General features: G+C 68.9%; 111 protein-coding genes, 2 tRNA genes and 1 pseudogene (2 of these 114 running past the window's edge). 72 read left to right on the forward strand and 42 right to left on the reverse strand.

Features of this window, described 5'->3' with window-relative positions; translation table 11 throughout:
* The 3 genes from ACO0LU_RS12200 to ACO0LU_RS12210 all read left to right on the forward strand — a co-directional run.
* Positions 1–330, forward strand: the 3' portion of a protein-coding gene (locus ACO0LU_RS12200; RefSeq protein WP_424791631.1) for an amidase. It extends 1,092 nt beyond the left edge of the window; 330 of the gene's 1,422 nt are visible here — the last part of the coding sequence; its start codon lies beyond the left edge, outside the window; it ends in the stop codon at positions 328–330.
* Positions 327–830: a DUF3830 family protein gene (locus ACO0LU_RS12205; protein ID WP_424791632.1), complete on the forward strand. Its 504-nt coding sequence runs from the start codon at positions 327–329 to the stop codon at positions 828–830. The genes ACO0LU_RS12200 and ACO0LU_RS12205 overlap by 4 nt, the downstream gene beginning before the upstream one ends.
* Positions 831–926: 96 nt before the next feature.
* Positions 927–2,828 carry a BCCT family transporter gene (locus ACO0LU_RS12210; protein WP_424791633.1) on the forward strand — a complete coding sequence of 634 codons (1,902 nt, stop codon included), beginning with the start codon at positions 927–929 and terminating at the stop codon, positions 2,826–2,828.
* Positions 2,829–3,014: 186 nt separating this feature from the next.
* On the opposite strand, the gene gdhA is transcribed toward ACO0LU_RS12210, so the two are convergent.
* From gdhA to ACO0LU_RS12225, 3 genes are all read right to left on the reverse strand, one after another.
* Entirely contained in the window at positions 3,015–4,370 is a 1,356-nt protein-coding gene (gdhA, locus tag ACO0LU_RS12215) for an NADP-specific glutamate dehydrogenase (protein ID WP_424788274.1), read from the reverse strand.
* A 94-nt stretch (positions 4,371–4,464) separates the two neighbouring features.
* On the reverse strand, positions 4,465–5,352 hold the full coding sequence (locus ACO0LU_RS12220; RefSeq protein ID WP_424791634.1) for a M48 family metalloprotease: 888 nt from the start codon (positions 5,350–5,352) through the stop codon (positions 4,465–4,467).
* Positions 5,353–5,386: 34 nt separating this feature from the next.
* Positions 5,387–5,746, reverse strand: a complete 360-nt coding sequence (locus ACO0LU_RS12225; RefSeq protein WP_424791635.1) for a BlaI/MecI/CopY family transcriptional regulator — start codon at positions 5,744–5,746, stop codon at positions 5,387–5,389.
* Positions 5,747–5,938: 192 nt separating this feature from the next.
* On the opposite strand from ACO0LU_RS12225, the gene ACO0LU_RS12230 reads away from it, so the two are divergent.
* Complete coding sequence (locus tag ACO0LU_RS12230) at positions 5,939–7,468, forward strand: hypothetical protein (protein ID WP_424791636.1); 1,530 nt, start codon at positions 5,939–5,941, stop codon at positions 7,466–7,468.
* Positions 7,383–8,429: a metal ABC transporter substrate-binding protein gene (locus ACO0LU_RS12235; protein ID WP_424791637.1), complete on the forward strand. Its 1,047-nt coding sequence runs from the start codon at positions 7,383–7,385 to the stop codon at positions 8,427–8,429. Before ACO0LU_RS12230 ends, ACO0LU_RS12235 begins: the two co-directional genes overlap by 86 nt.
* Positions 8,430–8,441: 12 nt before the next feature.
* Here the strand turns inward: ACO0LU_RS12235 and ACO0LU_RS12240 are convergent, their stop codons facing one another.
* Positions 8,442–9,074, reverse strand: a complete 633-nt coding sequence (locus tag ACO0LU_RS12240; RefSeq protein ID WP_424791638.1) for a DUF4203 domain-containing protein — start codon at positions 9,072–9,074, stop codon at positions 8,442–8,444.
* A gap of 131 nt (positions 9,075–9,205) precedes the next feature.
* On the opposite strand from ACO0LU_RS12240, the gene ACO0LU_RS12245 reads away from it, so the two are divergent.
* Positions 9,206–9,814 carry a TetR/AcrR family transcriptional regulator gene (locus ACO0LU_RS12245; protein WP_424791639.1) on the forward strand — a complete coding sequence of 203 codons (609 nt, stop codon included), beginning with the start codon at positions 9,206–9,208 and terminating at the stop codon, positions 9,812–9,814.
* A gap of 42 nt (positions 9,815–9,856) precedes the next feature.
* Here ACO0LU_RS12245 and ACO0LU_RS12250 read toward each other — a convergent pair whose 3' ends face one another.
* The 6 genes from ACO0LU_RS12250 to ACO0LU_RS12275 all read right to left on the reverse strand — a co-directional run bounded on the left by ACO0LU_RS12250 (position 9,857) and on the right by ACO0LU_RS12275 (position 17,891).
* Positions 9,857–11,029: an acyl-CoA dehydrogenase family protein gene (locus ACO0LU_RS12250; protein WP_424791640.1), complete on the reverse strand. Its 1,173-nt coding sequence runs from the start codon at positions 11,027–11,029 to the stop codon at positions 9,857–9,859.
* A 158-nt stretch (positions 11,030–11,187) separates the two neighbouring features.
* The gene (locus tag ACO0LU_RS12255) at positions 11,188–12,807 is read right to left on the reverse strand and encodes an ATP-binding cassette domain-containing protein (protein ID WP_424791641.1); all 1,620 of its coding nucleotides are present in this window, start codon (positions 12,805–12,807) and stop codon (positions 11,188–11,190) included.
* Positions 12,804–13,661 carry an ABC transporter permease gene (locus ACO0LU_RS12260; RefSeq protein WP_424791642.1) on the reverse strand — a complete coding sequence of 286 codons (858 nt, stop codon included), beginning with the start codon at positions 13,659–13,661 and terminating at the stop codon, positions 12,804–12,806. Before ACO0LU_RS12260 ends, ACO0LU_RS12255 begins: the two co-directional genes overlap by 4 nt.
* A complete protein-coding gene (locus tag ACO0LU_RS12265; protein ID WP_424791643.1) occupies positions 13,658–14,656 on the reverse strand; it encodes an ABC transporter permease in 999 nt (332 codons plus the stop codon). The genes ACO0LU_RS12260 and ACO0LU_RS12265 overlap by 4 nt, the downstream gene beginning before the upstream one ends.
* 4 nt (positions 14,657–14,660) lie before the next feature.
* Positions 14,661–16,322 carry an ABC transporter substrate-binding protein gene (locus ACO0LU_RS12270; protein ID WP_424791644.1) on the reverse strand — a complete coding sequence of 554 codons (1,662 nt, stop codon included), beginning with the start codon at positions 16,320–16,322 and terminating at the stop codon, positions 14,661–14,663.
* A 147-nt stretch (positions 16,323–16,469) separates the two neighbouring features.
* A complete protein-coding gene (locus tag ACO0LU_RS12275) occupies positions 16,470–17,891 on the reverse strand; it encodes a serine hydrolase domain-containing protein (protein ID WP_424791645.1) in 1,422 nt (473 codons plus the stop codon).
* 201 nt (positions 17,892–18,092) lie between these two features.
* Here ACO0LU_RS12275 and ACO0LU_RS12280 point away from each other — a divergent pair, with 201 nt between their 5' ends.
* Complete coding sequence (locus ACO0LU_RS12280; protein WP_424791646.1) at positions 18,093–18,680, forward strand: TetR/AcrR family transcriptional regulator; 588 nt, start codon at positions 18,093–18,095, stop codon at positions 18,678–18,680.
* 2 nt (positions 18,681–18,682) lie between these two features.
* Here the strand turns inward: ACO0LU_RS12280 and ACO0LU_RS12285 are convergent, their stop codons facing one another.
* Entirely contained in the window at positions 18,683–19,453 is a 771-nt protein-coding gene (locus ACO0LU_RS12285; protein ID WP_424791647.1) for an ABC transporter ATP-binding protein, read from the reverse strand.
* A 77-nt stretch (positions 19,454–19,530) separates the two neighbouring features.
* The gene (locus ACO0LU_RS12290; RefSeq protein WP_424791648.1) at positions 19,531–20,673 is read right to left on the reverse strand and encodes an acyl-CoA dehydrogenase family protein; all 1,143 of its coding nucleotides are present in this window, start codon (positions 20,671–20,673) and stop codon (positions 19,531–19,533) included.
* A gap of 390 nt (positions 20,674–21,063) precedes the next feature.
* Between ACO0LU_RS12290 and ACO0LU_RS12295 the strand changes: the two genes are divergently transcribed.
* The 15 genes from ACO0LU_RS12295 to ACO0LU_RS12365 all read left to right on the forward strand — a co-directional run bounded on the left by ACO0LU_RS12295 (position 21,064) and on the right by ACO0LU_RS12365 (position 35,922).
* On the forward strand, positions 21,064–23,094 hold the full coding sequence (locus tag ACO0LU_RS12295; RefSeq protein WP_424791649.1) for a cytochrome c oxidase assembly protein: 2,031 nt from the start codon (positions 21,064–21,066) through the stop codon (positions 23,092–23,094).
* Positions 23,095–23,260: 166 nt separating this feature from the next.
* On the forward strand, positions 23,261–23,542 hold the full coding sequence (locus tag ACO0LU_RS12300; RefSeq protein ID WP_424788257.1) for an HU family DNA-binding protein: 282 nt from the start codon (positions 23,261–23,263) through the stop codon (positions 23,540–23,542).
* 258 nt (positions 23,543–23,800) lie between these two features.
* Positions 23,801–25,300, forward strand: coding sequence for an arsenic transporter (locus ACO0LU_RS12305; RefSeq protein WP_424791650.1), 1,500 nt, complete (start codon positions 23,801–23,803; stop codon positions 25,298–25,300).
* Positions 25,301–25,389: 89 nt separating this feature from the next.
* On the forward strand, positions 25,390–26,064 hold the full coding sequence (locus ACO0LU_RS12310) for a helix-turn-helix domain-containing protein (RefSeq protein WP_424791651.1): 675 nt from the start codon (positions 25,390–25,392) through the stop codon (positions 26,062–26,064).
* 14 nt (positions 26,065–26,078) lie between these two features.
* Complete coding sequence (locus ACO0LU_RS12315) at positions 26,079–26,495, forward strand: arsenate reductase ArsC (protein ID WP_424791652.1); 417 nt, start codon at positions 26,079–26,081, stop codon at positions 26,493–26,495.
* The gene (locus tag ACO0LU_RS12320; protein WP_424791653.1) at positions 26,492–27,214 is read left to right on the forward strand and encodes an arsenate reductase ArsC; all 723 of its coding nucleotides are present in this window, start codon (positions 26,492–26,494) and stop codon (positions 27,212–27,214) included. Before ACO0LU_RS12315 ends, ACO0LU_RS12320 begins: the two co-directional genes overlap by 4 nt.
* Positions 27,215–27,280: 66 nt before the next feature.
* Positions 27,281–27,622, forward strand: a complete 342-nt coding sequence (locus ACO0LU_RS12325; RefSeq protein ID WP_424791654.1) for an ArsR/SmtB family transcription factor — start codon at positions 27,281–27,283, stop codon at positions 27,620–27,622.
* A gap of 22 nt (positions 27,623–27,644) precedes the next feature.
* Entirely contained in the window at positions 27,645–28,565 is a 921-nt protein-coding gene (locus ACO0LU_RS12330) for a low molecular weight phosphatase family protein (RefSeq protein ID WP_424791655.1), read from the forward strand.
* A gap of 124 nt (positions 28,566–28,689) precedes the next feature.
* A complete protein-coding gene (gene pstB / locus ACO0LU_RS12335) occupies positions 28,690–29,598 on the forward strand; it encodes a phosphate ABC transporter ATP-binding protein PstB (protein ID WP_424791656.1) in 909 nt (302 codons plus the stop codon).
* Between the two features lie 56 nt (positions 29,599–29,654).
* Positions 29,655–30,815 (forward strand): phosphate ABC transporter substrate-binding protein PstS, encoded by a 1,161-nt coding sequence (gene pstS, locus ACO0LU_RS12340; RefSeq protein WP_424791657.1) that lies wholly within the window; start codon positions 29,655–29,657, stop codon positions 30,813–30,815.
* Between the two features lie 90 nt (positions 30,816–30,905).
* Positions 30,906–31,898, forward strand: a complete 993-nt coding sequence (pstC, locus tag ACO0LU_RS12345; RefSeq protein ID WP_424791658.1) for a phosphate ABC transporter permease subunit PstC — start codon at positions 30,906–30,908, stop codon at positions 31,896–31,898.
* Positions 31,895–32,824: a phosphate ABC transporter permease PstA gene (gene pstA, locus ACO0LU_RS12350; RefSeq protein ID WP_424791659.1), complete on the forward strand. Its 930-nt coding sequence runs from the start codon at positions 31,895–31,897 to the stop codon at positions 32,822–32,824. The genes pstC and pstA overlap by 4 nt, the downstream gene beginning before the upstream one ends.
* The gene (locus ACO0LU_RS12355; protein ID WP_424791660.1) at positions 32,824–33,597 is read left to right on the forward strand and encodes a winged helix-turn-helix domain-containing protein; all 774 of its coding nucleotides are present in this window, start codon (positions 32,824–32,826) and stop codon (positions 33,595–33,597) included. Before pstA ends, ACO0LU_RS12355 begins: the two co-directional genes overlap by 1 nt.
* Before the next feature lie 133 nt (positions 33,598–33,730).
* The gene (locus ACO0LU_RS12360; protein WP_424791661.1) at positions 33,731–34,081 is read left to right on the forward strand and encodes a DUF3039 domain-containing protein; all 351 of its coding nucleotides are present in this window, start codon (positions 33,731–33,733) and stop codon (positions 34,079–34,081) included.
* A gap of 77 nt (positions 34,082–34,158) precedes the next feature.
* Positions 34,159–35,922 carry a DEAD/DEAH box helicase gene (locus tag ACO0LU_RS12365; RefSeq protein ID WP_424791662.1) on the forward strand — a complete coding sequence of 588 codons (1,764 nt, stop codon included), beginning with the start codon at positions 34,159–34,161 and terminating at the stop codon, positions 35,920–35,922.
* Positions 35,923–35,964: 42 nt separating this feature from the next.
* On the opposite strand, the gene ACO0LU_RS12370 is transcribed toward ACO0LU_RS12365, so the two are convergent.
* Together ACO0LU_RS12370 and ACO0LU_RS12375 are read right to left on the reverse strand one after the other, a co-directional pair.
* Entirely contained in the window at positions 35,965–37,098 is a 1,134-nt protein-coding gene (locus tag ACO0LU_RS12370; RefSeq protein ID WP_424791663.1) for an FUSC family protein, read from the reverse strand.
* Positions 37,099–37,227: 129 nt separating this feature from the next.
* On the reverse strand, positions 37,228–38,556 hold the full coding sequence (locus ACO0LU_RS12375) for a nicotinate phosphoribosyltransferase (protein ID WP_424791664.1): 1,329 nt from the start codon (positions 38,554–38,556) through the stop codon (positions 37,228–37,230).
* Positions 38,557–38,670: 114 nt separating this feature from the next.
* Between ACO0LU_RS12375 and clpS the strand changes: the two genes are divergently transcribed.
* The 5 genes from clpS to ACO0LU_RS12400 all read left to right on the forward strand — a co-directional run bounded on the left by clpS (position 38,671) and on the right by ACO0LU_RS12400 (position 44,357).
* Positions 38,671–38,970, forward strand: coding sequence for an ATP-dependent Clp protease adapter ClpS (clpS, locus tag ACO0LU_RS12380; RefSeq protein WP_424791665.1), 300 nt, complete (start codon positions 38,671–38,673; stop codon positions 38,968–38,970).
* On the forward strand, positions 38,970–39,743 hold the full coding sequence (locus ACO0LU_RS12385; RefSeq protein WP_424791666.1) for a DUF2017 domain-containing protein: 774 nt from the start codon (positions 38,970–38,972) through the stop codon (positions 39,741–39,743). The genes clpS and ACO0LU_RS12385 overlap by 1 nt, the downstream gene beginning before the upstream one ends.
* A 39-nt stretch (positions 39,744–39,782) precedes the next feature.
* A complete protein-coding gene (gene murI, locus ACO0LU_RS12390) occupies positions 39,783–40,682 on the forward strand; it encodes a glutamate racemase (RefSeq protein WP_424791667.1) in 900 nt (299 codons plus the stop codon).
* Entirely contained in the window at positions 40,679–41,452 is a 774-nt protein-coding gene (locus ACO0LU_RS12395) for an MBL fold metallo-hydrolase (RefSeq protein ID WP_424791668.1), read from the forward strand. The genes murI and ACO0LU_RS12395 overlap by 4 nt, the downstream gene beginning before the upstream one ends.
* Before the next feature lie 163 nt (positions 41,453–41,615).
* Positions 41,616–44,357, forward strand: a complete 2,742-nt coding sequence (locus ACO0LU_RS12400; RefSeq protein ID WP_424791669.1) for a phosphoenolpyruvate carboxylase — start codon at positions 41,616–41,618, stop codon at positions 44,355–44,357.
* Between the two features lie 95 nt (positions 44,358–44,452).
* Here the strand turns inward: ACO0LU_RS12400 and ACO0LU_RS12405 are convergent, their stop codons facing one another.
* Positions 44,453–45,517 carry an alcohol dehydrogenase catalytic domain-containing protein gene (locus tag ACO0LU_RS12405; RefSeq protein WP_424791670.1) on the reverse strand — a complete coding sequence of 355 codons (1,065 nt, stop codon included), beginning with the start codon at positions 45,515–45,517 and terminating at the stop codon, positions 44,453–44,455.
* Between the two features lie 72 nt (positions 45,518–45,589).
* On the opposite strand from ACO0LU_RS12405, the gene rph reads away from it, so the two are divergent.
* Both rph and rdgB read left to right on the forward strand, forming a co-directional pair.
* The gene (gene rph / locus ACO0LU_RS12410) at positions 45,590–46,360 is read left to right on the forward strand and encodes a ribonuclease PH (RefSeq protein ID WP_424791671.1); all 771 of its coding nucleotides are present in this window, start codon (positions 45,590–45,592) and stop codon (positions 46,358–46,360) included.
* A gap of 17 nt (positions 46,361–46,377) precedes the next feature.
* On the forward strand, positions 46,378–46,962 hold the full coding sequence (gene rdgB / locus ACO0LU_RS12415; protein ID WP_424791848.1) for an RdgB/HAM1 family non-canonical purine NTP pyrophosphatase: 585 nt from the start codon (positions 46,378–46,380) through the stop codon (positions 46,960–46,962).
* 63 nt (positions 46,963–47,025) lie between these two features.
* Here rdgB and ACO0LU_RS12420 read toward each other — a convergent pair whose 3' ends face one another.
* Positions 47,026–47,565, reverse strand: coding sequence for an NUDIX hydrolase family protein (locus ACO0LU_RS12420; protein ID WP_424791672.1), 540 nt, complete (start codon positions 47,563–47,565; stop codon positions 47,026–47,028).
* Between the two features lie 117 nt (positions 47,566–47,682).
* Here ACO0LU_RS12420 and ACO0LU_RS12425 point away from each other — a divergent pair, with 117 nt between their 5' ends.
* The 4 genes from ACO0LU_RS12425 (at position 47,683) to ACO0LU_RS12440 (ending at position 51,594) form a co-directional block, all read left to right on the forward strand.
* Positions 47,683–48,498 (forward strand): AzlC family ABC transporter permease, encoded by an 816-nt coding sequence (locus tag ACO0LU_RS12425; RefSeq protein ID WP_424791673.1) that lies wholly within the window; start codon positions 47,683–47,685, stop codon positions 48,496–48,498.
* Positions 48,495–48,806 (forward strand): AzlD domain-containing protein, encoded by a 312-nt coding sequence (locus ACO0LU_RS12430; RefSeq protein ID WP_424788233.1) that lies wholly within the window; start codon positions 48,495–48,497, stop codon positions 48,804–48,806. Before ACO0LU_RS12425 ends, ACO0LU_RS12430 begins: the two co-directional genes overlap by 4 nt.
* A 43-nt stretch (positions 48,807–48,849) precedes the next feature.
* On the forward strand, positions 48,850–50,463 hold the full coding sequence (locus ACO0LU_RS12435; protein WP_424791674.1) for an NAD-dependent epimerase/dehydratase family protein: 1,614 nt from the start codon (positions 48,850–48,852) through the stop codon (positions 50,461–50,463).
* 87 nt (positions 50,464–50,550) lie between these two features.
* Positions 50,551–51,594 (forward strand): zinc-dependent alcohol dehydrogenase, encoded by a 1,044-nt coding sequence (locus ACO0LU_RS12440; RefSeq protein ID WP_424791675.1) that lies wholly within the window; start codon positions 50,551–50,553, stop codon positions 51,592–51,594.
* 99 nt (positions 51,595–51,693) lie between these two features.
* Here ACO0LU_RS12440 and ACO0LU_RS12445 read toward each other — a convergent pair whose 3' ends face one another.
* Positions 51,694–51,927, reverse strand: a complete 234-nt coding sequence (locus ACO0LU_RS12445) for a hypothetical protein (RefSeq protein ID WP_424791676.1) — start codon at positions 51,925–51,927, stop codon at positions 51,694–51,696.
* Positions 51,928–52,116: 189 nt separating this feature from the next.
* Here ACO0LU_RS12445 and ACO0LU_RS12450 point away from each other — a divergent pair, with 189 nt between their 5' ends.
* Together ACO0LU_RS12450 and ACO0LU_RS12455 are read left to right on the forward strand one after the other, a co-directional pair.
* Positions 52,117–53,310 (forward strand): zinc-dependent alcohol dehydrogenase, encoded by a 1,194-nt coding sequence (locus tag ACO0LU_RS12450; protein ID WP_424791677.1) that lies wholly within the window; start codon positions 52,117–52,119, stop codon positions 53,308–53,310.
* 66 nt (positions 53,311–53,376) lie between these two features.
* Positions 53,377–54,273 (forward strand): SDR family oxidoreductase, encoded by an 897-nt coding sequence (locus ACO0LU_RS12455; RefSeq protein ID WP_424791678.1) that lies wholly within the window; start codon positions 53,377–53,379, stop codon positions 54,271–54,273.
* A 39-nt stretch (positions 54,274–54,312) separates the two neighbouring features.
* Here the strand turns inward: ACO0LU_RS12455 and ACO0LU_RS12460 are convergent, their stop codons facing one another.
* Both ACO0LU_RS12460 and ACO0LU_RS12465 read right to left on the reverse strand, forming a co-directional pair.
* Positions 54,313–55,833, reverse strand: coding sequence for an FAD-dependent oxidoreductase (locus ACO0LU_RS12460; protein WP_424791679.1), 1,521 nt, complete (start codon positions 55,831–55,833; stop codon positions 54,313–54,315).
* A 230-nt stretch (positions 55,834–56,063) separates the two neighbouring features.
* Entirely contained in the window at positions 56,064–57,485 is a 1,422-nt protein-coding gene (locus ACO0LU_RS12465) for a DEAD/DEAH box helicase (protein ID WP_424791680.1), read from the reverse strand.
* A gap of 342 nt (positions 57,486–57,827) precedes the next feature.
* Between ACO0LU_RS12465 and ACO0LU_RS12470 the strand changes: the two genes are divergently transcribed.
* A complete protein-coding gene (locus ACO0LU_RS12470) occupies positions 57,828–58,973 on the forward strand; it encodes a cytochrome P450 (RefSeq protein WP_424791681.1) in 1,146 nt (381 codons plus the stop codon).
* 119 nt (positions 58,974–59,092) lie between these two features.
* On the opposite strand, the gene ACO0LU_RS12475 is transcribed toward ACO0LU_RS12470, so the two are convergent.
* Both ACO0LU_RS12475 and ACO0LU_RS12480 read right to left on the reverse strand, forming a co-directional pair.
* A complete protein-coding gene (locus ACO0LU_RS12475) occupies positions 59,093–59,458 on the reverse strand; it encodes a fluoride efflux transporter FluC (protein ID WP_424791682.1) in 366 nt (121 codons plus the stop codon).
* Entirely contained in the window at positions 59,455–59,892 is a 438-nt protein-coding gene (locus tag ACO0LU_RS12480) for a fluoride efflux transporter FluC (protein ID WP_424791683.1), read from the reverse strand. The genes ACO0LU_RS12475 and ACO0LU_RS12480 overlap by 4 nt, the downstream gene beginning before the upstream one ends.
* 185 nt (positions 59,893–60,077) lie before the next feature.
* Here ACO0LU_RS12480 and ACO0LU_RS12485 point away from each other — a divergent pair, with 185 nt between their 5' ends.
* Positions 60,078–61,295, forward strand: coding sequence for a hypothetical protein (locus ACO0LU_RS12485; RefSeq protein WP_424791684.1), 1,218 nt, complete (start codon positions 60,078–60,080; stop codon positions 61,293–61,295).
* A 44-nt stretch (positions 61,296–61,339) separates the two neighbouring features.
* Here ACO0LU_RS12485 and ACO0LU_RS12490 read toward each other — a convergent pair whose 3' ends face one another.
* Positions 61,340–61,714 (reverse strand): MerR family transcriptional regulator, encoded by a 375-nt coding sequence (locus ACO0LU_RS12490; protein WP_424791685.1) that lies wholly within the window; start codon positions 61,712–61,714, stop codon positions 61,340–61,342.
* Between the two features lie 242 nt (positions 61,715–61,956).
* On the opposite strand from ACO0LU_RS12490, the gene ACO0LU_RS12495 reads away from it, so the two are divergent.
* On the forward strand, positions 61,957–63,081 hold the full coding sequence (locus ACO0LU_RS12495; RefSeq protein WP_424791849.1) for an MFS transporter: 1,125 nt from the start codon (positions 61,957–61,959) through the stop codon (positions 63,079–63,081).
* On the opposite strand, the gene ACO0LU_RS12500 is transcribed toward ACO0LU_RS12495, so the two are convergent.
* Positions 63,033–63,114 (reverse strand) — tRNA-Leu (locus tag ACO0LU_RS12500). The two genes, ACO0LU_RS12495 and ACO0LU_RS12500, sit on opposite strands and share 49 nt — an antisense overlap.
* A 29-nt stretch (positions 63,115–63,143) precedes the next feature.
* Positions 63,144–63,620, reverse strand: a complete 477-nt coding sequence (gene bcp / locus ACO0LU_RS12505) for a thioredoxin-dependent thiol peroxidase (RefSeq protein ID WP_424791686.1) — start codon at positions 63,618–63,620, stop codon at positions 63,144–63,146.
* Positions 63,621–63,767: 147 nt separating this feature from the next.
* Here bcp and ACO0LU_RS12510 point away from each other — a divergent pair.
* From ACO0LU_RS12510 to ACO0LU_RS12560, 11 genes are all read left to right on the forward strand, one after another.
* Positions 63,768–63,840 (forward strand) — tRNA-Lys (locus tag ACO0LU_RS12510).
* 222 nt (positions 63,841–64,062) lie between these two features.
* Positions 64,063–64,953, forward strand: a complete 891-nt coding sequence (locus ACO0LU_RS12515; protein WP_424791687.1) for a hypothetical protein — start codon at positions 64,063–64,065, stop codon at positions 64,951–64,953.
* Positions 64,954–64,982: 29 nt separating this feature from the next.
* Positions 64,983–66,092: an SRPBCC family protein gene (locus ACO0LU_RS12520; RefSeq protein WP_424791688.1), complete on the forward strand. Its 1,110-nt coding sequence runs from the start codon at positions 64,983–64,985 to the stop codon at positions 66,090–66,092.
* Complete coding sequence (gene gvpJ, locus ACO0LU_RS12525; protein WP_424789199.1) at positions 66,089–66,475, forward strand: gas vesicle protein GvpJ; 387 nt, start codon at positions 66,089–66,091, stop codon at positions 66,473–66,475. The genes ACO0LU_RS12520 and gvpJ overlap by 4 nt, the downstream gene beginning before the upstream one ends.
* The gene (locus ACO0LU_RS12530; RefSeq protein WP_424791689.1) at positions 66,472–67,227 is read left to right on the forward strand and encodes a GvpL/GvpF family gas vesicle protein; all 756 of its coding nucleotides are present in this window, start codon (positions 66,472–66,474) and stop codon (positions 67,225–67,227) included. Before gvpJ ends, ACO0LU_RS12530 begins: the two co-directional genes overlap by 4 nt.
* Positions 67,224–67,472: a gas vesicle protein GvpG gene (locus ACO0LU_RS12535; protein WP_424791690.1), complete on the forward strand. Its 249-nt coding sequence runs from the start codon at positions 67,224–67,226 to the stop codon at positions 67,470–67,472. The genes ACO0LU_RS12530 and ACO0LU_RS12535 overlap by 4 nt, the downstream gene beginning before the upstream one ends.
* Before the next feature lies 1 nt (position 67,473).
* Positions 67,474–68,337, forward strand: a complete 864-nt coding sequence (gvpO, locus tag ACO0LU_RS12540) for a gas vesicle protein GvpO (RefSeq protein WP_424791691.1) — start codon at positions 67,474–67,476, stop codon at positions 68,335–68,337.
* Between the two features lie 27 nt (positions 68,338–68,364).
* Positions 68,365–68,760 (forward strand): gas vesicle protein, encoded by a 396-nt coding sequence (locus ACO0LU_RS12545; RefSeq protein ID WP_424791692.1) that lies wholly within the window; start codon positions 68,365–68,367, stop codon positions 68,758–68,760.
* The gene (locus ACO0LU_RS12550) at positions 68,753–69,733 is read left to right on the forward strand and encodes a gas vesicle protein (RefSeq protein WP_424791693.1); all 981 of its coding nucleotides are present in this window, start codon (positions 68,753–68,755) and stop codon (positions 69,731–69,733) included. The genes ACO0LU_RS12545 and ACO0LU_RS12550 overlap by 8 nt, the downstream gene beginning before the upstream one ends.
* Entirely contained in the window at positions 69,730–70,053 is a 324-nt protein-coding gene (locus ACO0LU_RS12555; RefSeq protein WP_424789205.1) for a gas vesicle protein K, read from the forward strand. Before ACO0LU_RS12550 ends, ACO0LU_RS12555 begins: the two co-directional genes overlap by 4 nt.
* Positions 70,050–70,826, forward strand: a complete 777-nt coding sequence (locus ACO0LU_RS12560; RefSeq protein ID WP_424791694.1) for a GvpL/GvpF family gas vesicle protein — start codon at positions 70,050–70,052, stop codon at positions 70,824–70,826. Before ACO0LU_RS12555 ends, ACO0LU_RS12560 begins: the two co-directional genes overlap by 4 nt.
* On the opposite strand, the gene ACO0LU_RS12565 is transcribed toward ACO0LU_RS12560, so the two are convergent.
* On the reverse strand, positions 70,773–71,165 hold the full coding sequence (locus ACO0LU_RS12565; RefSeq protein ID WP_424791695.1) for an STAS domain-containing protein: 393 nt from the start codon (positions 71,163–71,165) through the stop codon (positions 70,773–70,775). The genes ACO0LU_RS12560 and ACO0LU_RS12565 overlap by 54 nt on opposite strands.
* A gap of 156 nt (positions 71,166–71,321) precedes the next feature.
* Between ACO0LU_RS12565 and ACO0LU_RS12570 the strand changes: the two genes are divergently transcribed.
* Positions 71,322–71,486, forward strand: a complete 165-nt coding sequence (locus ACO0LU_RS12570; protein ID WP_424791696.1) for a hypothetical protein — start codon at positions 71,322–71,324, stop codon at positions 71,484–71,486.
* 36 nt (positions 71,487–71,522) lie between these two features.
* Here ACO0LU_RS12570 and ACO0LU_RS12575 read toward each other — a convergent pair whose 3' ends face one another.
* Positions 71,523–71,792, reverse strand: a complete 270-nt coding sequence (locus ACO0LU_RS12575) for a GlsB/YeaQ/YmgE family stress response membrane protein (RefSeq protein ID WP_424789208.1) — start codon at positions 71,790–71,792, stop codon at positions 71,523–71,525.
* Positions 71,793–71,934: 142 nt separating this feature from the next.
* Here ACO0LU_RS12575 and ACO0LU_RS12580 point away from each other — a divergent pair, with 142 nt between their 5' ends.
* The 4 genes from ACO0LU_RS12580 (at position 71,935) to ACO0LU_RS12595 (ending at position 77,845) form a co-directional block, all read left to right on the forward strand.
* On the forward strand, positions 71,935–72,879 hold the full coding sequence (locus ACO0LU_RS12580; RefSeq protein ID WP_424791697.1) for an ATP-grasp domain-containing protein: 945 nt from the start codon (positions 71,935–71,937) through the stop codon (positions 72,877–72,879).
* Positions 72,880–72,883: 4 nt separating this feature from the next.
* Positions 72,884–75,391 carry a glycoside hydrolase family 95 protein gene (locus tag ACO0LU_RS12585; protein ID WP_424791698.1) on the forward strand — a complete coding sequence of 836 codons (2,508 nt, stop codon included), beginning with the start codon at positions 72,884–72,886 and terminating at the stop codon, positions 75,389–75,391.
* 52 nt (positions 75,392–75,443) lie between these two features.
* On the forward strand, positions 75,444–77,453 hold the full coding sequence (locus ACO0LU_RS12590; protein WP_424791699.1) for a beta-galactosidase: 2,010 nt from the start codon (positions 75,444–75,446) through the stop codon (positions 77,451–77,453).
* Between the two features lie 206 nt (positions 77,454–77,659).
* Positions 77,660–77,845, forward strand: coding sequence for a hypothetical protein (locus ACO0LU_RS12595; protein WP_424791700.1), 186 nt, complete (start codon positions 77,660–77,662; stop codon positions 77,843–77,845).
* Between the two features lie 177 nt (positions 77,846–78,022).
* Here the strand turns inward: ACO0LU_RS12595 and ACO0LU_RS12600 are convergent, their stop codons facing one another.
* The 9 genes from ACO0LU_RS12600 to ACO0LU_RS12640 all read right to left on the reverse strand — a co-directional run bounded on the left by ACO0LU_RS12600 (position 78,023) and on the right by ACO0LU_RS12640 (position 86,093).
* Entirely contained in the window at positions 78,023–78,976 is a 954-nt protein-coding gene (locus ACO0LU_RS12600) for an ABC transporter substrate-binding protein (RefSeq protein WP_424791701.1), read from the reverse strand.
* 40 nt (positions 78,977–79,016) lie between these two features.
* Complete coding sequence (locus ACO0LU_RS12605; RefSeq protein ID WP_424791702.1) at positions 79,017–79,739, reverse strand: ABC transporter permease; 723 nt, start codon at positions 79,737–79,739, stop codon at positions 79,017–79,019.
* On the reverse strand, positions 79,736–80,392 hold the full coding sequence (locus tag ACO0LU_RS12610) for an ABC transporter permease (protein WP_424791703.1): 657 nt from the start codon (positions 80,390–80,392) through the stop codon (positions 79,736–79,738). Before ACO0LU_RS12610 ends, ACO0LU_RS12605 begins: the two co-directional genes overlap by 4 nt.
* Complete coding sequence (locus ACO0LU_RS12615; RefSeq protein WP_424791704.1) at positions 80,389–81,210, reverse strand: ABC transporter ATP-binding protein; 822 nt, start codon at positions 81,208–81,210, stop codon at positions 80,389–80,391. The genes ACO0LU_RS12610 and ACO0LU_RS12615 overlap by 4 nt, the downstream gene beginning before the upstream one ends.
* Positions 81,211–81,534: 324 nt before the next feature.
* Positions 81,535–82,416, reverse strand: coding sequence for a sulfite exporter TauE/SafE family protein (locus tag ACO0LU_RS12620; protein ID WP_424791705.1), 882 nt, complete (start codon positions 82,414–82,416; stop codon positions 81,535–81,537).
* Between the two features lie 15 nt (positions 82,417–82,431).
* Positions 82,432–83,853 (reverse strand): MBL fold metallo-hydrolase, encoded by a 1,422-nt coding sequence (locus ACO0LU_RS12625; protein WP_424791706.1) that lies wholly within the window; start codon positions 83,851–83,853, stop codon positions 82,432–82,434.
* Positions 83,854–84,145: 292 nt separating this feature from the next.
* Positions 84,146–85,123 (reverse strand): M56 family metallopeptidase, encoded by a 978-nt coding sequence (locus tag ACO0LU_RS12630; protein WP_424791707.1) that lies wholly within the window; start codon positions 85,121–85,123, stop codon positions 84,146–84,148.
* Entirely contained in the window at positions 85,120–85,512 is a 393-nt protein-coding gene (locus ACO0LU_RS12635; RefSeq protein ID WP_424791708.1) for a BlaI/MecI/CopY family transcriptional regulator, read from the reverse strand. Before ACO0LU_RS12635 ends, ACO0LU_RS12630 begins: the two co-directional genes overlap by 4 nt.
* The gene (locus tag ACO0LU_RS12640; protein ID WP_424791709.1) at positions 85,509–86,093 is read right to left on the reverse strand and encodes a hypothetical protein; all 585 of its coding nucleotides are present in this window, start codon (positions 86,091–86,093) and stop codon (positions 85,509–85,511) included. Before ACO0LU_RS12640 ends, ACO0LU_RS12635 begins: the two co-directional genes overlap by 4 nt.
* Before the next feature lie 80 nt (positions 86,094–86,173).
* Between ACO0LU_RS12640 and ACO0LU_RS12645 the strand changes: the two genes are divergently transcribed.
* The 8 genes from ACO0LU_RS12645 (at position 86,174) to ACO0LU_RS12680 (ending at position 93,668) form a co-directional block, all read left to right on the forward strand.
* On the forward strand, positions 86,174–87,010 hold the full coding sequence (locus ACO0LU_RS12645; protein ID WP_424791850.1) for a DsbA family protein: 837 nt from the start codon (positions 86,174–86,176) through the stop codon (positions 87,008–87,010).
* 4 nt (positions 87,011–87,014) lie between these two features.
* Entirely contained in the window at positions 87,015–87,890 is an 876-nt protein-coding gene (locus ACO0LU_RS12650; protein WP_424791710.1) for a cytochrome c biogenesis CcdA family protein, read from the forward strand.
* The gene (locus ACO0LU_RS12655; protein ID WP_424791711.1) at positions 87,887–89,221 is read left to right on the forward strand and encodes a hypothetical protein; all 1,335 of its coding nucleotides are present in this window, start codon (positions 87,887–87,889) and stop codon (positions 89,219–89,221) included. The genes ACO0LU_RS12650 and ACO0LU_RS12655 overlap by 4 nt, the downstream gene beginning before the upstream one ends.
* A gap of 93 nt (positions 89,222–89,314) precedes the next feature.
* Positions 89,315–90,538, forward strand: coding sequence for an MFS transporter (locus ACO0LU_RS12660; protein WP_424791712.1), 1,224 nt, complete (start codon positions 89,315–89,317; stop codon positions 90,536–90,538).
* Positions 90,539–90,637: 99 nt separating this feature from the next.
* A complete protein-coding gene (locus ACO0LU_RS12665; RefSeq protein WP_424791713.1) occupies positions 90,638–91,036 on the forward strand; it encodes a GntR family transcriptional regulator in 399 nt (132 codons plus the stop codon).
* 153 nt (positions 91,037–91,189) lie between these two features.
* Positions 91,190–91,747, forward strand: coding sequence for an ATP-binding cassette domain-containing protein (locus ACO0LU_RS12670; RefSeq protein ID WP_424791851.1), 558 nt, complete (start codon positions 91,190–91,192; stop codon positions 91,745–91,747).
* Entirely contained in the window at positions 91,744–92,562 is an 819-nt protein-coding gene (locus ACO0LU_RS12675) for a hypothetical protein (RefSeq protein WP_424791714.1), read from the forward strand. The genes ACO0LU_RS12670 and ACO0LU_RS12675 overlap by 4 nt, the downstream gene beginning before the upstream one ends.
* A 176-nt stretch (positions 92,563–92,738) precedes the next feature.
* Positions 92,739–93,668 carry a VOC family protein gene (locus ACO0LU_RS12680; RefSeq protein WP_424791715.1) on the forward strand — a complete coding sequence of 310 codons (930 nt, stop codon included), beginning with the start codon at positions 92,739–92,741 and terminating at the stop codon, positions 93,666–93,668.
* Between the two features lie 14 nt (positions 93,669–93,682).
* On the opposite strand, the gene ACO0LU_RS12685 is transcribed toward ACO0LU_RS12680, so the two are convergent.
* Together ACO0LU_RS12685 and ACO0LU_RS12690 are read right to left on the reverse strand one after the other, a co-directional pair.
* Positions 93,683–95,566, reverse strand: a complete 1,884-nt coding sequence (locus ACO0LU_RS12685; protein ID WP_424791716.1) for a heavy metal translocating P-type ATPase — start codon at positions 95,564–95,566, stop codon at positions 93,683–93,685.
* A gap of 67 nt (positions 95,567–95,633) precedes the next feature.
* Entirely contained in the window at positions 95,634–96,281 is a 648-nt protein-coding gene (locus ACO0LU_RS12690) for a TetR/AcrR family transcriptional regulator (RefSeq protein WP_424791717.1), read from the reverse strand.
* Positions 96,282–96,406: 125 nt separating this feature from the next.
* On the opposite strand from ACO0LU_RS12690, the gene ACO0LU_RS12695 reads away from it, so the two are divergent.
* Both ACO0LU_RS12695 and ACO0LU_RS12700 read left to right on the forward strand, forming a co-directional pair.
* Positions 96,407–98,041 (forward strand): MDR family MFS transporter, encoded by a 1,635-nt coding sequence (locus ACO0LU_RS12695; RefSeq protein ID WP_424791718.1) that lies wholly within the window; start codon positions 96,407–96,409, stop codon positions 98,039–98,041.
* Positions 98,042–98,204: 163 nt separating this feature from the next.
* On the forward strand, positions 98,205–101,012 hold the full coding sequence (locus tag ACO0LU_RS12700) for an aconitate hydratase (protein ID WP_424791719.1): 2,808 nt from the start codon (positions 98,205–98,207) through the stop codon (positions 101,010–101,012).
* Positions 101,013–101,081: 69 nt separating this feature from the next.
* Here ACO0LU_RS12700 and ACO0LU_RS12705 read toward each other — a convergent pair whose 3' ends face one another.
* Positions 101,082–102,473, reverse strand: a complete 1,392-nt coding sequence (locus ACO0LU_RS12705) for an MFS transporter (RefSeq protein ID WP_424791720.1) — start codon at positions 102,471–102,473, stop codon at positions 101,082–101,084.
* Positions 102,474–102,568: 95 nt separating this feature from the next.
* Between ACO0LU_RS12705 and ACO0LU_RS12710 the strand changes: the two are divergent.
* Together ACO0LU_RS12710 and ACO0LU_RS12715 are read left to right on the forward strand one after the other, a co-directional pair.
* Positions 102,569–102,754 (forward strand): annotated as a pseudogene (locus ACO0LU_RS12710) (hypothetical protein); the annotation flags it as partial.
* A 25-nt stretch (positions 102,755–102,779) separates the two neighbouring features.
* Positions 102,780–103,223, forward strand: a complete 444-nt coding sequence (locus tag ACO0LU_RS12715; RefSeq protein ID WP_424791856.1) for a hypothetical protein — start codon at positions 102,780–102,782, stop codon at positions 103,221–103,223.
* A 16-nt stretch (positions 103,224–103,239) separates the two neighbouring features.
* Here ACO0LU_RS12715 and ACO0LU_RS12720 read toward each other — a convergent pair whose 3' ends face one another.
* Both ACO0LU_RS12720 and ACO0LU_RS12725 read right to left on the reverse strand, forming a co-directional pair.
* Positions 103,240–103,950 (reverse strand): DUF899 domain-containing protein, encoded by a 711-nt coding sequence (locus ACO0LU_RS12720; RefSeq protein ID WP_424791721.1) that lies wholly within the window; start codon positions 103,948–103,950, stop codon positions 103,240–103,242.
* Positions 103,947–104,423, reverse strand: coding sequence for an SRPBCC domain-containing protein (locus tag ACO0LU_RS12725; protein WP_424791722.1), 477 nt, complete (start codon positions 104,421–104,423; stop codon positions 103,947–103,949). Before ACO0LU_RS12725 ends, ACO0LU_RS12720 begins: the two co-directional genes overlap by 4 nt.
* A 16-nt stretch (positions 104,424–104,439) precedes the next feature.
* Here ACO0LU_RS12725 and ACO0LU_RS12730 point away from each other — a divergent pair, with 16 nt between their 5' ends.
* The gene (locus ACO0LU_RS12730) at positions 104,440–104,793 is read left to right on the forward strand and encodes an ArsR/SmtB family transcription factor (RefSeq protein ID WP_424791723.1); all 354 of its coding nucleotides are present in this window, start codon (positions 104,440–104,442) and stop codon (positions 104,791–104,793) included.
* A 74-nt stretch (positions 104,794–104,867) separates the two neighbouring features.
* Here the strand turns inward: ACO0LU_RS12730 and ACO0LU_RS12735 are convergent, their stop codons facing one another.
* The gene (locus ACO0LU_RS12735; RefSeq protein ID WP_424791724.1) at positions 104,868–106,553 is read right to left on the reverse strand and encodes a sodium:solute symporter family protein; all 1,686 of its coding nucleotides are present in this window, start codon (positions 106,551–106,553) and stop codon (positions 104,868–104,870) included.
* Positions 106,550–106,879, reverse strand: coding sequence for a DUF4212 domain-containing protein (locus tag ACO0LU_RS12740; protein WP_424791725.1), 330 nt, complete (start codon positions 106,877–106,879; stop codon positions 106,550–106,552). Before ACO0LU_RS12740 ends, ACO0LU_RS12735 begins: the two co-directional genes overlap by 4 nt.
* A 260-nt stretch (positions 106,880–107,139) precedes the next feature.
* Between ACO0LU_RS12740 and ACO0LU_RS12745 the strand changes: the two genes are divergently transcribed.
* The 5 genes in view from ACO0LU_RS12745 to ACO0LU_RS12765 are tightly spaced (at most 56 nt apart) and all read left to right on the forward strand, a layout consistent with a single transcriptional unit that may run on beyond the window.
* Positions 107,140–107,643, forward strand: a complete 504-nt coding sequence (locus tag ACO0LU_RS12745; RefSeq protein ID WP_424791726.1) for a hypothetical protein — start codon at positions 107,140–107,142, stop codon at positions 107,641–107,643.
* Positions 107,640–107,963 carry a hypothetical protein gene (locus ACO0LU_RS12750; protein WP_424791727.1) on the forward strand — a complete coding sequence of 108 codons (324 nt, stop codon included), beginning with the start codon at positions 107,640–107,642 and terminating at the stop codon, positions 107,961–107,963. The genes ACO0LU_RS12745 and ACO0LU_RS12750 overlap by 4 nt, the downstream gene beginning before the upstream one ends.
* Positions 107,960–109,621 (forward strand): solute symporter family protein, encoded by a 1,662-nt coding sequence (locus ACO0LU_RS12755; protein WP_424791728.1) that lies wholly within the window; start codon positions 107,960–107,962, stop codon positions 109,619–109,621. Before ACO0LU_RS12750 ends, ACO0LU_RS12755 begins: the two co-directional genes overlap by 4 nt.
* Positions 109,621–110,958, forward strand: coding sequence for a histidine kinase (locus ACO0LU_RS12760; RefSeq protein ID WP_424791729.1), 1,338 nt, complete (start codon positions 109,621–109,623; stop codon positions 110,956–110,958). The genes ACO0LU_RS12755 and ACO0LU_RS12760 overlap by 1 nt, the downstream gene beginning before the upstream one ends.
* A 56-nt stretch (positions 110,959–111,014) precedes the next feature.
* On the forward strand, positions 111,015–111,414 hold the 5' portion of the coding sequence (locus tag ACO0LU_RS12765) for a LytR/AlgR family response regulator transcription factor (protein ID WP_424791730.1). The gene runs 422 nt beyond the window's last position; the window shows 400 of its 822 coding nt (coding positions 1–400); its start codon is at positions 111,015–111,017; its stop codon lies off the right edge, out of view.

Raw genomic sequence — 111,414 nt, forward strand, 5'->3', positions numbered from 1 at the left:
GGCCGCAGGATGGGCGCCTTCCACACCACCTATGACCTGCTGCTCACCCCCACGATGCCGATCGCTGCCTTCGAGGCGGGTCTGGAGGTGCCCCGCGGTTGGGGCCGGCGGTGGTGGACCTCCTGGACCCCCTACACCTACCCGTTCAACATGACCGGTCAGCCGGCGCTGAGCCTGCCGTGCGGGTTCACCGGCGACGGTCGCCCGATCGGGTTGCAGATCGTCGGGCCGCGCCACGCCGACGGTGTGGTCCTGCGCGCGGGACAGGCCTACACGAACCACACTGACTGGCACACCCACCGGCCACCGATGGCCATGGAGGAACGATGACCCAGCACCTGCGCATCACCCTGACCTCCCGGGGGGTCAGCGCCCGGGCCCGGTTGCTCACCGAGGCAGCACCCCGCACGTGCGCGGCAGTCTTGCAGGCGCTGCCGGCCGGTGGGCAGGTGTACCACGGCAAGTACGCCCGCAACGAGATCTACACCTTGATCCCGCACCCGGGATCGGAGCCCGGGGCGGAGAACACCACCATCACCCCGATACCCGGGGACCTGTGCTGGTTCACTTTCACCGGAGACGACCTGGGCAACCCTGCCTACGGCTATGAAGGCGGCGAGCAGCACCGCGAGATGCGGTCCATCGTGGACCTGGCGGTGTTCTACGGGCGGAACAATCTGCTGATCAACGGTGATCAGGGGTGGGTTCCGGGCAATGTGTACGGCACGATCGTGTCCGGTCTGGAGGAGTTTGCGGCCGCCTGTCAGGACGTCTGGATGGGCGGAGCCCGGGGAGAAACGCTAACGTTCTCACGCGAAGAGACAGGCTGAGCCGCACCGCCAAGGGCACCGAGGCCGGGCGGAGAAGGGGGATCCGAGGCACCTACTGAGTTGATCACCGTAGATCCAAGGAGAAAGTGGGACTCCGTGAACAAGTTTGCTGAACTGCTCGGTCTGCGCACCAGTCCGAGGATCTTCTTCGGCGCCGCCGCGATCGTGATCCTGTTCGTTGTCGGCACCTTGGTCTTTACCGATGCGGTCGGCCGGGGCACCGAGGCTGCCTCGACATGGTTGATGGACAACATGGGCTGGTTCTACGTTCTGGGCGTCACCAGCTTCCTGGTCTTCCTCATCTACATCGCGATGAGCAGGTTCGGTCGGATCAAGTTGGGGCCCGACGATGAACCCGCCGAGCACTCCGGGCGATCCTGGTTCGCGATGCTGTTTGCCGCCGGGATCGGCACCATCCTGATGTTCTGGGGTGTGGCCGAGCCGGTGTCCCACTTCGGCGATCCGCCCCGCCAGGGTGTCGAGCCCGGGAGTGTGCAGGCCGCCGAGGAAGCCCTCGCGTTCACCTTCTACCACTTCACGTACCACACCTGGGCGATCTTCGCGCTGCCCGGTCTGGCGTTCTGCTACTTCCTGTACCAGCGCAACCTGCCCCCGCGGGTGTCCTCGATCCTGCAGCCGATCCTGGGGGAGCGGATCCACGGCCGCATCGGCCAGGCGGTCGACGTGCTGGCCATCGTCGGCACCATCTTCGGTCTGGCCGTCTCGGTGGGTCTGGGCACCCTGCAGATCAACGGTGGCCTGAACCAACTGTTCGGAATTCCGGAGTCGGATCTGACCCTGATCATCGTGATCGTGGTGGTCTCACTCATCGCGTTGGTCTCGCTGGCCGCCGGGCTGGAGAAGGGCATCAAGCGCCTCTCCAACATCAACATCGTCGCCGCCATCGGGCTGATGATCTTCGTGTTCGTCACCGGTGCCACGGTGTTCATGACCAAGGGCACGATCGAGGCATTCGGGAGTTATCTCGCGATGCTGCCGGAGCTGGCGCTGTGGAACGACACCTTCGGCGACACCGGATGGCAGTCCAGTTGGACGGTGTTCTACTGGGCCTGGACCATCACCTGGGCTCCGTTCGTGGGCCTGTTCATCGCCCGGATCTCCCGGGGCCGCACGGTGCGGGAATTCGTCCTCGGGGTGCTGGCGATACCGGCGACCTTCAGCGTGATCTGGTTCGGCATCTTCGGCAGCGGTTCCATCGACATCGAGATGAATGGCGATGGCGGTCTGGTGGACCGGGTCGTGGGCGATGGCGACATCCCCGGTGCGCTGTTCGCGTTCCTGGAGAATTTCCCCTTCGCGATGGTGACCTCGGCGATCTCGATCGTCCTGGTGGTCATCTTCTTCACCACCTCGGTGGACTCCGCGGCGCTGATCACCGACACGATGGCCAATGGTCACGAGGAGGACGCGCCGCTGCGCCAGCGTGTCTTCTGGGGAATCTCGATCGCCATGATCGCGGTCATCCTGCTCACCGTCACCGCCGGCGGGGCCGGGCTGGAGGCATTGGAAACCACCACGATCGTGGTCGGATTCCCGTTCTTCATCCTCGCGTTGTTCCAGATGTACAGCGTCTATCGAGCGATGCGTGAGGACGCCGGGGAGTTGCCGCCGATGCGTACCCGTGGTTGGCGCCAGGTTCTTCCCCCGGAGGAGCACGAGCGGCGCAGGGACGCCGGGGAGCTCGAGGGTGAGGTGATCGAGCCCGAGGCCATCACGTCCGTACCGCGCATGCGCGAGCCCTATGAGCCCCTGCGCCCGGTCGCGACAGGCCCGCTAGCGCGCCGCACCGGCTCGGCCCCGTTGGTCTCCAGCAGTGGCCCGGCCGCCCGTGAATGGGCCGCTGAGCAGGCGCGTCGTGCTGCCGCTGCCGACGCGGCGGACTCCGCTGCCGGTAGCGACGCGGCGGACGCCCCCGGTGCGCCCGGTTCCGATGGCGGGGCGGCACCTGACGCCGACCAAGGCCCCGCACGCCGGTAGCGGGCCACCGGCGTCGGTCGTCCGAACCGCTCGCGCCTTCCCCTTCCGGCCGGCGAGAGCGACGCGGATGGTCACGCTCGAGTGTTCTGCCACTCGAAGTCGACTACCCGCGTCGCTCTCGACCGCGACGGGGGGTGGCGGGGGTGACGGGGTGACGGGGGCGGGGGGTGGCGGGGGTGGGGCGGGTCAGATGACCCCGAGGGAGAGCATCGCGTCGGCCAGCGGGATGAATCCGGCCACGTTCGCCCCGGCGACGTAATCGCCCGGGGTGCCGTACTCCTCGGCGGTGGCCACGCAGCGGTCGTGGATGCCGCGCATGATGTCCTCCAGCCGGGCCTCGGTGTGCTCGAAGGACCAGGAGTCCCGGGATGCGTTCTGCTGCATCTCCAGCGCGCTGGTGGCCACCCCACCGGCGTTGGCTGCCTTACCGGGGCCGAACTTCACCCCGGCATCGCGCAGCGCGCGCACCGCTTCGGGGGTGCACGGCATGTTCGCACCCTCGGCGACGATCTGCACACCAGCCTTGATCAGGGCGGCGGCGTCCTGGCCGTTCAGTTCGTTCTGCGTCGCGCTGGGCAGGGCGATCTGGCAGGGCACCTCCCAGACCGAGCGGCCCGGAACGAATCGGGCTCGACCGCCCTTGGCCTCGACGTAGTCGGAGACCCGCCCGCGACGGACGTCCTTGATTTCGCGGAGCAACTCGAAGTCGATGCCGTCCTCGTCCACCACGTAACCGGAGGAGTCCGAGCAGGCCACGACGGTGCCACCGAGCTGATGCACCTTCTCGATCGCGTACAGCGCCACATTGCCGGAGCCGGAGACGACCACCTTCTTGCCCTCGAAGGTCTCCCCGCCGGCGCGCAGCATCTCGTTGACGAAGAAGACGGTGCCGTATCCGGTCGCCTCGGTGCGGACCTGCGACCCACCCCAGGTCATGCCCTTACCGGTGAGCGTGCCGGACTCGTACCGGTTCGTGATGCGCTTGTACTGACCGAACAGGTAGCCCAGTTCACGCTTGCCGACCCCGGCGTCACCTGCGGGCACATCGGTGTACTCACCGATGTGGCGATAGAGCTCGGTCATGAAGGACTGACAGAACCGCATCACCTCGGCGTCGGAGCGGCCCTTCGGGTCGAAGTTGGACCCGCCTTTGCCGCCTCCGATCGGCAGCCCCGTCAGGGAGTTCTTGAATATCTGCTCGAAGCCCAGGAACTTCACGATCCCCACGTTCACGCTGGGGTGGAACCTCAGGCCGCCCTTGTAGGGGCCCAGCGCGGAACTGAACTCCACCCGGTAGCCGCGGTCGATCTGCACGGTGCCCGAGTCGTCCACCCAGGGAACCCGGAAGATGATCTGCCGCTCCGGCTCACACATGCGGCGCAGTACCGCGGTGGTGCCGTTGGCGTACTCGGGGTGCTTGCTCACCACGGGACCCAGGCTGCCCAGCACCTCACGGACCGCTTGGTGGAACTCGGTCTCACCGGGGTTGCGGGCGAGCACCTCGGCGTAGATGTCCTGCAACTTCTCGTCCAGTCCGGGCATGGTGACAACTCCTCTTCGTCAGGGCGCGCTACGTTCAGGCGGCGACGTCCGCAGAGGATGCTACAGGTATCGCAATGTGGCGGTCGCGGCTGTGTCAAAAACTGGACAATGCTCGGCCCGCCTGCAGCAACCACGGCCCAGCCAGCACGGCGGTGGGTATCACCAGCACGGCCACGGCTGCCAGGTAGGCGAGCGCGGCCGTCCCGCGGCGCCTGAACCGGCTGGGCTCGGGCTCGGCAAGGCGTTGCAACCGCGCCTGTATCCGGGGGTCATCGGTGGTATCGGCCAGGGTCTCCAGGGCACCGCGCAGGTGTGCCCGAGGCGCGCGGGCCAGTGCGGCATCGTCGGCGAGCAACTCCAGCAGATGGTCGACGGCGTGGCGGGCCACCTCCGAGCGCACCACCGTGGGGAACGCCACATGCAAGGCGGTGAAGGCTTCCCGAACCAGGTCGTGGCGTGCGCGCAAGTGGGCGCGTTCGTGCTCGATCACCGCCTCCACCTCGCCCGGGCCGAGCAGATCGATGGCGGCATCGGTCAGCACGACCCTCGCGTCCTGCCCGGGGACGCAGTACGCCATCGGGACACCACCGGCCAGCACGTGTACCCGGCGCGGGTCCGGGGTGGCCAGCAGATCCAGCAGTTCGCGGTGCCGGGCCCGGCGACGACGGGTGTCCAGCCCGAGTCGTAGCGTGGTCAGGCCCAATCGCACCACGATGATCCCTGCCCCTGCGCCCGCCACCCCAAGAGCGACGAACAGCGCCGGTCGGCCGAATGTGCCGCCGGCGTTCTGATAGGAGCGCCAGACCTCCTCCGGGATCGCCAGCACTGCCCCCACGGCGGCGAGTACCGCGGCCAGAGCCACCGCCTGCCATAGCGTCACCCCGGCCCGGGGCACCTGCTGCAACCATCGGGCGCGGACCAGTACCGGTGGTAGCAACCAGGACAGCACGAGCGCCAGCACCAACAGGGCGATACCGGTCACGAGGGGGTCCTGGATGGCGGAGCGGTGCCCGCCCTCAGCGCTGGGTGTCCAGAGCTGCGCGGATGGCCTCGGCTTCGCGTGGGCTGACCCGCCCGACGAACTGTTGCAGGGCGGCCACCCGCTGGGCCGGCTCGGTCGTGCCCCCGAGCGCGTCCAGCATCAGGTCCGCGGTCAACTGCTCCCGGGTGCGGCTGGGGGAGTAGCGGAAGGCCCGGCCTTGGCGCTCCTGGGTGAGCAGACCTTTCTTGGCGAGCCGGTCCAGCACGGTCATCACCGTGGTGTAGGCGAGTGGCCGGTCCGGGGTCAGGGCCTCGTGCACCTCGCGCACGGTGCAGGGGCCGTCGGCGGCCCACAACTGCGCCATGATCGCGCTCTCCAACTCACCCATCGCCATCGTCCCAGGATACTACGCGCAGTAGGTACGACGCTATCTAGTACGACGCTGCGCAGTAGATGCGTCGCTAAGCGTCAGAGTCAATGGTATTGATAATGAGAACGGGTCCCAGTACGTTTAGCGGTGCATTGCTTCTTCCAACGAAAGGGACGAGCGCCCCGCGCTCATCACGGCATGAGAACTGAGAACCCTATGGACGAACGAGCCCGGGAACCCCGCATCAGGCAGGAGTGCGCCCGCGGTGCGCACTCCCGCGCCCTGCCGACATACACCGCCACCGGCGGCGAGGGCAGCCGCACCCGTCGGCGGGTGGTGACTGCGATCGGGCTGGCTCTACCCCTGGTCCTGCTTGCGGCCTGCGGTCCGAACGACCCTGATCCGGGCCACGCAGCAACCGACCCGGGCACCGAGGAAGCAACCGATCGGGAGGTGGTCGAGGTGGCCGCGCGTACTCCACGGTTGGCCATCACCTATGACGGCGGGGTCCAGGTGCTGGACGCTGCCACCCTGGAGGTGGTATCCGACATCGAACTCGAAGGCTTCAACAGGCTTAACGACGCCGGTGACGGACGGCATGCGCTGGTGTCCACCAGCGGCGGCTTCCAGGTGTTGGACCTGGGTACCTGGGGCGAGCCGCACGGCGATCACGCCCACTACTACACCTCCGGTGCGGTCCTGACCGAGACCAGCTTCCCCGCTGAGGCGCCCGGGCACGTGGTGGTCAACGAGGGCCGCACCACCCTGTTTGACGACGCCGATGGCCAGGTGACCGTCTTCGATTCCGGTGACCTGCGGGACGATAGCCGGGACGTGCGTGAATACACCACCGATGAGCCGCATCACGGGCTCGCGATGGAACTGAGTGATGGCACCCTGGTGGTCTCCCACGGCGACACCGAGGCCCGGACCGGCATCCGGGTGCTGGACGCGGCCGACGCCGAGATGGCCGCCTCCGACGAGTGCCCGGGCCTGCACGGCTCCGCGGTCGGCGCCGCCGAGACCGTCGTGCTCGGATGCGCCGACGGCGCCCTGATCTATGCCGACGGCCAGATCACCAAAGCGACCAGCCCGGATGAGGACGGCTCGATCGGGACGTTGTCCGGTGCGCCGAATTCCGCGGTGGTGCTCGGCAACTACAGCGAACCTACCCAGGTCTCGCTGATCGATACCGCCTCCGGCCAGGTGCACCTGGTGGATCTTCCCGCGGAGTACTCCGGGACCTCGCTGGCCCGCGGCGATGACGGCGAGGCGCTGGTGCTCGGCACCGACGGTCAGATCCACGTGATCGATCCGGACGCGCGCGAGGTAGTGACCTCGATCCCAGTGATCGAGGAGTGGAGTGTGCCCGAGGACTGGCAGGAGCCGCGCCCGGGGTTGATCGCACTCGACGGGTCGGTCTTCGTCACCGACCCGGGCACGGACACGATTCACGCCGTGGACATCCCCACCGCCGAAGTGTGGAACACCGCAGAGTTGGACGTGACGCCCAACGACCTGATCGGCGTCACTGGCGATCTGGTGGCTGGGGTGTCCGAGGACGACGACGATCGCGACCACGGTCATGACGATCATGACCATGACCATGACCATGACCATGACCACGGCCAGGACCAGGACCAGGACCACGATCACGGTCATGACCACGATCACGACCACGACCAGGACCAGGATCACGATCACGATCACGATCACGACCATGACGATGATGGACATGACCATTGAGCCCGGTGGCCGCACAGGAGAGCACGTGACCGGCAACTGCAGCGCCGGCGCGCCCGCACGGCGACCGGGTGGGGCCCGTGCCGGCCGCGGGTTCGCCGCCGTCTCGGTAGCAGCGTTGCTGGCCCTGGCAGGCTGCACCCCGCCGGATGAACCGGAGGGTTTGCACATCCTGGCGGGGTTCTCCCCGTTGGAGTTCCTCGCCGCCGAGATAGGAGGGCCGGAGGTTACCGTGACGTCGCTGACTGCCGATGGGGCCGACCCGCACAGTTTGGAGTTGTCACCGGTGCAGGTCGGCGAGATGGAGTCGGCTGACCTGGTGATCTACCTCTCCGGGCTACAGCCGGCGACGGATGAGGCGGTGGACATGGTCGCTCCCGCCCATGTTGTCGACGCCGAACCCGTCGCGCGAGCGCAATTGCCCGCCGACGACGGACCGCCAAACGTTGATCCGGATGACCCACACTTCTGGTTGGACCCGCTTCGCTTCGCTGCGGCGGGCCATGAAGTGGCCACCGAACTCGCCGCCCTGGACCCCGAGGGTGCCGCAGACTATCGGGCCCGGGCGCAGGCCCTGGAGGCAGACCTGATGGACCTGGACGGGGAGTTCGGCGCCGCACTGGCCGGGTGCGCCGGAGCGACGCTGGTCACCTCTCATGAAGCGTTCGGGTACTTGGCCGATCGCTATGGCCTGGAGCAGGTCGGCATCGCCGGGGTGGATCCCGAGGTGGAGCCCTCCCCGGCCCGGATGCGCGAGGTCGCCGGCGTGATCGCGGACACCGACGTGCTGACCATCTTCTTCGAGGCGAGGGCAAGCCCCCGGGTGGTGGAGGCACTCGCAGAGGAGCTGGGTGTGCAGGTCGATGTGCTGGACCCGATGGAGCGCGGTACCGGCGCGGACTACGTCGAGGTGATGCGGGCGAATCTGGAGGCACTCGAGCGCGGCCTGAACTGCCCTGGGTGAGACGGCGCCGGCTCAGGCCCCGCCGGCCGGTGCCGAGCGCTGCCACTGGGCGCGGCCACCGCGCCGGACGCGGCTGCGGCCCTGAACCACGATGCCGGCGACGGCGACCACGATGTAGAGCACCGTCCACCACCAGCGATCCGGCCAGGCGATCTCCGCCAGCTCCGGTCCCGGCGGCGCCTCGCCGATCAGGATCAGCACCGAGGCGAGGATGAGTGCGGCGCCGGCCAGTGCCGTCAGCACGATCAGCAGTATCGCGGGCAGGCGCAGGGCCAGCGCCACCAGCGCCAGCACCAGGCCCGCGATCAGGCCCACCACCATGGCCACCACCTCGGAGGCACCCAGGGAGTTCGCCAGCGCGGTCCCGAGGGCGAACCCGAGCGAGCCCAGCCAGATCAGCACGGCCAGCACGTAGAACCAGTACGCCGCCAGCGCCAGCAGAACCGCCGCCGCGATCGCCGCGATCCACCCCCAGGCGTCCCCGAGTAGCGGCTGGTCGGTGAGGCCGGCGGCCAGGGATGCCCCGAGGCTGAATCCGACGAACGCCCCCCACAGCGCCAGCAGGATTCGAGCCAGGGAGCCGCCGCGGAAGCACAGCAGCGCCCCGAGGGCGAGACCGAGCAGGCCGATCAACAGGTTCGTCATGCCCCAATCGTCGCAGGGATCGCCCGATGATGCTCGGGGCGTCGATCACCGGCAGGCGGCGGCGGGCAGATACGTCGTTCGGGGTGAACCGGTCGCGCAGCCGCAGGCCGGCAGCGGTCTAGCATGAGGGGATGGTACTGACGAGCGAGGGTGTGCGGGATCGGCCGGTAGCCTCCCCGCGTCGTCAGCAGATTCTGGACGCCGCAGCGGACCTGTTCGCCCGGCACGGCTTCCACGGGGTGTCCATCAACGACATCGGCCGTCAGGTGGGTACCTCCGGCCCGGCCCTCTACCGGCACTTCCCGAGCAAGGAAGCAGTCCTCGCAGAACTGCTGATCGGGATCAGCGAGCGCATCCTGAGTCTCGCCCGGGAGCGTCTTGCGGACGCCGAGCCGGGGCGGCAGGCGCTTGCGGTGCTGGTGGACTGGCACGTGCAGATCGCCCTGGACCACCCGGCCCTGATCACGATTCAGGATCGCGACCTGGATAGCCTGGCCGAGGAGGAGCAGCGCAACGTGCGCCGGCTACAGCGGACCTATGTTGAGATCTGGGCCGGCACGATCCGGGACGCCGCCCCCGGGGTCGGGGAGGCGAGCGCCCGATCAGCCGCACACGCCGTTCTCGGCCTGATCAACTCCACCCCGCACAGCGCCCGCCTCGGACGTGAGGCCACCGGCGACCTGCTGCAGCGGATGGCGTTGGCGGCGTTGAGCCCGCAGGCGTTGGCCGGGAGCGGATAGCCCGAGGGCACCGAACCCGCGGGTGCCGCGGCGTGGTGGTGCTCAGCGGGGTAATCCGAGTTCGCGGGCGATCACCATCCGCTGGACCTCCGAGGTGCCTTCCCCGATCTCCAGGATCTTGGCGTCCCGGTAGTACCGGGCCGCGGGAAACTCCTCCATGAAGCCGTTCCCGCCCAGTATCTGCGTGGCGGTGCGGGCCGCATCCACGGCTGCCTCGGTGGAGTAGACCTTGGCGATCGCGGCTGCCCGGGTGAGTTCCCTGGCGGGCCGGCGTCCGGCGTCGCACTCGTCCTTGAGCCAGGCCGCGCGATAGGTCAGCGCGCGGGCCGCCTCGACCGAGACCGCGAGGTCGGCCAACGGGAACGCCACCCCCTGGTTCGCCCCGATCGGGCGACCGAAGGCCTCCCGGGTGCGGGCGTAGTCGGTACCCAGGTCCAAGCACGCCCGGGCCAGACCCAGCGCGAGCGCGGAGATCGCCACCCGGCCGTGGTCGAGCAGGTGCAGGAACTGGCGCAGGCCGGCGCCGCGCTCGCCGACGATGTTCCCGGCTGGAATCCGGCAGTTGTGAAGTGTGAGCCCATGGGTGTCCGAGGCGTGCCAACCCAGTTTGTCGTAGGGCGGGTCCACGGTCAGCCCCGGGGTGCCGGCAGGTACCAGCAGCGTGCTGATCTCCGGGCTCCCGTCCGGCATCTCACCGGTACGCGCGGTGATCGTGACCAGGGAGGTGATCGGGGTTCCCGAGTTGGTGATGAAACTCTTGGAGCCGTTGATCACCCATTCATCGCCCTCCAGCCGGGCTCGGGTGCGAGTGGCACCGGCGTCGGAACCGGCACCGGGCTCGGTGAGCCCGAAGGCAGCCAGTGAGCGCCCGGCCACCAGATCCGGCATCCACTGCTGCTTCTGCTCATCGCTGCCGAATACCAGCACCGGGCTGATGCCCAGGCCCACCCCTGCCGAGAGGGTGATGCCGATGGACTGGTCCACCCGTCCGATCTCCTCGATCGCCACGCACATGGACAGAAAGTCGCCCTCGGCGCCGCCGAACTCCTCCGGTGCGGTCAGCCCGAACAGGCCGAGTTCGCCCATCTTGGGGATCAGGTCGACGGGGAAGTGGCGCTCGCGGTCCCATTGCGCGCTGTGCGGAGCGATCTCGGACTCGGCGAAGTCGCGCACCACCCCGCGGAACATCTCGTGGTCCTCGGAAAGTTCGAACATGGTTCCTCTCGGCATTGAGTGTGCCTGCGCCACAGCGAGTCCCCGGGAACTGGTCGCTTCCGTCCCGGGGCAACGGCGCGCGTTAGCGATCGATAACAAGGCCGATGTTAGCGCTCGCTAACCTGCGCTGTCCATAGGGGCCGACGCGGAGGATGCTGCTAGCCCCAGTTCGGTGCCGCAGCCAGGAGTTGGCGCGTGAAGTCCTGCTCGGGCCGGGCGTAGACCTGCTCCAAGGGGCCACTTTCGATCACCTTGCCGGCGCGCATCACCAGGACGGTCTCGCACACCCGGCGCACCACGGCCAGGTCATGGGAGATGAAGACCAGCGCCACCCCCTCGGTGGCCTGCACGGTGGTGAGCAGGTCCAGGATCTGTGCCTGAACGGTCACGTCCAGGGCCGAGACGGGCTCATCACATACCAGGACCTTCGGACGGCCGGCCAGGGCCCGGGCGATCGCCAGGCGTTGGCGCTGTCCACCGGACAGTGCGCGCGGGTAGCGGTCCAGCGCCTCCTCGGGCAGACCTACCCGGGCCAGCAGTTCCGCCGGCGTCCGGCTCGAGCGGGCCCGGTCCAGCGTCCGGCGCAGGATCTGCCCGGCGCGGTGGCGCGGGTCCATGCTGCCCAGCGGATCCTGCGGGATGTACTGGATCTGCCGGCGGCGCGATCGACGGTCTCGTTCGGGAACCCCGCTCCATGCCTCACCGGCCAGGTCCACCTCGCCCTCATCTGGTTCCTCGGCGGCCAGCAGGAGCCGGGCCAGGGTGGTCTTGCCCGATCCGGACTCACCCACCACTCCAACCGCCTCGCCGGGCCGGACCTGCAGGTCCACTCCGTCCACGGCGGCCAGCGAGCCACCGGATGGTAGACGGAACCGGCGCACCAGGTGGCGTGCGGCGAGCACCGGTGACGACGCTCCGGCCTCGCCGGAACCGGGGTGCTTCGGCCGGGCACCGCCGGCCCCGCTGGGCTGTGCACCTGTGGACGACGTCCCGGCCTTGGGGCCGCGGGGCACCGCCGCCATCAACTCCTTGGTGTACGGCTGCTCGGGAGCGGTGAGCACCTGCATGGCCGTACCGGCCTCGACGAGTTGCCCCTGGGCCAACACCACGATCCGGTCGGCCACGCGGGAGACCGCGCCCAGGTCGTGACTGACCAGCAGGATGCCCATGCCCTCATCGCGCAGCCGGGCCAGCAGGTCCAGGATCGTGGCCGCGACCGTGGCATCCAGGGCGGTGGTGGGCTCATCGGCCACCAGCAACCGCGGGCCACCGGCCAGGGCGGAGGCGATCAGCGCCCGCTGGCGCATCCCGCCGGAGAGTTCCGCGGGGCGCTGCTGGGCGCGCAGGTGCGGCTGGTCCAATCCGGCGTCGGTGAGGGCCTGCAGCACCCGCTCGCGGCGCCGCGACCTGGGTACGCCGCGTACCGCAAGGGTCTCGGCGACCTCGGCACCCACGGTGCGCAGCGGATCCAATGACCCCAGCGCATCCTGGAGCACCATCGCCACCTGGGCGCCCCGGATCCGGCGCCAGTGCCGGGGGGTGAAGGACCGGGCATCCTGCCCGAGCACATCCAGGACACCGGCGCGGATCTGTGCCGGTGCACCACCCTCACCGGCCAGTCCCAGTGCAGTGCGGGCCAGCACCGACTTGCCGGCACCGGACTCGCCCACCACCGCCACGCACTCCCCGGCGGCCACACTGACCGAGACCTCCCGCAGCACCCGGCCCACGCCGTCGAAGGTCACCGACAGGTCCTGGATCTTCAGCAGCGGGCTCATCGCCGGCCCACCCGACCCACCGCCCGGCCCAGCACGGTCAGCGCGCCGGCGGTGACGGTGATGGCCAAGCCCGGGCAGACAGCGAGCCACCAGGCGCTGGTGATGTGCAACCGTCCGCCGTTGACCATCGCCCCCCACTCCGGGGATGGTGGCAGTGCGCCCAGCCCCAGGAAACTCAGTGCGGCCACCCACACGATCGCCTGCCCGATACCCAGGGTGATCATCGCCAGCAGCGGCCACAGGGAGTTGGGCACTATATGGCGAAGCAGCACCTCGAACGGGCCGGCCCCCTCCAGGCGTGCCGCCTCGACGTACCCGGCCCGGGCCACCGTGCGGACCCGGGCGCGCAGGATCCGGGCGTATCCCGGTGCGGTAGCCAGGCCCACCGCGATCACCGAGGCCCGCACCCCCGGGCCCATCACCGCCACCAGCAGCAGTGCCAGCACCAGGGTGGGCAGCGCGAACAGTACCTCGATCACCCGGCGCAGCCCCGCATCCAGCCAGACCGGTCCCAGGCCGGAGGCGAACCCGATCACCACCCCCAGACCGACGCCGATCCCGGTGGCGGCGAGCCCGATGCCCACCGACTGCGAGGCGCCGTGCACCACCCGGGCGAACACGTCCCGCCCGGAGGTGTCGGTGCCGAACCAGTACCCCGCGCCGGGTGCGGACAGCGCATCCGCCGGGGCGATCGCGTTCGGGTCGACACCGGTGAGCAACTGCGGCCAGAAGGTGGCCAAGCCGACGACGGCCACCACCGCCGCCGCGATCAGGCCGGGCAGGCCGAGCCGGGACAGGGTGCCACGCCCTGGGAACACGCGCGACTTCGGCGGGGACACGCCGGACATGCTCATCCGCCCACCGCCGCCTCCGTCTGCGGCGTGCGCGCACGCCGGGAGGCCGAGCCTGCTCGCAGCCGCGGGTCCAGAACCCACTCGGCCAGGTCGGCCAGGGTCATCACCACCACGTATCCCAGCGCCACCACCAGCACCGAGCCGATCACCAGCGGTACGTCCTGGCCGGTGGTCGCCTCCATCAGCAACCGGCCCAACCCGGGCCGCCCGAACAACGTCTCCACGACCACCGCCCCGGACAGCAGTGACCCGAAGGCCCACCCGGAGAGTGCGATCGCCGGCAGGGCGGCGTGGCGCAGGGAGTGGCGGACCAGCACCCACTGCTCCGAGGCGCCCCGGGCGCGGGACGTGGTGGCGAACGGGGCGGCGTGGGCCTCGGCCAGCCCGTCTCGCATCACCTGCCCCAGGAATCCGGCGACGGGAACGGCCAAGGTGATGGTGGGCAGTACCAGCGCACTGGGTGCCGAGGAGGTACTGGTGGCCGGCAGCCAGCCCAACGAGACCGCGAAGAGAGCGATCAGGACCGCACCGAACCAGAAGTGCGGCAGCACCGAGGCCGCGATCTCCACCCCGCGCAGCACGCTGACCGCCAGCCGGCCCAGCCGCCCTCGGGCGCTGACCGCCGCGGTAGCGATGAGCAGCGCCAGTACCCACGCCAGCACCAACGCGGCACCGGCCAGGATCAGCGTGGCCGGCAACTGCCCGCCGATCAGATCCGACACCGGCTGGCGCCGGGCGTAGGAGTCTCCGAGTTGGAAGGTGGCCACCCGCCACAACTGCAGCAGGTACTGCACGAGCACGGGCTCATCCAGGCCGTACTCTGTCCGCACCGCGGCCACTGCCTCCGGGCCGGCCTGTGAACCCGGCCCACCCAGGATGGCCTCGGTGGGGTCTCCGCCGGCCCCGCGAAGCGCGAAGAAGACCACGGTCGCCACCACCCAGGCCACCAGCGCGGCCGCACCCAGACGCCCGGCGATCCAGCGCAGCGCGAGCATCACCTCAGTCCAGGTGGGCGTCGATGAAGGTGGGTGTGGCCACGGTGTCCAGCGTCCACACCCCCGAGGCTCCGTTCACCAGGAAGTGGTTCTGCTGGTCATACAACGGCAGGATATGGAATCCCTCCAGGACCCGGGCCTGGGCCTGGGTGTACAACTCCTCGCGCTCGGTCTCGTCGTCGGTGGCCACGGCTCGCTCCAGGAGTGCATCCAGTTCCGGATCATCGACCTGGGCCAGGTTCGCGAAGTAGCCCGAGGGTGCCGGGACCAGGGAGTCGGAGTGGTACAGGATCCGCAGCACGTCCGGGCCGACCTTGGTGTAGGGCGCGGTGACCGCCTCGTAGTCGTGGGCGGCCAGATCGCCGTACCAGGTGGACAGGTCCACCGGGTTCAGGACCACCTCGAAGCCCACTGCGCGGGTGTTGGCCTGGACCTGTTCCAGCAACGACTGTTCGGCGGCCACCGACTGGTTGGTGGAGACCGGGATGCGCACGCTCAGGCGCTGACCGTCGCGGACCCGGTAGCCGTCGTCGTCGAACTCGCTCCACCCGGCCTCGTCCAGCAGCCGTTCGGCGGCCTGGGGGTCGGTGCTGAACAAGGACTCGTCGGCGTAGGCGTAGGGCTCGATCGAGGACAGCGGGGAGAACGCCTGCTCGGCCACACCGGCGTACAGCGTGTCGATGCCCGGACCGACATCGGCGGCGCGGATGAAAGCCTCCCGTACCCGCTCGTCGTCGAAGGGGGCCTGTCCGCCGTTGAGTTCGAGCCGGTTCACCGAGCCCGGACGGGGCGCGTCGATGTGCTGGATGTCCTCGCCCGCCCCGGCGATCGCTTCCGGTTCGGGGTTGTCGATCACGTGCACTTCCCCGGACTGCAACGCTGCGTAACGCGTGGCCGGGTCCGGGATGAACCGCCACGTGAGCTGGTCCAGGTGTGCCACGCCGTCATTGTCGGCCTGGGGCACCCCGGAGGTGTAGTCGGGGTTGCGTACCAGCGTGACGTGCTGCTGGGGCACCCACTCCTGCACGACGAATGGGCCGGTGCCGACCGGCGCGGCGCAGTTGGCGTCCATCCCGCGGTCGATCCCGGCGGGGGATTGCATCGCGTTCCACGGCTGGGTGAGGGACTCCAGTAGCGCCGAGTCGGGCTCGGCCAGGTGGAAGCGGGCGTGATGGTCATCCACCGCCTCCACCCGCTCGACCTTCTCCATCGCCAGGTAGCCGGTGGAAGAGGCCGTGTCGGGGTCCTGTACGTGCTCGACGTTGATCCGGACCGCCTCGGCATCGAAGGGGGTGTCGTCAGTGAAGGTCACACCCTCGGCGAGGGTGAAGTCCCAGGTGAGGCCGTCGTCGCTGACCTCCCAGTCGGTGGCCAGCCAGGGCAGGATGGTGCCGTCGGCGTCCCGGCCCAGCAGCGGCTCCAGGTACTGGGTGCTGATCAGGGCCTGGGGGTAGTTGCCGCCCACGTGGGGGTCCAGGCAGGTGGGTTCGGCGTCCCCGGTGGCATAGATCAGGGTGCCGCCGCCGGCGGCATCCTCGGGTGCGGCCGGGTCCGGGCCGGCCCCGTCCTCGGGCTCGGTGGTGCAGGCAGCGATGGTGAGGACGACGGCGAGGCTCACCGCGGTCAGGGCCGGCCGGCCGCGTACGGGGCGGGGGAGGGTAGGCATGAGTTCCTTCACCGGGTGGGCGCGGCCGCAGGAGGCGACCCGACTTGCTGGATGGAGTCCAACAAGTCTAGGGCCCTCGGGTACTCCCACTGCCCGGCCGTGATGAACCTCACCGCCACCGCGCCCGTCGTGCCGGAGCAGGTGCGCTCACGCGCCACCCGGCAGCGGACCGCGAGCCAGGTCGGAACGGCGGGCCAGGAACGCCTGCGTCGGCCATGCTTGGGCGCCGCCGATCCACACCGAGGTGACCTGGTCGTCGTCGTCCCGCTCGTAGCGCACCTGTTCGCCCACGGGACCGAACCCGGAGGCGTTCTCGATCTGCAGGGAGTTCGCACCGGTGGGGGTGACCTGCAGGTAGGCCTCGGTGGGGTCGGGGTTGCTCGGAGTGAGCAGGTACAACCGGTCGCCGGCGCGGGCCACGTCGGTCACACCCCACAAACTGGCGAACCGTCCGACGTAGCGGTCCAGGTCCACCTCCGGGCCGGGGGCGGGCGCGGGGGCAGGCGGGGGGTTCAGGGCCAACTCGATCAGCCGCACGATGCCAGTGGCCAACGCGTCGGCAGGTCCGTCGATGGCGTTGGTGAGCACGCTGACCACGACCTGATCGGTCGCGTCGATGTAGGTGCGGGTGATCTGACCCGGGTAGCCACCGGCGTGGCCGGTCAGGTCCCGATCGCCCAGCCGGCGCAGGCTCATACCCACCCCGTACCGGGCGGTAGGAGTGCCCGGGCCCTCGATCACCGACTCCAGGCGCTGCATCACGCGTTTGGAGGCATCGGTCAGGAGCGCGTCCGAGCCCAGGAAGTGGGCTGCGCCGTAGGTGGTCACATCCGCAGCCGTGGAGTAGAAGCCGGTTGCCGGACCGAAGGCACGGGAGTCCACGTGGGTAATCGGCTCGCGCTGATCCGACCCGTGCAGCAGCGCGGTGTGGCCGTGGACGAAGTCCGCCGCCCGAGCCGGATCGAACTCCGGGCCGGTGTCGGCCAACCCGAGCCGATCGATCACGTGTTCGCGGACGTAGTCGGCGTAGCCGGTCCCGGAGGCGGCCTCGATCACCAATCCGAGCAGGGAGTAGGAGACGTTGGAGTACTTGAAGTGTTCGTTGCGCTGGTAGGTCAGGGACTCATCGGTGGCCAACCGCAACAGTCCGGCGCGGTCGGGGAAGGGGGTGAGTCGCTGCCAGAATCCCTTGTCCCTGCCGTCGCGGATGATTCCGCCCTGGTGGCCGAGCGCCTCCCGGACGGTGACCGCCGCGATCGGGGCGTCGGCGAGTTCGGGGATGTGCTCGCCCAGGGGGTCGTCCAACCGCAACCGCCCGGCCTCGACCAACTGCATGATCGCGGTGGCGGTGAAGGTCTTGGAATGGGAGGCGATCCGGAACAGGTGACCAGTGGTCAGTTCCTCCCCGGTGCTGGTGTCGGCCACTCCCCATGCGGTGTTGAGCACGATCTCCTCGCCGACCCGCACCGCCGCCTGGATCCCGGGTATCCGGGCGTAGGCGCCCTGGAAGGCCAGCCACTGCTCGAGATAGTGGGCCAGGTCTCGGATGGTCTCGGTTCGGGCGTGCATAGTACTCCTTCGCCGGTAGTGGATTTCGGTGCCGACGCTATCGTCCCCCGCCGTGGCTGACCCGAAAGCCGCGCGGGCAGCCTCGGCGCACCAGTAGCGAGGTCGAACGGGCAGGGTCGCACCGCGCGCGCGGTGCGTCTCGCGCAGTGAGCGTGCGCGGACGCAGGTTGCCGTCCCGGGACTTCTTCGTACGATGGTTCTATGACCCCGCCGCGCCGCTCCGGTCGGCCCAGGGCTTCCTCCTGGGCCGTGCTCGAGGAGGCCGCCGGGGAATTGTTCCTGGAGCGAGGCTACGCGCGCACGTCCGTGGTGGACATCACGCGCCGGGCCGGGGTCTCCCGGAACACCTTCTTCAACTACTTCAGCACCAAATCCGACCTGCTCTGGACCGCCTTCGACTCAACCTTCGGGGAATTGGCGGATGCGCTGGTGCGCACCCGCGGCGCGGACCCGGATGAGGTGGTCCGGCACGCTCTGCTCGAACTCGCTGCGGAGCTTCCTCCGGAGAACGTGGCGCTGGCGTACGGTCAGGCCGAGCCGATGGGACTGGATGAGGAACTGCGCCACGCCGCGTCCTTGCGTGTGGGAACGGTCGGTTCGGTGATTCGCAGGCATGCCGTCGAGGCCGGGGTGGAGAGAGTCCGCGCCGAGGTTGCCGGGACCGCCTACGCCGGAGCGCTCATCGCGGCGATCGGGGCGTGGTCCAGGGCGGGGGCCTCCCGGCACTCACTGCCGGAGATCCTCACCGAGGCCTGGGAGCCACTGGTGGGACTGCTCAGGTCGGCATGACCTCAGGGCCGGAACGGCTGGTTCGCCAGCGGCGCAGCCTCGGCAAGGTCCCGCACTGCCGGGTGGTCGGAGGTCGCCAGCACCTCGCGTAACGGGCCGAACGCCACGAACGAGCCCTCGGCCAGGATGAGCACGTTCGGGCACATCCGCTCCACCAGTTCCAAGTCGTGTGAGAGCAGCAACACCCCGGTGCGCAGTTCGGTGACCAACTCGCCGATCTGCGCGGCCATCTCCAGGCGGGCCGCCGGGTGCACAGCGGTGAGGGGTTCGTCCAGGAACAGGATCTCCGGACGGGTGGCCAGCGCCTTGGCCAGGGCCACCCGCTGACGTTCCCCACCGGAGAGGGTGATCATCGAGCGGCTCTCGAACCTGTTCGGCAGGCCGACCGTGGCGAGCAACTCCTCCACCGAGGTGGCGTGCGTGCGCCCGGCCTTGCGTGCCTCGGCCAGGGCCCCCTTGAGCACCCGGCCGGCGGTGATCTTGGGGTCGGAGATGGTCATCGAGTACTGCGACACCGCCCGCACCGCACCGTTGAACCGTTTCTTGTCCTTGCGGGACAGGCGGTGCACGTTGCGACCGTCCCAGGTGACCTGCCCGGCGTCGGGTCTCAGCGCGCCCAGCAAGGTCTGCACCAGCGTGGTCTTTCCCACTCCGGACGGGCCGACCACCCCCAGCGGGGGAAGTCCCGGTTCGAGTGTCAGATCGACCCCGTTCAGGACCGGCACTCCGGGGTAACTGACGTCCAGGCCGGTGGCGTGCAGGGTTGCGGACACTTCGGGTGGGCTCCTTGGGTGGTGAACGTTTCCTTCCGCATCGTATCCGGCGCGGCCGGCTCGCCCGAGGTGTGCGCTCAGTCCGGGACGGGACCAAGCAGGTGGGTGGCCATCGTCTGGTGGGCCGAGTCTTCCGAGGAGGGATGGAAGATACCGGCCAGCACGTCGCGGTACAGCCGGGACAACTCGTGGCGGCGGAAGTAGGAGGCACCGCCGGCGGCTCGCACGGCGTGTTCCACCACGTCCTTGGCGGCCTGCGTGGTCCGCAACTTCAACGAGGAGAGTTTGGCGAACCACGCCGGACCGTGCTCGACCTGCTCGTCCACATCCCTGGCCAGCGCCAGTAGTTGCGTCCTGGCACCCTCCAGGGCGATTCCGGCCGCCGCGATCCGGCGCCGCGGGTCGGGCAGGTGCGCGAGCCTCGTGCCGTCGTGCTGCATCGAGGTACGGGCGCGCACGGCTTCGATCGCCAGGTCCAGGGCGCGCTGGGCGATCCCGACGTACACCGAGGAGGTGAGGATCTCGAACGAGGAGAAGATCCCGAAGATCAACGGGTCGGGGTTGGGCCCGGGGTCCAGGCGGCGCACCACCCGATCTGCTGCGGCGCGGGCCCCCTCGAGCACGGTGGTGTGGGACTGGGTGGCGCGCATACCCATGGTGTCCCAGTCGTCCTTGGTCTCTACGCCCGAACGGGTGATGAAGGCGTAGACGCTCTTGGGCGCATCGGGGGAGGTGTGATCGCTGCCGAAGGTGCCCAGCCGGGTCCACACCGGTGCCAGGGAGGTGAAGATCTTGGTGCCATGAAAGGTGTAGCCGCCCTCGCCGTCGGGCCGTGCCTCGGTGCGCGAACCGAACAGCACCAGGTCATTGCCAGGCTCGGAGATGCCGAAGGCGAGCACCTCCCCGTCGGCGGCCTCCCGCACCACGAACTCCAGCGCGTCGTCGCCGCGGTCGGCCATCACCCGGGCCACCGCGAGCCAGACGTGGTGCATGTTCACCGCCAACGCGGTGGCGCCCGAGGCCCCGGCCAGGCGCATCTGTTCGCCGACCATCTGGGCCAGGGAGAGGCCCGAGCCGCCCAGGTCCACCGGCACCAGGGAGCGTAAGTAGCCGGCACCGGCGAGCTCGTCGAAGTCCTCGGTGGGGAACTCGTTGCGTTCGTCGGACCCGGCGGCGCGCTCGCGGATCCGCTCCAACAGCTCCTCGGTCAACACGCTCATCGTCCACCTCCGGTTGGGTTCGCCTCGCGTCGAGCCTAATCACCGACCTGTCGTGCCGCCCCCTGCGGGCCTACGGACTCGGGACCCGGCCGGCCGGTCGTACACTAGGGACCAACCCGGCGAACCCGGCGAGGTCCCTCGATCCGACGACGGCGCTGCGCGCCGCCCGGGGGATGCGCCGTCGAACTCGGGCGATTCAGCCCGGCTGGACGGGCGTTCCGTCCGTGCCAGGAGACCGGGTCGTTCGGCCCGGCCCCACAGCCTTCCTACCAGAGCAGTCCGAGGTGAACACAGGTGCCAGCGGTTTCTGACGTCACGCGAACCGGGTCACCGGCCAGGCAGGTTCGGCGATGGCTAGGCGGCCGGCGTGGCTACCTCGCCTTGATCGGCGTGGCATTGGTGGTCGCGGTGACGGTGAGTCTGCTCGCCCTGACCACCACCGGTGAGTTGGTTGCCCAGGCGCTGCTGGACCCCGGGGCCGGCGTGCGGTACGGACTCCCGGTCTCCCGGGCCGTCCATGACATCGCCGCCGCGGTGACGGTCGGTACCGCGGTGCTGGCCGCCTTCGCCCTGCCCGGGAATCCGGACCACCGCGGCGTCTCCGGCTTCCACCAGTGGCGCCTGGCCCGGTGGGGCGCCCTGGCCGCCGGGTGCTGGGCACTGGCCGGATTGGGTCTCCTCGTCCTCACCACCGCCAACACCATCGGTATGTCCCTGACCGACCCGGGGCTGTTCAGCCAGGTGGTCTTCTTCGCCACCGAGTTACAGGCCGGTCGAACCCGGGTGCTCTCGGTGGCCCTGGTGCTGGTGACGGTGGTGCTGCTGGCCTTCCCCAGCCGCATCGCCCGGTTGGGGTGGGCCGGCGGGCTGAGCATCGCGGCATTGCTCCCGCTGGCTCTCTCCGGTCACGCCGCCGGCGCCGATGAACATGCCAACGCCGTCAACAGTCTCGGCGTCCACCTGATCGGGGTGACCATATGGGTCGGAGGGTTGCTTGCGCTGTGCGTGCTGGCGCCGCGCCTGGGCGGGCACCTGCGCCCGGTGACGCGGCGCTACTCCCGGCTGGCCCTGGTGGCGTTCGCCGCGGTGGCGCTATCCGGTGTGGTCAACGGACTGCTGCGGCTGCAGGGCCCGGAGGATCTGTTCGCCCATCCCTACGGCCGGCTGCTGCTGGTCAAGATCGCGGCGCTGGCTGTGCTCGGCGCGGCCGGCTGGGTGCAGCGGCAACGGATCCTCCCCTCCCTGGACGGGCCCACGGGCACGTCCCGGTTCGTGCGTCTGGCGGCCGGTGAGATCGTGGTGATGGCCCTGACGGTGGGGGTCTCGGTGGCACTGTCGGCAAGTGCCCCGCCGGTGCCCCAGGAGCGGGTCACCTACGACGTCCAGCATGCGCTGCTGGGCTTCGCCCCGCCCCCGCCGGTCTCGCCGGTGAACCTTCTCACCCAGGTACAACCGGACTGGATGCTGATCGCCGCGGTCCTGCTCGCCTCGATCCTGTACCTGCGAGGGGTGCGCATCCTGACGCGACGCTCGGTGACCTGGCCGATCCACCGCACGATCTGCTGGCTCCTGGCGATGGTGCTGCTGGTCTTCTCCACCAGCGGCGGGCTGGGCGTGTACGGGCGGCTCCAGTTCAGCACCCACATGCTCCAGCACATGAGCCTGATGATGGTGATCCCGTTGCTGCTGGTCCTCGGGGCGCCGGTGCTGCTGGCGCTGCGGGCGTTGCCGGTGCGGCGCGACGGCTCCCGGGGCGTGCGCGAGTGGCTGTTGGTGATACTGCAGTCCCGGTACGGCCACTTCATTACCCGGCCGGTGGTCGCAGGAGTGATCTTCGCCGGCAGCCTGATCGCCTTCTACTTCACCGGCTGGTTCGAGTGGGCGCTGCGCGATCACGGAGGTCATGTGGTGATGCAGGCGCACTTCTTGCTGACCGGGTACGTGTTCTTCTGGGTGCTGATCGGCGTGGACCCCGGTCCCCGGAAACCGCCGCATCTGATCCGGCTGCTGGTGCTGTTGGTGACGATGGTCTTCCACGCCTTCTTCGGCATCTCGGTGATGGCCCTCAGTTACGTGCTCGCCGAGGACTGGTGGAACCAACTGGGTTTCACCGACACCGAGGCGCTGCTGGCCGACCAGTCCATCGGTGGGGCGATCGCCTGGGGAGCCGGTGAGTTGCCGGTGATCATCGCCGCCCTGGTCCTGGCCGCACAGTGGCTGCGCTCCGATGAGCGTCAGGCCCGCCGACTGGATGAGCGCGCCGCACGGGACGGCGACCGGGAATTGCACGACTACAACGACTACCTGCGCCGATTGCACGCCCAGGACGAGGCGGGTTCCGCGGCTGGTTCTGGCACTGCCACCAGCCGGGCAGCCGATTCGCCGCGCAAAGACGCGGACCGCGCCACGGGCCGTGACTGATGTGACACATGTGAATATTGTGATTGTCGTGAAGATTGAACTCGAAAGAATCGGCGAAATCTCGCTGAAAACGAGCGTGTTGGTGCCGATTGCCCCCTCGGAGTCGTAGTGTCGTCACGGCGCCACCCAGACGGGTTGCGATCAAGATCGATGAGAGGGAACTTACGTGTCCGTCAACCGCACTGACCTCGTAGCTGCAATTGCCGAAAAGTCTGGCCTGAACAAGTCCCAGGCTGACGCCGCCCTGGGTGCCTTCCAGGAGGTTCTGGTGGAGTCCCTGGGCAAGGGTGAGCCCGTCAAGGTCACCGGCCTGCTGAGCGTGGAGCGCGTCGAGCGCGCTGCCCGCACCGGCCGTAACCCCCGCACCGGTGAAGAGATCGAGATCCCCGCCGGATACGGCGTGAAGGTCTCTGCCGGCTCGGTCCTGAAGAAGGCCGTCGCCAAGTGACCCACTCCGCTCGGGTCTGACCCGAGCGGGCCACGAAGGGGCGCGAAGACCGGATCCGTTCTTCGCGCCCCTTCTTTGTCGGCCGGAATCGGTATCGGGGGCGTGGGTGCGCGCTATAGATTGACGCCTATCGATGGGTCGTGTCATGCTGCGCGGTGTTTGATCGATGGTTGTCAATGTGAAGGCAACCGTGCGCTGACAAGAAGGGCTGGACGCGCCATGTCCACGACGACGAACCTGCACGGGCAGGTGTGAGGCGTGCTGCTTGCGCTGGTCATCTTCGCGGTCACCCTTGTCCTGGTGATCTGGCAGCCGAGAGGGTTGGGCATCGGGTGGAGCGCCCTGGGCGGCGCCGTGGTGGCACTGCTGGCCGGGGTGGTCCATCTCAGTGACGTCTCCGTGGTGTGGGGCATCGTGTGGAACGCCACGTTGACCTTCGTCGCCATCATCATCATCTGCTCGATCCTGGACGAGGCGGGCTTCTTCGAGTGGTCTGCTCTGCACGTGGCCCGCTGGGCACGGGGCAGCGGTAGTGCGTTGTTCAACCTCATCGTCGTACTCGGCGCGGCGGTCGCGGCGGTATTCGCCAACGACGGCGCCGCCCTGACCCTGACCCCGATCGTGTTCGGGATGATCATGGCGTTGAAATTCTCGCCGAAGGTCGCCTTCGGGCTGGTGATCGCCACCGGCTTCATCGCCGACACCGCCAGTTTGCCCTTCGTCGTGTCCAACCTGGTCAACATCGTCATTGCCGACTACTTCGGAATCGGCTTCGCTCGGTACGCCCTGGTCATGGTGCCGGTGGCACTCGTTTCGGTCGCCGCGAGCCTGGGGATGCTGCGGTTGTTCTTCCGCAGGAACATTCCGGGTCGGTATGACCCCAGGGCGTTGCGCCGTCCGGTCGAGGCGGTGGGCGATCCGACGACGTTCCGAGCCGGCGTCGTCGTGCTGGTGATCGTGCTGATCGGCTATTTCGCTGCCGATGCCGTCGGCATGCCGGTTGCCGCCGTGGCCGGGCCCGGCGCGTTGGTGCTTGCGCTGATCGCAGCCCGCCGGCCACGGGCGTTGTTCCGCCGGGTCGGTGCCCGGACACGCCCGTGGGGTCAGGACGAGGACCTCAGCGCAGTCCCGGCGACCGATGCCCACGTGCCGGACGCCGGGGCCGAACGGCAGGAGGGGGCGGCGCCGGCCGTGACGGGCCTTGCCGGGTTCGGTCAGGGCGGGGCCGGACGGAGCGGGACGGCGCCGGCCACCTCGGCCGAACCTGCGATCGCGGTGTGGTCGGTGGTGCGGGGCGCCCCGTGGCAGATCGTGCTGTTCAGCCTGGGTATGTACCTGGTGGTCTATGGGCTGCGCAATCAAGGCCTCACCGACCACCTGGGGGAGTTGTTGGCGGCGATAGCCCAGCATGGCGACCTGGCCACGGCCACCGGTACCGGTTTCCTGGTGGCCGGGATGTCGTCGGTGATGAACAACATGCCCACCACCTTGATCGCCGCCCTGGGCATCGAATCGGCCGGGGCTACCGGGCTGACCGAACAGATGATGGTCTACGCGGCCGTGATCGGGGCGGATCTGGGGCCGAAGATCACCCCGATCGGATCCCTGGCGACGCTGCTGTGGTTGTCGGTCCTTGATCGCAAGGGCATGCACATCGGATGGGGAACCTACTTCAAGATCGGGATCGTGCTCACGATCCCGGTACTGGCGGTCACGCTGCTCGCACTTGCCGGGTGGTTGACGATCCTCGGCGCCTGAGGCCCCAGACGGTAAGGCCTTGCCCTCCGGCAGCCCGCCCGGTGTGGCGCGGGTTGACACCGTCCTATTGCTCAATCATCATTGAGTCAATGAGTGCTGAGGAAAGTTCGGTGGAGCGGCGAGCACGGTTGCACGCCGCATTGGCCGACCCAGCACGGCTGCGGATCCTCGACGTGCTGGCCCTGGGCGATGCCTCGCCCTCCGAACTCGCTGAAACCCTGGGTGCGCCGTCGAACCTCGTGGCCCACCATCTCGGTGTGCTGGAGCGTCAAGGGGTGCTCAGCCGGAAGAAGTCCGAGGCCGACCGACGGCGCAGTTACGTCCAGATCGTGCCCGGTTCGTTGGACGATCTCACGCCCTGGGACCATCGCCGGGTCGTGCGGGTGGTGTTCGTGTGCACCCGCAATTCTGCCCGCTCCCACCTCGCCGCCGCACTGTGGCGCGTCGCGAGCAAGGTCCCGGTGATCTCGGCCGGTACCCACCCGGCTGACCGGATTTCCAGCGGGGCCATCGACGTCGCCCGCCGGCACGGTCTGGACCTGCCCTTGGTGCGGCCCCGGCACGTCAGCGACGTGCTGGGGGAGGGTGACCTGCTCATCAGCGTCTGCGACCGGGCCCACGAGGAACTGGCATTGCCCATCGACATCCACTGGTCGGTTCCCGACCCCGTCACGCGCGGGGACGACGGCGCCTTCGACGAAGCGCTCGATGAACTCACGCGCAGGGTCCAGACCCTCGCGCCCCGACTGTCCCCGATTCCCTAGAAGGAGATTCCCAGATGTCTCAGCCTCCCAGCGTCCTGTTCGTCTGCGTCCACAATGCCGGGCGTTCCCAGATGGCTGCGGGTCTACTCACCGCCCTGTCCGCGGGGCGGGTGGAGGTGCGGTCGGCCGGTTCGGCGCCGAAGGACCAGATCAACCCCGTCGCCGTGGAGGCGATGAAGGAACTCGGCATCGACATCTCCGCCAATGAGCCCAAGATCCTCACCCCCGATGCGGTGCAATCCTCCGACGTGGTGGTCACGATGGGCTGCGGGGATGCCTGCCCCTACTTCCCGGGGGTTCGGTACGAGGACTGGGAGTTGGAGGACCCGGCGGGCAAGGACATCGAGACCGTCCGCCGGGTACGTGATGACATCCGGGTCCGGGTCCAAAAACTACTGACGGAGTTGCTGCCTGCGGCGGCAACACGATGACCTCCACGGGCGTCGACGGCGGTGCTCCGCATGAGGCTCACCGCCGGGACGACACAGCCGTCCCGGCGGTGCGGAGCGAGGGCGGGGGGTTGTCGGGACTGCTCCGCCCCGACCGGGTCCTGGGCCGGATCGCGCAAGACCTCGCGGAACGGTTCGGCAGTGTGTTCAGTCCCGAGACGGTCGACCGTTACGTGGTGGAGTCTCACGCCGCACTGGCGCGGACGTCGAGGGTCACCACCCACCTGCCGGCCCTGACGGCACGGTTCGCCGCGGACCGGTTGCATGCCCTGGCCCGGGCCGAGGCAGTGGTGCCGCGCGATGTGCCCGAGGTGCTGTTCGTCTGCGTCCAGAACGCCGGGCGTTCCCAGATGGCGGCCGGTATGCTCAACCGGCGTGCGGCTGGCCGGGTGCGCGTGCGTTCAGCGGGTTCCGCGCCGGAGGAGGCGATCCACCCGAGCGTGGTGGCCGCGATGGCCGAGGTGGGCGTGGACCTCACCACGGAGTTCCCCAAGCCGCTGACCGACGAGGTGGTGCGAGCCGCCGACGTCGTGATCGCGATGGGCTGCGGAGATGCCTGCCCGGTCTATCCGGGCAAGCGATACGAGCACTGGCCCCTGGAGGACCCGGCGGAGGCCACGGTCGAGGAGGCCCGGCGGATCCGGGACGTGGTCGACGCCCATGTGCGCCGACTCATGACCAAACTGCACCTGGAGCCCTGATGGCCTCCGGCCCTGCCGACGTGCCCCCGCCGATCCGGCGCGGCGCCGGGGCTAGGATGGCGTGCCATGACCCCCGCCCCGGCTCGGCGCCCCGCGGATGCCGAGCCGGCACCTGCGGCACTGCAGCCGGCGATGAGCCGCGAGGAGGCGGAGAGCGCGGCCGCCCTGCTGAAGGTCGTCTCCACTCCGACCCGGTTGCAACTGCTGAGCCTGATCCACCACAGCCCAACCGGCGAAGCGTGCGTCACCGACCTCGCTGCGGCTCTGAACTTCCGGCAGCCGACGATCACCTACCACCTCAAGGTCCTCGCCGAGGCCGGGATCATCACACGCACTCCCCGCGGCCGGCGCGTCTGGTGCTCGATCGTCCCGGAGCGGTTGGCTGCCATCGGGGACCTGCTGAGATAGTCCGCTCCGTCAGGAGCAACGGGTGACGTGGTTGCGCGCACGTCGGCTCGCGGTCATGGCCGATCCGGCTCGTGTGCAACTGCTCGACCTCATCCTGAGCCGGTGGGAGGTCACCGCGCTGACGTTGGCCGGCCCGCAGATGGACGTCGCCGAGGCGCAGGCCCATCTGGACGCGATGGCCGGCGTCGGACTGCTCGAGCCCCGTCGGCTCCACGACGGGGTGCGTTCCTACGCCCCGACTGCCGATGCCCTGGCCATGTTCGGCGGGCAGGTACTGGACCGGCGGGAGGACCGGACGGTACGCCCGGCGCCACGCCTGACCGGACTGGTCGAGGCCCTCGCGCGGGACTTCCAGGGGGTCTTCGCCAGGGAAACGATCGAGCAGTTCGTGGTGGACAGTCACGCACTCCTGGCCACCCGGGCCAGCGTCCGGGCCCACCTTCCGGTCCTGACTGCCCGGTTCGCGGCCGATCGTCTGGCCGCACTGGCCCGGGCAGAAGGGCGCACTCGGCGTACGAGCACCGACGTCCTATTCGTCTGCGTGCGCAATGCCGGCCGGTCCCAGATCGCCGCAACCATCCTGCGCAGCCGCGCGGGACCGCACGTGCGGGTGCGGACCGCCGGCTCACTGCCCGGGGCCCGGATCAACCCGCACGTCGCCACGCTGCTGGAACGTCGTGGTCACGCCACCGTCAATGAGTTTCCCAAGCCGCTGACCGATGAGGTGGTCCGCGCCTCCGACTACGTCATCACGATGGGGTGCGGAGACGCCTGTCCGCTGCACCCAGGGCCGACCTACCTGGACTGGCAGGTGCTCGATCCATCCGGCCAGCAGGAGTCCGTCATCGAGGCGATCATCGACGAGGTCACGCACCGTGTCGAAGGCCTGATGCGCACCCTGTCCGGACCCGCGGCACCGGCGGGCACGCGCGGCAAAGCATAGAGGTACGTCGATGTTGTGCCGGAAGTCGGCCCTCGTTCACTCCGAATTCATATAGAGGGGCTTCTATGTGTCTCGACGCCGTGGTTGCAGCCCGGCCACTCACCTCGAGACGAACGGAGGCCCTATGGCGCACCGGCCAGCGCCGACCCCGACCGACCAGCGCCCTGAGATCGACCAGCGGCCTGAGGTCCAGATCGAGTTCGGCCGTGATCACACCCCGGCGAGTCGTGGGCACACGCCGCCAGAAGGGTTCGAGGCACCTGTCTTCGAACTGGATGACGCCTCGGTCAGTTACGGGTCGTTCACGGCCATCAAAGACGTCAATATGACCATCCCGCGGCGCGAGATCACCGCGCTGATCGGGCCCAGCGGCTGCGGGAAATCCACCCTGCTGCGCTCATTCAACCGGATGAACGACCTCATCCCCGGCGCCAGCATCGGTGGATCCTTCCGCTACAACGGCGAGGACATCTACGCCCCCGGCGTCGACCCGGTGGAAGTGCGCCGGCGGATCGGGATGGTCTTCCAGAAGCCGAATCCGTTCCCGAAGTCGATCTACGACAACGTCGCCTTCGGGCCACGCCTGAACGGTCACCGGGGCAGGATGGACGACCTCGTCGAGGAATCGTTGCGCAAGGCGTTCCTGTGGGATGAGGTGAAGGACAAGCTCAAGGACTCCGGGTTCTCCCTGTCCGGGGGTCAGCAACAACGGCTGTGCATCGCCCGCGCGATCGCGGTGAGCCCCGACGTCATCCTCATGGACGAGCCCTGTTCGGCGCTCGACCCGATCGCCACCCTGCGCATCGAGGACCTCATGCGCCAGATGCGCGACGAGTACACGATCGTCATCGTCACGCACAACATGCAGCAGGCGGCCCGAGTCTCGGACCGCACCGCATTCCTCACGGTGGACATCGACGACGAGGCCGGTGAGCGGAGCGGTGCGCTCGTCGAATACGACCTGACCAGCACGATATTCGCCAACGCGTCCGACCAACGGACCGAGGACTACATCACCGGCCGCTTCGGCTGACCGAGGCCACTTCGGCGGACCGACCCACACCCACCCCCAAGGAGACGGAAGACACCATGACCAGCACCACCCTCACAAAGCCACGGGCGTCGTCCGCGGCAGCCATTACCGCACTCGCGCTCGTGCTCGCATCCTGCGCAGGTGGCCAGGGCCCGGCCGACGCCGCCCCGGGCGACGACGCAGAGCCGGCCGAGGAGATCAGCGCCGACAACCCCGACGACGCCGACGACGACTCGGCGAGCGCCGGCCTGAGCGGCGAACTGGAAGGAGCCGGTGCGAGTTTCCCCAACCCGGTCTTCCAGGACTGGGCCTTCGAGTACTCCAGCGAGGTCGAGACCGGGGTGCAGATCAACTATCAGTCGATCGGCTCGGGCGGTGGGATCGAACAGTTCCTGCAGCAGACCATCGACTTCGGTTCCTCCGAGCGCTACCTGCGCGACGAGGACCTCGAGGCCGGGGCCGCGGCACGTGGCTGCGCGGCCATTCAGTTTCCGGTGCTCTTCGGTGCGGTGACGCTCGCATTCGGCGACGACGAGATGGAGGGCCTGGTCCTGGACGCAGAGACGATCGCGGGTATCTTCCAGCGGGAGATTACCCACTACGACGCCCCGGAGATCGCCGAGCTCAACCCCGACCGCGATCTGCCGAACACCGAGATCATCCCGGTACACCGTTCCGACGGCTCCGGGACCACCTCGGTGTTCACCACCTACCTCGAGGACGCCGCACCGAACTGGACGCTCGGTTCGGGCACCGAGGTGCAGTGGCCGGCCGAGACCCTCGGCGGTCAGGGCAACGAGGGCGTCACCGCAGGAATCGAGCAGAACCCCGGTGGCATCGGCTACGTGAACCAGGCTTACGCCATCGTCAACGACCTCGCTACCGCTGCGGTGGTGAACCAAGACGGACATGCGGTTCAGGCCACCCTGGAGGCCACCACTGAGGCTCTCGAGGTGCTGGAGATACCGGACAGCTTCCAGTTCGACATCCTTGGAGTCGGGGGAGAAGGCTTCCCCATCGTCGGCGCCAACTGGATCTTTGCCTGGGAATGCGGGTATGACGACGACACCGCCGAGATGCTCAAGCACTACTGGAACTGGGCCACCCAGGACCAGGTGGCCATCGACCTGGCCCGGGACCTCGCGTACGCGCCGCTCGGCGACGGTCTGCGCCCCCGGGTGCAAGAGGCCATCGACCTCATCAACAGCCAGGAGTAGACCGGGTCGCAGGGCGGGCCGCAGCCACGCCCGCCCTGCCCCCGATCTTCGCCACCGACCCTCAGTTCCTGATGAGCAGATCGGCCACCAATGACTGCGACCAAGCCACCCGGGCGTAGTGCACTGCACAGCCACGGGGCCGGGCGGTACTCCGACCGGATTTTCACCGCGTTCCTGGCGCTTGCCGGCGCCAGTGTGCTGCTCGTGCTCGGTGCGATGCTGCTGCGCACTGTCTTCGACGCCTATCCGGTCTTCGTCTACCAGGGCTTCTTCGAGTTCGTCCTCGGGCCGGAGTGGCACGCTGGGTTCGCGCGTCACGAGTTCACCGGGACCTACGGTGCGATGCCGTTCATCCTCGGCACGTTGTACACCTCGGCGATCGCGGTCGCGATCGCACTTCCGCTGGCGATCTGCGTGTCACTGTTCATCACCTTCTACGCCAGCAGGAGGTTCCGCACCCTGCTGTCCTACAGCGTGGAGATCCTCGCTGCGGTGCCTTCGATCATCTTCGGCCTGTGGGGCCTGCTCTGGTTCGTGCCGAACGTGTTGCACCCGATCTCCCGGGCGATCAACACCACTCTCGGCTCGGTGTTCCCCTTCGTCGGTGGTTCGGTACCGAACACCAACTACTTCCACGCCGGGGTCGTGCTGGCGATCATGATCCTGCCGATCATCACCGCGATCACCCGCGAGGTGATGGCCGCCACCCCACCGGAGGAGGTCCATGCCGCCTACGGGCTCGGGGCGACCAAGAGCGAGGTGCTCGGAAGGATCGTGCTGCCCCGATCCTTCGGAGGCATCGTCGGAGCGACGATGCTGGGTCTGGGCCGCGCGCTGGGGGAGACGATCGCGGTTCTGATGCTCATCGGAGGTTCACAACAAGCCGGGTCCAGGCTGTTCTTTCCCGGGGACTCTCTTGCCGCCCACATCGCTGCGACGTTCCAGGATGCCTCACCCGAGACGCTGACGGCGCTCATGGGTATCGGCGTCGTGCTTTTCCTGTTGACCATGGTCGTGAACGTCATTGCACGCCTCATCGTGTGGCGATTCGCCCGGACCGCTTCTGCTGGAGATGCCCTGTGACGCACACCCTGACCCGTCCGAACGAGAAGTCCGGGCCCTCGGTGCCCGCCCCTCTCACTTCCCGGACCGGCAATGGCAGACGCCGCAAGCGTTTCGATGCGGCTACCCGGGTCGTGTTGACGTTCCTGATGGTGTTGGCCGCGATCCCACTGCTACTCATCATCATCGAGGTGGTTCGGATGGGCGCCGGGGTGATCTCCTGGGAGTTCTTCACCCGACGGGAGCACCCGCCGGCACGGGAGGGCGGCGGGTACGCCGCCGGCTTCATCGGCACTGGGATCATCATGCTGATGGCGATCGGCATCTCGGTACCGCTCGGCCTGGCCGCCGCGGTCTATCTGGTCGACTACGGCACCGGGTCGTTCACCACCCTGATCCGTTTCGTCACCGACGTCATGACAGGTATCCCGTCGGTGTTCATCGGGTTGGCCGTCTACGCGATCCTGGTGCTGGGTACCGGACAGGTGGTCGGCTTCGGGGCGTTCACCGGCGCGGTCGCGATCGCGATCGTGATGCTGCCCATCGTGGTGCGCTCCTGCGAGGAGGTGCTCAAGACCGTCTCAGCGGACATCCGCCGCGGATCCTTCGCGCTTGGTGCGCGCAAGTGGCAGACCACCACCCGCGTGGTCCTGCCGGCTGCCGCCCCGGGCCTGACCACCAGCGTGATGCTCGCCATCGCCCGCGGCGCGGGGGAGACCGCCCCTCTCATCCTGACCGCATTCGGCAACGTGAACATCGTCTACGCCGCCTACAACGTGGCGATCAGCGCCGTGCCGTTGCAGATCTACAACGGCGCCCGGCAACCGTTCGATCCGGGGATCGAACGGGCCTGGGGTGGGGCGCTGGCCCTGCTGGTGGTGGTCCTGGTGCTCACCGTCGTCGCCCGGTACGTCGGAGCACGCGCCTCGAAAGCCCACCGCGTGTGATGGTCGCTGCCCACGTTGCCCCGAACCCGGCGACCGACCGGGCTACCGAGGTGCGCTACCTGGAGGCCCTGCGCACCTGGCAGCGGCATGGGCAGGTCGACTCGGTGTCGTTCCTGGACCCCGGGCTCGACTGCGAGGCACCGATCATCAAGGAACTACGCGGAATCGGCCTCGCAGTCACGGTGCACACCGAACCCCACCGTGCCCTGCTCGCCTGCGGCCGTGAGCAACCCGACGTCCTGGTGCTCTCAACGGCCGTGCCCATGGCAGAGGCGATTGGTGCGGTGAGCGCGATCCGGGAGGAACTGGGCACACCGGTACTGCTCGCACTCGGGACGGATGGGACCGAGGCCGCCTCGCCCATCATCTTCGCCGGCGCCAGACCCATCCTGGAACACCCCTACCGGCTCGACTCGGTCCTGACCGCACTCGCCGCGATCGAGGGAACCACACCGACCACACGGACCCTCGAACTCGGCCCCCTGCGGCTCCACCCGGCCGCAGTCGAGGCCCAGGTGCACGACCGCGTGGTCCCCCTCAGCGTGAGGGAGTTCAGGCTGCTGTACGCACTCGCTCGCCGCGCCGATGAGGCGATCGGCACCGCCGACCTGATCAGCATCGTGGGGCCGGGTCGTGGCGGCGTCCCGGTGGCGCTCACCCCGATGGTGAAGCGACTGCGCGAGAAGCTGGTGCGCGCGGGTGTCGACCCGGTGGAGAACGTCCGAGGGGTCGGTTACCGACTGGCCGTAGCACGGCTGTGGTCTGCGCCCTGAACCGCTGGCCACCGGGTCAGGCGCAGGGCGGACGCTTCGGGTGCGATGTGGAGAGGGCGAGGAGGCCGGCATCGGCCACGACGGGAGGGTCGGTGTGGTGGAGCCCGGTTGAGCGGACTCGTACACTGGGGGCATGACCGAGCAGAATCCGCCGACGCAGCCACAGGAGACCGAACGCCTCTCCGGTGGCGCTACCTCGACCGACGTGCTGGAGCGCGAGGAGGTCCGGGACAAGACCGACGCCGGCGATTCCGAGCGCTACTCCCACTACGTACGGAAAGACAAGGTGACCGCCTCGGCCGTCTCCGGTGGGCCGGTCGTGGCGCTGTGCGGGAAGGTCTGGACCCCCAGCAGGGACCCGAAGAAGTACCCGATCTGCCCTGCGTGCAAGGAGATCTACGAGACGATGGGCGCCGGGGGCGACGGGGACGATTCGGGTTCGGGCAAGGGCCGGGGCTTCTTCGGCTTCGGCTCCAAGAAGTGACCGGCGGGCACCACCAGGCCGCCCCTCCTCACCACCCACAGCACGACGCAGGTCCAGTCCGTACCGGGACGGCCGACGTGCCGGGCTCGACGGCGGCCGCCTCCCACCTGCCCCCGGCCTACCCCGACCGCGCTGCGTGGGGGACAGCGGAGCGGCTGCGTGCGTGGCAGGCCGCGGCGCTGGATACCTACCTGCGCGATCAGCCCCGCGATTTCCTCGCCGTGGCCACGCCCGGGGCGGGTAAAACCACCTTCGCGCTGCGCGTGGCCACTGAGTTGCTGCAGCAGCGCGTGGTGCGCCGGATCGCGGTGGTCGCTCCCACCGAACACCTGAAGACCCAGTGGGCCGATGCTGCCAGGCGGGTCGGCATCGCCCTGGACCCCACCTTCCGCAACGCTCAGGGCCGCCACGGCGCCCAGTTCGACGGGGTTGCCCTGACCTACGCCCAGGTCGCCGCGAACGCCGCCCTGCACCGGGCCCGCACCGAGGCGGCGCCAACCCTGGTGATCCTCGATGAGGTCCACCACGGCGGGGACGCGTTGACCTGGGGCGATGCGATGCGGGAGGCGTTCGAGCCCGCCACCCGGCGCCTATCACTGACCGGCACCCCGTTCCGCTCCGACACCGCAGCCATCCCGTTCGTGGACTACGAACCCGGGCCTGAGGGCATTCGGCGCTCCCGGGCCGATCACACCTACGGCTACGGCGACGCGCTGCGCGACGGAGTGGTGCGCCCGGTGCTGTTCCTGTCCTACTCCGGGCAGATGCGCTGGCGCACCCGAACCGGAGAGGAAGTCAGCGCCCGGCTCGGGGAGGCCGCCACCAAGGACATCACCGCCCAGGCCTGGCGGACCGCTCTGGATGAGCACGGGGAATGGATCCCTGCGGTGCTGGCCGCTGCGGACCGGCGCCTGACCGAAGTGCGCCGGCACGTCCCGGACGCCGGCGGGCTGGTCATCGCCACCGACCAGACCAAGGCCCGCGCCTATGCGGAGCAGTTGCGCCAGATCGCTGGCGAGAAGCCGGTGGTGGTGCTCTCCGACGATGCCGGGGCATCGGGGCGGATCGAGGAGTACGCCGCCGGCGACCAGCGGTGGATGGTGGCGGTGCGGATGGTGTCCGAAGGGGTGGACGTGCCCCGCCTGGCCGTGGGAGTCTACGCCACTGCCACCGCGACCCCGCTGTTCTTCGCCCAGGCGGTGGGCCGCTTCGTGCGGGCCCGGCGGCGCGGGGAGACCGCTTCGATCTTCCTGCCCTCGGTCCCGGTGCTGCTGGCGTTGGCGGGTGAACTGGAGACCGAGCGCGACCATGCCCTGGACCGGCCGGTGGCCCAGGGTGAGGAGGTCTGGCTCGACGACGACGCGCTCGCCGGGGCCAACCGCGCCGAGCGGGCCTCCGATGAGCAGATGCTGCCCGGCTTCGCCGCCCTGGACGCCCAGGCCTCCTTCGACAAGGTGCTCTTCGACGGCGGTGAGTTCGGCACCGGCGGGGACCTGGGATCGGATGAGGAGCAGGACTTCCTCGGACTGCCGGGGCTGTTGGATGCCGATCAGGTGGCCACGTTGTTGCGCAGCCGCCAGGCCGAGCAGCTCGGCCGGCACAAGAACCCGCGCGCCGGCGCTTCGGCGACCGACGTGGTCGACCATCGGCGGCTGACCGAGTTGCGCAAGGAACTCAACGCGCTGGTCAGCGCCTGGGCGCGGCGCAGCGGCACTCCGCACGCAGTGGTGCACACCCGGCTGCGCGAGCACACCGGCGGCGGGGAGGTGGCCCGCGCCGGCGCCGAGCACCTGCAGGCACGCATCGCCAAGGTGCGCGCCTGGTTCATCGGCCGGCGCTGACCGGGTGCCGCGGCAACGGACGCACCCACGGCACCGTCTCGATCAGACCCGCGGATTCGGGCGGTCGGCCTGCCTGGCTTCCCTGGCCGAGGCAACGTCGTCGACGATCAGGGCGATGTGCTCCATGCTGGTGATCAACGAGCCGTAGACGGGCCAGTCGGACCCGGGCAGCTGCCCACCCTCGGTGAGCCGCCCGGCCAGTGCTCGGAGCCGGTCGTGCACCGGTTCCACCTGGGCGTCCGGATCCTGGATTGACCGGCCGGCATCACGAACGATCGCCACCCAGGCCTGCCGGAACACCTCATCCCAGCGGCTCTCCGCGATCGTGGCCTCACGCAGCGTCCGCGCCAGATGCCGCAGATGGGAGACTCCCTCACCGATCCGTTCCAGGAGCTCCTCGTACGAGGTCGGCTGCCCGGCTCGAGCCCGGTCCGTGCGCCGATCCCGCACCCGGGGCCGCGCCGGGGTCAGCAACCGCGGGTTGGCGCGCCGGCTCTCCCGAGCGAAGGACACCCACTGCGAGGCGTGCTCGACCTCGGCGGTGATCGAGACCGTCTCGCTGACCCAGGCGTCGGCGCGCGCGGTGTCCCAGGACGTCTCCAGCTCCTCGGCGATCTCGATGAGCACCTGGCCCATACGGCGGTTCACGCTGTCCACGTACCGTGCGGCCCGTCCTCCCCAGAGCGGTGGCACGAGCACCAGGTTCACCACCACGCCGACAGCCACCCCAAGGGCCACCTCGAGGAGACGATCGGCGAGCAGGGGAGCCTGCTCGCCGAAGCCACTACCGAGCACGAAGATGGCGGTGGTGGCGATGGCCACGCCCTCATCCCTGAGCCAGCGCAGACGGGCAGCCACAAGCCCCACCAACAGCGCCAGCCCGAAGGTCCAGAGCGTGACTCCGAGGTAGGCGCCGATCACGAACGACAACCCGATGCCGATCGCGGAGGCGACCATCGTCTGCAAGCCCCGGCTCAGGGACCGGTAGATGGTCGCGTGCACGGTGAGCAACGCGATCCACGGAGCCAGGAACGGGAGTTCGGTCTCGAAGACCGCCACGGCCAACCACCAGGCCGCTGTGGCCGCGATGGTGCTCTTGAGCACCTGGATCCCGGTAGTCACGAACTCCGGGGAGCGCACCCTGTTGACGATGCGGCGCCACACTCGACCCTTCACGGTCCCTCCTGTCTGCTGCTCGGGCCCTGCCCTCGCGCGCCCTGGGAGGCTTGTCCGCGCTCGAGGGTATGTCACCCACGGACGGGCCCGCGCGTCCAGACACGGTGCCCCATCGGACCGGAGGGGCGCTCAGAGCATCTGGTGCACCGTCTCCAGGGCCGGATCGCCGGCGGACAGCCGCCGGGCGTAGGGGGAGAGCTCGGCCCGTGAGGCTCGGTGTCGTTGCGCGGCGGCATGCACGCCGGAGGTGCCGGTGAAGGACCTGTCCACCTCGCCGTCGAGCACCAAGGGCACCTGCAGGACGCGAAGATCCTGACCGGCCGGGGCCCACTGCGCGCCGGCACCGGCCACCACGACCTCCTGTTCGGCCCGCCCGGCCGGGTCCAGGCGCCTGGCCGCGTTCTTGCGTCCGCCGACGCTGGTCTTGGCCGAGGAAGCCTTCTCCACCGACTCCATCTGGCCGCTCGCGCCCTCACGGGAGACCAATTTGTACACCATCCCGCAGGTGGGTGCGCCCGAGCCGGTCACCACCGAGGTGCCCACCCCGTAGGAATCGACCGGTGCTGCCGCCAGCGAGGCGATCGCGTGCTCATCCAGATCCGAGGACACCACGATCTTGGTACCGGGCGCACCGAGGGAGTCCAGTTGGTCCCGTACCTCCCGGGCCACCACGCCCAGATCGCCGGAGTCCAACCGCACCGCGTCCAACTCGGTGCCGGCCGCCTCGATCGCACGGCGCACGCCCTCGGCGATGTCATAGGTGTCCACCAGCAGGGTGGTGTGGGGGCCGTAGGCGGCGATCTGCGCCGCGAAGGCGGCCGGTTCGTCGTCGTGCAGCAGTGTGAAGGAGTGGGCGGCGGTGCCGATCGTCTCCAACCCGTACCGCCGTCCGGCCTCCAGGTTGGAAGTGCCGGTGAACCCGCCCACCACCGAGGCCCGTGCGGCCGCGACCGCGGCCTGTTCGTGTGCGCGCCGCGATCCCATCTCCAGGCACGGGCGTGAGCCGGCGGCCGAGGTCATCCGGGAGGCCGCAGAGGCCACAGCGGAGTCGTAGTTGAGCACCGACAACGCCAGGGTCTCCAGCAGTACCCCCTCGGCGAAGGTGGACTCCACCACCAGTACCGGGGAGCCGGGGAAGAAGACCTCGCCCTCCGCGTACCCGTAGATGCTCCCGGTGAAGCGGTAGTTCGCCAGGTAGTCCAACATCTGGGTGTTCGCGACCTTCTCGTCGCGCAGGTGCTGCAGTTCGGCGTCGGTGAACCGGAAATCGGCCAGCGCCTCCAGGAACCGTCCGGTACCGGCCAGGACCCCGTAGCGGCGCCCGGGGGGCAGCCGGCGGGTGAACACCTCGAACACGCAGCGGCGCTCCGCCGTCCCGCTCGCCAGGGCGGCCTGGACCATGGTGAGTTCGTACCGGTCGGTCAACAGGGCCGTGCTGGGCGCGTGCGGTTGCGTCATAGCGCCCGACCCTACTGACTTCACCGCAGCAGAGACAGCGGGTGCCTGCGTGGCCGGGCCGCCCCGGGCGGGCACCGGATGGGCTGCTCGGCACTCGGGGCCTACCCTGGTGGCATGACCGCTGCACCGGACACCGACACCCACACCGAGGTGGGCGCCGGCGCGCGCACGGAAGCGGACAAGGTCTGGCGCACCATCGTGTGGAACGACCCGGTGAACCTGATGAGCTACGTGGCCTACGTGTTCCGGTCCTACTTCGGCTATTCCGAGCAGAAGGCCACCGAGTTGATGCTCCAGGTCCACCACGAGGGCAAGGCGATCGTGGCCTCCGGGGCGCGGGAGAAGATGGAGGCGCACGTGCAGGCCATGCACTCCTACGGCCTGTGGGCGACGCTGGACCAGGAGGGGGCCTGATGCGCGCGTTCGTACGCCGTCGTGGCCGTTATGTGGCCGAACTCGACCCAACCGAACGCTCCATCCTGGCGGGGGTGATCGCCGACACCGCCACGCTGCTGGGCGATCCTCCCCGGGACCTGGCGCCCGGCGGCCCCGGGCAGGAGGTCGACGACGGGGCTCACCATGGCCCTGCCGGTCCCGATGCCGGTGCCGGACCGGGAACGGACGAGGGGTCCCACCCGGATTCCGCAGCGCTCTCCGGTGGTGGCGGGAGCCCGGCCGCGGACGGGCCGGAGGATGCCGGAGCCACGGGGAATGAGGACGACGCGGCCGAGGGTATGGAGGAGCAGTTGGCCCGGCTCGGCCAGGACGTGCCCGAGCCCGCCGACCCGGCCCTGGCCCGGCTGTTGCCCGCGGCCAGCCGTGACGATCCCGAACTGGCCGCAGAGTTCCGTCGCCTTACCCAGGATGAGTTGCGCAACGACAAGATCGCCCGGCTGCGGATGGTCTGGGCGGCGCTGCGCGCCCCGGGCACCAAACTCACCGTGGTGCCGGAGGAGGCGATGGACTGGGCGGCCGCGATGACCGATGTGCGCCTGGTGCTGTCCGAACGGCTGGGGATACGCTCCGACGCCGACGCCGAGGAGATCTACGCGCTGTCCAACACATCGGGTCGGCCCGGCAGCAGCGAGGAGGAGGATCTGCGGCTGGCGCTCGCGAGTGTGTACTCGGCTTTCACCTGGTTGCAGGAGTCCCTGGTCCAGGTGATGTTGCCTACACTCCAGGACTGACGCTCCTGCGACCCCGGTCGCCGGGCTAAGCTGGTGGCGATGAAGCAGGCACCGATCGGGATCTTCGACTCCGGCGTGGGCGGGCTGACCGTGGCCCGCGCCGTACTCGACCAGGTGCCGGGGGAGTCGGTGCGCTACGTCGGCGACACCGCCCACGGCCCCTATGGCCCGCTGCCGATTGCCCAGGTTCGTGCGCACGCGCTGCGGGTGATGGACGATCTGGTGGACTCCGGTGTGAAGATGCTGGTGATCGCCTGTAACTCCGCCTCCGCAGCAGTCTTGCGCGATGCCCGCGAGCGCTACACCGGCAGCCGTGGCATCCCCGTGGTGGAGGTGATCCAGCCGGCGGTGCGCCGGGCGGTGGCGATGACCCGCAACCACAAGGTGGGTGTGGTGGCCACGCAGGCGACGATCACGTCCCAGGCCTACGAGGACGCCTTCGCCGCAGCGACGCATCTGGACCTGGCCACGGCGGCGGCGCCTCGCTTCGTGGAGTTCGTCGAACGCGGGATCACCGCCGGCGGTGACGTGCTGGAGGCTGCGGCGGAGTACCTGGCCCCGTTGCGCCGTGCGCAGGTGGACACCCTGGTGCTGGGGTGTACCCACTATCCGTTGCTGACCGGGGTGCTCCAGTACGTGATGGGCGATGACGTGACCCTGGTCTCCTCCGCGGAGGAGACCGCCAAGGACGTCTATCGGGCGCTCCTGGCCCATGACCTGGTGCGTGATGACGGTGCCGCCCCGGTGCACAGGTTCCTCGCCACTGGGGACACCGATGCCTTCGATGACCTGGCCCACCGATTCCTGGGACCGGAGGTCGGCTCGCACAGCGCGGTCGAGATCACCGGTGAGATCCCGAGGATCACCGCCGCCGCGGGCCCGGGAGCGGGACCGGTGCCCGGGGTACGGACACGAGGGGGAAGTGGGGCACGGGGATGAAACTGACGGTCGTGGGCAGTTCCGGGTCGATCTCCGGGCCGGAGTCGGCGGCCTCGTGCTACCTGCTGCAGGCCCACGACGGCGACCGCACCTGGCAGGTGCTGCTGGACCTGGGGCCCGGAGCGGTGGGGCAGGCGATGCGCTACGTGGACCCCGCGCAGGTGGACGCGGTGCTGGTCTCGCACCTGCATGCCGACCACATCGCCGACCTGGCCGGGCTGGAGGTACTGATCCGCTACGGGCCGGGCGCCCCGCGCCCCCCGGTGCCGGTCTATGGCCCGGTAGGTACCCGCGCTCGGATCGTCCAGTTGTGCGGGGAGTCCGGCGATCCCGATCACGCCTTCACCGTCACCACCTGGCAGCCCGGCACACCGGTGCACGTGGGTCCGTTCGTGATCGAACCCTTCGAGGTGGAGCATCCCGTCCCCGCCTACGCCATGCGGATCACCGGACCGTCCGCTGAGAGCGCTGGGACCCGGGTGCTCACCTACACCGGGGACACCGACCATTGCGCCGGCGTGACCCTGGCGGCCCGCGACGCCCACGTGCTGCTGTCCGAGGCCGCCTTCCAGGAGGAGCGCGACCAGGTGCGCGGGATCCACCTGACCGGCCTGCGCGCCGGGCAGCTGGCCACCGCGGCGCGCGCCGGGCGCCTGATACTCACCCACATCCCGCCCTGGACGTGCGCCGCCACCGTACGCACCGAGGCGACCGGCACCTACGCCGGCCCGATCGAGGTCGCCGAACCCGGTGCTACCTGGCTGATCTGACCGGCGTATCGGCGCTCTGGCGGGGTGGGGCGGTGATGACCTGTGCGTTCCTGACCGGTCGGGGTGATCGGCGTCACGCGTTCTGGGTGATTTCCATGCCATTGGGTAACCGTTCACGAGACGGCGTACAAGGAAGGCCCAAGAACTCGTTACGCTTTCGATCATGTCGATCAGACCCGAGACACCAGCCACGGACGTCACCACGCAGGCTCAGGACGCTGAGAGCGCGTCCACGCCGGCCGAGCACCTGGCGTCGGGCTCCCGGACCGGAGCGGCGCTGGAGGTGCCCGAGGCGCTGCGAAACGACGTACGGATGCTGGGCGGCATGCTCGGCACCGTGCTGGCCGAATCCGGTGGGCAGGACCTGCTCGATGACGTCGAGCGGCTGCGTGAACTGACCATCACCGCCTACTCCGAACCCGGCTCGGACGCCTTCACCCAGGCTGAGGAACTGGTCGACTCCTTCACGCTGGAGCGGGCTGAGGACGTGGCCCGGGCGTTCAGCGCTTACTTCCACCTGGTGAACCTGGCCGAGGAGTTCCACCGGGTCCGGGTGCTGCGCGAACGCGACCAGGTGGGCGGCTCGCCCACGGCCAGCGGCCGTCCGCCGGAGGACTCCATGGCCCAAGCGCTGGAGTTCCTCACCGACCAGGTGGGCCGGGAGGAGGCCTTCGCACGGGTCCAGGCGCTGGAGTTCCGCCCGGTGCTGACCGCCCACCCCACCGAGGCCCGGCGGCGCGCCGTGTCCTCGTGCATCCGGCGGATCAGCGAACTCGTCGGGCAGTGGGATGACCAGCGGCTGAGTGCCCGCGAACGCGGGGACGTGCAGCGCGCGCTGCTCTCGGAGGTGGACACCCTGTGGCGCACCTCCCCGCTGCGGGCGGACAAGCCCACCCCGCTGGATGAGGTCCGCACCGCGATGGGTGTGTTCGACCAGACCCTGTTCAGCGTGCTGCCGCAGATGTACCGGCGCCTGGACGACCTGCTCGACGGGGACCACGCGGTGAGCCGTGAACCTCGATCGCGCGCGTTCGTGCGACTGGGTTCCTGGATCGGGGCGGACCGGGACGGTAACCCCAACGTCACCTCCGGCATCACCCGAGCCGCCGCCGCGATCGCCAACGAGCACGTGCTGCTCGGGTTGGAGCGGGTGGCGCACCGGATCGGACGCGGTCTGACCCTGGACTCCCACACCACCCCGACCACCGCGGAGTTGGAAGCGCTGTGGAACCGTCAGCGCCGCCTCGCCGCGGAACTGACCTCCGACATCGCAACCCGGTCCCCGGACGAGCCCTACCGCCGGGTGGTGCTGATGATCGCCGAGCGCATCGCGGCCACCCGGCAGCGTGACGCCGACCTGGCCTACGGCGACGCCGATGAGTTGCTCGCCGACCTCGAGGTGGTGCAGACCTCCCTGGCCCAGGTGGGAGAGAAGCGCAAGGCCTACGGCGACATCCAGGAACTGATCTGGCAGGTGCAGACCTTCGGGTTCCACCTGGCCGAACTGGAGGTCCGCCAGCACGCCAAGGTGCACTCGGCGACCCTGGCCCAGATCGACGCCGGTGCGGAACTCAGCGAGATGAGCGAGGAGGTGCTGGAGACCTTCCGCTCCATCGGGGCGATCCAGGACCGCTACGGGGAGTTGGCCGCCCGGCGCTACATCGTCTCCTTCACTACCTCGGCCACCGACCTGGCGAACGTGTTCCGGCTGGCCGTGGCCGCACTGGGCTCGGAGCAGGAGGCGCCGGTGTTGGACGTGATCCCCCTGTTCGAGACGCACCAGGATCTGAAGAACAGCACCGAGGTGCTGGACGAGATGATCGAGCTGCCCCAGGTGCGCGCCCGCCTGGAGGCCACCGGTAGACGCTTGGAGGTCATGCTCGGATACTCGGACTCCTCCAAGGACGTCGGCCCGGTCGCGGCCACCCTGGCGCTGTATGACGCGCAGTCGAGGATCACCCTGTGGGCCAAGGACAACGACATCACCCTCACCCTGTTCCACGGTCGTGGGGGCGCCCTGGGCCGCGGTGGCGGACCGGCCAACCGGGCCCTGATGTCCCAGCCGCCCGGGTCGGTGGACGGCCGGTTCAAGCTCACCGAGCAGGGCGAGGTGATCTTCGCCCGCTACGGGGACCCGGTGATCGCGGCCCGGCACATCGAACAGGTGGCGGCGGCCACGCTGCTGGCCTCCACCCCGCACATCGAGCATCGCAACGCCACCGCGGCCGAGGACTTCGCCGACGTGGCCGCCACCATGGACCGGGTGTCCCGGGACCGGTTCTTCCAGCTGGTGCACGCCGAAGGATTCCCGGGCTGGTTCGCCGAGGTGACCCCGCAGGAGGAGGTCGGCTGGCTGGCACTGGGTTCGCGCCCGGCCCGGCGCGGCCTCAGCGTGGAGTCGCTGGAGGACTTGCGCGCAATCCCGTGGGTGTTCGCCTGGACCCAGGCCCGGATCAACCTGACCGGCTGGTTCGGGCTCGGCTCGGCGCTGGCCGCGGTGGGGGACCTGCAGCGGCTGCGGGAGGCCTACCGGCGCTGGCCGCTGTTCACCACCATGATCGACAACGTGGAGATGTCCCTGGCCAAGACCGACGAGCGGATCGCCCTGCGCTACTTGGATCTGGGCGACCGGGAGGACCTGAGCGAGTTGGTGATGGAGGAGATGGTCCTGACCCGCCAGTGGGTGGTGGACATCACCGAACAGGACCGGTTGCTGGCCGGCCACAGCGTGCTGGGCCGGGCGGTGCAGTTGCGCAGCCCCTACGTCGACGCGCTCTCGCTGATCCAACTCCGTGCGTTGCGGGCGCTACGCGCCGATGAGGGCGAGGACGTCGACGACCAACTGCGCCGGGTCATGTTGTTGTCGGTGAACGGAGTGGCCGCAGGCCTGCAGAACACCGGCTGAGCGACCGCCGAGGCCGAGCGTGCCCGCCGAGGCCGAGCCCTGCGGGTATCGCCCTGAGCGCGCAGGCTCGGTCTCGAGACCCGCAGCACGGCTCGTCATGCCGGGAGCGTGCTGCTGCCGTTGCCGGTAGTGGTGGGCCGGATCACCGTGATCCCCGGGGCTGGGTCCCGGTCCATCCGTGCCAGCGCCCGGGGAGCCTCGTCCAGCGTGATCTGGCGGGTGACCAGGTCCGCCGGGCGCAACGTCCCGGCGACAACCAGGTCCAGCATCGGCCGGTACTGGGCGGCGGCCATTCCGTGGGAACCCAGGAACGCCAGTTCCTGCGCGATGATCGCGCCCACCGGAAGCGATGGTTCCTCAGCGAACAGACCGATCTGCACGTGCCGTCCGCGGGGAGCCAGACTGAGCAGTGCAGCACGGGTGGTCTCGGCCCTGCCCAGGGCTTCCAGGCTCACCTGGACCGGACCGAATTGGCGCACCTGGCTGGCGAGGCTCTGCGGGTCGGCGGTTCCGGCCAGTACCGTGTGCGCCGCTCCGGCCGCCCTGGCCAGCTCCAGTGCTGCCGGCGCCCGGTCCACCGCGATCACCTCGGCACCCAGGGCCGCGCCGATCAGCACCGCCGACAATCCCACCCCTCCGGTGCCGATCACCACCAGTCGCTCTCCGGGCCGAACCTGGGCACGGTGGTGCAGGCCGGCGAAGGCGGTGGCGAACCGGCAGCCCAATCCCACCAGCGCGAGCGGGTCCAGGCGCTCAGGGACGACGACGGCGTTGAAGTCGGCGTGCCGCACCTGCACCTGCTCGGCGAAGGATCCCCAGTGGGTGAAACCGGGCTGGGTCTGGTCCGGGCACACCTGCGCGTGGCCATCGGCGCACTGGCGGCACACTCCGCACCCGCACACGAACGGGGTGATGATCCGTTGACCCACCTGCACCGACGCGACCGCGGCGCCGGCAGCGACCACACGCCCGACGAACTCGTGCCCGGGCACGTGCGGCACCGTGATGTCGCGGTCGTGACCGGCCCAGCCGTGCCAGTCGCTGCGGCACAATCCGGTGGCCTCCACCGAGACCACCACGGCATCGGGCTCCGGCTCGAGGTCCGGAACCTCCCGGACGGCGGGCATCTGGCCGAAGGCCTGGTAGACAACAGCGCGCATGGTCCACAGTGTGGGCCATCCGGAGTCCGTTGTGGACCGGGCACCGCCGAAGGTGCTTTAGGGTCGGTAACCATGACAGTCCAGCGCGCCGAAGGTCGATCCACCACCGAGTTGCGGCCGGTGCGGTTCACCCGGGGCTGGTCGGACCAGGCCGAGGGCTCGGTCCTGGTCCAGTTCGGCGGCACCAGGGTGTTGTGCACCGCCTCCTTCACCGAGGGTGTGCCCCGGTGGCGCCGGGGGTCGGGCAAGGGCTGGGTGACCGCGGAGTACGCGATGCTGCCGCGATCGACGAACACCCGCTCGGACCGGGAGTCGGTCCGGGGCAAGATCGGGGGCCGCACCCACGAGATCTCCCGCCTGATCGGACGCTCCCTGCGCGCCATCATCGACACCGGCGCGCTCGGGGAGAACACCATCGTACTGGACTGTGACGTGTTGCAGGCCGACGGAGGTACCCGGACCGCAGCGATCACCGGCGCCTACGTGGCATTGGCCGACGCGGTCACCTGGGGCAAGCAGAACAAGGCGATCTCCACCAAGGCGACGGTGTTGACCGACTCGGTCTGTGCCGTCAGCGTGGGTCTGGTCGACGGAGTGGCGATGCTGGACCTGGACTACCCCGAGGACGTGCGGGCGGACACCGACATGAACGTGGTGGTGACCGGCTCCGGCGGGTTCGTCGAGGTGCAGGGCACCGCGGAGCGGGAGCCGTTCAGCCGTACCCAACTCGAGGAACTACTGGACCTGGCCGCCCTCGGCTGTGCCGACCTGACCGACCGCCAGAACCAGGCGCTGGCCGCTGACGTGGCCGCTCGATCGATCCCGGGCGTCCTGGACCGGTGAGCCGGCCGCGCGTGGTGATGGCCACGCACAACCAGCACAAGATCGGCGAACTCCGGCAGATCCTGTCCGGGCTGCTCGAGGCCGGTGAGGTGATCGGGGCCGGTGAGGCAGGGGCTCCGGACGTGGCCGAGACCGGGGTCACCTTCGCCCAGAACGCACTTCTCAAGGCCCGGGCCGTCGCCGCGCACACCGGCCTGATCGCGGTGGCGGACGACTCGGGCCTGGCCGTGGACATCCTCGGCGGGGCTCCGGGGATCTTCTCCGCGCGCTGGGCCGGTCGCCACGGTGACGACACCGCGAACCTGACCCTGCTGCTGGAGCAACTGGCCGACATCTCCCCGGAGCACCGCCGCGCCCGGTTCGTCTGCGCCGCGGCCCTGGCCACCCCCGACGGCACCGAAGTGGTCGAGCACGGCTACCTGCCCGGGGTCCTACTCACCGAACCGCGGGGCAGCGGAGGGTTCGGATACGACCCGATCCTGGTCCCGGACGGGCAGCACCGCTCCTGTGCCGAACTGAGCCCGGCGGAGAAGAACGCGATCTCCCACCGGGGGCAGGCCTTCCGGGCCCTGGCCACCCACCTGGGCCCGCTGCTGGGCTGAGCCCTCCAGCGACGCGGGGCTGAGCCCGCCCGCACTGCCCGGGCCGCCGGGCCGGGGCGGGCCTCAGACGATCCGGCCCGCGTGGGACAGTGCCTGACGGACCAGCGCCCCGTGCCCGTCGACCATCTCCGCCTGGATACCGGGATTGAGCGCCTCCTCCGGACTGAGCCAGGTGATGTCGAGCACGTCCTGCTGGGGCGCGCAGTCGCCGTCGACCGGCACGATGTAAGCCAGCGATACGGCGTGCTGGCGCGGGTCGTGGTACGGCGTGATCCCCGGGGTTGGGAAGTACTCGGCGACGGTGAAGGGCACCAGGGTCACCGGGAGCCGGGGCAGCGCCATCGGCCCCAGATCCTTGTCCAGGTGTCGCGACAGCGCATCGCGCAGCCGCTCGTGATACATCACCCGCCCCGAGACCAGTGATCGCTGGATGGTTTCATCGCGCGGGGTTCGCAGGAGCAGCGCGATCTGCTGGATGGTGCCGTCGGCGTCCACCCGCACCGGCACGGCGTCGACGTACACGATCGGCAACCGACGCCTGATCCGCGCCAGTTCATCGGGAGCGAACCAGGTGTTGATGTCATCCGATGCGATCTCGCTCATCACGTCCTCCGCCTTGGGCGTCTGCTGCGTACTTGTGCTGCGACCACGCTAGCGCCCCGACGGCCAACTGGTGGACGCCGGTTCCGTATCGGTCGGCACAGGTGTGAGAATCCAGATGTGCACGAATCTCAGTCCCCCGGGGCGGGGTGGCAGGCCGAATCCATCGGGCTCGGTGGGGCAGCCGGGCACCCCGACCCCCACGAACCGCTGGTCGAGCGGGCCGAGATCATCCGGGCCGCCATCGCCCTGGCCATCTACGCTGCCGCTTTCGGGTTGTCCTTCGGTGCCGTATCGGTGGCTTCGGGACTGAGCGTGGCGCAGACGATGCTGTTGTCCGCGTTGCTGTTCTCCGGGGCTTCCCAGTTCGCCTTCGTCGGTGTGGTGGCCTCCGGTTCTCCGTTCGCAGCAATCCCGGCGGCCCTGTTGCTCGGGGTGCGCAACACCTTCTACGGCGTCACGATCGCCCAGGTCCTGCGTCCACAGGGGTGGCGCCGGTTCCTGTCCGGGCACCTGTCGATCGACGAGACCGCCGCGATGACGATCGCCCAGCGCAGCCCACGGGCCAAACGGTTCGCCTTCTGGGCCAGTGGCGTGGCGATGTTCCTGCTGTGGAACGCCGGCAGTGCTGCGGGGGCACTGCTGGGCAGCGTGCTGGACACCGCCACCTTCGGTCTGGACGCCGCGGCCCCGGCGGCCTTCCTGGCGCTGCTGTGGCCTGCGCTGCGAACCGCGCGGGCGCGTTGGGTCGCGGCCGGATCGGTGGCGCTGGCCCTGGTCCTGATCCCCTGGGTGCCACCGGGGGTGCCGGTGCTCGCCGCGGTTGCCATCGCAGTGCTGGCCGGCTTGGCTGAGGTGCGCAAGGACAAGGCACACCCTGGTGGGGGCGCCGCTGCAGGGGGCTCAGGGGTGAAGACCGAGGGAGGCCGGCGATGAGCGCATTGTGGATCGCGACGATCGTGGCCGCGGTGGGGTGCTACCTGTTGAAACTGGCCGGGACCGCGATGCCGGAGACGGTGCTGGAGCACCCGCTGGTGCAGGCGATCTCACGGTATCTGCCGGTGGCGATGCTCTCGGCCCTGATCGTCACCGAACTCGCCGCCGGGGACCGATCCTTCGACGTGGACTGGCGGGTGCTCGCCGGTGTGGGCGCCGCCATGATCGCACTGTTGCTGCGGTTCGGGTTCCTGGTGGCCTTCGCGGTGGCGATCATCGTCACCGCGCTGTTGCGCCTGGTCACCTGAGGGGCCGAGTTGCGCGTCCACCCGATGGGCTTAGCGTGGACGGATGAGCCGAGTCGTCGTCGTAGGAGCCAGTGGCAACGTGGGAACCGCCGTGCTGCGGGCCCTGAACAGCGACCATGAGATCGGTTCCGTGCTCGGCATCGCACGCCGTCCACCGGTCACCGACGCCGAGCCCTACGGGCAGGTGGAGTGGGCGGCCGTCGACATCGCCGAGGGCGAGCACGTCGTGGACGAACTCACCGAGTTGTTCACCGGTGCCGATGCGGTGATCCACCTCGCCTGGCAGATCCAGCCGAACACCCGTCGGGACCAGTTGCGTGAGGTGAACGTTGATGGCACCCGGCGGGTGGCCGAGGCGGTCGGGCGGGCCGGGGTGGGCCAGTTGCTGGTGGCCTCCTCCTGGGCGGTCTACAGCCCGGACCCGGACAAGCAACGGCGTGATGAGACCTGGTCCGCCGGTGGGGTGCGCTCCTCCCACTACAGCGTGGACAAGGCCGCCCAGGAGCGCGTTCTGGATGACTTCGAAGCGGCCCATCCCCAGGTTGCCGTGGCGCGGATGCGGACCGCCCTGGTGTTCCAGCGCGAGGCCGGGGCCGCGATCACGCGGTACTTCATCGGCCCGTTCATCCCCCCGCAGGTGCTGTCCCCGCGCACGCTGCCGGTGGTGCCGCTCCCGCAGGGACTACAGGTGCAGGTGATCCACGCCGAGGACGCCGCCGAGGCCTACCTGACCGTGTTGCGTGCCGGAGAGCGGGGAGCGTTCAACGCCGCCGCCGAGCCGGTGCTGGACGTGGCCGCCTTGGGCCGCCTGGTGGGCCGCGGACGCACCGTGGAGGTGCCGTGGGGTCTGGTGCGGCCGCTGCTTGCGCTGGGCCACAAGGCGCGACTGGCCGCTGCCGATGAAGGGTGGGTGGATATGGCACGGGAGTTGCCGATGATGGACTCCTCCCGGCTGCGCGGCCTGGGTTGGCAGCCACGCCATGGCGCCGAGGAGACGTTGACCGAGATGTTGCGCGGCTTGGCCGGATCGGAGGGCACCCCCACCCCGGTCATGGTGCCCGGCGTGCGAAGTTTCGGGCACATGGAGGAAGCGGCGGCGACCACGATGACCCCCTCCCCGTCGCGCCCGACATTGCCGCAGGAGGCCGGCCGTGACGGTGTGCCGGACCACATCAACGCACCGCTGCTGAGCCTGTACCTGTCCGACCACCTGACCGGTGCGACCGCCGGACGGGATCGGATCGGACAGATGGCCCGCCAGTACGCCACCACCCGGCTCGGGCCGGAACTGGCCCGCATCAGCGCCGAGATCGAGGGTGAGCACGCCTTCCTCAGCGACGTGATGGACACCTTGGGCCTGCATCAACGACGCCCGCGCCAGGTGCTGGCAGCCGTGGGGGAACGGCTGGGCCGATTGAAGATGAACCGGCGGGTTCTGCAGATATCCCCGATGACGCCGTTGCTGGAACTGGAGTTGATGCGCAGCGCCGTGATGGGCAAACGCTCGGTCTGGCAGGTGCTGGCCACCTACGCCGAGGACCTGGGCCTGCCCGAGGAACTCTTCACGGACCTGGCCGAACTCGCCGCCCGGCAGGCCGATGACCTGGAGCGGTTGCACGAACAGGTCCGAACCCAGGCCTTCACCATCGAGGGGTAGCACGTGGCCTGACCGGCCTCGGGGCCGCGGGTCCGCAACTGTCCCATTCGGTGCGCACCAGGCGCCGGAGTGAATACGCTGTGGTGGATGCGAACCCTGGTCCTGACGGACTTCCACCACCTGACCATCGACGAACGTCCCGACCCACGGGTCGTTGAACCCGACGATGTCGTGATCGCCCTTGCCCATACCGGGATCTGCGGCACGGACCTGCACGGTTATACCGGCGAGAACGGTCGGCGCGTGCCCGGACAGGTGATGGGGCACGAGGCGGTCGGGCAGATCCTGGACGCCGGCCCGGCCGCCACCGCCGCAGGGCTGGAGATCGGCCAGGCGGTCACCTTCAACCCGGCGCTGAGTTGCGGGGAGTGCCCCGCGTGCGCACGGGGCGCCGAACAGCACTGTGCTTCGGGCAAGGTGATCGGGGTGGCGCCGGAGATCGTTTCGGCCTATGCCGAGCAAATCGTGGTACCGGCCGGCAACGTGCTGCCGCTGCCGCAAGGGGTCCCACTCACCCACGGAGCGCTCGCCGAGCCGCTGGCTGTGGGCGTCCAGGCGGTGCGCCAGGGCGGTGTCGCCGCGGGTACCACGGTGCTGGTGACCGGTGGTGGGCCGATCGGGCAGGCCGTGGTGCTGGCAGCGCTGCGCGCCGGTGCCGAGCACGTCGTGGTCAGTGAGCCGGTGGCGGGAAGGCGACAGTTGTGCGGGCAATTGGGCGCCACCACCATCGACCCGGCCGAGGGTCCGGCGAGCGAGCAGGTGCTGGAGATCCTGGACGGGCCCGCCCAGGTGGCGGTCGATGCCGTCGGCGTGGATGCCACCCTGGCCGACTCCCTGCATTCCGTGGGGCCACAGGGCACCGTGGTGCTGGTGGGCATGGGTTCCCCACGGGTGAGCATCCCGGCGTTCGCGATCAGCACCGGCCAGCGCCACCTGGTGGGGAGTTTCTGCTACAGCCGGGAGGTGTTCGCCCACGCGGTGGCCCTCCTCGGCCAGGAGGGCATGGACGTGGGCAAACTGATCAGCAGGGAGGTCCCGCTCGCCCGGGCACCTGAGGTCTTCGCCGAGATGGCAGCCGGGCAGATGGACCCGGGCAAGGTGCTGCTGCGGATGGACCGCGACCCCGTCTGAGAATCGCGCGCGACCGCAGGCCGTAGGCGTCGATGACGCAAGCCGGCAGCGATACCTGAACCGCCGGCGGTCGGGCCCGAGCCCGGGAACGTGCCCTCCTCAGGCGCGGTCCTGTACCTGGTCCTCCCCGCTCCCACGGGCGCAGTGCGCGCAGCAGTAGATCACGCCGTCGGCCTCCACCCCGTGGCCCAGGATCCGCACACCGCAGTGGGCGCAGGTGGGTGCCATGGCGTGGGTGGCGCACTCGAAACTGTCGAACACCCCCGATGAGTCGTCGCGGGTGATCGTCATCGTCTTGTCGTAACTATTGCCGCAGGTGTCGCAGGTAGCCACGATGCGCTCCCTTCGTTGCCGATGCCGGTCCGTTTCAGGATCACCCAGCAATCGGCCCAGCGCGACTCGAGTCGCTTCGACGTGCAGCCGTGGTGGACCTGACCTACGTTGACAACCCCCGATGCCAGCGGATCCGGGGCGGGGGCCCACCCGCAACACCTTTGACCCAGGGAAGGTTGTGATCCCTCGATGCGCGCAGTCGTCTGGCAAGGCAAGGAGAAGGTCGGCGTCGATGAGGTGCCGATGCCGCGGCTACGGGAGCCCACCGATGCGATCGTGCAGGTGACCTCCACCGCCGTGTGCGGCTCGGACCTGCACCTGTACGCGGTGCTGGGCCCGTTCATGACGCAGGGTGACGTGATCGGCCACGAGGCGATGGGTGTGGTCACCGAGGTGGGCGCCCAGGTGGAGCACATCAAACCGGGGGACCGGGTGGTGATCCCGTTCCAGATCGCCTGTGGTCACTGCTGGATGTGCGACAACGGGCTGCACACCCAGTGCGAGACCACCCAGGTACGCGAGCACGGCACCGGTGCCGCGCTGTTCGGCTACAGCGTGTTGTATGGCCAGGTACCCGGGGGGCAGGCCGAGTACCTACGGGTGCCGCACGCCGACTTCGGGCCGATCAAGGTGCCCGACGACGACGAACCCGACGAGCGGTACCTGTACCTGTCCGATGTGCTTCCCACCGCATGGCAGGCGGTGCAGTACGCGCACATCCCCGCCGGGGGCAGCGTGCTGGTGCTGGGGCTGGGACCGATCGGGCAGATGTCGGCCCGGATCGCCCGCCATCTCGGGGCCGAGACAGTCCTGGCCGCGGACCTGGTGCCGGAACGGCTGGCGATGGCCCAGCGGCACGGGGCGCACGTCCTGGACCTGCGCGACATCGATGACCTCGGTGCCGTGGTGCGTGACCTCACCCAGGGGCGCGGACCGGATTCGGTGATCGACGCCGTCGGGATGGAGGCGCACGGGTCACCGGTCGCCGGGGCCGCGCAGAAAGTGGTCGGGTTGTTGCCCGACGCCGTGGCGGCGCCCTCGTTGAAGACCGCCGGCCTGGACCGGCTTGCCGCCCTGTACAGCGCGATCCACACCGTGCGCCGCGGGGGAACGATCTCCCTGTCGGGCGTGTACGGCGGCACCGCCGACCCGATCCCGATGCTTACCGCGTTCGACAAGCAGCTCACCGTGCGGATGGGCCAGGCGAACGTACGCCGATGGGTGGATGACCTGATGCCGCTGGTCACCGACCCGGCCGACCCCCTGGGGGTGCTGGACCTGCGCACCCATCGGCTGCCTCTGGCCGAGGCCCCGCACGCCTACGAGATGTTCCAGAAGAAACTCCACGGCTGCATCAAGGTCGTCCTGGATCCGATGGCCTGAGGGCGCTCGCGGTCCAACGATCAGGACAAGCAGTAGTAAAGCCCGACGACGAACACGGAGGAACACATGGCCACCGACCAGCTCGAGTTCACCAACCCGGTCGAACGATTCGCCTCGATCAGCCCGCCCGAGCAGCACCAGCCCGAACCGGGACTGGAAGCGAAGATGGACCCGGTGCCTGACATCGGCGAGCACACCTACCGCGGCACCGGCCGGCTCAAGGGGCGCAAGGCCTTGATCACCGGCGGCGACTCCGGGATCGGGGCCGCCACCGCCGTGGCGTTCGCCCGTGAGGGAGCGGACGTGGCGATCGCCTACCTCCCAGCGGAGGAGACCGACGCGGCCAACGTGGCACGCATCATCACCGAGTCAGGTCAGCGGGTGGTGCAGATCCCTGGTGACTTGATGGACCCCGAGTACCCCGCCCGGGTGGTGGAGGAGGCCGTTCGTGAGTTGGGCGGACTGGACATCCTGGTCAACAATGCCGCCAAGCAGGTGGCGATCGAGGGCCTGGCGGATCTGTCCGATGACCAGCTCGAGGAGACCTTCACCGCCAACATCCTGTCTATGTTCCGCCTGACCAGGGCCGCACTCCCGCACCTTCAGCCGGGTTCCAGCATCATCAACACCACCTCGATCCAGGCCTACCAGCCCTCGCCCACGCTGCTGGACTACGCCGCCACCAAGGCCGCGATCAACAACTTCTCCAAGGGCCTGGCCGAGGAACTCGCCCCGAAGGGCATCCGGGTCAACGCCGTGGCGCCCGGTCCGATCTGGACGGCCATCCAGCCGAGCGATGGCCAGCCGATCGAAAAACTGCCCGACTTCGGCAAGGACGTCGGCCTGGGCCGGGCCGGGCAGCCCACCGAACTGGCGCCCGCGTATGTGTTCCTGGCCTCCTCCGAGTCCAGTTACGTGCTCGGGGCCACCATCCACGTCAACGGTGGCCAGCCCACGCCCTGACCTGACCGACGAGCCCGGAGTCCGGGTCGGCGGAGGACCTCAGGCGCGGTTCTCGGCCGACCCGCTCTCGGCCGGCCCGTTCTTGTCGTCGACCCGCTCCAGGCCGGACGTGGCCGGACCTTCGATCAGGTCGCCCCCGGCGGTGAACCGCGATCCGTGCAACGGGCAGTCCCAACTCTGTTCGGCGTCGTTCCATCGGACCAGGCCGCCCATGTGCGGGCAGGTCGCCGAGACCGTGCGGGTGCGGCCCTGCACCGTCGAGGTGGCCACCGCCTGCATCCCCTGGCGGGCCACGCACCCGGTGCCCTCGGAGGGGTCCTCCTGCCGGGAGCGCAGTGAGGCGAGCCGGTCGCCGGCCAGGGTGCCCGCCACCTTGACGTTGTGAGTCACCCCGGAGACGACACCGGAGAGTTCGTGGGTGTGCCAACTCCGGTAGGCATCCGCCCAGTCCGGTACCTCGCCGCCCAGGTGACCGGCGATAACCGCGGCCGCGGCCGGGGCGTTCGTCAACCCCCACTTGGCGAACCCGCTGGCCACCAGCACCCGCCGGCCCGTCGGGGTCAAGGGCCCCACGTAGGGCAACTCATCCACCGGGTGGTAGTCCTGGGCGGACCACCGGTGTGCCGGGTCCGCACCGAAGTGGGAGCGGGCCCAGCCGGCCAGGTCCTCCAGCCGGGCGGCCTCGGACTCGGCATAACCCACGTCGTGGGCGTACCCCCCGGCCAGCACCCACTGGCCCGTCTGCGCCGGTGCGGTGCGCACCGACCAGCCAGGGGAGCCGGTCGCCAGGTACATGTCCATCTGCCCCACCGACGGCAGGTGCGCCGCCGACAGGTAGGAGCGCTGCGGCACCACCCGCGCGAAGAAGCCGCCGCGGTCGGCGATCGGGATGCCGGTGGCCAACACCACCCGATCGGCGTGCACCTCTCCCTTGGTGGTGGCCAACGTCGGGTCGCGGTCGCTGCCCACCGAAACCACCCGGTGCCCGGTGGCCAGGGTGATGCCGGCGGCCTCGGCAGCCGAGGTCAGTGCCGCCAGCAACTCCACCGGGTTCACCTGGGCCTGATCGGGCAATCCGGTGCCGCCGGCGAACGGGAACGGCACATCGTCCTCGTCGCGCCAGAACGGGTCCAGGCCGTGCTCGGTGAGCAGTTCGTGCTCGCGTTCCACCTGGCCCAGCCCACCGGCGTCGGCGGCGTAGGTGATGCCCGCCGGGCGTTGTACCGCTACCTCGTGCTCGGCACAGAACCGCAGCAACCAGTCCATCCCGAACCGGTTGCCGCTGACGTACTGGCCCAGCGTCTCGGCCGGATGCTTGCCCGCGATGGAGGAGAACCGGGTGCCCTGCACCAGCGAGACCTTCGCATTCGAAGCCCCCGTGGTGCCGGCGCCGATGGTGCGCGCCTCCAGCACGATCACCCGATGCCCCAGCTCCGCCAACAGCACGGCTGTGGTCAGACCGGTGATCCCGGCCCCTACCACGGCCACCTCGTAGTGGGCCGACAGGTCGGGATCGTCGAAGGTGGGGAGGGTGCGTTCGGCGAACCAGAGCGGGGTCATAGCGGGTCCTTCCGTGGCCCGGCGGCAAGAACTCTCAGCGTATGGGCGGGACAGACCTGCGCAACCGGTGATCCGTCAACCCGCTGTTGGCGCCCGGGGGCGGCGCCCCGGCGCCGGGTTCCGGGTCACCAGTCAGTGCTGCACCCTCGAGGAGTTCCACGGCATGGCACCGGTACGGGACGTCGATCCGAGGGGACCTCCACAGACTGAGGCGCGCCGGGTCATTGGACCTAGGCCGAAGCTGACCTTGCCTGGCCACCTGCCCGGCCACGGGGAGCCCCGGAGCGACTGTGCCCGCGGGACCTACGCCGTCGGCCCGGCCCGGAGGAGCCACCGGCGCCCGAACCGGATCCGCCGTGCGGGGCCCCACCACGACCACGGCCACCGGAGCGACCACGCCCTGCGTTGGCGCGCTGCTGTGGCTGCGCCGGTGCCGTTGGCTCGACATAGGCGGCGACCTCACCCACGAGGGCGGTCACCGCGCCCGAGGTGGCCGTGACCGGTTCGGGCTTGACCGAGATCTTGGCCTTGCGCATCAGTTGATGGGTGTCCCGACGCTGTTCGGGTAGCACGAGGGTGAGCACACTGCCCTCGGACCCGGCCCGGGCGGTGCGTCCGCTGCGGTGCAGGTAGGACTTGTGCTCCGCCGGCGGGTCCACGTGCACCACCAGTTCCACATCGTCCACGTGCACACCGCGGGCGGCCACATCGGTGGCCACCAGAACCGATGAGGTGCCGTCGGTGAAGGCCTTGAGGTTCCGGTCGCGTTGGTTCTGCGAGAGGTTGCCGTGCAGGTCCACGCTGGGGATGCCGGCGGCGGTCAGTTGCCGGGCGAGCTTCTTGGCCTGGTGCTTGGTACGCATGAACAGGATCCGTCGCCCGGTGCCCGAGGCCAGCGCCTGGACCACGTCGCGTTTGGTGGTCACGTCGGGCACCTCGAACACCCGGTGCGTCATCGCCGACACCGGGGAGTTGGCGCTGTCCACCGAGTGACGCAGTTCGTCCTTCAGGTAGCGGCGCACGAGTGCGTCCACACCGTTGTCCAGGGTGGCGCTGAAGAGCATCCGTTGGCCCCCGGACGGGGTACGGTTCATGATCCGGGTGACCACCGGTAGGAAGCCGAGGTCGGCCATGTGGTCGGCCTCGTCCAGGACGGTGATGCTGACGTCCCCGAGGTTGGCGTGGCCCTGGTTCATCAGGTCCTCGAGGCGGCCCGGGCAGGCGATCACGATGTCCACACCGGCGCGCAGTGCGCTGACCTGACGGTTCTGGCTGACGCCACCGAAGATGGTCGTGACGGTCAGGTCATAGGCACCGGCCAGGGGTTCGAACACCGCGGCGATCTGGGTGGCGAGTTCGCGGGTGGGAGCCAGCACCAGACCGCGGGGATGGCCCGGACGGGTGCGCCCGGAGCCGCGGCCCCGACCCCCGGCCGGTTGCCGACTCGCCTGGGCCAGGCGAGCCACCAGCGGCAGCGCGAAGGCCAGGGTCTTTCCGGACCCGGTCTTGCCGCGGCCGAGCACATCCCGGCCGGCGAGCGTGTCGGGCAGGGTGGCCACCTGGATGGGGAAGGCTGAGGTGATCCCGGTGGCGGCGAGCCGCTCGACCAGGGGGGAAGGCACGCCGAGCGCGCCGAAGTCGTTCTGGGACAAGTGTTCGTCTCTCAATGCTTTGGGCCGGCATCATGCCGGTGAGGGCCCGGGGGCCCGGTGGCGAAGGTGGCAGTGGCCACATCCGTTCGCCGAAGAAAGTCACTCGCGGGCCGGTATTGCTTCGCCCAGCGTGATGAGGGAGCGTTCTGCGACGCAGGAGAGGCGGTGATCCGCCGCTCGGTGTCTTCGAGACTAGCACCTAAACGAGGCGACGACGTCGAAGCGCCCGTTCGTCCGGCGTGCCACGGTGGGGCCCGGGCCGGTCAGGCGTTCCGCGGCACCACCGTGCGCACCCGCGTAAAGTCGCGACGGAGACATTTGCCATCGAGCCAGGAGGCAGGAGTGGGAGACCCGGTCGAGATCGACGCGGAGCACACGTGGACCGACCAGCGGGTCGTCCTCGATGAGATGCGGGAGCAGTGCCCGGTGGCTCACACGGACGGGAACGTGATGCTCCTGCGCCATGGCGACGTCGTCGCCGCGGCTACCGACCCTGCGACGTTCTCCAGCACGGTCTCCACCCGACGGGTTATCCCCAACGGGCTCGACGGTTCCGAACATGCGGCCTACCGGGCGATCGTGGACTCCTACCTCGGGCCGGCGCAGGTGGCCGACCAGGAGGGTCAGTGCCGCGCGACGGCCACCGCGATCGTGCGGGGCCTGCCCCGGGGCGAGATGATCAGGACCATCACCGACATCGGCGTGCCCTACGCGGTGCGCACCATGTCGGCATGGTTGGGCTGGCCCACCGGGTTGGAAGCGGACCTGGTGGCCTGGATGGCAAGGAACCACGCTGCGACCAGATCGGGAGACCGGGCCCGCACCACGATGGTCGCCCGGGAATTCGACGACATGATCCACTCCCTGCTCGCGGAGCGCCGGACCGGCCCGGCTACCGATGTGACCGGCGCGCTGATGCGCGAGCAGGTGGATGGGCGCACCTTGACCGACGCCGAGGTGGTCTCCATCCTGCGCAACTTCACCGCCGGAGACTTGGGCTCACTGGCCACCTCGGCGGGCGTGATCGTGCACTATCTGGCCTGCCACTCCGAGATCCAGGGGTGGCTGCGCAAGCAGTTGGGTACCGCATCCCCGACCGAAATTGAGGAGGCGCTCAACGAGATTCTGCGTATCGATGACCCGTTCGTCTCCAACCGCCGGCGCCTCACCAGACAAGTGCAGGTGGGTGGAACCACGCTGGCCGCGGACGCCCAGGTGCTGTTGAACTGGACCGCCGCGAACCGGGATCCGCGTGTGTTCGATGACCCCGATGAGTACGACCCGGCTGGTCACGCCGAGGCGAACCTGGTGTTCGGGATCGGCCCGCACGTGTGCCCCGCTCGCGGACTGACGCTGATGGAACTGCGGGTGCTCACCGAGGTCCTGCTCCAGGAGACCAGTTGGATCGAGTTGGACGCCCATGAACCGGCCGTGCGCGAGATCCCTCCGGTGGGCGGCTGGGCCCGGGTGCCGGTGGTGCTGCACTGAGGCTCCTCGGCCGTCCGAGGGACGGGGAAGTGGCCCCGAGCCGATGGCCGACGGCCCGCGTCGCCCCGAGGTCAGGATCAGGTCTGTCCGCGGCGAGAACACGTTCGGGCCCGCCGCGCTCATGTGGCGGTCAGCAGGATTCCGCCGATCGCCACGGCGGTGCAGGCCATGATCATGCCCGGGCCGTGGAGCAGCGCCGCGGCGCGGCGTTCCTGCCGGAGAAGTTCCAGGCACTCCAGGCTCGCCGTGCTGAACGTGGTGTAGCCGCCCAGGAGGCCGACGGTGAGTACCGGGGCCCACGTGTGGTCGAGCAGCATCCCCGTGAGCACACCGAGCGCCAGCGAACCTGTGAGGTTGACGATCATCGTGCCCCAGGGATACCGGTCCCGCGCGCGGGTGGGCACGGCGCGATCGGTGAGGAATCGCAGCGCCGACCCCACCCCGCCGGCCAGCGCGACGACGAGGGCCGTGCCGAGCCCACTCATCGCCGACCTGTCCGCGGGTCTGCGACCCGTAGACCGGCCCAACTCGCCCCGAGACCGAGCAGGAGGGTGGCGCCGCCGTATCCGATCGCCTCGGCGTAGCGCTGCGCAACCAGGAACTGGGCGATGTCAGTAGCGAGAAGGCTGTAGGTGGTGTAGCCGCCGAGGAGCCCGGCGCCGAGCAGCAGGTGCAATCGCCGGCGGGTACGGCCCGGGTGAGAACTCGCGGCAAGCCGCTGCACGAGCACACCCAGCAGGAAGGCACCGGTGAGGTTGACCGCCAGGATTGCCACCGGGAAGCCGGCCGGGCTGCCGAGCAGTGCGTCGATGACGTAGCGCGCGAGAGTTCCGAGTGACCCGCCCGACGCCACGAGCAACGCGTCGCGCAGCACCGGCTCGGCGCTACCCCTGGGCGCCGTCGACCGTGTGGTGCTCATGGTGTACCTCTCGACCTCCGGCGCCCGGCGCCGTTTTGGGACGTGCGTGAACGGGAAGTGCCTGCGCCCGTCGGCGAACCGCTCGGCAGACTACCAATACGGGTGTTGCTGCCTCAGGGGCCCGGTCATGGCATCGGATGGCGTTCATCGATAGCCTGGTCCGATCTCGAGGAGGAGGTGGCACTATGACCGAGCCCGCACCCGCAGCAGAGTCCAAGGTCAGCAAGTTCTTCGGGGGTCGGTACGGGCGATTGATCCTGCCCGGGGTGATCCTGCAGTCGGTGCTCATCGGCGGTGGTTATGCCACCGGCCGGGAGATCGTGGAGTTCGGCGCGACCTACGGCGCCATGGGCTGGATCGCCGGCGTGGCGATCATCATCGGCTTCGGGCTGATGGCGTTCCTGATGTTCGAGATCGCGCGCCGCTTCCAGGTGTTCGACTACCGGCGGCTGTTGCGCGTCCTGATCGGGCCGCTGTACTGGCTCTTCGACATCGTCTACATCATGCTCGCGATCCTGATCATCGCGATCATGGCTGCGGCCACCGGTGAGATCGTGCAGCAGACCATGGGGTTCAATTACTGGGTCGGCGTGATCTTCATGATCGTGGTGGTCTGGCTGCTGATCTACTACGGCGAGGGCCTCATCGAGAAGACCAAGAGCGTGGGCACCACCGCGCTGTACCTGGGATACATCATGTTCGCGGTCCTGGTGATCAACCGCAACTGGGATCAGGTTGTCGAGACCTTCCGCACCGTGGATCACTCCCTGCACCCGGACATCTCGTGGATGGCGGTGCTGTGGGCGGGAGTTCTCTATGTCGGATACAACCTCGCCGTTTACCCGGCCGCACTGTTCACCGCCCGGCGGCAGACCCGGCTGCGGCACACCCTGGTCTCCGGAATCGTGGCCGGATTGTTCATGACCCTGCCGTGGTTCCTCACCTATATCGCCCTGATGGGCTTCTACCCCAGTGCGGAGGTCTTCGATGCGACCGTGCCCTGGCTGGTGATGCTGGGACCGGAGGCGGTCTGGGTGGTCGTGTTGTTCGGGATCGTGGTGGGTTGGACGCTGATCGAGACCGCAACGGGCATGATCTACGCCCTGGTCGCCCGAGTGGATCAGAACCTGGTGGACGCCAAACGCCGGCCGATGAACCGCCGTACCGGCGGCTTCATCGCGGTGGGAACCCTGGTGCTGGCGCTCCTCCTGGCTCAGGTGGGCATCATCGACCTGATCGCGGTGGGTTATACCGCGATGGCCTACGCCATGATCGCGGTGTTCGGTATCCCGCTGCTGGTGCGGGGTGGCTACCTGATCATCACCCGGAAGGGGCAGGCGTTCAGTGTGGCGACCGATCCCACGGAGCAACGAACGGAGCCGGTCGCGGACCAGCGGGACTGAAACCGCGGGACCGAACGGGTAGCGCCGAGGGCCGGGACAGTTCCTCAGGCTTGGGTGAGGCCGGTGTACCGGGTCTGCCCGAGGAATCCCCGGATCGTGTCCCGACTCCTGGACAGGCAGTCGATCCTGCCCTCGATCTCGGCTAGTTCCCGTGCCAGTTTCTCCGCGACGTCCCGGCTGCAGGTTGCCACCAGCTCCTCGCACGGCAGTACCTCCAGGTCCAGGATCGCCCGGACGAGCCGGGTGGGTAGGCCGGCTCGGATGAGGCCGGCCACCCGTTCCACCTTCGCCACATCCGCCTCACGGTAGGTGCGGTAGCCGTTATCGGCCCGCTCGGCACTGATCAAGCCCTGCTGTTCGTAGTAGCGCAGCAGCCGGGGGGCCACCCCCGTGCGCCGGGCCAGTTCCCCGATTCGCATCGACAACACCTAACGCCTTGACATTGACATTAATGTCAAACTTTAGCATCGGGCGCATGAGCCGAAAGATCATGGACGCACGAACCGAGGAGACCTCCGAACCCGGCGACGTAGGCCTGGTACCCGCGCGGAAGACGGGCCGGAGTGACGATCGGCTTCCGTGGCTGGCCTTGGTCACCATGACACTGACGACCTTCGTCGTCGTCAGCGCCGAGATGATGCCGGCCGCGGTGCTTCCGGACATGGCCGACGGGCTTGGTGTCTCCCTGGCACAAGCGGGCCTGCTGGTCTCGGCCTGGGCCGCCACGGTGGTGGTGGCGAGCCTGCCGCTGGCGCGCCTGACCGCGCGGCTCGAGCGTCCCAGGGTGATCGCGGCGGCGCTGGTGGTGGTGGCGCTCGCAACGGTGGTGACGGCCTCGGCCGAGACCTACGGCACCGCAATGGCCTCACGGCTGGTCGCTGCGGGCGCCACCGGTTTGCTCTGGTCACTGATCAACGCCCATGCGGCCGCTATCGTGCCGCAACGCCACATCGCCCGGGCTGCGGCGATCGTGCTCTTCGGCGGCACCATGGGCACTGTCGTTGCGATCCCGGCCGGTAACGCCATCGCCCAGGTCGCCGGGTGGCGGGTGCCGTTCCTCGTCCTCGCGGTTGCGGCGCTGGCAGCGGCCGTGGCGGTGGGTGTGGTACTGCCCCGGCATCGTGTGCACACCGCCGTCGTCGTGACCGGCACACAGCGCACGGCCGCACCGGTGCGGTTGTGGCCGGTGCTGGCCACGGCCGGGCTCGGCGGACTCGTGCTGTCCGCACACTTCATGGTCTTCACCTTCGTGGCTGAGGTGCTGGCGCCCAGTGCGGTTCCCACACCGCTGCTGCTCGTGGTCTTCGGTGCGGCCGGGGTCGGCGGCCTGGCGCTGGTGGGTCTGACCGGTGACCGTTACCCGACGATTGTGCCCGTAGTGGTCTCACTGGCGATGGCTGTCGGCGTGTGGGGCTTGGTCGGCCTCGGCCGCCACGCCGTGCTGGACGTGGTTCTGGTCGCAATGTGGGGCCTGGTGTTGGGCGGGGTGGGCCCGGCGGTGCAGGGCAGGGTGATGAGCATGGCCGGCAGCCGGCACCGGGCCACGGCGGGATCCCTGATGCCGATCTCGATGAATCTGGGCATCGCCCTCGGCGCGGCAGCGGGCAGTGCGGCGGTCGACCTGTGGTCGCCGCAGACACTGCCGGTGCTGGCGCTGGTCCCGCTCCTCGCCGCAGCCACGGGTTTCCTGCTGCTGGCCCGGCACGCCCGCCGCGGCGGCGTGCTCGGGGCGACGGGTGCGCGAGGTGGGACTCGAACCCACACGCCCGAAGGCACAGGAACCTAAATCCTGCGCGGCTGCCAATTACGCCACTCGCGCTCGCGGACAAGCCTACGTCCGCCACGGCCTCAGTCGATACCGAGGTCCCGGCGCAACTTGGTGACGTGCCCGCTGGCTTTGACGTTGTACTGGGCCAGGGCCACCGAGCCCTCCGGGGCGATCACCACGGTGGAGCGGATCACACCGGTGTAGGTGCGGCCGTAGTTCTTCTTCTCACCCCAAGCACCGTAGGCCTCCAGAGTGGCGTGTTCGGGGTCACTGAGCAGGGGGAACGTCAGCGACTCCTTCTCCACGAATCCGGCGAGCGCCTCCACCGAGTCGGGGGAGACCCCGACGACGGCGTAACCGTGGGAGGTCAGGCTCGCGAGGTTGTCCCGGAAGTCGCACGCCTGCTTGGTGCACCCGGGGGTACCGGCAGCAGGGTAGAAGTAGACGATGACGCCGTTGGTCGCCTCGGCGAGATGGTCGGCCAGCGACCAGGAGGAGCCATCGGCTGCGGTCAGGGTGAAGTCGGGGGCTTTGTCTCCGGGGGAGAGGCGATTCACAAAAGGCTCCTTGCGTCAGGGATCTCGATCTCGCCAGCCTACGCGCGGTGGCTGGCGTGGGCAGGGGTGTGGGACTGGTCACGAGCAGCCGTTCGGGTTCGCCGCACCGGTCCGGCTGCTGCTAGCATCACTACCCGCTACCTACGCGCGCCTCTAGCTCAATTGGCAGAGCAAGTGACTCTTAATCACTGGGTTCCGGGTTCGAGTCCCGGGGGGCGTACTTCGTTACCGAACCCGGCCGGATGAGTTCCAGCGGGCCCCTCTTCGCGGGTACTGCCTCAGGCCGGTGAGCACCTCTCGTGCCGCAGTCCCCACGCGCATCGCCTTCCACATGCGCGATGGTGAGAGCTGTGCGACTCTCGTGCTACGAGACCGCACCGATGGTCATCTGGCCCACGGGGCCACGAATCCCGAAGTACCGACACACAGACTGGGGTCCGAGATGGACACATGGAAATTGGCAGCATTATTGGTCGGGGGCTACTTGCTGGGACGCCGTAAGAAGGGCTTGGTGGCCCTCGCGACGGCTGGCACCTACGCGGCGAGGAAGTTCTCCGATTCGGACGGCGAGTTCGAATTGCCCCCGGAGATCAAGGAACTGGGTGAACGCCTCACCGGCCCGCTGCTCGAGGCCGCCAAGGGTGCAGCGGTTGCCGTCGCTGCCAAGGGCGTTGACTCGCTGAACACCACGCTTCAGGACCGGACCGCGGAGATGCGACCAGGGTCTTCGGAGTCGGAGGAAAGTGAGGACGAGTCGGACCAGGAGGAGCCCGAGGACGAGTCTGCTGAGGAAGAAGCCTCGGCTGAGGAGGAGTCCGAGGAGGAGTCTGCTGAGGAAGAAGCCTCGGCTGAGGAGGAGTCCGAGGAGGAGCCTGCTGAGGAAGAAGCCTCGGCTGAGGAGGAGTCCGAGGAGGAGCCTGCTGAGGAAGAAGCCTCGGCTGAGGAGGAGTCCGAGGAGGAGCCTGCTGAGGAAGAAGCCTCCGCTGAGGAGAAGCCGAAGCGCGCAGCGAGCAGCACCCGGAAGAAGACCTCCAGCAGTACCAAGAGTTCCCCGCGCTCAAGCAGCAAGTCCTCCGGCAGCACCAAGAGTTCCTCCGGCGGTTCGAAGAGTTCCTCCGGCGGGACGAAGCGCTCCTCTGGAGGTTCGAAGAGTTCGTCCGGCGGGACGAAGCGCTCCTCTGGAGGTTCGAAGAGTTCGTCCGGCGGGTCGAAGGGCTCGTCCGGTGGCAGCAGGAGTTCCTCCTCTTCCCGCAGCACGAAGTCCTCGGGGAGCGGTAGTCGCAGCAGTGGCGGCGGCACCCGGTCCAAGAGCAGCAGCCGGTCCTCGTCCTGAGGTCGACCCGAGACAAGAAGGAGCGATCCATGGCCAAGGAATCATCCGAATCGGATTCTTTGATGGACCAGTTGGGGCTGGACAAACTCAAGAGCAGCCTCGGTGAGTACGTGAGCGGCTGGGGCGAGAACCTCGTCCAGCGCGGCGTCGACAAACTCAACGGTGTCGCCGAGCAGGCGTCGAACGGTGGCGGAGCGGCGGGTGAGGCGGCTAAAGAGGGCGCCGAGGAACTCGCCGAAGGTGAGTCTCCGGCCAAGGCTGCTCTCTCAGCAGCGACCACCGGAGTGAAGGAGAAGGCGAAGGACGTCTTCGGCGGTGGTGGCGGTAGCGGAGGCAGCGGAAAGATGAGATTCGCCAACTTCGTGGAGACCATCGATGTGGGAATGCCGCTGAGCGTGGTCTACAACGCCTGGACGACGTACGACAGTTGGCCGGACTTCATGAAGAAGGCCGAGCAAGCCAAGTTTAATGAGGACGAGGGCACCGCTGAGATGAAGGGCCAGGTCTTCTGGTCCCATCGCAGTTGGGAGGCCACGATCGTTCAGCAGGTCCCCGACGATCACATTGTGTGGCGCTCAACGGGAGAGAAGGGCCATCTGGACGGGGCGGTGTCGTTCCATCCGTTGGGTGAGCGACTCACCCGGATGGTTATCGTCGTCGAGTATCACCCGCAAGGCTTCTTCGAGAAGACCGGCAACATTTGGCGGGCGGTGGGCCGGCGACTTCGGCTGGAACTCAAGCACTTCGTCCGGCACGTGATGACCGAGGTGATCCTGGATCCGGATAGCGTCGAGGGTTGGCGCGGGGAGATCCGGGACGAGGAAATCGTGCGTACCCACGACGAGGTCGTCGAAGAAGAGCAGGCCGAAGAAGAGCAGGCCGAAGAAGGACCCGAAGACTCCGCCGAGGAGGACGCTCCTGACGACGAGGTCCCCGCTGAGGACGAGGCCGAGGGGGAGCCGGTCGAGGAGGATGAGGACGAGCCCGAGGATGAGGGCGAAGCCGTCGAGGAGGAGCCGGTCGAGGACGAGCCGGTCGAGGAGGACGAGGACGAGCCCGAGGATGAGGGCGAATCCTCCGAGGAAGAAGAGCAGTCCGAGGAGCGTCCCCGGACACGAAGGAAGGCGAGGTCACGATGAGTACTGCCACTGCGACGAGGCGCCACGGAAGTTACATCGAACGTCCCTCTCCCAGTTCCCTGGCCGACGTCGTCGAGATCATCCTGGACAAGGGTCTGGTCATCGACGCCTACGTTCGGGTCTCCCTCGTGGGCATCGAGGTCCTGACCATCGATGCCAGGATCGTCATCGCGAGCGTGGACACCTACTTGCGCTTCGCGGAGGCCACCAATCGTCTCGACCTTGAGGCCAAGGGTGGACGTGACCTGCCGGAGTTGTTCGGGGACAGTACTGAAAGCGCCTCCGAGGGCAAGGTCAGTGGCGCGATCTCCGGCGCCAAGGATGCCCTCATGGGCGACGATGACGAAGAGGAAGAGGCCGAGGAGGAAGAAGCGGAGTCGTGACCCCTGGGCAAGTTCCCACGAGCGAAGTCTACGTCTACGGGATCACGACTGCGGCTGCCCGGATCCCCGAGGATCTCACCGGAGTGGACGGAAGCAGGGTTCGTACGCTCGAATTGGGTGCGATCGCCGCGGTGGTCTCGGATCTGGACGATGCCGAGGACTTCGGCCGGCCGGCAGACCTGCGTGCGCACGCCAGTGTGCTGGACGCTATCGCGATGGACGTACCAGTCCTTCCCATGGCGTTCGGAACGCTCGCGCCTGAGTTGGAGGCACTGGAGGAGATCGAGGATCCCGCCCGCCAGCAGGAGTACCTGCTCGGCCTGAAGCAGGTTGAGGGCGCGATTCAGTTCACCCTGCGTGCCCGATACGTGGAGGCGAGCATCCTGAACGAGGTGGTCGCCGAGAACCCGGAGGTATCCCGGTTGCGGGATGCCACTCGCGGTGACTCCTCCGAGGCGACGTACTACGAGCGCATCCGGCTCGGTGAACTCATCGTCGGTCAGATGCAGGACAAGGCCAAACAGGACGCCGGCCGAATCCTGGAGACCATCCGGCCGCTGGTGCGGGACCTGCGCATGCGCGAGACCAGCCAGGCCGAGGATGTGCTGGATGTCGCGCTCCTGGTGCCCCATGAGGACCGGTCGACTTTCGAAGGCGCTCTTGAGCAGGTGGCAGCCACGATGCACGATCGGGTGACGTTCCGCCTTGTCGGGCCGCAGGCGCCCTACGACTTCGCCGGTGAGCCACGATGAGTCTGCTCTGGAACGTTCTGAGCCTCCCTCTGGCGCCGCTGCGCGGTACCGTGTGGGTGGCTGAGCGCGTGCTCGAGCAAGCCGAGCGGCAACACTACGACCCCGCCTCGATCCGACGGCAACTCGATGAGGTTGCCCGCGCCAGGGAATCCGGCGAGATCGACGACGAGCAGGCGGACGCGATGGAGCAGGAACTGGTGGCCCGGCTCATCCAGTCCCGGCGACGTCCCGACAAGGAAGGTTGAGATGGCTAAGGAAACCGAGGAGAGCACGGAGACGGCGAGCAAGGGACGGGCTCGCAGTTCGGGGAGCAAATCCGGTTCGTCCCAGCGTGCCAAGGGCAGCAGCGGACGCAGCCAGTCCCGGAGTTCCAAGACCAAGTCGGGCAGTACCGGCAGTAAATCGGGCAGTTCTGCCAGTAAGTCGGGCAGTACGCGGAGTAAGTCGGGGGGTACGCAGAGTAAGTCGGGCGGCAGCGGCAGGAGTGCTGGTTCGAAGGCGAGCAGCAGCAAGTCCGGCAGCAGCCGTTCCCGCTCCACCAGCAGGCGTACCAAGAAGGACGACGCCGACCAGGCCCCCGAGGAGGATGCCCAGGAGCAGGCTGAGGTAGAGGAGGAAGCCGAGCCCGAGGAGTCCGAACCCGAAGGGGAAGCCGAATCCGAGGAGGAAGCCGAGCCCGAGGAGGAAGCCGAGCCCGAGGAGGAAGCCGAGCCCGAGGAGGAAGCCGAGCCCGAGGAGGAAGCCGAGCCCGAGGAGGAAGCCGAGCCCGAGGAGGAAGCCGAGCCCGAGGAGCAGGCTGAGCCCGAAGGGCCCGACGAGCCCGACGAGGAACAAACCGAGCCACCGAGCCGTGGTATCTCGGCCGGCCGGGCTGCTCGGGAGGCGATGAGCCAACTCGGTGAGTTGACCGGCCGCGGAATCGAAGGGGTGGTCGGCGTCGAGCGGTCCGAAGATGGCTGGCTGGTCACCGTGGAGGTCCTGGAGAATGAACGGATCCCTAGTACCACCGACGTTCTCGCCGAGTACGAGGTGGTTCTTTCCGGTGATGGTGAACTGATGTCCTACCGTCGCACCCGGCGCTACATGCGCGGACGGGCGCGGGAAGAGTGAGGCGAGGCGGTTGCAGGAGGTGGCGCGATGACTAGTGGGCCAGGTGACGCGATCCAGCCGCAGCGCTCCCGTGAGGGCACGCTGGTACACGTCGTGGAGACCCTGCTGGACAAAGGGTTGGTCCTCAACGCCGACATCATGGTCTCGGTGGCCGGGGTGGAGTTGCTCGGCATTCGGATCCGCGCCGCTTTGGCCTCGTTCGAAACTGCCGCGAAGTACGGGCTGGAATTCCCCGCCGGGACCGACACCGACACAGTGGCCTGGCGAGAAGCCATCGAGACCAAGGAATCATGCCCGGAGTGCGGCAAGCACTCCCCGGTAGACCAATTGCTTGAGCAGAGTTGCCCCTGGTGCGGGTGGCAGAGTGCCCAGGCGCTGGCAGGGCGGGACCAGCCGGCGGAGGTCACCGACTCAGATGACTGAGCAGGCTAGCGATCCTCCAGGCACTGCCGTGGGGAGCGCTGCGGAGGTCACGAAGGCGATGCAACCCACCCGCGACCCGGCGGTCACGTTGCCGGACCTGCTCGAAGTGCTGCTGAACAAGGGGGTCTATCTCAACCTGGACCTGATCATCGCCGTCGCCGACGTTCCCCTGATCGGGATCAACCTGCGCGCCACGATCGCGGGCCTGGAAACGATGTTGGAGTACGGGATGATGCGCAACTGGGACGAACGAACGCGTGCCTGGGTGCGCGCGGCGGTATCCCGGCACCTGCCGTTGGCTACCGATGAGGACGTCGTCGCCCGGATGCCAGGTGGCTATCTGGCCCAGACTGTGCACGGATCATGGCGTCCAGGCACCATCTATCTCACCACCCACCGGCTGGTGGCCTACCGGCGCGATCCCCAGGAGATTCTCTGGCAGACCCCCCTCGGTGACATCGAGCGGGTCGAGTTACGTAGCGAGCGGAGCATCGGCGGAGAGGAACGTGCCCGCCTGCATGTGAGCACCGCCGGGGGCGGTACGCACATCCTGTCCGCCTCGGAGCCGGAGCGTTTGCACGACCTCGTGCGCCGCCACAGCAGCGCTTCCTCGGATCCCACGCCGCGTCCGGAGGAAGCACGACCTCTGGCCGAGGGACGGATGTGGTTCCGCGAAGGTAGTGCGGGTAAGCCCCTGTGGCGCGGCGGCACCGGAAAACTCGACGCCGAGAGCGGCCTGACCTGGAAGGGTGCCCTGGACTCCCGTCCCGCGGTGCGGCTGCGCCCGAGCGAGATCAGGTCGGTGACACTGCGCTCCGGGGACACCCCGCTGCTGGATACGATCCTGCTCGTGCGTACTGATTCCGGGAACGTCCACCTAGCCGCCGATGATAACGAACGGTGGGCGGGCCTGATCCTGCAACTACTGCGGCGGAACCAGCCCGAACAGGTAGCGGCAGGAGCGGACCGATGACGCTGAAGGTCGACGAGAAGAGCCTCAAGAACGGTGTCCTCACGCTGGTGGTCACCTTGGTGGAGATCATCCAGGAGGCACTGGAGACCCAGGCCATCCGGCGGATCGAAGGCGGTGATCTGACCGAGGAGGAACAGAACCGGCTGGGCGAGGCGCTGATGGAGTTGGACGAGGCGATGGCCGAACTCAAAGACGAGCACGGCCTGACCGGATCCGTGGCGGACCTGCGCCGTGGTCTGGATGACGTCGTTGATGAGGTGGTGGACAAATTGATCAACCCGGACCGATGGGCTGAAGAGGCAGGTCCGGACCACCGATGAGCGCAGACCTGTATGTGTACGCGATCAGTACCCCGGCCGAGGAACACCAACTGGGGACCGGAATCGATGACCACACACTCAGGGTGATCACCGCACCGGGGGGAGTCGCCGCCGTCGTCCATGAGCACCGCGATGGCCCGTACCAAGGTGACGATGACGATGACGTACGCCGGTGGGTGTTGAGTCACAGCGATGTCGTGGAACGGCTCGCCGAAGCCACCGGTGCCGTGTTGCCGGTGAGTTTCAACGTCATCGTGGCACACAGCGAGGAGGACCCGGCCGAGGTGCGGCTGCAGCGCTGGTTGCACGAGAACGCCGATGACCTCGCCGCTCGTCTGGCACAACTACGTGGTCGGATCGAGTTGCGCATCGAGATCTCTCTGGACGCCGCCACCGTGGCGCACGGGCACCCGGAGACCGAGGTGATGCGCGCGGAGATCGACGACAGACCAGCCGGGATGCAGCGGTTGTTGCGCAAACGTCTGGAGCATCACGCCAGGGACCTGGCTGATGCACTGGCCGACGAGTTGTACCCCGACTACCGGCGCCGGCTTGCCGCCCTCGCCGATGACCTGGTGGAGAACCGCGCCAGTCGTGCCGAACCGGGGGAGGTGCCGGTTGCCGCGTTCTCGGTGCTGGCGCCGGCCGAGCAGACTCAGGCGATCGGTAGTGCGCTGGCGAAGATCCGTGACGAGCAACCGGCAGCGCAGATCCGGTTCCTAGGTCCGTGGCCCCCGTACTCCTTCGCCGACGTGCCGACCATGACGTCCTGACCGGGAGGCCGGGGATTCGTCGACGATCTCAACCTCCGCACCGATGTGCGTCACGTCCAGCAGGAAGCGCACAAGTCCCGGCGGGTTGAGGAAGCGCACCCGGGTGCCGGCTCCGGAGAGCCGGGAAATAGCGGCGATAGTCATGGAGTCCATGAACAGCACGCCCTGAGTGTCGACGTCGACGGGCAAGCCGTAGCCGAGCGCCTCCTCGACGGCGTCATTGAGCGTGGAGATGTCGGCGGCGTCGATCTCGCCGCCGAGGGCGAGTCGGGCGCAATCGTGCGACCTGGACAGGCTGACCCAACCCTGCGCGCTCAACCGCTCGGACTCCGCGGGCATCCTGCTCCTCGACTGGTTGACGGACGCCCTTGTGGCATCAACGTCTGGCATCAAAGTTCGGGCCGCGGCCAGGGTCCACACGTTTGCCACAACTCATTAAAAGGCCCTCGGATTACCGTGCACTTCAACAGATCGAGGTCGACAGGAGTGTGACCAATGCCCATCAAAGAGAAGAGCACCGAGTGGGTCAAGGCGACCGAACACCGCACCGGTGACCACAGCCAACCGTGCCGTGAGTGCGGCGAGCCGACGCGCAACGCGGACCGGTACCACTACGGGTGTACACCAACGGAGATCTACCTGGGTGCTCTGTTCCGCTGATCCGGTCAGGTTCGCGCCGAACTCGCCGCGGGAACCTCAGCGTGTGGACTTGCTCCGGCCGCTGATCGCGCCCCAGATCACCAGGACGATCACCGAGCCGAGGATGGCCAGCAGCCAGGAGGAGATGGAGAAGAACTCATCCACATCGCCCAAGCCTGTGGCTGTGCCGATCCAACCACCGAGCATTGCGCCGATCACGCCGATTAACAGGCTGGCGAGCCAGCCGCCGGCGATACGGTCCTTGAGGATCGCACGAGCGATCGCACCAGCAATGAGACCGAGCAGCAGGAATGCGATGAAACCCATGGGGACTCCTTGTTCGATCGACGGACCGGCGCCTGATGGGCCGGCGGTGGAACCGATGGTGGCATCACCGGGGGAATCGCGCATCTTGAGCCCGCGGCGGTGACCGTGGGCGTTCCCGGTACGCGATCGGTACGGTAGGGGCGTGCCTGAATCCCGAGTTGCCCTCGTCACCTGCGCCGACCTGCCCCGTTTGCACGAGGAGGATCGACCGCTCGTGCCCGCGCTGGCCGATCGCGCTGTGCACGCCGAGGCCGCCGTCTGGAACGACCCGAGCGTGGACTGGTCCACCTACGACCTGGTGTTGGTGCGCTCGGCCTGGGACTATGCGGCTCACCGCGACGATTTCGTGGCCTGGGCCCAGTCCGTGCCGCGGTTGCTGAACCCGCCGAACGTGTTGCGCTGGAACACCGACAAGCACTATCTGCAGCCGCTGGCCGACCACGGCCTGCCGGTGGTCGACACCCGATGGCTGGAACCGGAGCGCGAGTTCACCAAGCGCGATCTGCACAATCGCTTTCCCGCTCGGGAGGAATTCGTCATCAAGCCGGCCATCAGCGCCGGATCAATGGACACCGCCCGGTACCGCGTGCTGGCCGACGATCGACGCGCGGCCATCGAGCACGCCTCCCGGCTGCTGGCCGACGGCCGCTCGGTGATGGTGCAGCGCTATGTGCCCGAGGTCGATGTGCTCGGCGAGATCGCCCTGGTCTTCTTCCATGGCACCTACTCCCACGCCGCCCGCAAGGGCACGATCCTGGAGGGCGCCGAACGAGCCGAGGCCGGGCGGTACCTGCAGGAGGAGATGGAGCCCTACCGCGCCAGCCGGGAGGAGATCCAGGCGGGTCAGGAAGTCCTGGCCTTCGCCCGCGCACGCATTCCGGGCCGGTCCATCTCCTCGCGTCCGCTGCCGTACGCGCGAGTCGACCTGATCCCCACCCACGGCGGGGCCTCGCTGCTGATGGAACTGGAGCTGGTGGAGCCGAACCTGTTCTGCTCCCTGGAGTCCGGCGCCATCGAACGCTTCGCCGACTCCATCGTTGCCGAACTGCGCATGGGGCCGGATCCGGCGAACATCGACCTGGCCTGACCACGTGGTTCGGAACCAAGACGCGAGGCCGACGTCGCACATACTCCGCTTCACGACGCCCGCCACCGATTGGTTGCAGGCGCTCCCGTTGGGTAACGGCCGTATCGGAGCGATGGTCTACGGGGACCCGTGGCACGAACGCCTCCGGCTCAACGACGGCACCGCCTGGTCCGGTGGGCCCGAACGTGAGTTCACCGAGGACCGGCCCGATCCGCAGGTCTCCGCGCGTGCCCTGGCCCGTGCCCGGGGGGCGATCAGGGATGGCGACTGGTCCGGCGCCGAGGACGCCTTGCGCGCGCTGCAGCACCGCAGTTCGGGCGCCTTCATGCCCTTGGCAGACCTTGACATCACGATCAGGCCGGCCGGCTCAGGTGAGCAGGCCTCGGCCCCTGGCAACCCAGCCGCCACCACCGACCGCACCGGCAGCCCCGGCACTGAGGGCGCCGTGATCGATTACGAGCGCCGGCTCGACCTGACCACCGCGACGCACCGCACCAGCTGCCGCCACGGGGATCACCGGGTCACCGCCACCACGTTCGTCAGCGCGCCCGATCAGGTGCTCGTGTGGACCGTCACCACGGAGGACCCCGCCGGCCTCGACGTCGACCTCGCCCTGACCTCTCAGTTGCGCGGTGGCCTCGTCGAAACTCCGGGCGGAGCGGATGCGGTGCTCGCCCTCACCCTGCCCACGGAAGTGCATCCCCCGCACGACGACACTTTCCGCGCCCCGGTCGCAGGTTCGCAGGAGCCGGTGCACTACGGCGGGGACAGCCAACCGGTCGCGGTGGCCCTACGCGTCCGGCACGACGGCCTCCAGGTGCCCATCCAGGGTGGCACCGGAGTGCGCGGAGCGCGCGAGGTCACCGCGCTGGTCAGCACCGCCACCGGGTTCCGCGGCTTGGGTCGCGCGCCACGCCGGGACCTCCCGCCGGCGATCACACGTGCGGTAGCTACGCTGGACGCGGCTGAGGCGCACAACACAGCCGAACTCGGGGCCAGGCAACGAGCCGACCACCAGGAGTTGTACGGGCGGGCCGAGGTGAGGTTCGCTCACGGTTCCAGCGCGCCCAGCGACGAACGCCTGGCGGCGGTCAATGCCCCGGGCCTGCCCGAGTTCGAGCGGGACCCGGCGCTGGTGGCACTGGTGTTCAACTACGGCCGGTACCTGCTCGTCTGCTCCTCCCGGCCCGGGGGGACACCGGCGAACCTGCAGGGAATCTGGAACGCCGACCTACGGCCCCCGTGGAGTTCGAACTACACCACCAACATCAACCTGCAGATGAACTACTGGATGGCCGGTCCGGCGAACCTGCTCGAGGCGGCCGAGCCGTTGTTCGACCTCGTGGAGGCGCTGGCCGATCGGGGTCGGCGGACCGCAGCCGACCTCTACGGGGCCCCTGGCTGGGTGGCCCATCACAACAGCGACATCTGGGGTTACACCCTGCCGGTCGGTCACGGCGAGCACGATCCCGCCTGGGCGTTCTGGCCGATGGCCGGCCCTTGGCTGGTTCGGCACCTGTGGGAGCAGGTGGCCTTCGGGGCCGACGACGGATTCGCCCGCCGCGCTTTCGCGGTGGGCCGGGAGGCTGCCGCCTTCTGCCTGCACTGGCTGCAGGAGATGCCCGACGGCGGCCTGGGCACCTATCCGTCCACCTCGCCGGAGAACAGGTTCCGCACGCCTGACGGCCGCGAGGGCAGCGCCGGAATCTCCTCCACCTGCGACATCGCGCTGATCAGTGACCTCCTGACCATCGTGACCGACCTGGCCGAGCGCCTCGGGATCAACGACGACGACGTGGTGGCGGCAGCTCGTACGGCGCTGCCGCGCCTGCCGGCACCACCGATCCGGACCGACGGGCTGGTGGGGGAGTGGGCGATGGACGTGTCCTACCCCGAGCCGCTGCACCGGCACATCTCCCACCTGGTGTTCTGCTATCCCGGCACCCGACCTCTCGATCGGGACCTGGCCGGGGCGGTCTCGGCGAGCCTGGACGCCCGGGGGGATGAGTCCACCGGGTGGTCCCTGGCCTGGAAGATGGCGATGCGCGCCAGGCTCGGCCAGCCCGAGGGGGTGGAGTCCTTGATCCGCCTGGCGCTGCGCAGCAAGGAGGCCGACGCCGGCGGCCAGTCGGGTGGGTTGTACGCCAACTACTTCGCCGCCCACCCGCCGTTCCAGATCGACGGCAACCTCGGCTTCACCGCCGCACTGGCCGAGGCCCTGCTGCAGAGCCACGGCGACCGGATCGACCTGCTTCCGGCACTGCCGGCCGCGCTCGGCCCGGGTCAGGCACGCGGCCTGCTCGCCCGCGGCGGCACCGTTGTGGATGTGGACTGGGAGATCGACGACGACGGCCGGGTGGCGCTGACCGGGGCATGCCTGCGGGCCACCGCTCCCGCCCGCGCGGGTAACCGGCGGGTGTGCTTCGCCGGTGCCGGGGTGAATGTGGACGTGCCCGCCGACGCCCCGGTCACGCTCACCTCCGCGGACTTCGTCCCGACCGGGGCGGGGTAGCGTATCTGCCCGATGCGCCCCAACCCGCACAGAAGCACCGGAGGATCCTGCGATGACCACCACCAACTCCTGGCCCCTGGGCGTCTCCGGGCTTGCCTACGGGTGCGACTACAACCCGGAACAGTGGCCGGTGGCCACCCGGGTGCAGGACGTGGAACTGATGGTGCGGGCCGGGGTGAACCTGGTCAGCGTGGGGATCTTCTCCTGGGCGATGCTGGAGCCGCGCGAGGGTGACTACGACTGGGGCTGGCTCGATGCGGTCATGGATCGCCTGCTCGAGGCCAGGATCCGGGTTTCCCTGGCCACCGCCACCGCCTCACCGCCGCCGTGGTTGACCCGCAAGCACCCGCACATCCTGCCCGAACTGGCCGATGGCACGGTGCTCTACCCAGGGTCCAGGCAGGCCTATTCGGTGTCTTCGCCGGTGTTCCGCGACTACGCGCTGCGGATGACCCGGGCGATGGCCCAGCGCTACGGCAACCATCCGGCGTTGGCGGTGTGGCACGTGGACAACGAACTCGGCTGCCACGTCCCGCACGATTTCTCCGAGGACGCCGCACGGGCATTCCGCGCGTGGTTGAGTCAGCGGTACGGCACGGTGGAGGCACTGAACGCGGCCTGGGGAACGGCGTTCTGGTCCCAACGGTATGACTCGTTCGAGGAGATCCTGCCGCCTCGGGTGGCTCCCCACGATCCCAACCCGACCCAGCAACTCGATTTCGCCCGCTACTCCTCCGATGAGCTGCTGCGTCACTACCGCGCCCTGCGCGAGGTGCTGCGCGGAATCACGCCGAATGTGCCGATCACCACGAACATGATGCTGACCAGCCGCACCAAATGGATGGACTACTTCGGCTGGGCGCCGGACATGGACGTAATCGCCACCGATCACTACACCATCGCCGCCGACCCCGAACGGCATATCGAGGCAGCCTTCAGCGCCGATCTGAGCCGCGGCGTGTCCGGTGGGGAGCCGTGGATGCTGATGGAGCATTCCACCTCGGCGGTGAACTGGCAGGAACGCAACCGGCCCAAGGATCCGCAGGAGATGGTGCGCGACTCGTTGTGTCATGTGGCCCGCGGGGCCGACGCGGTGATGTTCTTCCAGTGGCGCCAGTCCAAGGCCGGTGCGGAGAGATACCACTCGGCGATGGTGCCCCACGCCGGCACGGACTCCGACGTGTGGCGCACCACCGTGCGCCTGGGCCGGGCCCTGGCGGCCCTCGCACCGGTGCGGGGCTCGCGGGTGCGCTCCCAGGTGGCGCTGGTATTCGACTACCAGGCCTGGTGGGGTAGCGAACTGGACTCCCACCCCACCCAGCATTTGGGCTACATGGCGGAGCTGCTGCGCTACTACCGCCGCCTCTGGCTGGAGGGGGTCAGCGTGGACATCGTTTCGCCCGGAGCCGATCTGGGCGAGTACCGCGCCGTGCTGGTGCCCACCCTATACCTGCTCGATGACGACGCCGCCGACACGATCGCCGACGCGGCTCGGTCCGGTGCCTCCGTGCTGGTGACATTCTTCAGCGGCATCGCCGATCAGCACGATCACGTCCGACTGGGTGGCTACCCCGGTGCGTTCCGGGAGTTGCTCGGGGTGCGCACCGAGGAGTTCTGGCCCCTGCAGGCCGACGAGGTGCTGCGCCTGGACGACGGCACCGGCGCCGACCTGTGGAGCGAGAACACCCACCTGGCCGGGGCGCAGGCGGTCCGTACCTGGGCGCAGGGACCTCTGGCCGGAAAGCCCGCGATCACCCGCAACCAGGTGGGGGCGGGTGCGGCCTGGTACGTGGGCACCCGGCCGGACGCCGACGGCGTGCGTCGCCTCGTGCGTGACGTCCTCGCCGAGGCTCGGGTCACTCCCGTGGTGGACGGGTTGCCCGAGGGTGTGGAGGCGCAGCGGCGCCACGGCGCGGACGGCGCACGCTACCTGTTCGTACTCAACCACACCGGCGAGGATGTGCAGGTGAGCGTCACGGGCACCGAACTGCTCACCGGAACCCGGGCCGAGGGTACCTACGCACTCCCGGCCGGGGACGTCGCCGTCGTCCGGGAAGCCTGACCCACCCCCACCCCACCCCACCCCCACCACCCCCCACCACGCCACCCCCACCACCCCCCGCGCCCTAGCTGGGTACACCTAGCGGCCGAGGTCGACCCCTGGGGTCGAAAGCGACGCGCCGACCAGTCGACTATGACCACGGGCGTCGTTCTCGATGAGGTGGTGGTTCGTCGTACCCATTAGCGAGGCTCTGACACACTGGAGGGGTGCAACGCAACCGGCTCATCTCACTTGTTCTCGTGGTCATCGCGGTCATCATCGCCTGGGCGCTGGTGCAGTTCGTCTTCACCGCACTGTGGGTGCTCCTGCGGATCGTGTTGGTGGTGATTGTGGCGGTGCTGGTCTATGTCGCTGCCTCCGCCTGGCTGAACAAACGCAGCCGCGGCCGCTGACACCGCGGCCCTACCCTCCCCGACGGCGCCGGAACCGTCCAATTGGTGCCGTTGAGCGGCACTTCCGCGCGAGACCCCGCCGGAACCGTCCAATTGGGGCCGTTGAGCGGCACTTCCACGCGAGACCCCGCCGGAACCGTCCAATTGGGGCCGTCCGGCGCGGGCCGCCCCGGGGCGTCAGTTCAGGATGCCGGAACCCTCCAGCCAGTCGGCGGCGATGTCACTGGGGGAGCGCTGATCCTCGGTGGACTCCACGTTCATCGCCACCAGATCCTGGGCCGACAATGCCGCGCTGACCTGGTTGATCACCGGAGCGACCTGCTCGGCGATGTCGGCGTTCGCCAGCGGCACCACGTGTGAGGCCAGGAACAGCCCTTCCGGATCCTCCAGCGTGACCAGGTCCTCGGTCTGGATCCGCGGGTCGGCGCTATAGACGTTCCCCACGTCCACGGTGCCGGCCACCAGGTCCTGCACCGTGGTGTCACCGGTGGCACTGAAGGACACCTCGACCCCATAGACCTCGCTCAACCCGCTCGGACCGTAGGGGCGCTCCTCGAGTTCGGCCGGACCGCCCAGGGTCAGGTCCATATCCACCTCGGCCAGGTCGGCCAGGGAGGTGAGGCCGTGCTCCTCGGCGAAGTCAGCGGTCACGTTGTAGGAGTCCTGATCGGTGGCCTCGGCCTGGTCCAGTGCCACCAGGTTCTCCGGAAGCGCGGTACCGAGTTCGGCGTACACGTCCTCGGCCTCGGTGGCCTCGGTGTCCGGGTCGTAGAACTGCAGCAGGTTGCCGGTGTACTCGGGGAACAGGTCGATCTCGCCGCTCTCCAGGGCCGGCATGTACGCATCGCGCTGGCCGATGGAGAAGTTGCGCTCCACCATGAAGCCTTCGGCCTCCAGTGCCTGGGCGTAGATCTCGGCGATGATCTCGTTGGAGTAGTAGGCCTGGGATCCCACCATCACGGTGGTGTCGGGGCCGGGCCCGGCCGGCGCGTCGTCCTCATCGTCGGGCTCGGTGACGGCGCCGTCGTCGGTCTCGGGATCGGCCAGCGGGTCGGAATCCCCGCCGCAGGCGGCCAGCGCCAGGCCTGCGATCGCGAGGGTGGCTATCGCGGTGGTGGTGCGTCGGATCATGCTCGAATCCTTCCGGGTCGGTCAATACGGGGTTAGGGCCTCAACTCGTGGCGAGTCGTTCGGAGGGCCGTCGTTGCTTCTTTCCGCGGGTGCGTCGGGCCTGGACACCTTTCGGGGTGACCACGCGCTCGGCGATGGCGAACAATGCGTCCAAACTAACGGCCAGCACCACGATGACCAGCGCAGCGCCAAGAATTTGTTCGAAGGTGCGCAGGTTGATGCCCTGCACGATGTGGAATCCCAGCCCCCAGTTGCCCACGTAGCCCATCAGCGTCACTGTCGAGACCACCTGCAGGCTCGCCGAGCGCAACCCGCCGATGAGCAGCGGCAGGCCCAAGGGCGCCTCCACCTTCAGCAGCAGCTGCCACGGCGACATCCCCACCGAGCGGGCCCCGTCGATCACGCGGCGGTCGATTGCCTCGAGCCCAGCGTAGGCACCCGCCAGGATCGAGGGGATGGCCAACAGCACGAAGGCGGTGACCGAGGCCTCCACCTTGTACAGCACACCGAATACGAGCACCAGAAGGAGCACCAGCCCGAAGGAGGGCACCGCCCGGGCCGCGCCGGCCAGGGCCACTGCGAATCCGCGCCCGCGGCCGGTATGCCCGATCAGCCAACCGGCCGGGATCGCGATGGCGGCCGCGATCAGCACCGACACCACGGTGTAGAGCAGGTGCGTGCTGATCGCCTCGCGCAGCGGCAGGGCTCCGGTGGCGCGCTCCGGTGCGAAGATCCAGTCGATGGCCTCCAGGAACAGGTTCATGTCGTGGCCCTTTTCGCGCTGGTGAGCGCCGTCCACGGCATCAGGAGCCGGCCCGCCAGTTGCAGCAGGGCATCGATCAGAAGCGCGATCACCACCGTGGCCACCACGCCGGCCAGCACCGAGGCCACGAGCTGTCGCTGGTAACCGTTGGTGAACAGGTACCCGAGGTTGTCGATGCCGATCAGGATGCCCACCGTGGCCAGGGAGATCGTGGAGACCGCGGTCACTCTCAGCCCGGCGAGTACCACCGGACCGGCGAGGGGCAGTTCCACCTGCCAGAAGCGTTGCCAGGGTCCGTAGCCGACGGCGGTGGCGGCCTGACGCACGGAGGGCTCCACCGAAACAAGCGCATCAGCCACGAACCGAGTCATGATCGCGACCGCGTAGATGGTCAGGGCGATGATGAGATTGACCTCGGAGAGGAAACTGATGCCCAGCAGCGGCGGCAGGATCGCGAACAGGGCCAGGGATGGGATCGTGTACAGCAAGCCCACCAGGGTCAGCACCAGGCCCTGGGTGAGGCGGTAGCGGTAGGCGACCCAGCCCAACGGGATGGATAACGCCAGCCCGAGCACGATCGGCACCGCGCTCTGGCGCAGGTGCTCCACGGTGAGCCCCCCGATCAGGTCGAGGTTATCCAGGACCCAGGTCACGGGGCGCCTTCGGCCAGCACACCCTTGGTCCGCCCGTTGGCGTCCACGAGCACCGTGCCGTTCCCGGTCTCCTTCAGGTGCAGTTTCCGGGCGCCGCGATTCAACCCGATGAAATCGGCCACGAAGTCACTGGCCGGATTCTCGATGATCTCGCTGGGGCTGCCGCACTGGGCGATGTGCGCGCCCTTCTGCAGGATCACCACCTGGTCGCCGAGCCCGAAGGCTTCCTCGACGTCATGGGTGACGAACACCACCGTCTTGTGCAACTCGTTCTGGAGCCGGGCGGTCTCGGTCTGCAACTCGGCGCGCACGATCGGGTCCACCGCGCCGAATGGTTCGTCCATGAGCAGGATGTTGGGATCGGCGGCCAGCGCTCGGGCCACCCCGACCCGCTGCTGCTGCCCGCCGGAGAGTTGGCTGGGGTACCGCTCGGCCAGGGCCCGGTCCAACCCGACCGTGTCCAGTAACTCCAAGGCGCGCTGATGGGCCCGGGCGCGGGGGTTCTTGGTCAGCCGGAGCACCGTGGCAACGTTGTCGATCACCTTCTGGTGCGGCAGCAGGCCGCCGTTCTGCAGCACGTATCCGATGCTGCGGCGCAGGGCCACCGGTTCCCGGTCGGCCACGGGCTCACCGTCGATCTCGATGACCCCGGAGGTCGGTTCGACCATCCGGTTGATCATCCGCAGCAGCGTGGTCTTCCCGCACCCGGAGGAGCCCACCAGCACCGTGGTACTGCGTGGTGGGATCACCAGGGAGAAGTCGTCCACGGCGACAGTTCCGTCGTCGTACTCCTTGCGGACTGAGCGGAACTCGATCATGCCCTAGCCTCCGTCGGGTCAGTGACCTGCCGTCACGACGGTACCGGACCGGAGAGTCGGTCGCTCTCCGCAGGACCCCGGGTCCCGCCCGGCCTGGCCCCGGGACCGGAGTCTCACCGAGCCCGCAAGCCCGGCACGGTCATCGGGAACGTCTGGCGAACCGGGCGAAGAAACCCGTGCTGGGTTCCCCCTCGTGGCCCTGGCAGCGCTGGTGCTGCGGGACGCCTCTCAGTACTTGGTCCACGTGCTGGCCACAACCGGCCCAGGTGGTCTTACCGCAGCGGCGGCAGGTGGTGGGACGACACATTTCGGATGGTCCTTTCGTCAGGGGTGATGGATCGGTTCAGGGTTTCGACGGCGTGTTGACGTCCGACGCCGGTGCGCGCCGATTGCGCTCCCGCCCAGCGCCACCACGATCACCAGCGCCGCGGCGAGCACCACGACCGTCCCGCCCGGGGCCGGCAGCTCCAGTGCGAGGACCAGGACGCCCATGCCCAGCACGAAGAAGCCGAAGAGTCGCCGCAGCAGGCCCTCGGGGACCTTGCCGGTCAACGCCGTGCCGAGGAAGGAGCCGGCGACTGCGGCGGCCGTGACGGCGCCCACCAGTGCCCAGTCCAGGCTCACCGTGGTCAGGTACCCGCCCAGACCGGCGAATGATTTCATGGTGATCACCAGCAACGAGGTGCCCACGGCCGCCGGCATCGCCAGCCCACCGAGCAGCACCAGCGCCGGGACCACGAGGAACCCGCCGCCGGCTCCGACCAGGCCGGTGATCGCGCCCACCACGAAGCCATCGAGTACGGCGCGCCCTGCCGCCATGTCACTGCGCCGGGGCCGGGCTGTTCCCTTGCGGCGGATCATCGCGGCCGCGCTGGTGAGCATCATGAGCGCGAAGGCGATCATGAGCACGGTGCCGGGCAGGTGCCCGCCGACCAGGCCCGCACCGAACGCACCGACCATGCTCGCGCCACCGAAGACCAAGCCGGTGCGCCAGCGCACATTCCCGCGGCGGGCGTGACTGAGCATCCCGACCAGCGAGGTCACGCCGACGATGAACAGGGACGCGCTGATCGCCTCCCTGGGATCCATCCCGGCCACATAGGTCAGCAGTGGGACGGTCAGGATCGAACCACCGCCACCGAGGAGACCGAGGCTGACCCCGACCAGCACGGCCAGGATCAGCACGACGATGAGATAAGCCTCCATCTGCCGGTGCCGGTGCTACCGGGCCCGGACCGGGGTGTCCAGGGTTTCCGTGGTCTGTGACCACGCCTGGAACCCGCCGGTAACCTCGATGACGTCGTGGCCGGCCCGGCGCAGAGCCGCCCCAGCCACCGAACTACGGTTGCCACTCTGGCAGTAGGCCACGAGCGTGCCGGCGGCGGGCAGGTCGTCCAGATGCCACATCAGCCGTCCGACGGCGAGTTGATCACTCCCGGGGATGGCGCCCTCGGCGTGCTCGGTGCGGTTGCGGACATCCAGGAGGTGGACGTTGTCGCCATCGGTCAGGTCCTCCAGGTCGTCCGGACTCACGACCGCAGGGACCGCGGGGGGCAGTCCGGCCAGTTCGGTGGTGTAGCCGGCGACGTCATCGATCCCTACCCGCAACAGGTGGGCGCGGATGTCCTCGGCGACCTCGCTGTCGGGCGCCAGCAGCACCAGGGGTGCGGTCTCCCGCTCGGGGTCGAACACCCAGGCTCCGTAGGTCGCGGCCTTGTCCGGCCCAGGTATGTGCAGCGCACCGGCGACCGTCCCCCGGTGGACGTCCTCCCACGGGCGGGTGTCGGCGAAGGTGACCTGCTCCTCCTGCAGGGCAGCGGAGAGGCGTCCGGTGTCCCACTCGGCGAGCGGCGCCAGGGGGCCCAGCACCTGCGGGCCCTCCTTGTTCTGACGCTTCATCCGGGCGAAGTAGGCGTGCGCATCGGGCTGATCGGCGAGGAGTTCGCTGACGAAACCCTGCTCGTCGTCGTTGCGCAGGTAGGAAGCCCACCAGGAGAAGAGCCGTTCGTAGCCGACGGTGGTGGCCGGCACGGCGCCGAGGGCTTTGCCGCAGGCGCTACCGGCGCCGTGGGCGGGATAGATCTGCACGTGGTCGGGAAGATCCAGGAGGAGGTTCTTCAGGCTGGTGAACAGCTCCTGGGCACCGACGAACCGGGTGTCGACCCCGCCGGCGGCCTCATCGAGCAGGTCCGGGCGGCCCAAGTCGCCGACGAAGATGAAGTCACCGGACAGCAGGTAGCCGGGCTCGGAACTGAAGGCGCCATCGGTCACCAGGAAGGACAAGTGCTCCGGAGTGTGCCCGGGGGTGTGCCGGGCCTCGATGGAGATGTTGCCGATGGCGAAAGTGTCGCGGTCGTAGAGGCGGGTGCCCTCGAAACCGTACTGCCAGTCCTGCCCTCCCTCGCCGGAGAGGTAGATCCGGGCTCCGGTTGCGGCCGCCAGTTCGCGGGTACCGGACAGGTAATCGGCGTGGATGTGGGTTTCGGTGACCGCCACGATCTGCAATCCGTGCCGATCGGCCAGGTCCAGATACTCAGTGATGTCGCGGCGGGGGTCGACGACGACCGCCTCTCCGCTGGCTTGGCAGCCGATGAGGTAACTCGCTTGGGCAAGGTCCTCGTCATAGATCCGGTCAAGACGCATGAGATTCCTCTCCTCGGGGGTCTGCGCTGCAGTCTCACATATACCCCTAGGGGTATGCAAGCGGAGATGGGACCGTCGATGTGCCCGGTGTGTCCAGAAGGCCCGACGTCGGATGTCCGTCGGCAGGCAGCGGTGGAGGCGAGTTGCGGACCGCGCGAGCAGGGACGGAGCCAGCGGTCCGGCGCGAGCGGGAACGGCGACCTACGGTGACGTCTCCGGAGGCGAGCAGGGGCGCGGCCGGCGACGACAGCCCGGCGATCGATCGAGCGATGGTGTCGTGCGGCCGGTGGCCTCAGAAGCAGCCGCTCGCCACGGCGCCCGCGTAGGGGAGGCCGACGGCGCTGGTGGCCAGCAGCATGAGCATGACCTGGCTACCGAGGAAGAGTGCCGGCCACCTTTCCGCACGCGCTGTGGGGCGAACGAGATGCCCGATGCGATGGGGCCCGGCGGCGCCCAGTGCTCCGCCGAGGTCTGCCGGAAGGCTCGTGGAACTCGCCGGCTCGCCGACCTTCAGCAGCGCGGTCGCCAGCGCACGGGTTCCCGTCCGGCGCCGGGCCGCGTCGTCGGCGGCGATCTCCAGGTAGTGGGGGATGGCTGCGGCTGCCGAGGCGATCAACGGCACCCAGCGAAGGTAGGGGATCAGTGCCCGCATGACGGCCATCACCAGGTGGTGGTGCTGGCGAAGGTGGGCCCGCTCGTGCTCGAGCACGGCGGCCAACTCCTCCTGGTCGAGCCGCTCCCGCGCGCCGGTGGAGACCACCACCCCGCCGTGCCGGGCGGCCAGGGTGAAGACCAGCGGCGCCGGGTCGGGGATGAGCAGCACCGGCTGACCCTGCAGATGTGTTCTGCTCGCCTTGTCACGGATCTCAGTGGCCACCGCTCGCGTTGCCTGCGCGTGCCGCCACGCCCGGGCGGTGGTCGCGGTGAGCAGTCCCATCGCGGCCAGAGTCGGCAGCGCCAGGAGCACGATCGCCGGCACCCAGGTGTTGATCAGAGTGGAACCGGTCCAGGGGTTGGCCGCATCCAGGCACTGGCGGCACACCTCCCCGGCGCGTCCGGGGATCGCGGGACCGGTGAACGCCCAGGCGGCCAACGGGCCCAGGGCAAGCGCGGCCAGCACCCAGGCGAGGGAGCCTGCCGCCAGGATCGCGACCGCCAGTCTCGGGACGTGTGCCAGTGCGGAACTGGCCCGGCGAAGCAGCCATGGGCCGCCCAGGGCCACCGCGACCAGGGCAGCGCCGAGCACGCCGATCGTGAGCGTCGGCGTCATCGCCGGGCACCGTCGTCATCGTGCTGCAGGTACTCGCGGAGCAACTCCCGGTCCTGCTCGGGCATGGTCTGTACGAAGTGCATGATCGAGGCGGCCCGGTCACCTCCGGCGTCCAGGGCACGGCCCATCGTCAGCGCAATGTGTTGCTCGCGGCTCATCCGCGGCCGGTGCAGCACGAAGCGGCCCTGCCGCTTGGCGTCCACCATGCCCTTGCGCTCAAGGTTCGACAGCACTGTAGCGATCGTGGTGTAGGCCGGCTCCGCGGGCAACTCGGCGATGATCTCCCGGACGGTGGCAGCGCCGCTGGTCCACAGCACATCCATCACCTGGGCCTCCAGGGTCCCCAACCGCACCGGCCCGCCGGGACGTTCGCGCGTCCCGCTGCTCACGACGACACCGTCGCCTTCGGCGCCGGCACCGCGCAGGCGACCTGCCCCCGCAGGCGCCACAGCAGCGCCACGCCGGTCAGAACCAGGGCGCCCAGCGCCAGGAAGGGTTGGATCGGAGCGAACCACGTGATGGCGCCGGTGTATCCCAGGGCGAGCAACGCGATCTTGTTACAGACCGGGCATCCGACGGCGAACCAGGCCAGCACGGTTCCGGCCATGCCGAACCGGCTGTTGCGCCGTTCCTGGCGTGGGGTCAGCGAGGCGTCGGCGGGGTCGGCCCCGGGATCGGCACCCTGCCCCACCTCGGCGACGCCCGGGGTGGGGCGTAGGTAGGTGGTGATGAGCATGCCGGTGAACGCTGAGGTCAGCAGCCAGACCGGATAGTTCCACCACACCGGCGGAATATCCCGGCCGAAGATCGGGTTCGGGATCAGGACGGTCGCGATTCCGATGAGCAGCGCGACGGCGGCCCCCGAGGCCGCGGCGAAGATGAATTGCCGTGGTGTCCACAACCGCAGGCCCTGGCGGGCCATCGCGGCGGTGTGACGTAACGAACTCACGTTCTTCGAAATCCATGTCATCGGGCCAGTATGACTCATGGTTACTATGTTGCATAGTCATTGGCGGTGCGAGCAGAGAGTCAGCAGGAGGTGCAGTAGTGATGCAACAGGGTAACCCGCAATCGCGTGCCTGGGTGGTGCCCGCCGTGGTGCTGGGGCTCGTTGCGCTGATGCTGGCGATGGTATTCCTGCTGCGGGGCGGGTCCTCGGAGCAGACAGGCCCGCAGGAACCAGCCGGCACCAACGGCGCCGGGCAGACCGATCCGGACCAGGACGGTGCGGACGAGGGCTCGAGTGCTGCCGGACCCGAGGCAGGCGACGGGACCACCCAGGAACCGGGTGTACAGGGCCCGCCGGCACGCGTGGAAGGTCCTGAGCAACCCGAGACCGAGGGGGTCGAGCGCCGCGACGCCGATGAACTCCTCGCCGCCGGTCCGGTCGATGCCCCGGTGGTGCTGGTGGTGTTCTCGGACTACCAGTGCCCGTTCTGCGCGCAGTGGAGCGCTGAGACGCTACCGGTGATGATGGAGTACGTCGACGCCGGGGATCTGCGGATCGAATGGCGCGATGTGAACGTCTTCGGTGAGGAATCCGAGCGTGCCGCGCGCGCCTCCTACGCAGCGGCGCTGCAGGGCGGATTCTGGGAGTACCACGAGGCCCTGTTCCCCGACGGGCAGATCCGCTCGCATCGGGAACTCTCCGAAGGTGGCCTGACCGAACTCGCCGTGGCAGAGGGGCTGGACGAGGAGCAGTTCGCCGCGGATCTGAACGCCCCCGAGACCGCCGAGGAGATCGACCGCAACGCGCAGCTGGGCCTGGATCTGGGCGCATACTCCACGCCGACCTTCATCCTCGACGGCCAGCCCATCATTGGCGCCCAGCCCACCGAGGTGTTCACCGACGCCGTTGAGGCCGCACTGGCCGCTGCGACGGGTTAGCACCATGGAGATCGGACTGCTGACCGCCTTCATCGGTGGAACCCTGGCGCTGCTGAGCCCGTGCGGGGCGCTGCTACTGCCGGCGTTCTTCGCCTCTACCCTCGGCTCCGGGGCGAGATTGTGGCTGCACGGCCTGCTGTTCTACGCCGGCCTGGTGCTGGTGCTGGTGCCCCTGGGAGTGGGGGCCGGGGCCATCGGGCTGCTGTTCTCCACCTACCGAGAGCCGGTTATCGCCATTGCTTCGCTCCTGCTTATCGTGCTCGGCGTGGTGCAGATCCTGGGTCTGGGGTTCGATCCGGCCCGGATGCTGCCCGGAGCCCGCGGGCTGCAGAACCAGGCCCAGGTGCGCACCGGGATGCTCAAGACGGTGTTGCTGGGTGCGGTCGGGGGTATTGCCGGGTTCTGCGCCGGCCCGATCCTGGGTGCGGTGCTGACCATGGCGGCTACCCAGGAGTCCCTGGTGCTCTCCGGGGCGATGCTGGCCATCTACGGGGCGGGCATGGTGGTCCCGCTGCTCGTGCTCGCCTCGGTCTGGGGCCGGTTGGGCGCCAAGGGCCGCTCCTTGCTGCGCGGGCGCACCTTCAGCGTGCTCGGCCGCCGGCTGCACACCACCTCGGTGATCACCGGCGTGCTCATGGTTGTGGTCGGTGTCGCGTTCTGGACCACCAACGGATTCGTGGGCACCCCTGCCCTGCTGCCCACCTCCACCCAAGCCTGGTTGCAGGAACGCAGCGCCGTGCTGGCCCACCCCGCGCTGGACGTGATCGCGATCCTGGTGGCCGCCGTCGTCGTTCTGCTCATCTGGGCACGCCTGCGCAAGCGACACCAGCCGATCCGGCAGGAGGCCGCGAAGGCCGCAACGGACCAGGAGGACCGGTGAGGGCGCGGCGCCGGACGGCGCTGGCCGGGGCAGCGGTGACCCTGCTGCTCCTGGCCGGATGCTCGGCACCCGCCGACGAACAGCCGACGCCGGATGAACAGGTGGCCCAGGACGGGCAGGCCACAGCGGAGGAACAAGCCGAGACCGACGCGGCGGAGGACGCCGAGACAACACAGTCCTCACCGGATGGCACAGCCGGAGCGTGCGATGAGCCCGAGGACGATCTGGACCGCGCCCCCGACCTCGATCCCGAGCCCCTGGCTGAAATGGACCCGGCGGGCACCTGGCTGCCCTATCACCTGGAGGCGCGCCGGATCGTCCAGACTCCTTTCGACGTGCTGCCGGCCGAGCGCGGCGAGGTGTTCCTCGCCCCGGAGGAGCGCGATGGTGCCCTGACGTTCAGCGCGGTGGACGCCGAGGGCAGCGTATTGTGGACGGCTGAGCGCCCGCGCGGTTGCGCCGGGTTCACCCTGGCCGGCACCGAGGACGGTCAGGATCTGGCTGTGCTCACCGATGTCGACCCCGACGGCGACTCCGGGGAACGTGCGACGACCACCGCGACGGCATATGACCTGCGCACCGGCGAGCTCGCGTGGGGGCCGGTGCCGGTGGGCGGGCCGCACGTGGGCCCGGGCCTCGTCTTCGCCGCACCCGGGGCCGGGCCGATCGGCGACGGCGGTGCGCGGCTGGTGCTGGACGCCGCCACCGGGGAGATCCTGGCCGGTGAGGAGGAGGCCGACGCCCGGGTCCTGGGGGAGTACGACGGCACCGTGCTGATGGTCGCCGGCGACGACGTGCTTGCCCTGGCCGGTGCCGCTCAGGAGGAGGTGTGGCGCTTGGATGCGACCGAGTACGGCTGGGACCCCACCGACCTGGCGCCGGCCGCCGGGACCGGGGCCGATAGCGGGGTGACCAGGCTGCAGGTGGCCCCGGGTGTAGCCGCGGCCATCGACCTGGAGCAGGGCCTGGTGCTGGCCGAGGACGCCACCGACGCCGTCGTCGAGGAGTCCACCGGCACCAGGGTGGTGCTGGAGGGCGAGCACGCACGCGGATATGACGCGCGCGGCGAAGAACTGTGGGCGTACCTGCTCACCGAACCCACCACGATCGAGGGGGCCGGTGGAGTAATGGTCTATCTGCGCTCCGGCGACAGCGTGCGGGTACACAACGTGCTCACCGGGGAGGTGGCGGAGGCCTATGACCCCCAGGGGCAGGGCGAGATCCTGGTGCCGGGGGTGATCGCGGCGAACGGGGCCACCGTGGTGGTCGCGACCGAGGGGTACCCACTGGTGACGATCGTCGCCGATGAGGATCAGGAGCCGCAGGAGTAGCGTCGCCGCACGGTCTCGGGCCGGGCCGCGGTGTAGATTGAACCCGGTGGGTGGGCGTGTGCCTGGACGTGCCCCGGTGTGATGAGGAGTGCGGTGACCGTTTCGCTCACGAGGCGCCGGTGGGCACTGTTCGCGCTGTTCTTCGTGCCCGGGCTCTCGCTGGCTTCGTGGGTCACCCGGACCCCGGCAATCCGCGACCTCCTGCACGCCTCGACGGCGCAGATGGGTCTGGTGCTCTTCGGGCTCTCGGTCGGATCGATGCTGGGGATCCTGTGCTCCGGGGCTCTGGTCGCCAAGTTCGGGGGACGGCCGGTGATCGCGGCCGGGATCGCCGGTGTGGCGCTGAGCATGCCCGTCATCGGTCTGGGCGCCGGTGCCGGAGCGGCCTGGGTGGTGGCGGCGGGGTTGTTCGTCTTCGGCCTGGGTCTTGGCGCTGCGGACGTGGCGATGAACGTCGAGGGTGCCGACGTGGAGCGGGCCGGGCGCCGGCCGTTTCTGCCGGCGCTGCACGGGTGTTTCAGCCTGGGCACGGTGGTCGGCGCCCTGGTCGGTATCGGCGCCACCGCCACCGGGTTCCCCGTGGTCTGGCACCTGGTGATCACCGGCGCACTCGGTGCCGGAGTGTTCGGTGCGGCTATCCGCAGCGTATTGCCGGGCACCGGGCGCGTCCCGCGCCTGCGAGCCGATGGTTCGCGAGGGAACGCTGCGGCGCCACAGATCTGGAAGGACACCCGCCTGGTGCTCATCGGGGTGATCGTCCTGGCGATGGCCCTGACCGAAGGGACGGCCAACGACTGGTTGCCGTTGATCATGGTGGACGGGCACGGATTCGGCGAAGCGTGGGGTTCGGCGATATTCGCCGTGTTCGCCGCCTCGATGACCCTTGGTCGTTTCGCCGGAGGGCCGGTGATCGCCAGGCTCGGCCGGGCGCTGGTGTTGGGTATCAGTGCCGGCTTCGCGCTCCTGGGTCTGGTGGTGGTGGCCTTCGTGGACAGTCAATTCACCGCAGTGGCCGCCGTCGTCCTCTGGGGGCTCGGCGCCTCGCTGGGCTTCCCGGTGGCCTTGTCCGCGGCCGGTGATTCCGGGCCGAACCCGGCTATGCGGGTGTCCTTGGTGGCCACCATCGGCTACATCGCGTTCCTGGTGGGCCCGCCCCTACTGGGCTTCATCGGCGAGCAGGTGGGCCTGCGCCACGCACTGGTGATCCCGATGATCGTGGTGCTGGTGGCGATATTCCTGTCCCCGGCGGTGCGGAACCGGCCAGTGGTGGAATGCCAGAGGCTCGCGGATGAACCGGTGGCGCCGACTCGGCTTTGAGGCCCCGCCGAGGGAGCGGACCGACGACGTTGACACGCTCTTGGTGCATGTGTCACTGTATTAGTGACCTAATACAGACATACATGTGGGACAAAGGCCGTGAAGTTCGACGCATCCGCGCCAATCTGGGTGCAACTCGTCTCCGAGTTCGCCCGGTCGATCGTGGTCGGCGAGTGGGCGCCGGGTAGCAAGGTCCCCGGGGTGCGGGAGCTGGCCGCCGGGCTCGGAGTGAATCCCAACACTGCCCAGCGCGCTCTGGCCGAACTCGAGCGGCAGGGCCTGTGCCGCTCCGAGCGCACCGCCGGCAGGTTCGTCACCGAGGACGCGTCGCGAATCAATCGGGTGCGGGCCGAACTGACCCGGGACGCGGCTGACGAATTCATCCGCCGGGCCCAGGGACTGCGTATGCCACCCGACCAAGCACAACAACTCATCGAGGAGAGGTGGACGGCCCATGTCGACCACGATCAGAGCCGAACCGACACCGGGGGAGCCTGAAATGACTCACGCCCGCGCCACATCGGCTATCCGTACCCGCGGTCTGTCCATGCGTTACGGCCAGACCACCGCACTGGACGACTTCGACCTCGACCTTGCCCGGGGCAGATCGTCGGACTGCTGGGTGAGAACGGCTGTGGCAAGACCACGCTGCTGAAGGTTCTGGCCGGAGTGCTCAGCGACTACTCCGGTGAGGTCACCATCGCCGGGCATCGGCCGGGCCCGGAGTCCAAGGCGCTCGTCTCCTTTCTTCCCGACGCCAGCTTTCTCGCAGACGGCGCCAAGGTGTCCCATTGTCTGGACCTGTACGCCGACTTCTTCGCCGACTTCGACCGGGAGCGAGCGGCGGACCTCATCGGATTCTTCGGACTGCGCGATGGTATGCGGCTGAAGGAGATGTCCAAGGGTATGCGCGAGAAGGTGCAGATCGCGCTGGCGATGTCACGCGATGCCCGGATCTTCCTGCTCGACGAGCCGATCGCCGGTGTGGACCCGGCGGCGCGGCAGGTGATTCTCGACGGCATCCTGCGCAACCTCTCCGCCGATTCTCTGCTGGTCATCACCACGCATCTCATCCATGACCTGGAGTCCATTCTCGATTCGGTGGTGATGATGCGGCACGGTCGGGTCGTCCTGCAGGGCGAGGCCGACGATCTGCGCGGCGAGCACTCCGCGAGTTTGGATCAAATCTTCAAGGAGACCTACCGATGATGCTGCTCAAACACGAATGGCTGCGCACCCGGACCCTGGTGGGGACCGTGGCCGGAATGGCCGTGCTCCTCACCTTGCTCGGGACTGTACTCACCGCGACGGCTTGGCCCGTGCTGAGCCCGCTCGGCGTGCTGTTGGGTGGTATCGCCATCACCGTGCTCGTCCCTGGCCTGCAATTGGCACTCACGGCCGATTACTACCGGTCCAGTTACAGCCGTACCGGGTACTTCACCCATTCCCTGCCGATCGGCGGCGGGAGGATCTATGCGGCCAAGGCCACCTGGGCGGTGCTGGTGAGCCTCGCTGGGCTCGGGCTCACCCTGGTCCTGTTCGGAGTGTTCTGGGTGGGCGTGGGCCCCGCCGTCGGGATGGACCGCAACCCGTTCACCGCAGCGGGCATGCTCTGGGACCGGCTCAGCGCGGTGAGTTCGAGCGGCATGCTCGCCGGCGGGGTGCTACTGCTGCTGGCGATGTACCTGATCTGGCCGATCCACTACTTCTTCGCCGTCTCGCGAGGCAGCGAGCGGCCGCTGAACCGGTGGGGACTCGGCGGGCCGGTCCTGGTGTTCGTCGTGCTGTACACGGTCACCCAATTGGCGGGCATCATCGGGATGATCGCCATTCCGTTCGGGATCGGCCTGCAGAACGGAGCGCTGGGAGTGGTGTCCTACAGCATCATCGCCGAGATGCAGCTCGGGTCCGCAAGTACCGAGGACGTGATGCCGCTGGGCTTCATCCCGGCGATCCTCCTGGTGACCGTCTTCTGCTCATGGCGCACGGTGCGGTCCTGGAACCACAAGATCTCGCTGGCCTGAGAGCCAGCGCGAAGCCGGCAGCGAGAAGCCGGGACGGGCCCGTCGATCGGAGGGATCGGCGGGCCTGTCTGGTGTGTTGCGCACCTCCCGATGGTTAGTTGTACTTTCAACTATCCTTCGCTACGCTGGTGATTGCACGTTCAACTACTTTGCCCAGTCGAGAAGGAGGCGCACCGATGACCGAGGTCGCCAGTTCGTCAGCGGTGAGCGAGAAGACCCTCGCCGCGCAGACCGCCATGGACGCCGTCACCCTGCACGTGGGGGATCTTGACCTCATGTCGTCCTACTACTCCGAGGCGCTGGCCATGGAGCCGATCGAGGAGCGGTCCCGGGCGGCCGGTGTGCACCGGGTGCTGGGGCGCGGAGAGGTGCCCCTGGTCCGGTTGATCTCCACGCCCGGCCTTCCTGCGGTGGACCCGCGGCAAGCCGGACTGTTCCACACCGCCTTCCTGTTCGAGGACAAGGCCAGCCTGGCGGCCACGGTGTATCGGGCGGCCCAGGATCCCCGCAGCCGGTTCGTCGGCTCCAGCGACCACCTGGTCAGCGAGGCCTTCTACTTCACCGATCCGGAGGGCAACGGCATCGAACTCTATGTCGATCGGCCCCGCTCCGAGTGGACCTTCCGCGACGGCCAACTGCAGATGGCTTCCAACTTCCTCGACCCGAACGCCTACCTGCGCGCACATCTTGATGAGGACGTTCTCGCCGCCGGAGCGCGCCGGGCAGGCACGGTCGGACACGTGCACCTGCAGGTGGGCGACATCGCTTCCGCGCGGAAGTTCTACGTGGACCTCCTCGGGTTTGAAACCACGGTCGAAACCTACCCAGGGGCCCTGTTCGCCGCTGCCGGTGGCTATCACCACCACGTGGCGATGAACACCTGGAACAGCGGCGAGGCGGGCCCCCGCGCGGCCACCCTGGGCTTGGGCGACGTGGCGATCACTGTGCCCCAGCGGGAGGACCTGGACGCACTCGTCGCCCGGTTGTCGGCTCAGCAGGTCCAGCACCAGGACACCGGGCGCTCGGTGGTAGTCAAGGATCCGTGGGGTACTCAGGTGACGATCGCGTTGCCCGGCACGAGCACCGAGGAACTGCTCAGTCGCTGACCGTCACGACCCGCTCAGCGCGCGGGGGCCAGGGCTCGTGAGCCTCCGGCGACCTTGGCGGTCTGGATCTCGCGGTGGATCCGCAGCGCACGGAGGGCGCTGAGGATCGCGACCAGGTCCACCACCTCCTGCAGCAGGGCACCCACGACAGCGGGCAGGTACCCGAACGCCGCTACCAGCATCAGGCCGACCGAGATGATGATGCCCAACCAGATGGATTGCAGCGCGATCCTGACGGTGCGCCGGCCCACGTGGATCACGTCTGCCACCCGGCCGATGTCCTCGGAGGTGATCACCGCAGAGGCGGACTCGCTCGCGGCCGTGGCCCCACGTGCCGCCATCGCGATCCCGACGTCGGCCACCGCCAGTACCGGTGCGTCGTTGATACCGTCACCCACCATCAGCGTCGGCCTCGGCTGCAGTTGCTGCACCACCTCGATCTTGGTTCCCGGGGTGGTTTCGGCGTAGACGTCCTCGATCCCGGCCTGGGCCGCGATCGACTTCGCAGTGGCCGCCACGTCGCCGGTGACCATGGCGATCGTGCGCACGCCCTGGTCCTTGAGCCGCTGCACGGTCTCGGCGGCGTTGTCCTTCAGCGGGTCGGAGAGCACGATCACCCCGGCCAGTTGCGTGCCGGTGGAGACGTAGACGGCGGTCTCACCCGGGCGAAGCTCGGTCCGCTGCACCGGGCCGGTGACCTCCTCGATGAAAGTCGGCTTGCCCACGCGCACGCTCGTGCCGTCGGCGAGCGTGGCCTGCACGCCGTTGGTGGCGATCTCCTCGGCGGCGGTGACCTCGGGCAACGGCAAGCCCTCGGCCCTGGCGTGGGCGACGATGGGGTCGGCGAACACGTGCACCGAGTACTGCTCGGCGGCACCCCCCGCCCGCAGCGTCTCGGTCGCCGACTCCTCGGCCGGCCTGATGTCCACCACGATGGGCTTGCCCTTGGTCAGGGTGCCGGTCTTGTCCAGGGCGGCCGAGCGGACCCGGGCCAGGGTCTCCAGCGCGCCGCCCTCCTTGACGATCACGTTCAGCCTGGCCGCCGAACTCATCCCGCCCATGAAGGCCACCGGCGTGGCGATCAGCAGGGGACACGGAGTGGCCACCACGAGCACCTCGGCGAACCGGGTCGCGTCTGCGCTGATGTACCAGGCCAGGCCGGCGATGGTCAGTGACAGGATCGTGAAGGGCACCGCGTACCGGTCGGCCAGGCGCACCATCGGCGCCCGGGACTCGACCGCCTCGGTGACCAGACGCACGATCGAGGCGTAGTGGGAGTCCGCGGCGACCTTGTCCGCACGCAGGGTGAAGGCCTCGGTGGTATTGACCGTCCCGGACAGGATCGAATCGTCCTGGGCGTAGGTGACCGGGATCGGCTCGCCCGTCACCGAGGACTCATCGATCACCGCGCGCTCGGAGACCAGGGTGCCGTCCACCGGCACCACCTCACCCGAGCGCACTACCAGTAGGTCCCCGACGGCGACCTCGCCCACGGCGATGCGTTCGACCTCCGAGGTGCCCGGGCCGATCCGCTGCGCGAAGGACGGGGCCCGGTTGACCAACAGGTCCAGTTCACGACTGGCGCGGTGCGCGGCGTAGTTCTCCAGCGCCTCCCCGCCGGTGAGCATGAGTGCGATGATGAGGCCCGCGATGTACTCACCGACCATCAAGGTGGCGACCATGGCCACCACGGCCAGGATGTCCAGGCCCCAGTGCCCGGCCATCAGATCCCGGAACATGTCCCAGGCGGTGACGGCGATGACGATGCCGATGACCCCGATCGCCAGCACAGCCACCGCGGTGGGCCGCTCGGTCACTGTGAGGATCAGCGCCACGATGATGGCGACGAACGCCACGATGGCCAACGGCTGCGTACGAATGAATCGAAGCGCCCTCATGGCGGAACCATATCGCCAGGGGTTCAGTGATGAGTGGTCCCGACGTCTCAGAACGCGGTCCGTCACATCAGTCGGGGCTGGGCAGGCCTGCCATGACGGCGTCGAACGCTGCCGCGGTGAGCGCGGTCAACGACCCGGCGAACCCGGTAGCCGCGTGCTTGTGCAGGACCGTGCGCAGCGTGGTCAGGGACACGTTGACGACCAGGGACGGATAGGTGTCGGTCTCCGGGTCCATTCCGGTGCGAGCGGCGACGGCGCGGGTCAGTTCCCGCCCGATCACCGCCGAGGACCCCACCAGTGCGGGAAGGAGTTCCGGATTGTCATCGACCGCCTGCATGCGCAACTGCCACCGGTGCTGATCCTGCGCGATCGCCTCGGCGTACCCCACGAACACCTGCTTCAGTGACTCCAGCGGCGGTTCGGTCGCGGGGCGCGCCCGCAGGATCGCGGCCAGGGCGGGTGCCAGGTCCGGATCGGTCCCGACCAGGACGTCCTCCTTGCTGGTGAAGTAATTGAACAGCGTCCGCTGCGAAACCCCGGCCTCAGCAGCGATCTGCTCGGTCGTGACCGCGTGCAGGCCGCGCTCGGCCACCAGCGACAGGCCGGCCATCTGGAGTGCCCGCCAGGTGGTGCGCTTCTTCCGCTCCCGCAATCGAACGCCATCGTCACCGGCAGCGTGCGGCTGGACCGGGACGGAGACTCGCCTGGTGGACATCACCGCGTAGCGTACCGGAAGGCTGGTTCAGTAACTGCAACGTTGCAGTTACTGCACTATTGCCTCTACGCTCGATCGCGTCCTGGGGCCGTGTGCGCACCCAGGGATCAAGGAGCACCGCATTCATGACTGGTTCAGCCAGCCCCGCACCGACGTGGGGACTGAGTCGCGCATCCAGGATGGTGTTCATCGGTCTGCTGCTCGGCATGCTGGTGGCTTCGATCAGTCAGACGATCGTCTCTCCGGCGATGCCGATCATCGTGGCCGACCTCGGGGGCATCGATCACTACAGCTGGCTGGCGACGGCGGCGATGCTGGTGTCCGCAGTGGTGGTGCCGATCGTGGGGAAGCTGTCCGACCTGTACGGCCGGCGCTCGTTCTACCTGGCCGGCCTGAGCATCTTCCTACTCGGCTCGATCCTGGCCGGACTGGCCCCGAGCTTCTGGTGGCTGGTCGCAGCTCGCGGGGTCCAGGGCCTGGGGATGGGCGCGTTGATGACGCTGTCCCAGACCATCATCGGCGACATCATCCCCCCACGTCAGCGCGGCAAGTACCAGGGGTTCATGGGCGCGGTGTTCGGCGTGACCTCGATCGCCGGTCCGTTGCTCGGTGGCTGGATCACCGACCACTGGGGCTGGCGATGGCTGTTCTACGCCGCGCTGCCCGTGGGTGTGGTGGCACTGGTCTTCATCACCAAGTACCTGCATGTGCCGCAGGTGCAACGCAGGGCCAAGATTGATGTGGCCGGCATCGTCACGCTGGCCGCCGCACTGGTGTCGATCCTGCTCGCCACCTCCTGGGGCGGTACCACCTACGCGTGGAGTTCACCGCAGGTGCTGAGCCTGTTCGCGCTGGGCGCGGTACTGCTCGCCGTCTTCATCCTGATCGAACTGCGGGCCGAAGAACCGGTGCTCCCGTTGCGCCTGTTCCGCAACTCGATCCTGACCTTCTCCAACCTCGCCAGCCTGATGATCGCGATGAGTATGTTCGGCGCGATCTTCTATATCCCGGTCTATGCCCAGGGAGTCCTCGGTGTCAGCGCCACCGTGTCCGGAGCGATCATGATCCCGATGAGTCTGGCGATGATCGTGGTGGGCATCGTGATCGGGTTCCTCATCACCAGGACCGGGAGGTACAAGGTCTTCATCGTCGGGGGCACCCTGACGATGCTGGCCGGGTTCGGTCTGCTGCTGCGGATGGACTACGGCTCCTCCGAACTGCAACTGACCGTAGCGATGGTGGTGCTGGGCGCCGGACTGGGCGGATCGATGCAGCCGTTCACGATCATCGTGCAGAACGCGGTGAGTCAGCGTGACCTCGGCGTGGCCACCGCTACGATCCAGTTCTTCCGTAATACCGGGGGAACGGTTGGGACGGCGGTGCTTGGGACCATCATGACCTCCAGGATGGTCACCACGATTCCGCACCACCTGCCCGAGGGGGTCGAGGAGGTGCTTCCGGCCGAAGGCCTGGGTGCGGACTCGGTTCTCGATCCGACCTTGCTGGCCGAGTTGCCGCAGGCCATGGCCGAGGCGGTGCGCCGAGGGATGGCCGATGCGCTGCACACGGTCTTCCTCGCGGCCGTGCCACTGGTGCTGCTGGCGGTGATCGCCTCCATGCTGGTCAAGTCGATCCCGCTGCGCACCACCCTGCACGATCCTGCAGACGCACGCGGTTCGGTCGCCGTGCACGCGAGGGTGGGTGTCGATGCGCCGACCGCACGGGACGAGCACACCGACCGGACCGGACCTGACCGGTAGGGTCCACCGCCGTGGTCATCCCCTTCATCCGTGGCCCGGGCCCTGGTGCGCCGCTCGGCGAAGGGTTGTACCGTGCGAAGCACAGGTGCGTCTGGGATCTGCGGCGCCACGAGCCACGTCGATGGTCTCAGCGGCACGCCAACTGCGTTCGAAGGAGCATGCTGTGGCCGCGAAGACTGCAAATAGTTTCGGTGCGCGCGACCAGTTGCGCGTGGGTGAGGTCCAGTACCAGATCCACCGACTCGACGCGGTGGAAGGAGCAGAGCGTCTGCCCTACAGCCTGAAGGTGCTACTGGAGAACCTCCTTCGCAACGAGGACGGGCGGGTGGTCACTGCCGAGCAGGTCCAGGCCATGTTGGCCTGGGACCCACAGGCGAGCGCGCAGGACAGCGCCGAGATCCAGTTCACCCCGGCCCGGGTGCTGATGCAGGACTTCACGGGGGTGCCGTGCGTGGTCGACCTGGTCGCGATGCGCGATGCCATGACCGCTGCCGGAGGTGACCCTGCCAAGATCAACCCCCTGATCCCCACCGACCTGGTGATCGATCACTCGGTGATCGCCGACGTGTTCGGCTCTTCCGATGCCTTCCGGATCAACACCGACCTGGAGTTCGAGCGCAACCACGAGCGCTACGGTCTGCTGCGCTGGGGCCAGAGCGCCTTCGATGACTTCTCGGTGGTGCCGCCGGGGACGGGTATCTGCCACCAGGTGAACCTGGAGTACCTGGCTCAGGTGGTCTTCACCTCCGAACGTGACGGGCGGCCGGTGGCCTACCCCGACTCGCTGGTCGGCACCGACTCCCACACCCCGATGATCAACGGTCTGGGTGTACTGGGCTGGGGTGTGGGCGGGATCGAGGCCGAGGCCGCCATGCTCGGCCAGCCGCTGTCGATGCTGATCCCGCGGGTCGTGGGCCTGAAACTGACCGGCGAGTTACCGGAGGGCACCACCGCCACCGACCTGGTTCTCACCGTGGCCCAACTGCTGCGGAGCACCGGGGTGGTGGGCAAGTTCGTGGACTTCTTCGGCCCCGGGGTCGGCAGCGTACCGTTGGCGACGCGTGCCACCCTGGGCAACATGAGCCCGGAGTACGGCTCGACCGTGACGATCTTCCCGGTCGATGCCGAGACCCTGGACTACCTGCGCCTGACCGGCCGCTCGGGCGAGCAGGTCGCCCTGGTGGAGGCCTACGCCAAGGAGCAGGGCCTGTGGCACGACCCGGATCATGTGCCCGACTACAGCCAGGTGGTCGAACTTGAGCTTGGGACGGTCGAACCATCGCTGGCCGGTCCCAGCCGTCCCCAGGACCGGATCCCGCTCAAGGCCGCCCAGGGCACGATCCGCGGATTGCTCGCCGGATGGGAGCACGACGACGCCGTCCAGGGCGGGTTGGACGACGCCTCGGCCGGGTCTTTCCCGGCCAGTGATCCGATCGCGGTCAGCACACTGACCGAGCGTGACGATCCGCCGCGGACCGGTACCGCGAAGTCACCGTCGTCCTGGCCCTCGGACCCGGTGGAGATCATGTTGGACGATTCCCCGGCGCACCTGGACCACGGCGACGTGGTGATCGCCGCGATCACCTCCTGCACGAACACGTCCAATCCCTCGGTGATGCTGGGCGCCGGGCTGCTGGCGAAGAAGGCCGTGGAGCACGGCCTGCAGTCCAAGCCGTGGGTGAAGACCTCATTGGCTCCCGGTTCCCGCATTGTCACGGACTACTACGAGCGCAGCGGACTGACCTCCTACCTCGACCAGCTCGGATTCAACCTCGTGGGGTATGGCTGCACCACCTGTATCGGGAACTCCGGCCCGCTGATCCCCGAGGTGAGCGAAGCGGTCACCGGTCACGATCTCACGGTGGCGTCGGTGCTATCCGGCAACCGCAACTTCGAAGGCCGCATCCACAGCGAGACGAAGATGAACTTCCTGACCTCACCGCCTCTGGTGATCGCCTACGCCCTGGCCGGCACCATGCACACCGACCTGTTGCGTGAACCGCTCGGGCAGAACTCCGAGGGCCAGGACGTCTACCTGCGCGACATCTGGCCGACCGCCCAGGAGGTCAAGGAGGCCGTCGATGCCGGGGTCGAGGCGCAGATGTTCACCGACGGGTACTCCGATGTGTTCACCGGCGACGAGAACTGGCAGAACATGGGCATATCGGACTCCGAGACGTTCGACTGGGACGATGAGTCCACCTATGTGCGCCGGCCCCCCTATTTCGATGACATGCCGGCCGAGCCGCAGCCCATGAGTGACATCACCGGTGCCAGGGTGCTGGCCTACCTGGGGGACTCGGTCACCACCGACCACATCTCCCCGGCGGGGGCGATCCGGCCCGACTCCCCGGCAGGCAGGTACCTGAAGGACCACGGTGTGAAGGTGAAGGACTTCAACTCCTACGGTTCGAGGCGCGGGAACCACGAGGTGATGATCCGTGGCACGTTCGCCAACGTGCGCCTGCGGAACAAACTCGTGCCCGACGTCGAGGGTGGCTACACCCGGCACCTGCCCGACGGGGAGCCGGAGAGCATCTTCGACGCGGCGCAGGAGTACGTTGCCGACGGCACCCCGTTGGTGATCCTGGCCGGTGCCGATTACGGCTCGGGCTCCTCGCGCGACTGGGCCGCCAAGGGCACCATGCTCATGGGTGTCAGGGCGGTGCTGGCGGCCTCTTTCGAACGTATCCACCGGTCCAACCTCATCGGCATGGGCGTGCTGCCGCTGCAGTTCCCCGAAGGGGAGTCCGCCGAGGACCTCGGGCTGAGCGGCGAGGAGACCTACTCGATCACCGGCCTGGAGGGAGCGGACTCGGTCCCGGAGACGGTCACGGTGGGGATCACCGACGACGGCGGGCAGACCCGGGAGGTGCAGGCACGGGTGCGCATCGACACCCCGGCCGAGGCGGCCTACTTCCGCCACGGCGGGATCCTGCCCTACGTGCTGCGTCAACTGCTCCAGGACTGAGGCGGGCGCGTCTCCCGGAAGGCGCGCACCGAAGGGACCCGTCCGATCTGCGTGCCCTGATCAGGTCCGTCACCGAGCCGCCCCGGCCGTTCGGGCACGGCGACCGGGAATGAAGAGCGCCGAGATCAGCCCACCCAGGATCAGGAAGCCCGCACACCACCACATGGCCTCGGTGTAGCCGGCGCTGAAAACCTCCGGGATCGCGTAATCGTCCCCGGAGAGGCCGACGATCGCCGGCAGCGCCGCCACCGCCAGCAGGCTGCCCGCCCGGGCGACAGCGTTGTTCACCCCGCTGGCGATCCCCACCTGGTGCCCCGGCACGGCGGCCATCACCGTGGCCGTGAGCGGGGTGACCATCAGGGTGACCCCGGCGCCGAAGAGGACGACACCGGGCAGCACCTGCGTGGCGTACGGCGCCTCGGCTCCGATGGTGGCCAGGTGCAGCACGCCGACCGCGGCCAGGGCGGGTCCGGCGCTCATCAGGAACCGGGCGCCGGTGCGCGCCATCAGCGCGCCCACCCGGGGGGAGAACAGCAGCATCAGTACCGTGAACGGCACCGTGGCCAGGCCGGCCTGTAGCGGGCTGTACCCGCTGACCACCTGCAGTTGCAGCACCAGGAAGAACATCAGTGCGCTCAGGGCTCCGTAGGTCACGAACGTCATCACGTTGGCCGCGGAGAAGGCTCGGATGGTGAAGACGCCCAGCGGAAGCATCGGGTGGGCAGTGTGATGCTCGACGACGACGAAGCTCGCCAGGGCGGTCAGCCCCACCATGGCGGGTAGCCACTCGCCCTGGATCAGCGCGTAGGTGATCCCGCCCAGGCCGATGAGGGCAAGGGCGGCGCCGGTGACATCGAATCGCGACCGTTGATCACGGGCGATGCCGGGGGACTTGGGGACGTACCGCCACGCGATCAGGACGACGAGGGCTGTCAGGGGCAGATTGATGAAGAAGACCCATCGCCAGGACAGGATCTCGATCAGCCACCCCCCGAGCAGGGGGCCGATCGCGCTGGAGATACCGGACCAGGCCGCCCAGACCCCGATCGCCCGGGGCCGGTCGGTTTCGGTGATCGTGGCCTGGATGATCGCCAGGCTGCTCGGGGTGAGCAGGGCGGCGGCCACCCCTTGCAGCACCCGCGCGGCGATGAGTTGATCGATGCCGATCGCGAGGCCACACGCGAGCGAGGTGATGGCGAAGCCGGCGGTCCCGATCAAGAAGATGCGCCGCAGGCCGAGCCGGTCCCCGAGTGAACCACCCACGAGCACGAGCCCGGCGAGGGTGAGCATGTAGCCGTTGACGACCCACTGGAGGTTGGCCAGCGTGGCATCCAGGTCCAGCCCGATGGGGCGCAGGGCAACGTTGACCACGGTGCCATCCAGCAGCGCGATCGCCGAGGCGAGCGTCGCCGTCAGCACCACCCACCGGCCCTGGGCCGAGCCGAGCGCGACGCCAGTCACGGACCTATCGTCTCACTGCGCCCCGATCGGGGCTTGTGTGTGTCGCTGGCTCCCGGGTGCTGCGCGGGACGTCCTCGGCACGGGATGATGGGCAGATGTGGCCGGTTGAGAGCGCGCGCGGGGCAGTCCCGGAGGAGCCGGGCGCCGCGCTGGTGGATCGGCTGCGGCGTCTCAGCGGCGCCGGCGGGGCGCCGCGGTTCGTGGGTATCGATGGCCGCAGCGGTGCCGGCAAGTCCACACTCGCCGAGGTCGTCGCCACCGGTCTCGACGCGGACGGGTCCGGCGCCGTGCTGGTGATCGACGGAGATGACTTCTACGCCGGGGGAAGCGCACGCCTGGGACCGGCGGACCGCTGCCGAGCAGGCCGAGCGTGTGATCGACTGGCGGCGCCAACACCAGGTGCTCGAGGCGCTGCGCGAGCACGGGAGTGCTACCTGGCGCCCGTTCGATTGGGGCGCCACGGGCTGGGACGGGGACCCGCCGCCGTTCTCGAGGGTGCCGGTGCACGCCCGGGTGGGGGCGGTGGTGATCCTGGAGGGTGCCTACAGTTGCCGGCCCGAACTGCGTGACCTGCTGGATCTGGCCGTCCTGCTACGGGTCCCTGATGAGGTGCGGATCCGGCGCCTGCGTGCACGCGACGGTGAGGATGAGCATGCCGACTGGAGCGCGCGCTGGGCGCAAGCGGAGGACCACTACTTCACCCACGTGATGCCGCCGGGAAACTTCGATCTGGTGCTGCGTTCGGGGTAGTGCGCCGGTCGCCGCCTCAATCACTCGGCCCGTGGCAACTGCCCTCAGGTGGTGCCTCCGCATAGGCATCGGCCAGGCGCATCCAGGAGTAGGTCGGATCCTGAGGGGTACCGGGTGGTGAGTTCTCCCATTCCTCCTGGCGGCCCAGGGGGGTCAGGTCGAGCAGGTCCAGGACCATCATGAACGGTTCCTCTCCACGCGCGTGGGTGGACCAGGAGTGGAACACCTGCGAGCCCCTACGCAGGAAGACGCTGATCGCCTGGTGCTCCTCGCCGTCGACCGTGGCGCCGAACTCGGTGTTGAAGGCGTCGCCGATCGTGGAGTACCACGGCAGGTCCCAGCCCATCCGGTCCCGGAAGGTGAGCAGCCGGGGGAGCGGGGCCCGGGAGGTCAGGACGAAGGAGGTGCGCCGGGCGTGCAGATGGGATAGCGGTCGGACGCGCTCGGCCATCATCGAGCACCCGTCGCAGCCCTGGGTCCAGTCCGGAGCGAACATGAAGTGCTGCACGATGAGCTGGTCGCGGCCCTGGAACAACTCGAGCAGGGTGACGCTGCCCTCGGGCCCTTCGAAGGCGTAGTCGGATCGCACCGGCACGATCGGCATCCGCCGGCGGGCGGCGCTGATCGCATCCTTCATCCGGGTCAGTGCCTTCTCCTGTTGCAGCAGCACGCCCCGGGCGTCCTCCCAGGTGGCGCGGTCCACCACCTGCGGGCCGGTGTGCCTCATCGGTAGAAGCCCTCGCGCAGGTTGATCCCGTGCTCCATCCATGCTTTGAGCGCATTGAGCATGCTGGTCCATCCCTCGCAATTGTCGAAGGCCGCCCGGGCGCCGGCCCGGGTGGGTTGCCAGGAGGACTCGGTGATGGTGACCAGGGTGCGCGTCCCGTCGTCGATCGATCCGAACTCGAACGTGGTCCGGCTGGTGCCGTCCTCGCCGGTCGTGGCCTCGCCGCTCCATTCGATCACGATGCGACGAGGTGGGTCGGCCTCGAGAACGCGGACGCCGAAGGCGCCGGGGAAGTCGGCGAAGTCCCACGTCACCTCCACTCCGGCTGAGAGTCGGCCCTGGGCGCCGCCGGTGGTGAAGTACCGGGAGAGCTGCTCCGGGTCCGCCACGGCTTCGTAGACCTGCTCGCGGGGGCGCCCGATCCGGCCGGAAACGGTGAAGGAGATCTCGGTCAGCGCACTATTGGTGGACATGTTGTAAGTTAACAACATGATTGACGGTGGCGGCAAGGGGCCTGATCCGGAACTCGACGACGACCGGGTCTTCAAGGCGCTCGCCTCCCCGGTTCGCCGGCGGATGCTCGATGCGCTCAGGGAGTCCTCGCACACCACCGGGTCGTTGTGCGCTGCCCTGCCGGAACTGGACCGCACCACGGTGTTGCAGCATCTGCGGGTGCTGGAGCGTGCCGAGTTGGTGACCGGGCGCAAGGTGGGCCGGGAGCGGCACCTGGCGCTGGCGCCGTTGCCGATCAAGCGCATTCACGACCGCTGGATCAGCGATTACACCCGCGCTGCTGTCTCGTTGCTGGCCGAACTCGACGCCGACGGGGCGGTGAAGGAGTGAACGCCGCCCTGAACCGATGAGCCGGCACGGCCCGCCCGATGGTCGACCGGTGCGGGCCGCGTGCAGCCCGACTCTCAGGCGTCGACCTTCTCGGCGTCGGTCCCCACCGTGGCAGAGGGGTAGCGGATGGACTCCACCATTTCCTGCACCTCCGGTGACGGGGGTCGCGTCAGCGATGAGACCACCGCTGTCACGACAAGGTTGACCACGGCACCGATTGCGCCGATGCCTTCCGGGGAGACCCCGAAGATGTGCTCGTTCGCGCCGAGACCGAAGACCTCCAGTGTGTAGAGCATGTACCCGCCGGTGAACAGCAGGCCGGTGAGCATGCCCGCGGCCGCGCCGGTGGCATTGGCCTTCTTCCAGAAGATGCCCAGGATGAGGATAGGGAAGAAGGTGGAGGCGGCCAGCCCGAAGGCGAAGGCCACCACCTGGGCCACGAACGCCGGCGGGTTCAGCCCGCCGAAGATCGCCACCACCACGGCTCCGACCATTGCGACCCGGCCGACGAGCATCTGCTTCTTCTCCGAGGCGCGCTCCTTGGAGATCATCCGGAAGTAGATGTCGTGGGAGGTGGCCGAGGAGATCACGAGGAGCAGTCCGGCAGCCGTCGACAGCGCAGCGGCCATACCACCGGCCGCCATCAGCCCGATGATCGGCGCGGGAAGCCCGGCGATCTCGGGGGATGCCAGGACCAGGATGTCGTTGGAGATGATCAGGTCCGCACCCGAGGCCGGTGAGTTCGAGATGGTCTGGATCACGCCGTCGCTGTTCAGCGTCACGTAGCCGGCATCCGCCCAGGGTGCGATCCAGTCCGGCAGACCCTCCGCCGTCGAACCCTGGGCATCCCGCAGCAGGTTCAACTTGGTGAAGGCACCGACCGCTGGGGCGGTCAGGTAGAGCAGCGAGATGAAGAACAGTGCCCAGAAGGCGGAGTAGCGCGCCCCGCGCACTGTCTTTGTGGTGTAGAAGCGGATGATCACGTGCGGCAGGCCGGCGGTCCCGAGCATCAGCGAGGCGACCACCAGGAAGACGTCGAGTTGGCCGCCGTCACGCCCGGCGAACGCCTCGGTGAAGCGATCCAGACCGAACTCCAACCGCAACGCATCCAACTCGGCCAGGATCGTGCCGTAGGAGATCTGCGGGATTGGGATGTTCGTCATCTGTTGGGCCACGGCCACGGCCGGGATCAGGTAGGCGGTGATGAGCACGACGTACTGCGCCACCTGGGTGTAGGTGATGCCCTTCATCCCGCCGAGCACGGCGTAGAAGAAGATGACCGCCGCGGCCACCACCACGGCCCATTGCGAACTCAGCCCGAGGAATCGGGCGAAGACGACCCCGCCACCGGTCATCTGGCCGACCACGTAGGTGAAGGAGATGACGATGGCGGCGACGGCCGCCACGAGGCGCACCGTGTTGTTGTACCGGTCGCCGACGAACTCCGGCACGGTGAACTTGCCCCACTTGCGCAGGTACGGGGCCAGCAGCATGGCCAGCAGAACATAGCCGCCGGTCCAGCCCATGAGGTAGACCGAGCCGTCCGATCCCAGGAAGGCGAGCATGCCGGCCATGCCGATGAAACTCGCGGCGGACATCCAGTCCGCGGCGACGGCAGCCCCGTTGGCGATTGTCGGCACGCCCCGGGAGGCGACGTAGAACTCCTTCGTCTCCTTCACCCGGGAGCGCCAGGCGATCGTGATGTAGATCCCGAAGGTCAGTAGCAGGAAGAAGGCGGTCCAGGCCTGCATGTCGTTCATAGCCGGTCACCGTTCCTGTTCCGCTCGGAGACGCCGAACTCATCGTCGATCCGGTCCATCCGCAAGGCGTAGATCCCGATGATGATCAGGAAGGTGATGATGGAACCCTGCTGGGCGAACCAGAGCCCGAGCGGGAAACCGGCGATGACGATGTTGTTCAGGGGCTCGATCAACAGGATGCCGAAGCCGAAAGAGACGGTGAACCAGATCGCCAGCAGCACGACCATCAGCCGCAGGTTCTTCTTCCAGTAGCGGCGCCGCCAGTCGTTCCCGTCGGCTGGTGGCGGCGCATCGCCACCGGGCTTGTCGCGTGTCACCTCGGACATGAGGCTCCCTTCATTGGTCCGCGAGGGCGTGGCCCCAACCAACTGCACGACGTGCCGGCACACAACGCAGACCCGGTGTCTATTTCGCCGACGGTGCCTGGGCGTGCCCGGGCGGTGGGGTGGGGCCGATCAGCGGTTCCCGGCCCTGTGGTCAGCCGCTCGTGAGCCCATGCCGACCACTCGTGGCGCCGGGGGCGCCGCCCGTGGGGCGAACGGCCACAACCCTCGCCGGTGATCGGCCGCACTCCTAGGATGGGTCCATGAGTACAACGGCGTCCCAGGACACCACACAACCCGGACTCGCCGGCGTCGCTGCCCGCATCCGCGCCGGCAAAGCCACTGGATGGGGGGTGTTCCACCCGGGTAGTTGGGGGATGGCCACCGGAGGCCTGATGCTCATCGTGGCGGCCTTCCTACCGTGGGTCTACGTGACGCTGACCCAGCAGATCACCGGGGAGTCCTTCGCGCTGCGCGGTACCGACGGCCCCGGTGTGGCGACCCTGGCACTGGGCTTCCTCGCCTTCGCCGGCGCCTTCGTGCCGAGACGCAGACTCGCGATCGGCCACGCCGCCGTACCGGGGGTGCTGGTGGCGATCATCGTGTTGCTGCAGGCCTGGAACATCGTGGCGGGCTCGATCCAGACCGCCTGGGGCTCCTTCCTGCCGGGCATGGGGGTGGTGCTCGCCGGGGGCGGGGCCGTCGTGCTCATCAAGGCCGCGTGGACGATGTGGCGGCACTGGAAGGAAGCGCCCCGCACGAGGTGAGCGGCGATCCCGAAGTCCAGGACACCCCTGCCGAGGTCGACGCCGCGTTCCGGACGCTGCGCCGGATCGCGGTGACCTATTTCGTGGTCTTCCTCGCGGTGCTCGGCGCTTTCCCGGTGCTGACGATGACGCTGGAGTGGTGGACCCGGTCCCGGCTGCTCGGAGGACTGAGCCCGGCGTTCCTGGTGGCCGCCGTCGGGCTTTACGTCGTGTTCGCCGTGATCGGGATCGCGGCCGCCACGCTGAGTTCCTCGGTCGAGTCCCGCATGCTCGGCGGGACCTCCTCCGAGAGCCATGACACCGACGCGGAGGAGGGTTGAGCCTGACGGCGGTCGTCACCCTGACGGCCGTGGTCGTGGTGGTGCTGGGCGTATCGGTGGCCACCCGGCCGCGCAACTCCTCCACCGTTGACTTCTACCTGGCCGGCCAACGGGTCGGTGTGGTGACCAACTCCTGGGCCATCTGCGGCGACTACCTGTCCGCCGCCTCGTTCCTCGGGGTCGCGGCTGCGGTGTATGCCTCCGGTCTCGACGGCGCCTGGTACGCCGTGGGGTTCGCGGCGGGCTTCGTGCCGGTGCTGCTGTTCGTGGCAGCGCCGTTGCGGCGGTTCGGGGAGTTCTCCCTGGCGGACTTCCTGGGCCGTCGGCTGCAGTCGCACCGGGTGCGACTCAGCGCGGTCGGCGTCGTCCAACTGGTCATCCTGTGTTACCTGATCCCGCAGTCGCTGGGAAGCGGAATCACCTGGGAACTGCTCGTAGGCCACGGGATCCTCGGTCTGTCGCCCTACGTCACCGGGGTGTTGCTATCCACCGCGGTGATCGCCGTCGTCGTCGCCTTCGGAGGGATGCGCGGCACCACGTGGAACCAGGCCGTGCAGTTCCTGCTGCTCTTCGCAGCCCTGTTGTGGCTGGCGGTGACGGTCAGCGTGGACGGGTTCCATTACGGCAACGCGGACCCACTGAACTTCTCCCACGCGGCAGGGGCGGGCGTCGCCGATTCCGAGGTGGGCCTGCGTGGCGGGCGTGTGGGGCAGGTGGCGCTGGTGGTCACCCTGGCGATGGGTACCGCGGGCCTGCCGCACGTGATGAACCGGTACTTCACCTCACCCACCGGTCGTGCGGCGCGCACCACCACGCTGTGGGTCCTGGTGCTGGTCGGAGCTTTCTACGCGATGGCCGTGCTGCTGGGTACCGCTGCCCGCGACATCATTCCCTCCGCGGCCACCGAACACGCCTGGTTGGCCGACCTCACCGTGGAGGGGGTGCTGCGGGTGCCCGAGCACGCCCTGCCGGTACTGGGACGCCTCTATGGTGGGCAGTCCGGGCTCGGCTTCGTTGCCGCAGCCGCGCTGATCGCGGCGATGTCCACGGTGGCCGGGTTGCTGCTGGCCTCGGCGGCGACGTGGGGCCACGACGTCTACGAGCGCTACATCAACCCGCGCGCGACCCAGAAGCAGGCCGTGCGGGCCGGACGTCTCACCACGTTGCTGGGCGCAGGACTGGCCGCAGGGTTGGCCATCGCGCTGCGTACCGACGGTTTCGCCCCGTCCTCGCCCTCGCTCGTGGCCACCATGGTGACCTGGGCGTTCGCGATCGCCGGTTCCGCGCTCACCCCGGTGGTGGTGCTGTCGATCTGGTGGCGCGGTATCACCGCCGCCGCTGCCACTGCTGGGATGGTCACCGGTGGTGGCCTGGCGGTCACGATGGTGCTGTCCGCGGAGTTCATGGACCCCTCGGCGTTGCGGGATCTGATGTCCGCGCCCACGCTGGTGGCCGCCCCGGTAGCCATCGCGGTGACGGTGCTGGTCTCGCTGCGCACGCCCCGGCCGGAGGGAACCGATGCCGCCTGGCTGACCATGCACGGCACGGCCGCGGACCGGCAGGCCGAGCGCCTGGCGAGCATGATGGTGGGCCGGGGGCGGGAGCGGATGGGTGTGCGCGGGCGTGTTGGTCGGCGTCACCGGGGAGGGGAGAGCTGATGCGGGGGAGCGTGACCCTGGCCGCCGTGGTGGTGGGCATCTGGTCGTTGCTGTACGTCGTCACCCAGTTGGTGGTGGATCCCCCGCTGACGGTGCTGCCCACGGTCGGTGCCGGTGTCGCGATCACGGTGGCCGTGGTGCTGGGCTACCCCTCGGTGCTGCGCGGACCGCGGGACCGTGGCCGGGTACTCGGGGGTGGGCGCCAGGGCGATCCCGAGCGCGGGTTCCGGGACCTGGCCGCGGCCGGGCGGTCCCTGCCGCTGCGTGCCGGACTCACCCAGGATGCCGCGCGGCGCACCTGCGAACTGCTGCGCCCGATGCTCTCCGGAGATGCGGTCTCCATCACCGACACCGAGGACATCCTGGCTTACGTGGGTCCTGGCCAGGACCACCATGTGGCCGGTGCCGCCATGCAGACCTCCGCGGCGCCGCGCACGGTGCGCCAGGGCCGTACCCAGCTGGTGCGGGACCGTGCCGGGGTGGGCTGCCGCAAACCGGACTGTGAGGTGGTCTCCGCCGTCATCGCCCCGCTACGGATCGGCCAGCGCGTGGTGGGCACCCTGGGGGTGTACCAGGCGCGTGCGGATATCCCGCCCAAGGGCCTGGTGGAGGACATGGCCAACATGCTCTCCCTGCACCTGGAACTGGCCGAACTGGACCGGGAGCGCCGCCTGGCCACCGATGCGCGCCTGGACGCGCTGCGCGCCCAGATCAACCCGCACTTCCTGTTCAACATCCTGAACACGATCGCCTCCAAGGCACGCACCCGCCCGGAGGAGGCACGCGAACTCGTGCTACGGCTGAGCGAGTTCTTCCGGTACGCGGTGCGCCAGGAAGGCCACTTCGCCGAGTTCGCCCAGGAGTACTTCTTCGTGCGCACGTACCTGTCCCTGGAGCAGGCGCGCTTCGGTGAGCGCCTGGATGTGCGCTACGACATCGACCCGCAGGTGCTTACCTCGCGGGTGCCGGTGCTGACCATCCAGCCGCTGGTGGAGAACGCGGTCAAGCACGGCATCGCCGGTAAGAAGGAGGGCGGCACCGTCAGGCTGCGGGCCCGGGTCGATCCGTTGACCCGCACCGTGTCGATCCGGGTGAGCGACAACGGCGAGGGCATCGACCCCGGGGTGCTCGCCACCCTGACCGAGCAGCGCAACCAGCGAGTGGAGGATCTCGCCTCCCCGGCCGATCCGGACACGCTGCCCGGGGCCCACGCCGGCGTGGGTCTGCGCAACATCTCCGAGCGCCTGCACGCCCTCTTCGGCGACCGGTACGACCTGCAGATCTCCACACCCAGGTCTGGGGGGACAGTGGTGGACCTGACCGTCCCGATGCGGTAGCCATGGGCACTTCGGTCGACCGTACGCCGGCCCGGCCCAGCCCTATGCTGGGTCGGATGCAGCCCCGCGCCCTGATCGTCGATGACGAAGCCCCGGCCCGGGAAGAGTTGCGCTACCTCCTGCAGGAGATCGGCGAGGTGATCGAGGGGTCCCCGGTTCAGGTGGTGGGGGAGGCCACCAACGGGGAGGAAGCGCTGGTGCTGTTGCGGTCCCTGGAGTACGACCTGGTGCTGTTGGACATCCGGATGCCCGGGCTGACCGGCCTGGAGGTCGCCGCTGCCCTGGGCGAGATGGAGCACCGCCCGCAGGTTATCTTCACCACCGCCTACCCCGATCACGCCGTCGACGCCTTCGACCTGGCCGCCGCGGACTACCTGGTTAAACCCTTCGACGCCGACCGGCTGCGGCGAGCGGTGGAGCGGGCGTTGTCGGTGACACCGGAGCGCAACGGGAACG

Origin of the sequence: Pseudactinotalea sp. Z1748 (assembly GCF_049725185.1) — a bacterium.
GTDB lineage: Bacteria > Actinomycetota > Actinomycetes > Actinomycetales > Beutenbergiaceae > CALKWS01.

Excerpts from the sequence above, each read along its gene's own strand:
- ACO0LU_RS12760 (WP_424791729.1), top strand. The coding sequence starts at position 109,621 with ATGCGGGGGAGCGTGACCCTGGCCGCCGTGGTGGTGGGCATCTGGTCG.
- ACO0LU_RS12630 (WP_424791707.1), bottom strand. The coding sequence starts at position 85,123 with ATGACGCCGACGCTCACGATCGGCGTGCTCGGCGCTGCCCTGGTCGCG.
- ACO0LU_RS12275 (WP_424791645.1), bottom strand. The coding sequence starts at position 17,891 with ATGCACGCCCGAACCGAGACCATCCGAGACCTGGCCCACTATCTCGAG.
- pstS (WP_424791657.1), top strand. The coding sequence starts at position 29,655 with ATGACCAGCACCACCCTCACAAAGCCACGGGCGTCGTCCGCGGCAGCC.
- ACO0LU_RS12545 (WP_424791692.1), top strand. The coding sequence starts at position 68,365 with ATGACTAGTGGGCCAGGTGACGCGATCCAGCCGCAGCGCTCCCGTGAG.
- ACO0LU_RS12310 (WP_424791651.1), top strand. The coding sequence starts at position 25,390 with ATGAGTGCTGAGGAAAGTTCGGTGGAGCGGCGAGCACGGTTGCACGCC.
- ACO0LU_RS12475 (WP_424791682.1), bottom strand. The coding sequence starts at position 59,458 with ATGAGTGGGCTCGGCACGGCCCTCGTCGTCGCGCTGGCCGGCGGGGTG.
- ACO0LU_RS12235 (WP_424791637.1), top strand. The coding sequence starts at position 7,383 with ATGACCACGATCACGACCACGACCAGGACCAGGATCACGATCACGATC.
- ACO0LU_RS12590 (WP_424791699.1), top strand. The coding sequence starts at position 75,444 with ATGACCACCACCAACTCCTGGCCCCTGGGCGTCTCCGGGCTTGCCTAC.
- ACO0LU_RS12205 (WP_424791632.1), top strand. The coding sequence starts at position 327 with ATGACCCAGCACCTGCGCATCACCCTGACCTCCCGGGGGGTCAGCGCC.
- ACO0LU_RS12570 (WP_424791696.1), top strand. The coding sequence starts at position 71,322 with ATGCCCATCAAAGAGAAGAGCACCGAGTGGGTCAAGGCGACCGAACAC.
- gvpJ (WP_424789199.1), top strand. The coding sequence starts at position 66,089 with ATGAGTACTGCCACTGCGACGAGGCGCCACGGAAGTTACATCGAACGT.
- ACO0LU_RS12515 (WP_424791687.1), top strand. The coding sequence starts at position 64,063 with ATGGACACATGGAAATTGGCAGCATTATTGGTCGGGGGCTACTTGCTG.
- ACO0LU_RS12605 (WP_424791702.1), bottom strand. The coding sequence starts at position 79,739 with ATGAACCTGTTCCTGGAGGCCATCGACTGGATCTTCGCACCGGAGCGC.
- pstC (WP_424791658.1), top strand. The coding sequence starts at position 30,906 with ATGACTGCGACCAAGCCACCCGGGCGTAGTGCACTGCACAGCCACGGG.
- ACO0LU_RS12615 (WP_424791704.1), bottom strand. The coding sequence starts at position 81,210 with ATGATCGAGTTCCGCTCAGTCCGCAAGGAGTACGACGACGGAACTGTC.
- ACO0LU_RS12715 (WP_424791856.1), top strand. The coding sequence starts at position 102,780 with ATGACTTCTACGCCGGGGGAAGCGCACGCCTGGGACCGGCGGACCGCT.
- clpS (WP_424791665.1), top strand. The coding sequence starts at position 38,671 with ATGACCGCTGCACCGGACACCGACACCCACACCGAGGTGGGCGCCGGC.
- ACO0LU_RS12620 (WP_424791705.1), bottom strand. The coding sequence starts at position 82,416 with ATGGAGGCTTATCTCATCGTCGTGCTGATCCTGGCCGTGCTGGTCGGG.
- ACO0LU_RS12565 (WP_424791695.1), bottom strand. The coding sequence starts at position 71,165 with ATGCCCGCGGAGTCCGAGCGGTTGAGCGCGCAGGGTTGGGTCAGCCTG.
- ACO0LU_RS12680 (WP_424791715.1), top strand. The coding sequence starts at position 92,739 with ATGACCGAGGTCGCCAGTTCGTCAGCGGTGAGCGAGAAGACCCTCGCC.
- ACO0LU_RS12560 (WP_424791694.1), top strand. The coding sequence starts at position 70,050 with ATGAGCGCAGACCTGTATGTGTACGCGATCAGTACCCCGGCCGAGGAA.
- ACO0LU_RS12495 (WP_424791849.1), top strand. The coding sequence starts at position 61,957 with ATGGCCGACGGGCTTGGTGTCTCCCTGGCACAAGCGGGCCTGCTGGTC.
- ACO0LU_RS12385 (WP_424791666.1), top strand. The coding sequence starts at position 38,970 with ATGCGCGCGTTCGTACGCCGTCGTGGCCGTTATGTGGCCGAACTCGAC.
- gvpO (WP_424791691.1), top strand. The coding sequence starts at position 67,474 with ATGGCTAAGGAAACCGAGGAGAGCACGGAGACGGCGAGCAAGGGACGG.
- ACO0LU_RS12460 (WP_424791679.1), bottom strand. The coding sequence starts at position 55,833 with ATGACCCCGCTCTGGTTCGCCGAACGCACCCTCCCCACCTTCGACGAT.
- ACO0LU_RS12265 (WP_424791643.1), bottom strand. The coding sequence starts at position 14,656 with ATGCTCGCGCTGCGCTGGATCGCCGGGCGTCTGGGTGCGGCCGCGCTG.
- ACO0LU_RS12325 (WP_424791654.1), top strand. The coding sequence starts at position 27,281 with ATGACCCCCGCCCCGGCTCGGCGCCCCGCGGATGCCGAGCCGGCACCT.
- ACO0LU_RS12245 (WP_424791639.1), top strand. The coding sequence starts at position 9,206 with ATGGTACTGACGAGCGAGGGTGTGCGGGATCGGCCGGTAGCCTCCCCG.
- ACO0LU_RS12730 (WP_424791723.1), top strand. The coding sequence starts at position 104,440 with ATGATTGACGGTGGCGGCAAGGGGCCTGATCCGGAACTCGACGACGAC.
- ACO0LU_RS12535 (WP_424791690.1), top strand. The coding sequence starts at position 67,224 with ATGAGTCTGCTCTGGAACGTTCTGAGCCTCCCTCTGGCGCCGCTGCGC.
- ACO0LU_RS12260 (WP_424791642.1), bottom strand. The coding sequence starts at position 13,661 with ATGAGCATGTCCGGCGTGTCCCCGCCGAAGTCGCGCGTGTTCCCAGGG.
- ACO0LU_RS12250 (WP_424791640.1), bottom strand. The coding sequence starts at position 11,029 with ATGTTCGAACTTTCCGAGGACCACGAGATGTTCCGCGGGGTGGTGCGC.
- ACO0LU_RS12280 (WP_424791646.1), top strand. The coding sequence starts at position 18,093 with ATGACCCCGCCGCGCCGCTCCGGTCGGCCCAGGGCTTCCTCCTGGGCC.
- ACO0LU_RS12450 (WP_424791677.1), top strand. The coding sequence starts at position 52,117 with ATGCGCGCAGTCGTCTGGCAAGGCAAGGAGAAGGTCGGCGTCGATGAG.
- ACO0LU_RS12240 (WP_424791638.1), bottom strand. The coding sequence starts at position 9,074 with ATGACGAACCTGTTGATCGGCCTGCTCGGTCTCGCCCTCGGGGCGCTG.
- ACO0LU_RS12690 (WP_424791717.1), bottom strand. The coding sequence starts at position 96,281 with ATGTCCACCAGGCGAGTCTCCGTCCCGGTCCAGCCGCACGCTGCCGGT.
- ACO0LU_RS12420 (WP_424791672.1), bottom strand. The coding sequence starts at position 47,565 with ATGAGCGAGATCGCATCGGATGACATCAACACCTGGTTCGCTCCCGAT.
- ACO0LU_RS12745 (WP_424791726.1), top strand. The coding sequence starts at position 107,140 with ATGAGTACAACGGCGTCCCAGGACACCACACAACCCGGACTCGCCGGC.
- ACO0LU_RS12490 (WP_424791685.1), bottom strand. The coding sequence starts at position 61,714 with ATGCGAATCGGGGAACTGGCCCGGCGCACGGGGGTGGCCCCCCGGCTG.
- ACO0LU_RS12360 (WP_424791661.1), top strand. The coding sequence starts at position 33,731 with ATGACCGAGCAGAATCCGCCGACGCAGCCACAGGAGACCGAACGCCTC.
- ACO0LU_RS12735 (WP_424791724.1), bottom strand. The coding sequence starts at position 106,553 with ATGAACGACATGCAGGCCTGGACCGCCTTCTTCCTGCTACTGACCTTC.
- ACO0LU_RS12740 (WP_424791725.1), bottom strand. The coding sequence starts at position 106,879 with ATGTCCGAGGTGACACGCGACAAGCCCGGTGGCGATGCGCCGCCACCA.
- ACO0LU_RS12520 (WP_424791688.1), top strand. The coding sequence starts at position 64,983 with ATGGCCAAGGAATCATCCGAATCGGATTCTTTGATGGACCAGTTGGGG.
- rph (WP_424791671.1), top strand. The coding sequence starts at position 45,590 with ATGACAGTCCAGCGCGCCGAAGGTCGATCCACCACCGAGTTGCGGCCG.
- ACO0LU_RS12375 (WP_424791664.1), bottom strand. The coding sequence starts at position 38,556 with ATGACGCAACCGCACGCGCCCAGCACGGCCCTGTTGACCGACCGGTAC.
- ACO0LU_RS12725 (WP_424791722.1), bottom strand. The coding sequence starts at position 104,423 with ATGTCCACCAATAGTGCGCTGACCGAGATCTCCTTCACCGTTTCCGGC.
- ACO0LU_RS12405 (WP_424791670.1), bottom strand. The coding sequence starts at position 45,517 with ATGCGCGCTGTTGTCTACCAGGCCTTCGGCCAGATGCCCGCCGTCCGG.
- ACO0LU_RS12395 (WP_424791668.1), top strand. The coding sequence starts at position 40,679 with ATGAAACTGACGGTCGTGGGCAGTTCCGGGTCGATCTCCGGGCCGGAG.
- murI (WP_424791667.1), top strand. The coding sequence starts at position 39,783 with ATGAAGCAGGCACCGATCGGGATCTTCGACTCCGGCGTGGGCGGGCTG.
- ACO0LU_RS12685 (WP_424791716.1), bottom strand. The coding sequence starts at position 95,566 with ATGAGGGCGCTTCGATTCATTCGTACGCAGCCGTTGGCCATCGTGGCG.
- ACO0LU_RS12575 (WP_424789208.1), bottom strand. The coding sequence starts at position 71,792 with ATGGGTTTCATCGCATTCCTGCTGCTCGGTCTCATTGCTGGTGCGATC.
- ACO0LU_RS12430 (WP_424788233.1), top strand. The coding sequence starts at position 48,495 with ATGAGCGCATTGTGGATCGCGACGATCGTGGCCGCGGTGGGGTGCTAC.
- ACO0LU_RS12640 (WP_424791709.1), bottom strand. The coding sequence starts at position 86,093 with ATGACATGGATTTCGAAGAACGTGAGTTCGTTACGTCACACCGCCGCG.
- ACO0LU_RS12645 (WP_424791850.1), top strand. The coding sequence starts at position 86,174 with ATGCAACAGGGTAACCCGCAATCGCGTGCCTGGGTGGTGCCCGCCGTG.
- ACO0LU_RS12480 (WP_424791683.1), bottom strand. The coding sequence starts at position 59,892 with ATGAGCACCACACGGTCGACGGCGCCCAGGGGTAGCGCCGAGCCGGTG.
- gdhA (WP_424788274.1), bottom strand. The coding sequence starts at position 4,370 with ATGCCCGGACTGGACGAGAAGTTGCAGGACATCTACGCCGAGGTGCTC.
- ACO0LU_RS12485 (WP_424791684.1), top strand. The coding sequence starts at position 60,078 with ATGACCGAGCCCGCACCCGCAGCAGAGTCCAAGGTCAGCAAGTTCTTC.
- ACO0LU_RS12320 (WP_424791653.1), top strand. The coding sequence starts at position 26,492 with ATGACCTCCACGGGCGTCGACGGCGGTGCTCCGCATGAGGCTCACCGC.
- ACO0LU_RS12230 (WP_424791636.1), top strand. The coding sequence starts at position 5,939 with ATGGACGAACGAGCCCGGGAACCCCGCATCAGGCAGGAGTGCGCCCGC.
- ACO0LU_RS12650 (WP_424791710.1), top strand. The coding sequence starts at position 87,015 with ATGGAGATCGGACTGCTGACCGCCTTCATCGGTGGAACCCTGGCGCTG.
- ACO0LU_RS12440 (WP_424791675.1), top strand. The coding sequence starts at position 50,551 with ATGCGAACCCTGGTCCTGACGGACTTCCACCACCTGACCATCGACGAA.
- ACO0LU_RS12255 (WP_424791641.1), bottom strand. The coding sequence starts at position 12,807 with ATGAGCCCGCTGCTGAAGATCCAGGACCTGTCGGTGACCTTCGACGGC.
- ACO0LU_RS12625 (WP_424791706.1), bottom strand. The coding sequence starts at position 83,853 with ATGCGTCTTGACCGGATCTATGACGAGGACCTTGCCCAAGCGAGTTAC.
- ACO0LU_RS12270 (WP_424791644.1), bottom strand. The coding sequence starts at position 16,322 with ATGCCTACCCTCCCCCGCCCCGTACGCGGCCGGCCGGCCCTGACCGCG.
- ACO0LU_RS12555 (WP_424789205.1), top strand. The coding sequence starts at position 69,730 with ATGACGCTGAAGGTCGACGAGAAGAGCCTCAAGAACGGTGTCCTCACG.
- ACO0LU_RS12225 (WP_424791635.1), bottom strand. The coding sequence starts at position 5,746 with ATGGCGATGGGTGAGTTGGAGAGCGCGATCATGGCGCAGTTGTGGGCC.
- ACO0LU_RS12600 (WP_424791701.1), bottom strand. The coding sequence starts at position 78,976 with ATGATCCGACGCACCACCACCGCGATAGCCACCCTCGCGATCGCAGGC.
- ACO0LU_RS12290 (WP_424791648.1), bottom strand. The coding sequence starts at position 20,673 with ATGAGCGTGTTGACCGAGGAGCTGTTGGAGCGGATCCGCGAGCGCGCC.
- ACO0LU_RS12550 (WP_424791693.1), top strand. The coding sequence starts at position 68,753 with ATGACTGAGCAGGCTAGCGATCCTCCAGGCACTGCCGTGGGGAGCGCT.
- ACO0LU_RS12695 (WP_424791718.1), top strand. The coding sequence starts at position 96,407 with ATGACTGGTTCAGCCAGCCCCGCACCGACGTGGGGACTGAGTCGCGCA.
- ACO0LU_RS12435 (WP_424791674.1), top strand. The coding sequence starts at position 48,850 with ATGAGCCGAGTCGTCGTCGTAGGAGCCAGTGGCAACGTGGGAACCGCC.
- ACO0LU_RS12400 (WP_424791669.1), top strand. The coding sequence starts at position 41,616 with ATGTCGATCAGACCCGAGACACCAGCCACGGACGTCACCACGCAGGCT.
- ACO0LU_RS12315 (WP_424791652.1), top strand. The coding sequence starts at position 26,079 with ATGTCTCAGCCTCCCAGCGTCCTGTTCGTCTGCGTCCACAATGCCGGG.
- pstB (WP_424791656.1), top strand. The coding sequence starts at position 28,690 with ATGGCGCACCGGCCAGCGCCGACCCCGACCGACCAGCGCCCTGAGATC.
- ACO0LU_RS12675 (WP_424791714.1), top strand. The coding sequence starts at position 91,744 with ATGATGCTGCTCAAACACGAATGGCTGCGCACCCGGACCCTGGTGGGG.
- ACO0LU_RS12720 (WP_424791721.1), bottom strand. The coding sequence starts at position 103,950 with ATGAGGCACACCGGCCCGCAGGTGGTGGACCGCGCCACCTGGGAGGAC.
- ACO0LU_RS12455 (WP_424791678.1), top strand. The coding sequence starts at position 53,377 with ATGGCCACCGACCAGCTCGAGTTCACCAACCCGGTCGAACGATTCGCC.
- rdgB (WP_424791848.1), top strand. The coding sequence starts at position 46,378 with ATGGCCACGCACAACCAGCACAAGATCGGCGAACTCCGGCAGATCCTG.
- ACO0LU_RS12355 (WP_424791660.1), top strand. The coding sequence starts at position 32,824 with ATGGTCGCTGCCCACGTTGCCCCGAACCCGGCGACCGACCGGGCTACC.